The organism is Bacillus sp. BHET2 (assembly GCF_005938125.1).
Taxonomy (GTDB): Bacteria; Bacillota; Bacilli; order Bacillales; family Bacillaceae_B; genus Rossellomorea.
Window position 1 is genome coordinate 1 of record NZ_VCQN01000002.1, and the last position, 113,733, is coordinate 113,733.

Annotated in this window: 135 protein-coding genes, 1 tRNA gene and 2 pseudogenes (1 of these 138 only partly in view); 20 read left to right on the forward strand and 118 right to left on the reverse strand. The window is 39.2% G+C overall.

Features of this window, described 5'->3' with window-relative positions; all coding sequences use genetic code 11:
- Positions 1–253 precede the first annotated feature (253 nt).
- The 16 genes and pseudogenes from FGG79_RS09575 to FGG79_RS09645 form a co-directional block, all read right to left on the reverse strand.
- Positions 254–1,297 (reverse strand): hypothetical protein, encoded by a 1,044-nt coding sequence (locus FGG79_RS09575; protein WP_138777715.1) that lies wholly within the window; start codon positions 1,295–1,297, stop codon positions 254–256.
- Positions 1,298–1,624: 327 nt separating this feature from the next.
- Complete coding sequence (locus FGG79_RS09580) at positions 1,625–1,882, reverse strand: hypothetical protein (protein ID WP_138777717.1); 258 nt, start codon at positions 1,880–1,882, stop codon at positions 1,625–1,627.
- A 133-nt stretch (positions 1,883–2,015) separates the two neighbouring features.
- Positions 2,016–3,056: a serine hydrolase domain-containing protein gene (locus FGG79_RS09585; RefSeq protein ID WP_138777719.1), complete on the reverse strand. Its 1,041-nt coding sequence runs from the start codon at positions 3,054–3,056 to the stop codon at positions 2,016–2,018.
- A gap of 163 nt (positions 3,057–3,219) precedes the next feature.
- Positions 3,220–3,840, reverse strand: coding sequence for a hypothetical protein (locus tag FGG79_RS09590; protein WP_171050869.1), 621 nt, complete (start codon positions 3,838–3,840; stop codon positions 3,220–3,222).
- 474 nt (positions 3,841–4,314) lie between these two features.
- Positions 4,315–4,494: a YqzE family protein gene (locus FGG79_RS09595; RefSeq protein ID WP_138777723.1), complete on the reverse strand. Its 180-nt coding sequence runs from the start codon at positions 4,492–4,494 to the stop codon at positions 4,315–4,317.
- 48 nt (positions 4,495–4,542) lie between these two features.
- Positions 4,543–5,046, reverse strand: coding sequence for a shikimate kinase (locus tag FGG79_RS09600; protein ID WP_138777725.1), 504 nt, complete (start codon positions 5,044–5,046; stop codon positions 4,543–4,545).
- A 3-nt stretch (positions 5,047–5,049) separates the two neighbouring features.
- Positions 5,050–5,478 carry a hypothetical protein gene (locus FGG79_RS09605; protein WP_171050868.1) on the reverse strand — a complete coding sequence of 143 codons (429 nt, stop codon included), beginning with the start codon at positions 5,476–5,478 and terminating at the stop codon, positions 5,050–5,052.
- Positions 5,399–5,929 (reverse strand): competence type IV pilus minor pilin ComGF, encoded by a 531-nt coding sequence (gene comGF / locus FGG79_RS22420; RefSeq protein WP_481747277.1) that lies wholly within the window; start codon positions 5,927–5,929, stop codon positions 5,399–5,401. Before comGF ends, FGG79_RS09605 begins: the two co-directional genes overlap by 80 nt.
- A complete protein-coding gene (locus FGG79_RS21730) occupies positions 5,829–6,155 on the reverse strand; it encodes a type II secretion system protein (protein ID WP_171050871.1) in 327 nt (108 codons plus the stop codon). Before FGG79_RS21730 ends, comGF begins: the two co-directional genes overlap by 101 nt.
- Positions 6,139–6,585: a competence type IV pilus minor pilin ComGD gene (gene comGD / locus FGG79_RS09615; RefSeq protein ID WP_138777731.1), complete on the reverse strand. Its 447-nt coding sequence runs from the start codon at positions 6,583–6,585 to the stop codon at positions 6,139–6,141. Before comGD ends, FGG79_RS21730 begins: the two co-directional genes overlap by 17 nt.
- Positions 6,581–6,886, reverse strand: a complete 306-nt coding sequence (gene comGC / locus FGG79_RS09620; RefSeq protein WP_138777733.1) for a competence type IV pilus major pilin ComGC — start codon at positions 6,884–6,886, stop codon at positions 6,581–6,583. Before comGC ends, comGD begins: the two co-directional genes overlap by 5 nt.
- Positions 6,887–6,974: 88 nt before the next feature.
- On the reverse strand, positions 6,975–7,997 hold the full coding sequence (comGB, locus tag FGG79_RS09625; RefSeq protein ID WP_138777735.1) for a competence type IV pilus assembly protein ComGB: 1,023 nt from the start codon (positions 7,995–7,997) through the stop codon (positions 6,975–6,977).
- A pseudogene (locus FGG79_RS09630) lies at positions 7,981–8,622 on the reverse strand (ATPase, T2SS/T4P/T4SS family); the annotation flags it as partial. The pseudogene FGG79_RS09630 and the gene comGB, both read right to left, overlap by 17 nt.
- A 40-nt stretch (positions 8,623–8,662) precedes the next feature.
- The gene (locus tag FGG79_RS09635; RefSeq protein WP_138777739.1) at positions 8,663–8,914 is read right to left on the reverse strand and encodes a hypothetical protein; all 252 of its coding nucleotides are present in this window, start codon (positions 8,912–8,914) and stop codon (positions 8,663–8,665) included.
- Positions 8,915–8,918: 4 nt separating this feature from the next.
- Positions 8,919–9,191: a hypothetical protein gene (locus FGG79_RS09640; RefSeq protein ID WP_138777741.1), complete on the reverse strand. Its 273-nt coding sequence runs from the start codon at positions 9,189–9,191 to the stop codon at positions 8,919–8,921.
- An 82-nt stretch (positions 9,192–9,273) separates the two neighbouring features.
- Complete coding sequence (locus FGG79_RS09645; RefSeq protein ID WP_138777743.1) at positions 9,274–9,483, reverse strand: hypothetical protein; 210 nt, start codon at positions 9,481–9,483, stop codon at positions 9,274–9,276.
- A gap of 106 nt (positions 9,484–9,589) precedes the next feature.
- On the opposite strand from FGG79_RS09645, the gene FGG79_RS09650 reads away from it, so the two are divergent.
- Together FGG79_RS09650 and FGG79_RS21735 are read left to right on the forward strand one after the other, a co-directional pair.
- Entirely contained in the window at positions 9,590–9,832 is a 243-nt protein-coding gene (locus FGG79_RS09650) for a hypothetical protein (protein WP_138777745.1), read from the forward strand.
- Positions 9,795–9,938 carry a hypothetical protein gene (locus FGG79_RS21735; protein ID WP_171050873.1) on the forward strand — a complete coding sequence of 48 codons (144 nt, stop codon included), beginning with the start codon at positions 9,795–9,797 and terminating at the stop codon, positions 9,936–9,938. The genes FGG79_RS09650 and FGG79_RS21735 overlap by 38 nt, the downstream gene beginning before the upstream one ends.
- A gap of 69 nt (positions 9,939–10,007) precedes the next feature.
- On the opposite strand, the gene FGG79_RS09655 is transcribed toward FGG79_RS21735, so the two are convergent.
- The 45 genes and pseudogenes from FGG79_RS09655 to FGG79_RS09845 form a co-directional block, all read right to left on the reverse strand.
- Positions 10,008–10,811 carry a peptidoglycan DD-metalloendopeptidase family protein gene (locus FGG79_RS09655; protein WP_138777747.1) on the reverse strand — a complete coding sequence of 268 codons (804 nt, stop codon included), beginning with the start codon at positions 10,809–10,811 and terminating at the stop codon, positions 10,008–10,010.
- Positions 10,811–11,062, reverse strand: coding sequence for a hypothetical protein (locus FGG79_RS09660; RefSeq protein ID WP_138777749.1), 252 nt, complete (start codon positions 11,060–11,062; stop codon positions 10,811–10,813). The genes FGG79_RS09655 and FGG79_RS09660 overlap by 1 nt, the downstream gene beginning before the upstream one ends.
- Position 11,063: 1 nt before the next feature.
- A complete protein-coding gene (locus FGG79_RS09665; RefSeq protein ID WP_138777751.1) occupies positions 11,064–11,291 on the reverse strand; it encodes a hemolysin XhlA family protein in 228 nt (75 codons plus the stop codon).
- A gap of 77 nt (positions 11,292–11,368) precedes the next feature.
- On the reverse strand, positions 11,369–11,887 hold the full coding sequence (locus FGG79_RS09670; RefSeq protein WP_138777753.1) for a hypothetical protein: 519 nt from the start codon (positions 11,885–11,887) through the stop codon (positions 11,369–11,371).
- A 67-nt stretch (positions 11,888–11,954) separates the two neighbouring features.
- Positions 11,955–13,856 carry a phage tail spike protein gene (locus FGG79_RS09675; protein ID WP_171050874.1) on the reverse strand — a complete coding sequence of 634 codons (1,902 nt, stop codon included), beginning with the start codon at positions 13,854–13,856 and terminating at the stop codon, positions 11,955–11,957.
- 67 nt (positions 13,857–13,923) lie between these two features.
- On the reverse strand, positions 13,924–14,724 hold the full coding sequence (locus tag FGG79_RS09680) for an SGNH/GDSL hydrolase family protein (protein ID WP_138777757.1): 801 nt from the start codon (positions 14,722–14,724) through the stop codon (positions 13,924–13,926).
- A 71-nt stretch (positions 14,725–14,795) separates the two neighbouring features.
- The gene (locus tag FGG79_RS09685) at positions 14,796–16,346 is read right to left on the reverse strand and encodes an SGNH/GDSL hydrolase family protein (protein WP_138777759.1); all 1,551 of its coding nucleotides are present in this window, start codon (positions 16,344–16,346) and stop codon (positions 14,796–14,798) included.
- A gap of 14 nt (positions 16,347–16,360) precedes the next feature.
- Entirely contained in the window at positions 16,361–17,155 is a 795-nt protein-coding gene (locus tag FGG79_RS09690; protein ID WP_138777761.1) for a phage tail domain-containing protein, read from the reverse strand.
- Between the two features lie 1,661 nt (positions 17,156–18,816).
- Positions 18,817–19,581, reverse strand: a pseudogene (locus FGG79_RS22425) (phage tail tape measure protein); the annotation flags it as partial.
- A gap of 234 nt (positions 19,582–19,815) precedes the next feature.
- Entirely contained in the window at positions 19,816–20,205 is a 390-nt protein-coding gene (locus FGG79_RS09700) for a hypothetical protein (protein WP_138777764.1), read from the reverse strand.
- A gap of 18 nt (positions 20,206–20,223) precedes the next feature.
- Positions 20,224–20,847, reverse strand: coding sequence for a major tail protein (locus tag FGG79_RS09705; RefSeq protein WP_138777766.1), 624 nt, complete (start codon positions 20,845–20,847; stop codon positions 20,224–20,226).
- A 7-nt stretch (positions 20,848–20,854) separates the two neighbouring features.
- Positions 20,855–21,235: an HK97-gp10 family putative phage morphogenesis protein gene (locus FGG79_RS09710; protein WP_138777768.1), complete on the reverse strand. Its 381-nt coding sequence runs from the start codon at positions 21,233–21,235 to the stop codon at positions 20,855–20,857.
- The gene (locus tag FGG79_RS09715) at positions 21,235–21,564 is read right to left on the reverse strand and encodes a hypothetical protein (protein ID WP_138777770.1); all 330 of its coding nucleotides are present in this window, start codon (positions 21,562–21,564) and stop codon (positions 21,235–21,237) included. Before FGG79_RS09715 ends, FGG79_RS09710 begins: the two co-directional genes overlap by 1 nt.
- Entirely contained in the window at positions 21,554–21,886 is a 333-nt protein-coding gene (locus FGG79_RS09720) for a hypothetical protein (RefSeq protein ID WP_138777772.1), read from the reverse strand. Before FGG79_RS09720 ends, FGG79_RS09715 begins: the two co-directional genes overlap by 11 nt.
- Entirely contained in the window at positions 21,864–22,133 is a 270-nt protein-coding gene (locus FGG79_RS09725) for a head-tail connector protein (protein ID WP_138777774.1), read from the reverse strand. Before FGG79_RS09725 ends, FGG79_RS09720 begins: the two co-directional genes overlap by 23 nt.
- A gap of 15 nt (positions 22,134–22,148) precedes the next feature.
- On the reverse strand, positions 22,149–23,546 hold the full coding sequence (locus FGG79_RS09730) for a phage major capsid protein (RefSeq protein WP_138777776.1): 1,398 nt from the start codon (positions 23,544–23,546) through the stop codon (positions 22,149–22,151).
- Entirely contained in the window at positions 23,539–24,114 is a 576-nt protein-coding gene (locus FGG79_RS09735) for an HK97 family phage prohead protease (RefSeq protein ID WP_138777778.1), read from the reverse strand. The genes FGG79_RS09730 and FGG79_RS09735 overlap by 8 nt, the downstream gene beginning before the upstream one ends.
- The gene (locus tag FGG79_RS09740) at positions 24,083–25,288 is read right to left on the reverse strand and encodes a phage portal protein (RefSeq protein WP_138777780.1); all 1,206 of its coding nucleotides are present in this window, start codon (positions 25,286–25,288) and stop codon (positions 24,083–24,085) included. The genes FGG79_RS09735 and FGG79_RS09740 overlap by 32 nt, the downstream gene beginning before the upstream one ends.
- Positions 25,289–25,348: 60 nt before the next feature.
- Complete coding sequence (locus FGG79_RS09745; protein ID WP_138777782.1) at positions 25,349–25,651, reverse strand: hypothetical protein; 303 nt, start codon at positions 25,649–25,651, stop codon at positions 25,349–25,351.
- Positions 25,652–25,811: 160 nt separating this feature from the next.
- A complete protein-coding gene (locus FGG79_RS09750) occupies positions 25,812–27,533 on the reverse strand; it encodes a terminase large subunit (protein WP_138778827.1) in 1,722 nt (573 codons plus the stop codon).
- Complete coding sequence (locus FGG79_RS09755; protein WP_138777784.1) at positions 27,530–27,967, reverse strand: P27 family phage terminase small subunit; 438 nt, start codon at positions 27,965–27,967, stop codon at positions 27,530–27,532. The genes FGG79_RS09750 and FGG79_RS09755 overlap by 4 nt, the downstream gene beginning before the upstream one ends.
- Before the next feature lie 103 nt (positions 27,968–28,070).
- Positions 28,071–28,451 (reverse strand): HNH endonuclease, encoded by a 381-nt coding sequence (locus FGG79_RS09760; protein WP_138777786.1) that lies wholly within the window; start codon positions 28,449–28,451, stop codon positions 28,071–28,073.
- On the reverse strand, positions 28,451–28,756 hold the full coding sequence (locus FGG79_RS09765; RefSeq protein ID WP_138777788.1) for a hypothetical protein: 306 nt from the start codon (positions 28,754–28,756) through the stop codon (positions 28,451–28,453). Before FGG79_RS09765 ends, FGG79_RS09760 begins: the two co-directional genes overlap by 1 nt.
- Positions 28,757–28,808: 52 nt before the next feature.
- Positions 28,809–29,063, reverse strand: a complete 255-nt coding sequence (locus FGG79_RS09770; protein ID WP_138777790.1) for a hypothetical protein — start codon at positions 29,061–29,063, stop codon at positions 28,809–28,811.
- Positions 29,064–29,698: 635 nt separating this feature from the next.
- Complete coding sequence (locus FGG79_RS09780; protein WP_138777794.1) at positions 29,699–30,616, reverse strand: Kiwa anti-phage protein KwaB-like domain-containing protein; 918 nt, start codon at positions 30,614–30,616, stop codon at positions 29,699–29,701.
- A gap of 75 nt (positions 30,617–30,691) precedes the next feature.
- Entirely contained in the window at positions 30,692–30,865 is a 174-nt protein-coding gene (locus tag FGG79_RS21740) for a hypothetical protein (protein WP_171050876.1), read from the reverse strand.
- A 195-nt stretch (positions 30,866–31,060) separates the two neighbouring features.
- A complete protein-coding gene (locus FGG79_RS09785) occupies positions 31,061–31,681 on the reverse strand; it encodes a hypothetical protein (RefSeq protein WP_138777796.1) in 621 nt (206 codons plus the stop codon).
- Positions 31,682–31,714: 33 nt separating this feature from the next.
- Positions 31,715–32,176, reverse strand: a complete 462-nt coding sequence (locus FGG79_RS09790; RefSeq protein WP_240794247.1) for an ArpU family phage packaging/lysis transcriptional regulator — start codon at positions 32,174–32,176, stop codon at positions 31,715–31,717.
- Positions 32,177–32,444: 268 nt separating this feature from the next.
- Positions 32,445–32,648, reverse strand: coding sequence for a hypothetical protein (locus tag FGG79_RS09795; RefSeq protein WP_138777800.1), 204 nt, complete (start codon positions 32,646–32,648; stop codon positions 32,445–32,447).
- 150 nt (positions 32,649–32,798) lie between these two features.
- Entirely contained in the window at positions 32,799–33,272 is a 474-nt protein-coding gene (locus FGG79_RS09800; protein ID WP_138777802.1) for a hypothetical protein, read from the reverse strand.
- Between the two features lie 13 nt (positions 33,273–33,285).
- A complete protein-coding gene (locus tag FGG79_RS21745; RefSeq protein WP_171050877.1) occupies positions 33,286–33,456 on the reverse strand; it encodes a hypothetical protein in 171 nt (56 codons plus the stop codon).
- A complete protein-coding gene (locus FGG79_RS09805; protein ID WP_138777804.1) occupies positions 33,453–34,022 on the reverse strand; it encodes a hypothetical protein in 570 nt (189 codons plus the stop codon). The genes FGG79_RS21745 and FGG79_RS09805 overlap by 4 nt, the downstream gene beginning before the upstream one ends.
- Positions 34,019–34,204, reverse strand: a complete 186-nt coding sequence (locus tag FGG79_RS09810; RefSeq protein ID WP_240794248.1) for a Fur-regulated basic protein FbpA — start codon at positions 34,202–34,204, stop codon at positions 34,019–34,021. The genes FGG79_RS09805 and FGG79_RS09810 overlap by 4 nt, the downstream gene beginning before the upstream one ends.
- A gap of 13 nt (positions 34,205–34,217) precedes the next feature.
- Positions 34,218–35,549: a replicative DNA helicase gene (gene dnaB, locus FGG79_RS09815; RefSeq protein WP_138777806.1), complete on the reverse strand. Its 1,332-nt coding sequence runs from the start codon at positions 35,547–35,549 to the stop codon at positions 34,218–34,220.
- Positions 35,533–35,913 carry a hypothetical protein gene (locus tag FGG79_RS09820; RefSeq protein WP_138777808.1) on the reverse strand — a complete coding sequence of 127 codons (381 nt, stop codon included), beginning with the start codon at positions 35,911–35,913 and terminating at the stop codon, positions 35,533–35,535. Before FGG79_RS09820 ends, dnaB begins: the two co-directional genes overlap by 17 nt.
- A complete protein-coding gene (locus FGG79_RS09825; RefSeq protein ID WP_171050878.1) occupies positions 35,906–36,421 on the reverse strand; it encodes a DnaD domain-containing protein in 516 nt (171 codons plus the stop codon). Before FGG79_RS09825 ends, FGG79_RS09820 begins: the two co-directional genes overlap by 8 nt.
- Before the next feature lie 249 nt (positions 36,422–36,670).
- Positions 36,671–36,835, reverse strand: a complete 165-nt coding sequence (locus FGG79_RS21750; protein ID WP_171050879.1) for a hypothetical protein — start codon at positions 36,833–36,835, stop codon at positions 36,671–36,673.
- Between the two features lie 6 nt (positions 36,836–36,841).
- Positions 36,842–37,747, reverse strand: a complete 906-nt coding sequence (locus FGG79_RS09830; RefSeq protein WP_171050880.1) for a RecT family recombinase — start codon at positions 37,745–37,747, stop codon at positions 36,842–36,844.
- Positions 37,748–37,860: 113 nt separating this feature from the next.
- Complete coding sequence (locus FGG79_RS09835) at positions 37,861–38,283, reverse strand: hypothetical protein (RefSeq protein ID WP_138777814.1); 423 nt, start codon at positions 38,281–38,283, stop codon at positions 37,861–37,863.
- Positions 38,284–38,362: 79 nt separating this feature from the next.
- The gene (locus FGG79_RS09840) at positions 38,363–39,865 is read right to left on the reverse strand and encodes an AAA family ATPase (protein ID WP_138777816.1); all 1,503 of its coding nucleotides are present in this window, start codon (positions 39,863–39,865) and stop codon (positions 38,363–38,365) included.
- A gap of 99 nt (positions 39,866–39,964) precedes the next feature.
- Complete coding sequence (locus FGG79_RS22275) at positions 39,965–40,099, reverse strand: hypothetical protein (protein ID WP_276607961.1); 135 nt, start codon at positions 40,097–40,099, stop codon at positions 39,965–39,967.
- 33 nt (positions 40,100–40,132) lie between these two features.
- On the reverse strand, positions 40,133–40,303 hold the full coding sequence (locus FGG79_RS21755) for a hypothetical protein (RefSeq protein WP_171050881.1): 171 nt from the start codon (positions 40,301–40,303) through the stop codon (positions 40,133–40,135).
- A 204-nt stretch (positions 40,304–40,507) separates the two neighbouring features.
- Complete coding sequence (locus tag FGG79_RS21760; protein WP_171050882.1) at positions 40,508–40,675, reverse strand: hypothetical protein; 168 nt, start codon at positions 40,673–40,675, stop codon at positions 40,508–40,510.
- Between the two features lie 100 nt (positions 40,676–40,775).
- The gene (locus FGG79_RS21765; protein WP_171050883.1) at positions 40,776–40,913 is read right to left on the reverse strand and encodes a hypothetical protein; all 138 of its coding nucleotides are present in this window, start codon (positions 40,911–40,913) and stop codon (positions 40,776–40,778) included.
- 19 nt (positions 40,914–40,932) lie between these two features.
- Entirely contained in the window at positions 40,933–41,196 is a 264-nt protein-coding gene (locus FGG79_RS09845) for a helix-turn-helix transcriptional regulator (RefSeq protein ID WP_138777818.1), read from the reverse strand.
- A 170-nt stretch (positions 41,197–41,366) separates the two neighbouring features.
- Between FGG79_RS09845 and FGG79_RS09850 the strand changes: the two genes are divergently transcribed.
- The 3 genes from FGG79_RS09850 to FGG79_RS09860 all read left to right on the forward strand — a co-directional run bounded on the left by FGG79_RS09850 (position 41,367) and on the right by FGG79_RS09860 (position 44,278).
- Complete coding sequence (locus FGG79_RS09850) at positions 41,367–42,359, forward strand: helix-turn-helix domain-containing protein (RefSeq protein ID WP_138777820.1); 993 nt, start codon at positions 41,367–41,369, stop codon at positions 42,357–42,359.
- Positions 42,360–42,462: 103 nt separating this feature from the next.
- Positions 42,463–42,699: a helix-turn-helix domain-containing protein gene (locus FGG79_RS22430; protein WP_138777822.1), complete on the forward strand. Its 237-nt coding sequence runs from the start codon at positions 42,463–42,465 to the stop codon at positions 42,697–42,699.
- Positions 42,700–42,868: 169 nt separating this feature from the next.
- Positions 42,869–44,278, forward strand: a complete 1,410-nt coding sequence (locus FGG79_RS09860; RefSeq protein ID WP_138777824.1) for a recombinase family protein — start codon at positions 42,869–42,871, stop codon at positions 44,276–44,278.
- A 3-nt stretch (positions 44,279–44,281) separates the two neighbouring features.
- Here FGG79_RS09860 and FGG79_RS09865 read toward each other — a convergent pair whose 3' ends face one another.
- The gene (locus tag FGG79_RS09865; protein WP_138777826.1) at positions 44,282–44,839 is read right to left on the reverse strand and encodes an ATPase, T2SS/T4P/T4SS family; all 558 of its coding nucleotides are present in this window, start codon (positions 44,837–44,839) and stop codon (positions 44,282–44,284) included.
- A gap of 156 nt (positions 44,840–44,995) precedes the next feature.
- On the opposite strand from FGG79_RS09865, the gene FGG79_RS09870 reads away from it, so the two are divergent.
- Together FGG79_RS09870 and FGG79_RS09875 are read left to right on the forward strand one after the other, a co-directional pair.
- Positions 44,996–45,634, forward strand: coding sequence for a cupin domain-containing protein (locus FGG79_RS09870; protein ID WP_138777828.1), 639 nt, complete (start codon positions 44,996–44,998; stop codon positions 45,632–45,634).
- An 82-nt stretch (positions 45,635–45,716) separates the two neighbouring features.
- Positions 45,717–45,788: transfer RNA gene (locus FGG79_RS09875), tRNA-Gln, on the forward strand.
- Positions 45,789–46,113: 325 nt separating this feature from the next.
- Here the strand turns inward: FGG79_RS09875 and FGG79_RS09880 are convergent.
- The gene (locus tag FGG79_RS09880) at positions 46,114–46,494 is read right to left on the reverse strand and encodes a Spx/MgsR family RNA polymerase-binding regulatory protein (RefSeq protein WP_138777830.1); all 381 of its coding nucleotides are present in this window, start codon (positions 46,492–46,494) and stop codon (positions 46,114–46,116) included.
- A 409-nt stretch (positions 46,495–46,903) separates the two neighbouring features.
- On the opposite strand from FGG79_RS09880, the gene FGG79_RS09885 reads away from it, so the two are divergent.
- A complete protein-coding gene (locus FGG79_RS09885) occupies positions 46,904–47,149 on the forward strand; it encodes a DUF2626 domain-containing protein (protein ID WP_034757675.1) in 246 nt (81 codons plus the stop codon).
- A gap of 43 nt (positions 47,150–47,192) precedes the next feature.
- Here FGG79_RS09885 and FGG79_RS09890 read toward each other — a convergent pair whose 3' ends face one another.
- Entirely contained in the window at positions 47,193–47,828 is a 636-nt protein-coding gene (locus FGG79_RS09890) for an MBL fold metallo-hydrolase (protein ID WP_138777832.1), read from the reverse strand.
- A 205-nt stretch (positions 47,829–48,033) separates the two neighbouring features.
- On the opposite strand from FGG79_RS09890, the gene FGG79_RS09895 reads away from it, so the two are divergent.
- Entirely contained in the window at positions 48,034–48,207 is a 174-nt protein-coding gene (locus FGG79_RS09895; protein ID WP_138777834.1) for a DUF2759 domain-containing protein, read from the forward strand.
- Positions 48,208–48,833: 626 nt separating this feature from the next.
- A complete protein-coding gene (locus FGG79_RS09900; protein WP_138777836.1) occupies positions 48,834–49,193 on the forward strand; it encodes a winged helix-turn-helix transcriptional regulator in 360 nt (119 codons plus the stop codon).
- A gap of 367 nt (positions 49,194–49,560) precedes the next feature.
- On the opposite strand, the gene FGG79_RS09910 is transcribed toward FGG79_RS09900, so the two are convergent.
- From FGG79_RS09910 to FGG79_RS09940, 7 genes are all read right to left on the reverse strand, one after another.
- Positions 49,561–49,875, reverse strand: a complete 315-nt coding sequence (locus tag FGG79_RS09910; protein ID WP_138777838.1) for an MTH1187 family thiamine-binding protein — start codon at positions 49,873–49,875, stop codon at positions 49,561–49,563.
- A complete protein-coding gene (locus FGG79_RS09915) occupies positions 49,875–50,978 on the reverse strand; it encodes a YqgU-like beta propeller domain-containing protein (protein ID WP_138777840.1) in 1,104 nt (367 codons plus the stop codon). The genes FGG79_RS09910 and FGG79_RS09915 overlap by 1 nt, the downstream gene beginning before the upstream one ends.
- Before the next feature lie 313 nt (positions 50,979–51,291).
- Positions 51,292–52,488 (reverse strand): M14 family metallopeptidase, encoded by a 1,197-nt coding sequence (locus tag FGG79_RS09920; protein WP_138777842.1) that lies wholly within the window; start codon positions 52,486–52,488, stop codon positions 51,292–51,294.
- Positions 52,489–52,595: 107 nt separating this feature from the next.
- The gene (locus FGG79_RS09925; RefSeq protein ID WP_138777844.1) at positions 52,596–54,473 is read right to left on the reverse strand and encodes an LTA synthase family protein; all 1,878 of its coding nucleotides are present in this window, start codon (positions 54,471–54,473) and stop codon (positions 52,596–52,598) included.
- Positions 54,474–55,056: 583 nt separating this feature from the next.
- The gene (locus FGG79_RS09930; protein WP_138777846.1) at positions 55,057–56,025 is read right to left on the reverse strand and encodes an ROK family glucokinase; all 969 of its coding nucleotides are present in this window, start codon (positions 56,023–56,025) and stop codon (positions 55,057–55,059) included.
- Positions 56,026–56,030: 5 nt separating this feature from the next.
- Complete coding sequence (locus FGG79_RS09935; protein WP_138778831.1) at positions 56,031–56,237, reverse strand: YqgQ family protein; 207 nt, start codon at positions 56,235–56,237, stop codon at positions 56,031–56,033.
- 151 nt (positions 56,238–56,388) lie between these two features.
- Positions 56,389–57,849, reverse strand: a complete 1,461-nt coding sequence (locus tag FGG79_RS09940) for a spore germination protein (RefSeq protein WP_138777848.1) — start codon at positions 57,847–57,849, stop codon at positions 56,389–56,391.
- 140 nt (positions 57,850–57,989) lie between these two features.
- Here FGG79_RS09940 and FGG79_RS09945 point away from each other — a divergent pair, with 140 nt between their 5' ends.
- Positions 57,990–58,868, forward strand: a complete 879-nt coding sequence (locus FGG79_RS09945) for a hypothetical protein (RefSeq protein ID WP_138777850.1) — start codon at positions 57,990–57,992, stop codon at positions 58,866–58,868.
- Here the strand turns inward: FGG79_RS09945 and FGG79_RS09950 are convergent.
- The 9 genes from FGG79_RS09950 to FGG79_RS09990 form a co-directional block, all read right to left on the reverse strand.
- Entirely contained in the window at positions 58,865–60,430 is a 1,566-nt protein-coding gene (locus FGG79_RS09950) for a rhomboid family intramembrane serine protease (RefSeq protein ID WP_240794250.1), read from the reverse strand. The two genes, FGG79_RS09945 and FGG79_RS09950, sit on opposite strands and share 4 nt — an antisense overlap.
- A 114-nt stretch (positions 60,431–60,544) precedes the next feature.
- Positions 60,545–60,724 carry a hypothetical protein gene (locus FGG79_RS09955; RefSeq protein WP_138777852.1) on the reverse strand — a complete coding sequence of 60 codons (180 nt, stop codon included), beginning with the start codon at positions 60,722–60,724 and terminating at the stop codon, positions 60,545–60,547.
- A gap of 81 nt (positions 60,725–60,805) precedes the next feature.
- Positions 60,806–61,588 (reverse strand): DUF92 domain-containing protein, encoded by a 783-nt coding sequence (locus tag FGG79_RS09960; protein ID WP_205688824.1) that lies wholly within the window; start codon positions 61,586–61,588, stop codon positions 60,806–60,808.
- The gene (locus FGG79_RS09965; RefSeq protein WP_138777856.1) at positions 61,578–62,144 is read right to left on the reverse strand and encodes a 5-formyltetrahydrofolate cyclo-ligase; all 567 of its coding nucleotides are present in this window, start codon (positions 62,142–62,144) and stop codon (positions 61,578–61,580) included. Before FGG79_RS09965 ends, FGG79_RS09960 begins: the two co-directional genes overlap by 11 nt.
- 143 nt (positions 62,145–62,287) lie before the next feature.
- A complete protein-coding gene (gene rpmG / locus FGG79_RS09970; protein WP_064091498.1) occupies positions 62,288–62,437 on the reverse strand; it encodes a 50S ribosomal protein L33 in 150 nt (49 codons plus the stop codon).
- 57 nt (positions 62,438–62,494) lie between these two features.
- Positions 62,495–63,076: a hypothetical protein gene (locus FGG79_RS09975; protein ID WP_138777858.1), complete on the reverse strand. Its 582-nt coding sequence runs from the start codon at positions 63,074–63,076 to the stop codon at positions 62,495–62,497.
- Between the two features lie 6 nt (positions 63,077–63,082).
- Positions 63,083–64,090 carry a nucleotidyltransferase family protein gene (locus tag FGG79_RS09980; RefSeq protein ID WP_138777860.1) on the reverse strand — a complete coding sequence of 336 codons (1,008 nt, stop codon included), beginning with the start codon at positions 64,088–64,090 and terminating at the stop codon, positions 63,083–63,085.
- On the reverse strand, positions 64,087–66,411 hold the full coding sequence (locus FGG79_RS09985; RefSeq protein WP_138777862.1) for a glycosyltransferase: 2,325 nt from the start codon (positions 66,409–66,411) through the stop codon (positions 64,087–64,089). Before FGG79_RS09985 ends, FGG79_RS09980 begins: the two co-directional genes overlap by 4 nt.
- On the reverse strand, positions 66,408–67,109 hold the full coding sequence (locus FGG79_RS09990; RefSeq protein ID WP_171050885.1) for a DUF4912 domain-containing protein: 702 nt from the start codon (positions 67,107–67,109) through the stop codon (positions 66,408–66,410). Before FGG79_RS09990 ends, FGG79_RS09985 begins: the two co-directional genes overlap by 4 nt.
- A 352-nt stretch (positions 67,110–67,461) precedes the next feature.
- Here FGG79_RS09990 and FGG79_RS09995 point away from each other — a divergent pair, with 352 nt between their 5' ends.
- A complete protein-coding gene (locus FGG79_RS09995; protein WP_138777866.1) occupies positions 67,462–67,812 on the forward strand; it encodes a hypothetical protein in 351 nt (116 codons plus the stop codon).
- Positions 67,813–68,011: 199 nt separating this feature from the next.
- Here the strand turns inward: FGG79_RS09995 and FGG79_RS10000 are convergent, their stop codons facing one another.
- The 12 genes from FGG79_RS10000 to FGG79_RS10055 all read right to left on the reverse strand — a co-directional run bounded on the left by FGG79_RS10000 (position 68,012) and on the right by FGG79_RS10055 (position 82,082).
- Positions 68,012–69,772, reverse strand: a complete 1,761-nt coding sequence (locus tag FGG79_RS10000) for a methyl-accepting chemotaxis protein (protein ID WP_138777868.1) — start codon at positions 69,770–69,772, stop codon at positions 68,012–68,014.
- A 180-nt stretch (positions 69,773–69,952) separates the two neighbouring features.
- Positions 69,953–70,612, reverse strand: coding sequence for a phosphate signaling complex protein PhoU (phoU, locus tag FGG79_RS10005; protein ID WP_138777870.1), 660 nt, complete (start codon positions 70,610–70,612; stop codon positions 69,953–69,955).
- A gap of 46 nt (positions 70,613–70,658) precedes the next feature.
- Positions 70,659–71,432: a phosphate ABC transporter ATP-binding protein PstB gene (pstB, locus tag FGG79_RS10010; RefSeq protein WP_138777872.1), complete on the reverse strand. Its 774-nt coding sequence runs from the start codon at positions 71,430–71,432 to the stop codon at positions 70,659–70,661.
- Positions 71,433–71,455: 23 nt separating this feature from the next.
- Complete coding sequence (gene pstB, locus FGG79_RS10015) at positions 71,456–72,271, reverse strand: phosphate ABC transporter ATP-binding protein PstB (protein ID WP_138777874.1); 816 nt, start codon at positions 72,269–72,271, stop codon at positions 71,456–71,458.
- Between the two features lie 18 nt (positions 72,272–72,289).
- The gene (gene pstA / locus FGG79_RS10020) at positions 72,290–73,177 is read right to left on the reverse strand and encodes a phosphate ABC transporter permease PstA (RefSeq protein WP_138777876.1); all 888 of its coding nucleotides are present in this window, start codon (positions 73,175–73,177) and stop codon (positions 72,290–72,292) included.
- Positions 73,177–74,094, reverse strand: a complete 918-nt coding sequence (pstC, locus tag FGG79_RS10025) for a phosphate ABC transporter permease subunit PstC (protein WP_481747273.1) — start codon at positions 74,092–74,094, stop codon at positions 73,177–73,179. The genes pstA and pstC overlap by 1 nt, the downstream gene beginning before the upstream one ends.
- Positions 74,095–74,178: 84 nt before the next feature.
- Entirely contained in the window at positions 74,179–75,090 is a 912-nt protein-coding gene (locus FGG79_RS10030; protein WP_138777879.1) for a phosphate ABC transporter substrate-binding protein, read from the reverse strand.
- Positions 75,091–75,444: 354 nt separating this feature from the next.
- A complete protein-coding gene (locus FGG79_RS10035) occupies positions 75,445–77,574 on the reverse strand; it encodes a peptidoglycan D,D-transpeptidase FtsI family protein (protein WP_138777881.1) in 2,130 nt (709 codons plus the stop codon).
- 193 nt (positions 77,575–77,767) lie between these two features.
- The gene (locus FGG79_RS10040; RefSeq protein ID WP_138777884.1) at positions 77,768–78,982 is read right to left on the reverse strand and encodes an MFS transporter; all 1,215 of its coding nucleotides are present in this window, start codon (positions 78,980–78,982) and stop codon (positions 77,768–77,770) included.
- 104 nt (positions 78,983–79,086) lie between these two features.
- The gene (locus FGG79_RS10045) at positions 79,087–79,695 is read right to left on the reverse strand and encodes a superoxide dismutase (protein ID WP_138777886.1); all 609 of its coding nucleotides are present in this window, start codon (positions 79,693–79,695) and stop codon (positions 79,087–79,089) included.
- Between the two features lie 203 nt (positions 79,696–79,898).
- Positions 79,899–80,378 (reverse strand): DUF456 domain-containing protein, encoded by a 480-nt coding sequence (locus tag FGG79_RS10050; protein ID WP_138777888.1) that lies wholly within the window; start codon positions 80,376–80,378, stop codon positions 79,899–79,901.
- 75 nt (positions 80,379–80,453) lie between these two features.
- On the reverse strand, positions 80,454–82,082 hold the full coding sequence (locus tag FGG79_RS10055) for a Na/Pi cotransporter family protein (protein ID WP_138777890.1): 1,629 nt from the start codon (positions 82,080–82,082) through the stop codon (positions 80,454–80,456).
- A gap of 246 nt (positions 82,083–82,328) precedes the next feature.
- Between FGG79_RS10055 and FGG79_RS10060 the strand changes: the two genes are divergently transcribed.
- Positions 82,329–83,102 carry a DUF1189 domain-containing protein gene (locus tag FGG79_RS10060; RefSeq protein WP_138777891.1) on the forward strand — a complete coding sequence of 258 codons (774 nt, stop codon included), beginning with the start codon at positions 82,329–82,331 and terminating at the stop codon, positions 83,100–83,102.
- A gap of 193 nt (positions 83,103–83,295) precedes the next feature.
- On the opposite strand, the gene FGG79_RS10065 is transcribed toward FGG79_RS10060, so the two are convergent.
- A complete protein-coding gene (locus tag FGG79_RS10065; protein WP_138777893.1) occupies positions 83,296–84,465 on the reverse strand; it encodes an MFS transporter in 1,170 nt (389 codons plus the stop codon).
- A 59-nt stretch (positions 84,466–84,524) separates the two neighbouring features.
- On the opposite strand from FGG79_RS10065, the gene FGG79_RS10070 reads away from it, so the two are divergent.
- Entirely contained in the window at positions 84,525–84,890 is a 366-nt protein-coding gene (locus tag FGG79_RS10070) for a hypothetical protein (RefSeq protein WP_138777896.1), read from the forward strand.
- A gap of 122 nt (positions 84,891–85,012) precedes the next feature.
- Positions 85,013–86,122, forward strand: coding sequence for a flavodoxin-dependent (E)-4-hydroxy-3-methylbut-2-enyl-diphosphate synthase (gene ispG, locus FGG79_RS10075; protein WP_171050908.1), 1,110 nt, complete (start codon positions 85,013–85,015; stop codon positions 86,120–86,122).
- An 81-nt stretch (positions 86,123–86,203) separates the two neighbouring features.
- Here the strand turns inward: ispG and FGG79_RS10080 are convergent, their stop codons facing one another.
- Positions 86,204–86,587 carry a DUF4190 domain-containing protein gene (locus FGG79_RS10080; protein WP_138777900.1) on the reverse strand — a complete coding sequence of 128 codons (384 nt, stop codon included), beginning with the start codon at positions 86,585–86,587 and terminating at the stop codon, positions 86,204–86,206.
- 350 nt (positions 86,588–86,937) lie between these two features.
- Between FGG79_RS10080 and FGG79_RS10085 the strand changes: the two genes are divergently transcribed.
- Complete coding sequence (locus tag FGG79_RS10085) at positions 86,938–87,507, forward strand: hypothetical protein (protein ID WP_138777902.1); 570 nt, start codon at positions 86,938–86,940, stop codon at positions 87,505–87,507.
- Positions 87,508–87,536: 29 nt separating this feature from the next.
- Here FGG79_RS10085 and FGG79_RS10090 read toward each other — a convergent pair whose 3' ends face one another.
- The 5 genes from FGG79_RS10090 to FGG79_RS10110 form a co-directional block, all read right to left on the reverse strand.
- On the reverse strand, positions 87,537–87,899 hold the full coding sequence (locus FGG79_RS10090; RefSeq protein ID WP_138777904.1) for a DUF1499 domain-containing protein: 363 nt from the start codon (positions 87,897–87,899) through the stop codon (positions 87,537–87,539).
- Between the two features lie 105 nt (positions 87,900–88,004).
- Positions 88,005–88,421 carry a Fur family transcriptional regulator gene (locus FGG79_RS10095; protein WP_138777906.1) on the reverse strand — a complete coding sequence of 139 codons (417 nt, stop codon included), beginning with the start codon at positions 88,419–88,421 and terminating at the stop codon, positions 88,005–88,007.
- Between the two features lie 3 nt (positions 88,422–88,424).
- Positions 88,425–89,282, reverse strand: coding sequence for a metal ABC transporter permease (locus FGG79_RS10100; RefSeq protein ID WP_138777907.1), 858 nt, complete (start codon positions 89,280–89,282; stop codon positions 88,425–88,427).
- A gap of 18 nt (positions 89,283–89,300) precedes the next feature.
- The gene (locus tag FGG79_RS10105; RefSeq protein ID WP_138777909.1) at positions 89,301–90,077 is read right to left on the reverse strand and encodes a metal ABC transporter ATP-binding protein; all 777 of its coding nucleotides are present in this window, start codon (positions 90,075–90,077) and stop codon (positions 89,301–89,303) included.
- 159 nt (positions 90,078–90,236) lie between these two features.
- Positions 90,237–91,118, reverse strand: coding sequence for a YitT family protein (locus tag FGG79_RS10110; protein ID WP_138777911.1), 882 nt, complete (start codon positions 91,116–91,118; stop codon positions 90,237–90,239).
- A gap of 89 nt (positions 91,119–91,207) precedes the next feature.
- On the opposite strand from FGG79_RS10110, the gene FGG79_RS10115 reads away from it, so the two are divergent.
- The gene (locus FGG79_RS10115) at positions 91,208–91,462 is read left to right on the forward strand and encodes a DUF2624 domain-containing protein (RefSeq protein ID WP_138777913.1); all 255 of its coding nucleotides are present in this window, start codon (positions 91,208–91,210) and stop codon (positions 91,460–91,462) included.
- A gap of 52 nt (positions 91,463–91,514) precedes the next feature.
- Here the strand turns inward: FGG79_RS10115 and FGG79_RS10120 are convergent, their stop codons facing one another.
- A complete protein-coding gene (locus FGG79_RS10120; protein WP_138777915.1) occupies positions 91,515–92,408 on the reverse strand; it encodes a deoxyribonuclease IV in 894 nt (297 codons plus the stop codon).
- Positions 92,409–92,477: 69 nt separating this feature from the next.
- Complete coding sequence (locus FGG79_RS10125; RefSeq protein ID WP_138777917.1) at positions 92,478–93,785, reverse strand: DEAD/DEAH box helicase; 1,308 nt, start codon at positions 93,783–93,785, stop codon at positions 92,478–92,480.
- 319 nt (positions 93,786–94,104) lie between these two features.
- Between FGG79_RS10125 and vrrA the strand changes: the two genes are divergently transcribed.
- Both vrrA and FGG79_RS10135 read left to right on the forward strand, forming a co-directional pair.
- On the forward strand, positions 94,105–94,815 hold the full coding sequence (vrrA, locus tag FGG79_RS10130; protein ID WP_138777919.1) for a VrrA/YqfQ family protein: 711 nt from the start codon (positions 94,105–94,107) through the stop codon (positions 94,813–94,815).
- A 216-nt stretch (positions 94,816–95,031) separates the two neighbouring features.
- Complete coding sequence (locus FGG79_RS10135) at positions 95,032–95,988, forward strand: 4-hydroxy-3-methylbut-2-enyl diphosphate reductase (RefSeq protein ID WP_138777920.1); 957 nt, start codon at positions 95,032–95,034, stop codon at positions 95,986–95,988.
- Between the two features lie 43 nt (positions 95,989–96,031).
- On the opposite strand, the gene FGG79_RS10140 is transcribed toward FGG79_RS10135, so the two are convergent.
- The 10 genes from FGG79_RS10140 to ccpN form a co-directional block, all read right to left on the reverse strand.
- On the reverse strand, positions 96,032–97,150 hold the full coding sequence (locus FGG79_RS10140) for a Nif3-like dinuclear metal center hexameric protein (protein WP_138777922.1): 1,119 nt from the start codon (positions 97,148–97,150) through the stop codon (positions 96,032–96,034).
- Entirely contained in the window at positions 97,147–97,857 is a 711-nt protein-coding gene (locus tag FGG79_RS10145) for a tRNA (adenine(22)-N(1))-methyltransferase (protein ID WP_138778835.1), read from the reverse strand. The genes FGG79_RS10140 and FGG79_RS10145 overlap by 4 nt, the downstream gene beginning before the upstream one ends.
- A 116-nt stretch (positions 97,858–97,973) precedes the next feature.
- Positions 97,974–98,348, reverse strand: a complete 375-nt coding sequence (cccA, locus tag FGG79_RS10150; RefSeq protein ID WP_138777924.1) for a cytochrome c550 — start codon at positions 98,346–98,348, stop codon at positions 97,974–97,976.
- Positions 98,349–98,588: 240 nt separating this feature from the next.
- A complete protein-coding gene (locus FGG79_RS10155) occupies positions 98,589–99,731 on the reverse strand; it encodes an acyl-CoA dehydrogenase (RefSeq protein WP_138777926.1) in 1,143 nt (380 codons plus the stop codon).
- Between the two features lie 166 nt (positions 99,732–99,897).
- Entirely contained in the window at positions 99,898–100,437 is a 540-nt protein-coding gene (locus FGG79_RS10160) for a hypothetical protein (RefSeq protein ID WP_138777928.1), read from the reverse strand.
- 118 nt (positions 100,438–100,555) lie between these two features.
- The gene (gene rpoD, locus FGG79_RS10165; RefSeq protein ID WP_138777930.1) at positions 100,556–101,686 is read right to left on the reverse strand and encodes an RNA polymerase sigma factor RpoD; all 1,131 of its coding nucleotides are present in this window, start codon (positions 101,684–101,686) and stop codon (positions 100,556–100,558) included.
- Positions 101,687–101,719: 33 nt separating this feature from the next.
- Complete coding sequence (gene dnaG, locus FGG79_RS10170) at positions 101,720–103,531, reverse strand: DNA primase (protein WP_138777932.1); 1,812 nt, start codon at positions 103,529–103,531, stop codon at positions 101,720–101,722.
- Positions 103,532–103,575: 44 nt separating this feature from the next.
- A complete protein-coding gene (locus tag FGG79_RS10175; protein ID WP_138777934.1) occupies positions 103,576–104,052 on the reverse strand; it encodes a YaiI/YqxD family protein in 477 nt (158 codons plus the stop codon).
- A gap of 312 nt (positions 104,053–104,364) precedes the next feature.
- Complete coding sequence (locus FGG79_RS10180; protein WP_138777936.1) at positions 104,365–105,177, reverse strand: pyruvate, water dikinase regulatory protein; 813 nt, start codon at positions 105,175–105,177, stop codon at positions 104,365–104,367.
- 13 nt (positions 105,178–105,190) lie between these two features.
- On the reverse strand, positions 105,191–105,817 hold the full coding sequence (ccpN, locus tag FGG79_RS10185) for a transcriptional regulator CcpN (protein WP_138777938.1): 627 nt from the start codon (positions 105,815–105,817) through the stop codon (positions 105,191–105,193).
- A gap of 461 nt (positions 105,818–106,278) precedes the next feature.
- On the opposite strand from ccpN, the gene FGG79_RS10190 reads away from it, so the two are divergent.
- Positions 106,279–107,652 (forward strand): glycine--tRNA ligase, encoded by a 1,374-nt coding sequence (locus FGG79_RS10190; protein WP_138777940.1) that lies wholly within the window; start codon positions 106,279–106,281, stop codon positions 107,650–107,652.
- 550 nt (positions 107,653–108,202) lie between these two features.
- On the opposite strand, the gene recO is transcribed toward FGG79_RS10190, so the two are convergent.
- From recO to FGG79_RS10225, 7 genes are all read right to left on the reverse strand, one after another.
- Positions 108,203–108,955, reverse strand: a complete 753-nt coding sequence (gene recO, locus FGG79_RS10195) for a DNA repair protein RecO (protein WP_138777942.1) — start codon at positions 108,953–108,955, stop codon at positions 108,203–108,205.
- Positions 108,956–109,000: 45 nt separating this feature from the next.
- Positions 109,001–109,144 carry a YqzL family protein gene (locus FGG79_RS10200; protein WP_138777944.1) on the reverse strand — a complete coding sequence of 48 codons (144 nt, stop codon included), beginning with the start codon at positions 109,142–109,144 and terminating at the stop codon, positions 109,001–109,003.
- 111 nt (positions 109,145–109,255) lie between these two features.
- Positions 109,256–110,164, reverse strand: coding sequence for a GTPase Era (era, locus tag FGG79_RS10205; protein WP_138777946.1), 909 nt, complete (start codon positions 110,162–110,164; stop codon positions 109,256–109,258).
- Positions 110,157–110,555: a cytidine deaminase gene (locus FGG79_RS10210; protein WP_138777948.1), complete on the reverse strand. Its 399-nt coding sequence runs from the start codon at positions 110,553–110,555 to the stop codon at positions 110,157–110,159. The genes era and FGG79_RS10210 overlap by 8 nt, the downstream gene beginning before the upstream one ends.
- A 249-nt stretch (positions 110,556–110,804) precedes the next feature.
- Positions 110,805–111,197 carry a diacylglycerol kinase gene (locus FGG79_RS10215; protein WP_240794251.1) on the reverse strand — a complete coding sequence of 131 codons (393 nt, stop codon included), beginning with the start codon at positions 111,195–111,197 and terminating at the stop codon, positions 110,805–110,807.
- Positions 111,172–111,645, reverse strand: coding sequence for an rRNA maturation RNase YbeY (ybeY, locus tag FGG79_RS10220; RefSeq protein ID WP_138777950.1), 474 nt, complete (start codon positions 111,643–111,645; stop codon positions 111,172–111,174). Before ybeY ends, FGG79_RS10215 begins: the two co-directional genes overlap by 26 nt.
- Positions 111,642–113,733, reverse strand: the 3' portion of a protein-coding gene (locus FGG79_RS10225; RefSeq protein ID WP_138777952.1) for an HD family phosphohydrolase. It continues 74 nt past the right edge of the window; the window shows 2,092 of its 2,166 coding nt (coding positions 75–2,166); the start codon falls outside the window, past its right edge; it ends in the stop codon at positions 111,642–111,644. The genes ybeY and FGG79_RS10225 overlap by 4 nt, the downstream gene beginning before the upstream one ends.

The window sequence follows — 113,733 nt, forward strand, 5'->3', positions numbered from 1 at the left end:
TACAATTGTCCCAACACCTACAACAATTAGTAGTGCAAAAATCCACATAATATCTCCCCTTTATAATCCTTTTTAAATTATCTTATCATTATTACGCAATAAGCCTTCTTCCGTTAACCTGCCCGTTAATTTAAGAAGGACAATAGCTGGTGATCTATTAGCTGATCTTCAGTTATTGCCCCCGTATGTTTAAGTACATTTCTTAACAAACTTAGTTTTATCATTAGAGTGATGTCCAGACAGCTTCAACCTATTACTGTTCAATTCTTGAATTTAGATAATCAAGGAGTTTATACTCTTGCCTGTTTTGCCAGTCACAGATAAACCCCTCTAAATTGAACAAACCCTCAAAGTTATCACTTAGTTTCACTACGGTTTCGAACCCATTACCGTAAAAACTTATATGACCAAATAAAATATTCCCTTTCTGAGTGATTAACAGTTTATGTGCTTGATCAGGAAATGAAATTGCAGAGAAATCCATCTCTTTTCCGGTCAATGTGGAATATTTGTTTTCGCCACCATTTACAATCCAATTTCGTATAGGATCGAAGCAATCCTGTAATACGAAGTCTCGACCTTTTACAAAGGCAAGGTAATTGAAGATTGTTTTGGCACAAACCCTGAAATACCTCTCATCAAACTCAAGTGTTTGGTGTACTCTTGGCTGCACCGTTCCATAATTCGGGGTTTGCTTCTCGAATGGTTTTTGTTCAACTAATTTCTTCACAAAATTAGCAACTTCCAATTCAAGGTCTTTATTGCTTAGGCCTACATACCATTTACCTTCATGAACCCCTAGAAGAAACTCATCCTGACTAAATCCCTCATCCTCGTGCAATGTATACCTGCCGTTATAATTACCCAAGATCTTAGTAAAGTCTGTGGTCTGTTTATCAACATCACCGAAAGACTTGTCTGAAATAAACTGACAGCTACCATTTATATTTATTTTGATTTGAGAAATACTATATGGTCTTCCTAGACTTAAATATCCAAATTCAACTGTATCTGGATTAATTACGCCACTCATTAAGCTAACTGCACCTTGTGTCGCTTTCTTAGGATTGGTTATGTTCCCTCTCTTACCTGGCCCTACAAATTGTCGGGGAAGTGCTAATAGAGATTTCTTCATAACTTGCCCTTCCATTGAGGAAAACGCATTGTTAGCATTATGGCTTACATATTCCATAGGAAGTTTCTGAATACCCCCGATACCGGCTGGGAAAATGTGCTCACCAGATTTAAATGTTACTATCGGCTCAGCTTTCTTTAAGTACATACAAAACTTCTCCATCTTTTTAACCTCCTATATCAAATCCTTAAGACATTTCTCCTTATTTACCCTTTATTAACATATATGTCGAAATGGAACGATTATTGCTATTTACTAAGAAAAATACACCTATCATTTTACCGAACCAGTTAGGAATCGGTATTTAGAAGATAGGTGCGTTTTTAAAACAGGTTACAATACCACTTAAATATCTAACTTCCTAATTTATCCATACTAATAAACTTGAAATTATCTTCCTGTTCACTAACCTGCCACTTTAACACAATAGCCAAAAGCTGATTAACTCTTGTTGATCAGTTCTATCCTCATTTAATGGAAGAAAGGAACTTATAGACCTCCGTTCATCATAATACCTACAATTAGTATAATAAATGCACCTACAAGTATCCCTAATGCTGAAAGTGAAGCTGTCTTGGATTTCCCTTTTTTACTTAGTAAAGCAGTTATCAAAGCTAATAATGCTCCAATAATTAAGACGTTGGTTCCTACATACCCACTAACTTTCCCACTCATACTCATAAGAGCAAATAAAACAAAAGTAAACCCTATAATACCAAAGGAAACCCAACCCAGATAATTTCTCATATTAAATCCCCTCCCGAAAAATTTCATTCTAAATTATCTCTCTAATTTTAAATAGACTGCAAAAAAGGGATTTTAGTTTCATTTTACTCCATTAACCTGCCCTATAACTTTATACTCAGATTTGAGATATTTACTATAAACTTACTGTGGATTCGTTCTTTGCACACTTCATAACAGTATCCCCAAAAGATCTTACATCAGATAAGTAATCATAGTCTTCTGGTGATCCAAAGCTATTAAACATACGAACAGCCACAATATCTTTTTCAGGAATAACCAATAGAGTTACATTAGTAAATCCTAGTATTTGGTATGAACCTTTAGGGACTTGATGACCTATCTCTGTCTTTTTAGCGGGTAAATCCTTAACGAACCACAAGAAACCATTTTGAGGTAAGTCTTTATGAATAGTCGATGGACTTTGAAGAGAAGTTGCCATATCTATGATTTCTCTAGGAACAATTTGCTTTCCGTTTATTTTTCCTTTCTTCAAATGGAGATAACCCCAGTATGCTAACTCTCTGGTTGATACATACATATTCATTTTGTCACCTTCAATGCTATCACTAGTTCTCCAATCTTCATCCCCTTCATAACGCAGCATCACGTCAACCAGCTTATTATGTTTCTTTGAATACCAATTGGATTCATTAAAGCTTAACGGAATAAAGACACTTTCATGAATAATATCAGCAACTGATTTATTGGTTGTTCGTTTAACAATCTGAGTTAGTGCATAAATACCAATTTGTCTATAAGCCCAATTCGATCCTGGAGTAAACTCCCGAACTGTTCCATTCTCCCCTTGTTTTAATCCATGGGTATGAGTAAGTAAATGTCTTATAGTTGTATCTTTCCAGATGTTCTTATCAAGTTCAGGCAAATAGGTTAAAACTAGATCATCAATATTGTTTATGTAGCAATAAAACAATGCATAAGAAACTGCAAAACCAATATAACTTTTCCTAACTGAAGCTACGTGAAACTGAGTATCAGCCTGAACCGCTCTAGCCTCTTTTTCACCTGACTGTTTCCCTATGTATTGTTCTAACACAATTGAACTGTTCTGAATGATAAGAGTTGATGCTCCTGAACATATTACATTATCAAAAGTGCCTTTAACGTGATCTAATACCGGTTCAAAATTTGGCTTTTCAATGTGACTAAGAACCAAGACTATATACTTCCCCTCAATGTGAATTTGTGTAGTTATATTATTAGCGTAAACTTTTTTGGAACAAAGCTAGCTCAACATTACGCCCCCATTAATGTAACAAAGGGGCTTCAATATCTGCTTTCACAAGTCGTAGTTATTTCCTCTTGAAAGATTTACCTTTTTAATCGTCATCCCACCCACTAAGTAATCTTTCTTCACGGTGTTGCTCATAAGCCATATCAGCTGCATAATCAGACCAATAGTCTTCATGAGTTTCCTCAAACCTTGCTTCTTCCAAAGCTTCGGTTAATTCTAGTAGGTGTTCTCCTAAAAATTCTACTCCAAGTTCATAACAGCTTTTTAACTTTTCTATAAGTGTAGTAAGTTCGTCTTTACTAATAATCAACTCATAGTGCTGTAATTTGTTTCTTGTTTCTACTAAGTAATCGATTGCACCAATTAAATCACTATCTATACGAAAATTACAAAGGAACTTTAACCTCCTTAAAGCATCTATTAAACCTACTGTTTGCAGATTACCTTTTACATCAAATATATTCTTTTTATTCTGTTGAATCATAGCTTCTTTAGCTTTCATATAACTTTCAATATTAGAAAAAATAAGGTATTCGCTTTGATCTTTTAAAATATGTTTGAATAGGGTTTCAAAAGCATGATTCATCGCTAGAACAGAATCTTTCACATTATGTTCTAGACCCTCTTTTAATTCATCGAGCTTTTCTATACAAAGAAAAGCTTGCTTAAGTGAATCTACACCATTTGTAAACAAGTCATAACGCAATATTTCTACCACCTTTAAGACGTTCTTCTGAATTGATGTTTTCAAGAAAATTATCTATCTTCATATGACAACTCCAACTTTCAGTCTAATAAGCAAAGAAATAATTTATTTATCAAACTGACACTTACAATTATTTCAAATTTTTTAACATTAAACAATCCTTTCTTCCATTAAATGGCCCGTTAACGGAATATAAATAAATCCCGTTACTTTAAGGGCAACAGGATTTGATCAATATTGTTACGAAATAGGAGACATCGGAATCAATTAATGAAAAAAAAAATATTATTGCAACTCTAGAAAATGTGTTATGTCAGTAGAAGTTGTTGCGCTCTCTAAACAGAAGAGGGTGAACGGTCAGGTTACAGTTGTATTTGGTATATTTTCTTTACTTTTATTTCTAATGGTTTGTAGCGAAGTTATGTCACGGGTAAGTTGTTTAGGAACACTACCCATCAGGTAGCCGTATACACGCTATTTATTTTTCTTAAACAAGATCATGAAAGCATAAGGAATGATCCCGAACCAGCGAAATAAAAATGGTTCCCGTTCATTCTTCCTTTTCTTCTTCAAACTTTTACGTTCATGGGGTGATTTTTCATAATGTTGGACAAATGTTTGTGTTATGAACTTAACATAATCATTCACTGACATAAAAGCACCACCTTCCGCTTTTATCAGTATGCCCTCCCACTCTAAAAGTTATTCAACTTCAATGTGAGGTAATAACGCTTGTATCACTTCGTCTACCGTTTTATTTTCAGTCTGAATGGTAATCGAATGTCCACTTTTATAAAGGGGGAAACGGCGATTATATAAACTTAATAACCGGTCTCTTGAATTTTCTTTCACGAGTGGACGATCCTGATCCCCTTCTAACCGGGACCATACCACATCAAACGGACAGGTTAAATGAAACACCAAGCCCTTTTCACCGAGTATCTTCCGGTTCTTTTCCCTTTCAATCACACCGCCACCCGTCGTGATGATCGAGTGTTTGGCTGCAAGCTCTTCCAGTGCCTGGGTTTCCAGATCCCTAAAATACGCCTCTCCATACTGATTGAATATCTCCTTGATGGTTTTCCCCTCCTTCTTCTCGATATAGCTGTCCATGTCTACAACCGGGATATTCAATATTTCTCCGAGACGAATCCCAATCGTCGTTTTTCCAACTCCCATAAATCCAATAAAGAACATCGATTTCATAGTCTACTCCCAACTGATAATGTGTTTTGTTTCCTTATTATACACAACCGTTGTAGGAAGAAAAACCTCTTCATCCTGTTTGAATGTCACTTCTAATTGATATTCATCAGGATTGATCATTTCGCTTCGCATACTGATTTCACCGTAAGTACCTTTGAACTGCTTTGAAGACACTGAACCTGTCTCGATTTCCAACAAAATTGCATGGGAAACACTCACATCTCTTTCATAAACCTCTTTCATATTTGTTAAGTAAAGGTACTTACTAATAAAGAGTTCCTTTGCTGCAAATGCTATCAGTAACACCATCAATAGAAGCAGGAATGTATACGGCAGTATAAAACCTCTGTCATTAAGGTTTGACCACTCCTTGATCATTTGAAAAGTAGAAGAATTCTCCTTCCGCCTTCTCTGCACCCTCAAACTCCACATCCATATGCACTCCTTGCTGAATTGCTGAGAATCTAACCAAATTTACTGACTGTAAAACCACTTCATGCCCCCTATTGTTCACCCTCCTTCGAATCGAATGTTGATATTTTTCATACGAAACCGTTTCATTGTGAACTGTAAAAGAGACTTTGTCAGGAGTAATCGTTACATTTGTCCCACTCCAAAGTTCATTCCTCAAGCTTTCATTAAATAAGTTCCACTCATAATAATGAGGAGGAACCATCTCCTGTTTGATCGAAGCGAAACATTTCATGACGAGGGGCATACTAACAGAAATCATAAAGAATACAGTAAAACTTAACAGGGCTTCAATCAACGTATAACCTCTGCTATCTATCCTTTGAGATACACACCTCTTGGAGATCTCTCCCATTCTTAAGATATTGTACACACGCTTCTTCATAATCTCCGCCTTTCCAATTGAGATCATAATGGATTCCTTTATACGTCCTTGACTGATTGACATGTTGATGACTGACAATCGCGTTTCCCACCCCTTCTCTCAAAAACTTCAACGCTTCCACTTTACGTTGAAGATTCTGAAGTTGGGATGCATATTGAATGAGAAACGGGATGAACACACAACTGATCAGGATGATGCAAGTGAAGGCAATCAAAGTTTCAGGAAGGGAGAAGCCTTTAGTATTCCTGTACATAAAATCGTCCCTGTCCAATCTGAAACATGAGTTGAAGAAGAGACTCCCCTACTTTAAAGCTCACTTTACCAAATCGATTCGTATTGCCATCTGGATAGAAAGTGATATCTTCCAAGCTATTCGATGAAGTAATCTGAATGGTTGAGGATAACTCCCTCGAGAGGATCGTTTGTCTCGTCACCCCTTTTGCAACATATTTATTGGAAAGTGGGTAAAATGTAAGAATAACAGGCGATTGATGCCGGATACTGTAGCTTTGGATTTGATAAAGGTCGGATTGTAGTTGGGAGAGGAAGAGATCTTTGTCCACTGATTGTTTCACGGGGATTACAGAAAAGCTGACCCACGACAGAAGAATCGTGAATATCAATAACACAATCATCACCTCGATTAGAGTATAACCAGCTTCTCCTGCTTTTTCTGAATTAATTAGAGGTCACCTTACCTTCCGCATCAATGGTGATCTCATTGCCATTAGGACAAGCTTTATATTCTTCGTTCAGATATCCATCTGCTACAAGTGTTTCAGTCGTCACTGGAAAATCATTGCCATCCAACTTGTAGGCTTCGATCTGCCCTTCGACCATATGGATAAATGCCTCGCAGCCTTTGGAATTAATGGAATTACTTTGATTGGTTACATTCGGGATCGTAATAAACAGTAGGACAGAAATAACGAGTAAGACGATCATCATTTCAATGAGGGTAAAGCCTTTTTCATTTTTGAGCATAGTTCTCCTCCTTGGTTTGTGTGAGTTGTAGTGTCCGCGATGAAGGGTAGATGACGAAGAAAAAGACTTGGATCCATTTCAACTTATTCTATATTCCTTGCATCATCTGAAATAGCGGCATCATGATGGAAAAATAAATGGCCATTATAAAAAGTCCAACAAATGAGAAAATCACCGGCTGAATGTATTTGAGTAATGCATTTGTTTTTTCCTCAAGTTCCTGAAAGCAAATTTCACTATAAAGTCCCAGTTCTTCAGCCAACCTTCCATTGGATTGACCGTGATGGACAACAAATGATAGCTCTTTCTGAAAAAAGGGCAGGGATGAAAAACATTCGTGAAATGGCTTTCCTTCCTTTAAACCTTTGATGCATTGGGTTGAAATGTACTGAAATGTTGGTCGGTAGGATTGACTTTCGATGATGAGTAGGGATTCTGTGATCGACACTCCGCTTGAGAGCAAGAAGCTTAACTCTTTAGCCAAAAAGTGTGAATGACCAAGCTTTAAATAACGAGATAGGAAGGGGACCCTGCATAAGGTGAATGAAACCTTCACAGGGGATATTCTTTTTTTGAACAGAACAAATAACACGCTGATAAAAAGGAGTAGAAATAAACATGTACTTAACATCATTGGGAAGTTTTCGATGAATTTTAAGAGATAGGTTAGTTTGGCTGAAGGTTCATACCCAAGGGACGAATACAACGACTGAAACCTTGGAAATAACACCTTTCGAAGCATGACCATCATCATGATTGAAATGATAATAAGCATGAACGGATATTGGATGACTTGTTGGATTTTCTGGTGGTTTTTTCTTCTCTTAATGAGGTAGTTTCCCGCTTCTGAAAGGGTATGGCCCATTTGACCATGATGCTCGGCGAAAAAAATTTGTGCGCTGATATGACTGGGGATATTTAATTGCTTATGAATGACCGATGAGATGGATTCACCTTTTTGTAATGAGGCAACCATTCTCTTCTTTAATTTCATTGTACTCTTCTCATTAGGTAGCAATAGAAAATCGATGGCTTCTGAAAAAGTATAACCTTTTTGGATAAGATCTCCCAGCCTTTTCAGAAATTTACCTTGATCATCGCTTTTCTTCATGAACCCATTTCCTATATTCGAGTTCTGAAACAAACCCTAGTGCCACCCCCTTATTTATCAGCATTTGGAGTGATTGGTACTGGTACCTTCCTGATCCACCCTTTGCTTCCTTTAGTACTTCTTTCAATGCACTTCCTGTTACAATTTCATACACAGAAGCCCTGTTAAGGTTTTTACCACGAAGGCACTTCCCTCCACACTCTGATTTACATATTGGACAGACTAACTTTAGTAATCTCTGTGCAGAAACAGCAAGGAGAGTCTGTTCAATATCATGCCATTCGATACCGAATTCCATCAAGCGATAAATCGCCCCTTTTGCATCCCTCGTATGCATAGTGGAAATGACTAGATGCCCCGTAAGTGAAGCGCGTATCGCAATCTCAGCGGTTTCCCGATCCCGGATTTCCCCGACCATAATGATATCCGGGTCATGCCTTAAAATCGCCTTCAGCCCGGTGGAATACGTAATGCCTGCTTTCTCATTTACTTGGATCTGAACCATTTCATCATGCTGCTTCTCCACTGGGTCTTCAAGGGTGATCACGTTCCGGTTCAGGGCAACAGAACAATGATGGACGAGGGAATACAAGGTCGTCGTCTTTCCACTGCCGGTGGAACACGTTATGTAAATACAATTAAATCAAAACACGCGTTTACTATGTTTACGAGGCACGAATATCAACGTGTCTCTTGCATTTCACACATTGGAACAAGTTTGGTTCAACTTCTTTATGTCGTTTCAGCTTTCTGCAGGTCTGGCATGACAAGGTTACATGTCGTATTGAATGATCATTAATTTCAACTTCACCTGGATCCCCGGGCACTTCCTCAATCTCTTCCCATTCTTCCAAATTATCCTTTATTAGAGCGAAAAGCATGGTTGAACATATTATTCCCGCAATAAATGAGACCATCTTTTTATCCCCTCTCACTAAGAACATATTCTATTTCGCCATTATTGAAGTCCTTAATCGGTACAACTCTATAGGCAGAATATACACTATGTTCCTGCTGCAGTTTAAAAACCAACTCAGGATCGTTTAAACACGTTTCTACCAGGAGACATGCAAGAGTGGTCGGCTTCATATTGCAAGCTATGGACAACTTATTCAGTTTTGTACTCATCTTGTTTGTAAGTGAAATGTTCACTCTGTTTACTTTCTTATTTCCTAACCCCTTTCCTTCTATCATCAAGACACCCCCTTCCAAATGTCATGACAATTGACAGTGTAAACCGTGTAACAACGTAACAAAAGAGTAGGGTGGAGGGAGGTCATAGCCTTAAGGTAATTCCTCCCCCGGATGTCTTAATTACCTCTTTTTTTTGGAGTGTCCTTTGATATTCCCGGTCTACGAGGGTCTTTAAGAATGAGCTCCCATTCCGCTTGGAACCATTAGGAAGCTTTGAAACAAATTCAAACAGTTCTTTTTGTTCAGGGTCATCCACGTTTAAACACAGAGTTACCTTTTTTATATTAGTCAATTCAACCTCTCCCCTATCATAAGTTTTGGTTCACTTGTGAACCACTTGAGATATACTTATGATTATAATAAGTGAAAAATACCAATGTCTTTTGGAGGGATAAAGAGTGAACTTTAAAATAGAATTACATATAAGAATTGAGGACACTGGTATACTTAGATTTAATCAATTCAGATGCAGCAGAAATAAATTGCCTGAGCTTGCTTCTAAGTGGAAATACCAAGTGTGGAGAGAACATGGTTGTCGTGAAATGATAGTGGAGAAAATAATGGCAAACAATGAAGAAGATATTAAAGATGAGGTGAAGGAGTATGACAAGAACGTGGGAAGAGGTCATCTCCCGTTTTAAAGAAATGGGATTAGATCCAGACAAAGTTTATGATGCAGTGTGTACGATTGATAAAATGGCCAGATTAATTAAAGAAGAAGAAAAAGAAAGAGCCCCTCTCGATTGAGAAGGGCCATTGCTTGTGAGCCATTGTAGTTCATGGTGTGACCTATATTATGCTCTAGATGAGTCACAATTATTCTACACGAATATATTTTTCATTAGCTGTCACATAAAAAGTCTTGCCTTTTGAGTTCTCTACTTCGAATTGATAAGCATCGTCTACTTTCAATTTCCTTATGATTGTTGGGAACCCATAACCTTCTGTAAGATAATCCACCACATACTTATCATCCCAGGATGGCTTAGAGTAAAATCTTAGTTTGGCCACTTTACATTCTGCCCTTTTACCTGCATAGGATGATGATCCGCTTAATGTTAATTTATCCCCTGGATGAATCACATCAGACTTTAATCCATTTAGTGATTTCAACTCACTCACTGAAAGGTTATTATCCTTAGCGATTTCCCAAAGAGTATCACCGGACTTTACTGTGTGAACGCCTGATGATGAAGAAGGAGAAAGTTCCTTTAGTAAATAATCCAATGGATCCACAGCTTTGCTCTTACCAATATTCCATCTGCCTTTATGCAGCTCAAAGTGAAGATGCTGGCCAAACGAGTAACCTGTGTTCCCCATAATTCCGATTGGCTGCCCCTGCCTTACACGATCCCCTTCTTTTACCTTCCGGGATCCTGATCTCATATGGGCGTATACTGTTTCAAATTCTTGTCCATTAATATCATGAAGTATGAACACACACTCGCCATATGAGGAAGATAGATACGATTTGGACACTCTGCCATTTGCTGATGCTACAACCTCATTTACACCTACCTGAGCAATATCTATTCCATTGTGGATCCTGGCAACACCATTCAGAAAGTCTTTACCAAAACGAGAAGTGATCTTACCTTTTGCTGGATAAATGAATTCCATTACAAATCCCTCTTTTCTTGAGCATATTTAATTCCTGCGACTGTCCCAACACCCAACATGGCATACTTAATCCCCTCTAACATCACATCAAAGTCAAAATTTCTATACTCGAAGAATGCAAATGCTAGTCCTAAAAAAAGCCCCACAACAGGGACTAAACTGTTTGGGACCTTTCCGGATTCACGAATCACATAAAGAATAAACGCTAGGGCAACATATGCTCCAAAATCTAATGATAATAATTGTTCCAATTTACATTCCCCCTTTAATTAATTGAAAAGCTCCATAAAAAATGGCTACGGATCCACCGATCAATGCGACTATAAATGCATTGGTAACGGCACGACGTAACCATTTGGTATTTTCCTTAATTTCACCTAAATCTTGTTTTACATATTCAAGATCTTTACCTTGTAAGAGGACCTCTTGCTCCAACTTTTGCAACCTGCTGTCAGTAGCCTGCTTCCACAGTTCATTCATGTCTGCTTCCTCCAATTTTATCACTCCCTTTTCAAGCAATAAAAAAGACACCTCACATTGGGTGCCTTATCTCTGTATTATCTTAGTGATTTTGCCTCTTCGATTAATCCTGGAACAATATCGTAATCGAATGCAGCCATTGCATTTTTTGCTTCTTCAATCTTCATGAAGTAATCTAATTCATCTGGATAGTCATCTTTGACGCCATTTAAAAAAGCAGTCATATGATTTGCCCAGCTTGTAGCTAAAGTATCTTTATCATAAGGTGTCGTGTCAGGATTTTTAGATAAATCAATGCTGTACTGTTCTAATGCTTCAGCATCAGAAAACAGGTATACGATCTCCCCATTTGCCTGACTCGCTTCAATTTGCTCTGCGGACATATAGTTCCAAGGAACCTCTCCGTTAGTATCCACAGTTCTTTCAGTAGGAGCTTTTACACTAACCACCTCCTTTGTAGAATCGTCACTTGAAGCACTCACACTTTGTACTGATTCTTCTTTGACCTTTTCTTTTCCGCCTACCATACTGTATGTTAATATCCCACCTATGCCGAGCGACCCTACCAATGCGAAACTAACAAGTAATTTTTTCATAGAAAATCCTCCCGTTTCCTTTTGTTAACAATTATATACGAAAATGGGAGGAAATAGTTTCAAATTTTCATAGAGAATGGCTTCCTCTACTTTGAATAAACATTTGAACGAATAAATTCGCTCTAATTTTAGCTAACTCATTTGGAGTAATTTCGATTGTTGCCCATCTGTTTCTTGAAATATTACCGCTTGCATCTTTTTCTAAATACGGGGTTAAATCGATATTTTCACCTGACAAAGATTCATGGTCAACTACTTTACCATCAACTGTTATTTGTATGGTCGTCGGTGATTCTGGGTTTTTAAAAATGCCATAATTAAAAGGGTGGGTGTGCCCAGGTATATTTATTTCGAAAGGATGGCTATGGTCCGGCAGATTTATTTCAAATGGATGAGAATGAGCTGGAATATTTAATGAAAATGGGTGAGTGTGTGCAGGTATGTTTAAACTTACATTTACCGAATGACGATGACTTAATCTATCGTCATCTACTTCGACTGCGTGTGTATGTTCTTCGTAAGGTGGAGTCATCCCTGTTCCTACCCCCACTGGTGGAGATGAATACAAGAAGAAAGTTGGACTTGTATAAGTGCTTGTGAAATCATTACTTTGCACATAAGCCCCACCGCCAGATGTAGTGTTCGCTTGAACTACACTCCCCCCAGATGAAGTAGTAGAAGTTTTGACTATGCTGCCACCGGATTGGGTTGTGGAAGTAGCCACCACTTGGCCAGCGCTTTCCATCGCCTTTATATAACCTTCAAAATTAGTCGTTTCAAAAGTTAAGTCCAACTTATTGATTTTCCTGAAATCTTCGTAAATAAAGAACTTGAACACTGCAGGATTGTCTGGATCACAGTTTTGGTCCAGAGGTACCACATATGCATTCGTCGCCCCCTGAGCATACACCTCATTAATCTTCTGCCTACGCTCCAAGTCAGCCTGCGTGGTACTTAAATCCTCTGTTAAACTGCCAATCTCTAATTGAGTATTGCCAGGATCTCCTTTAATATCTGGCCGATGCTCTTTCATAATTAATAAATCTACATTAGGATAGTCATCAAGTTCCAACCGGACCACGTTACCTTCCTTCAGCTCATCGATCTTGGCACCGGTGATGCTTGAAACATCTGCAGCTGACACTACCCAGGAGACAACCGGCTCTTTCCACTTTTTAAGCAAGGCTTCAGCACTCGCCTTCAATATGGTTGCATCTTCAAAGCGTTTATCTGCCCAAGTAGTTTCAATGATGCCATTTTCAGCAATAGATGCAGCGTCCTCGATATACGGGACCCCATTGTTTACCGACTCAATTGTCAGCTGATTAACACCTTCACCATATCCCAATGGGTAGATCCGGTTGAACACACTCATCGGATTCTCTTCGATTTCAAAATCAATAAGGTTGTGACGTTCCTTAATCCTACACACTGGCTCCGTATTCGGGCGAACTAAGTTGAGTGTCCAAGGATAGGAGGTCGTATCCCAGGTCCACCTGTATTGATCATCAAATGGTTTGGTTATGCTGAAGATTGCCGATAGTAAGTTCTCATTCTCCCATAGGTAATGGAAGTATCGAATTATCTCCACGTTCCCCAGCTGCCAGTGCTTCTCTTTCTGCTGATCGATAAGATACTGCAGCACTTCATCTGTGGGCAAGTTGGTCAGTTGATGATCTTTGAACAATGTACTACCCAGGAGAGTGGCAAGAACATGCTCGCATTCAAAGGAGACAGTCAATCCACTCTTTGAAGTCTTTTTCGGAATGATCCTGAACAGCCCGACATATTCTTCTTCATCGTAAACCTCCACATATTTCAGTAGCTTAACCTTTTCAACCTTTGGATCATTTATTGGTAAAGCAAATAACGCTTTCCATATCTGATTATTTATCCTTGTGTAAGAAATACCGAATGCATTTTCTAGAATTGCTGTGACATTTCTTTGTAAATCCAATGTTTTGAGCAATATTTTCACCTCTTTTCAAAACAAAAAGACCATCTCGTTTGAGATGATCTTCGCTTATTAAATTTTATTAATTTAAAAGCAGCACAGATATTAAATAATCAGCAATCACCTTTTGTCCTTTGTGGTTAGGATGATATATGTCAGTCATATAATTACTGAAATTGTCGGCAGTTTGTTTGGAAAAATACTGATAAGTATCAGCAAAACCTATCTTGTACTTTTCTGATAACTCTTTAGCTAGAGGATTGATTTCATTTTCAAGTCGCTCATTGATGTTACTGTCCTTAGTAGCTGAAGATGTCCTGAAAATCACTTTAGCTTCTGTTTCTTCGGAAATTCTTTTTAGTAAAGTATCTAAGTTCTTTTTTATTTCTTCCTCTGTCAAATTCACAGCATCATTAATACCTGTACTAACTATCACCAAATCTGGATTATATCGTAATACGTCACTTTCAACTCTTTTAAGCATATCAGAACTATCATCTCCTGAAATACCACTATTGATAACTTTCACTGCAGATAAAGGGTTAAGCGCTTTATGGATTAAATTAACGTGACCGTCTTTCCCCTTTGTATATTGGTTCTGCTCAGTCGTGGAGTCTCCCAAAAATACAATCGTAGGTGTTTCCTCATTAATTAAATCTTCTTTTAAACCACTTTTCACATTGATAGCACCATCAACATCTCTCAAAGAATCAGCAAACTTATTAATTTCTTCCTGTCTTTCTATTTGTCTTATTTTCTCTTGTTCCTTCATATTCTCGGAAGCCTCAGCACTCACGGTTGCTATCTTTTTTTCATAATGGTACGACCCAAATACTAAAACGGACAAAGTAATTAATAACAAGGCAAATACAGATATTTTCATATACTTACACAATTCTCCTTTTTTGTAGGTATATATAACTTTACAATATTTGCCGTTGTAATTCTATAGAACTAATTAAATTCCAGTGAGTTAATTATATTCCGAGATATTACCTCGTACCCTAAATCGTTGGGATGAAGTCCATCCATAGTGTAAACAGAAGTAGATACACTCCCGAAAATGGAATAGTTATCAATGAAGTCAAGTGTATTTTCTTTAGCCAATCTGTATACTACATTTCTTGCGTCTTGCATGTTAAATGAATAAGATGCTGGATTTTCATTTGCTGCTGGATTGGCAGCCATTAGAATAACTTCTCCGAATGACATTAATTCATCTGTAAGTGCTTTTAAATTCTTTTTAAACTCGTTGGAGCCCTTAGCATACGAAGTCTCAATAATTCTATCGTTTGATCCCAATTGGCAAAAGATATAATTATCTTTACTTCCTACCGCCACACCGTCTCCTCTTGTGTTACCTAACATGTTCCTGGTTTTATAATATATCGCTTTCGTACCAATAATACCTTGGTTACTTATGCGAATTTTTTTTGGAATGATAATGCCGCCAAATCTGAGTGATTGGACTCCTACATAACTGTTTTTAATTGTTTTAATTTGAACTAATTTATTTCTTATATAAGAAAAGGTATGGTTGCGTTGGTTATTGTAGCCTGCAATATTCCCATCAACTCCAGCCATTGTAGAAAAAATACCTTGGCTTACTCCGTCTACTATTAATTCATAGTCCATACCGTTATTAACTGAATCAAAAGATAAAGTAAATTCTTCTCCGGTAAACATAAAACCAATTATAGCTACTCCATCTTTACCTGATTCAATATTGGTAATTAATTGAAACCCAGACAAAGAGTTTGTAGATGACTGCGAAAACGTCGAATATATAACTCCTGTGGTTGAGTAGGTGAAGTCTCCTCCATATGGATAAAGTATGTGGTCCTTCGAGTATTCTGCTATAGAATCTCCACTTGGAGACGAACTCCAATTCGATAAAACAGGTGCGCTATTAAACATATATTTTGAACCGATGTACCGCTTAAATTCATTCACAAAGGATTTAGATATAAAATTATCGCGAATGTCCGATAACGTGCCGTCTCTCCCTGTGTTGTAATCGACAGGATTTCCGGTAGCTCCTAATCCCCAAGTAATTGAGTCACCAACAAAACATATTCCTGTGAACTGTTCCAAGGGATTAGATAGAGAATATTTTAATTTTTCAAGTTGACCACCGAAAATATATCTTTTCGGAACAATTTGTTGCTTAATTCTGTTAACTTCTTCCTTTTGATTTTCATACTCTTCATCTAATCTTTCTTTTAAATTGGTATAAGTTTTTGTGTCTCCATCTACATCTGAAACCCTCGCCTGTGCAGCTTCTACAGAAGAATCTCCCTCAATTACAACTTGATTAAACTGTTCTTGGATACTTTCAGCTTTTGCCTCTGCTGCACTCGCTGTAGTTACTGCACTCTCTGAAGTTGTCTTAGCATTTTCAGAATCCTGCTGAGCCTTATCAGCAGCCACAATTGCTTCGTTTATATACTCTACTCCCTTATATAAAGGGAATCCTACTCCAACCGGAATCTTTGGAAGTGTCAAAATCACCACCGTCCTTACATGTATTGATCTCTAACTCTTAAGGATAAATTAAAATTAAGATTAGAACCGCTTATATTCACTTGATTTCTTCCAGGTAATAGATCGGGGATATCCCCATTTATGAATTCTTCGATCCCATCTTTAAATATTGTAAAACTCTTACCGTTTACAACGATTTCTGAGTTGGTGAAAGAACCAAGAGAGAGAGACTTACCATTCGCCTCTATGACAACATCCTCACCTGAACCTGATATTAATATGGTTGGGGTCATAGCATAGCCATTCACAGTGGTCTCGACTGTCTGTGATGAAGTGATTAACATCCCATCCACGTACACAGTATCGATAGAATAACTATCATCAAACGTAACAGTTTCGCTATCCCAATTGATTTCATGATTTTCTACGTTCCCATACTTCAAAGGATCACTGGCTATAAAACCAAGAATGAATGCCCCTTCTTCCTCCAACCTTTCCGGAAGAATGGAAGCACTCACCTTCACCATATAGTGCTTATCCGGTTCATAGTCGCGAACAATCTTTATTTCCCTTGGCTTCCCAAATGGATCCAACAAAAAAGCAACGAACTCGTTGAAGTATCGTTGCATTTGGGTGTGGTAACGTTCAATGACTTTTAGTGGATAAGAAAAAGGTTTTTCCCCAATCTCCACTCCAAAATCCCATGATCCCAATCGACCCGGAATAGCCAATGTCTTTCGCTCAAAGGATGGCATTAGAGGATCTTCATTTCCTGGTTCACAGTAGAATCCAAAGTCCTCAAATCGATACTTATCATCCATTGTGATCATGCCATAATCACCGCCTGTCCTCTTGCATTGACTTTATTATTTTTGTTGATTTTCTTACTCATGCCAGGTGCCAGCTTCGTGTTGATTTCGTCAGCGTCCAGATAAACATGTACCTCAACCTGCCCACCGGCTCCATCCATTGTGGCAGCAATACCTCTACCGATATCCCCGAGTGTCTGCTCATTGAGTGGAAGAGCCGCTTCCGGACCAGCATCGCCTGCACCTTGTAACTTCCCTCCATATTGGCCAAAGATAGTTGGTTGGGTGAATATTGCACCTTTCGCTCTCCAATCCACACTAACCGTTGGATAAGGTACCGATGGAGCAGGACCAGGTAAGTCCTTCCAACTAATATCAAAATCAAAGTGTGGCGTTGGTATATCAATTGAAGTAAACCCTCTAACGAATCCGCCGATGATGTCTTTTCCAATTGCCCACAAATCGATGCCCTTAAAGAATGACATCACACTACTCCAGATGTCTGAAATGGTCGATTCTATATTTTCCATCTGATCAGATACGGCTTCGTGCATACCCTTGAAATCACCAGTAAGTAACGCCTTGATGAATCGTAGACCGTTCCTGAAGGTGTTTTCCATGAAATTTAGAATGCTGGAAACTACTTCAGAGCTCATGGTCATGTATTTTCGTATGGTATCCGTTATGGATTTGAATTTTCCTTGTGTCAGAGAATCAAAAATGTCTAAAGCTTGGGTCACGTTACTGACGATCGATGCAAACACAGCCCTAAACATCGCTTCTGTCATATACCATTTTTCAGCTAACCAATCTGTTACTGCCCCCCAGTTCTTTACAAGGAGGATAATTCCAACAATTGCCGCTGCAAATACTGCGATTGCTGCGATAATGGCAAGAATTGGCCATGTGGCTGAAAGTATTGCCAACCCAAGGGAACCCGTTAAAGGAATTAAAGCACCTATTACTGGTGCCGCTATGGTTAAAACAGTAATAAGTCCCCCGATTGCTGCCGCCCCTGCTGCAATGCCTGCCGTAAGCTCCGGGTTTTCATTTGCCCATTCAATAACCTTTGTTGTAAAATCAGCAACCTCTGTTACCAGAGGAGTTAATATGAGTGCAAGATCAGCCAAAGACTTTTCCAACTGTGCATTTGCCTCAGCATTAGCTTGAACCTCAGGATTTAGTTCCTGATATTTGTTATACACTTCGCTAAAGCCCTCTTGAGATAAGGTTTTGAGGATGTAGTTTGAACCTTCCCCTATTGAAATCATAGAAGATAAAGTGCTATTAAAATTATCGACGTTAACTCCACTTCGTTCTAATAACTCAGCAAATGACCCGGCAGCTTCCCCCGCCGACAATGTCTCTTGGATCCCGTCAGCGATGCCTTCTGTTTTAAGTGTGTCACTGAATTTGATATAAGCACCGTTTATAAGATCAATCGCTTCAGCTAGTTGATTATCACTGAATCCACTTGCCAGAAGATTTGCCAGAGTTTCGCCGGCTGCATCCGCTTCTCCCGTAACCGCTGTAATTTTGGAAAACGCTTCTTCAACAACACCTAAATCCCTTCCAGATAGGACAGCATTAGTTCTAAGTCTCGCCAGGACTTCGTTGTATTCTTGCATACTCTCCACTAAACCACCGATAGCCGCTGCTGGAATTGTTCCTGCAATTGCTTGCAATCCACGCCCCATTTTACTTAGATTACCTTCTGCTTCTTCTGCTTCTTCTCCAACATTATCAAGTCCTCTTGAAAATCGTGTCATTTCAGAACGAGCTTGATTTAATCTGGTTTCTAATTGCATTACTTCTACAGAGTTTTCTCCATAAGCCCTTCGAGTGGCTTCTAGCTGTTGCTCCATGTTATCAATTGCTCTTCTGGCCATCCTTATTTGTTGAGTATATTGTTCCTGGGCAAGAGTAGCCCTATCAGCCTCACTTGCATTTTCACTCAGTTCGGATCTTTGAAGCTCAAGAACACTGTTTAATCGTCTTTGTTCAACTTCAAGTCTTTTGGCATCTTCTTTTAAACTAGTGAGCTCATCCTGTGCTTCCCTGGCTGCTATAGCCTCATCTGAAAGCCCCTCGTTAACTCGTTCCATTGCTTGCTGAAGTGATATTTGTGCACGTTCGGCGTCTAAAAGTTTACCGTACATCTGCGTAAGCTGACCGGTTGTGGTCCTGGTATCTCGACTCATAGCTTCGTACTGAGCTCTCAACATTCCTGTTCGCTTCTCAGCCGCCTGCATCTGAATTTCTAATTTCTTTTTCTCGGCAGATAATTTGTCCGTTGCCTTCGCTTCCTTGCCCATTGCCGCAATATGATTCTTATACTCCTTGGCAGCCGTATTCATAACAGCGTTAATTTCCTTCAGAGTGTCTGCATATTGCACTTGGCCGTCCATTTTAAAATTCAGGACGACATTCTTTTCTTTGTTTGCCATGTTCTCACCTCACTTATAAGAAAGGAGTTTGATCCAGGGAGTAAACTTGAGATGTTTTCTCTTCCACAAGACCATCCGGATTGTGGTACCGCATGTGCATGATGAATTGCTTCAGTAAATGGTTGGGAGTAATGTTGAAGAAGTCATCCATGCTTAATCCCAAAAGAGTATTCCCTACATAAAAATAAAAGTCCCAATCTAACTCTGTAGACTGAGACTCATGATTTGACTTGGCTAATTTTTTTTTTCGGTTTTGAGTTTTTCCATATCAGACTTTTGGAAGTTTTGATCATTGAATAGATTAAGAGCTACCTGGAAGATGCCCGGAAGATCATTTAGAGGAATAGCTGTTTCTATTTCTCTTATCGTACAATCAGTTCCCCCACTCCGGACCATGGCATAAATTAGAGCATTCATCAGCTTTATTTCTTTTTTTCCGAGTGATATTTTACCCTTGTCTAGCATTCTGTGCATATCCTTTTCAAATGTCCCATAAGAGGTGCCGTAAGCTTCTTCTACATACGGGAATGACTTGAACGTGAATATTACCGGAATCTCGACCCCTTGTATCTTGATCGCGCTCCGGTTAATATCTACATTTACTAAATCACTAAGCTTGGCCATAAAATGTTTCCTCCTAAATTAAACTGTAGGAAATAATGTTTCAATCTGTGACTCGTCCGCAACAACTTGTGCCATGAAATCGAAAGCAGAAACACCTGTAGCACTTTCGCGTGTTTCAGAAAATTTAACTTCCGTATTGTCGTTGAATAATAGTGGCGTTGCATCAAAAGTAGCAGACACATCTTTAACTTCTGATTCTTCAGTAGCAGTTGCAAATGTCTCTTCAGATGGAACCTTTTGAACTCGAGGGTACCATCTTGCAACTCGTGATCCGTCATTCAACTTTGCGGTAAAGCCCATTGCGAACATTGGATATTCTTTTACATTCGAATTACTAAACGTTATACCCTTAACCGGTGTCACTCCATCAATCTTATCTTGTACTTCTTGTGGTAAGGAAACGTGAGTTAAACTCAATGTAAACTTTGAGTTCTTAGAGGCATTCACAAATATTTCCCCTGATGCCCATTTAACCAGAGTTGTGGCGTTACCTGCGATACCCAATTCTGTGATGTTATCCAATTGATAAATCTCTGGATCATATGTTGGTATCGCGTCCCGGGAATCTTTACCGCCGGTCATAAAGGCTAAATATAAAGATTCAATACTTACTACATATAACAATTCTTTTGCTTTTACCATGTATGATTCATCCTCCCATTTTCTTAACTATTTCATTGGCCATAATGTCCGCAATCTTATCGCCGTCAGCATCAAAGGTGTTTTGAACAAAATGCCGACCTTTGATTTTCCCTCGACCACTCGCCTTTTTATGGCCATGTTCAACCAGGTGCCAATAAAAGGCCCAATCTTCGAATTCCACACTGACGTGATCATCGTGAACAACTACCTTTAGCGCATCACGTAAATGCATACCGTTCTGTGATGATTTCGGAATGCGGGGTCTTAATTGCTTCACGAAATACTCTGCTGCTTGTTCCAGAACATCAAGCTCAACGCTCTTATTCACTTTGATCAGCGTATTGATTTCTTTTAGTGCATCCGCGAATCCGTTATTATTAAAAGCCATTAATTAACGCACCTCACCCTTGTAATGAACTGTGTTATGGTGGCATCGTTCTCGTCATAAGGAAACCCTTCAAATTGGCTATAAGATACACCATGAGCATTGAACACATCCTTTAATGGTTCATAGTCTGATTCGGTTCCTTTCGTGACCACGGCTATTTGATAAAGGGGCATAGACTTCAGTACTTTTGAAGATACTCTTTTATGTTGCTCATTCACAAATTCATATTCGATGTAAGGATAGGTTACTGATGTCGGTGCACTGTCCCGGAACACCGGGATGCGGGATTCTTTCATGATCGTCCTTAACTGCTGGAAGTTAATCTGCATAAGACAAGCTCAACTCCATTATGCGTTCATCTTCACGCACATAAATTCTTTCGATATCGTAGATCCGTTCATTGATTTTAACTCGGTATTCCTTTTGGTTATTTTCAACTTCCCGGTCAAGACGAGTTTCGATTTTCTTCATAATCTCCTGGGCATCTTTGAATGTGAATTTATCCGCTGCCGTTACTCCGATATTGTTGTACTTCAAGTCGCGTGCTTTAGGATATCCCATCACGACTCGATCTGTTTCGGGGTCCACCGCTTCCCCTAACTTCAATAATTCGGCATTCCACCTGAGTTTATTCGTTTGTCGTTTCGGCATCTGAATAGACCTCCTGGACAAAGAAAGGTGTCAGGGCATCGAGGGCTTCACCAAGTTCTTTCTCGGCCACACGGTACTCGTAGAAGATCCCCGCACACATGATGACTAGATACTCCACTTCTTTCCCGATAGCTTTCTGAACATAGTTCTTACCTTGAGTAATATAAAAAGGGAGCATGGTATCATCCATGCCCTCTTCCCAACGAATATGACTCTTTAGCTTTGAAAGATATTCTTCTTCAGTCATGAATCATCCCTCCTATTACGGAGTTTCTACCGCTCCTACTTCGTAACGGTATACGGCCGGCTCGAATGGAGAATAGATTAATTGACCGTCTAAAAGGTTGTAGATTTGGAATCCGATCTTATTCACACCAGAATATTTCTCAATAAGCTTCTGAAGCTCCATAGCTCCAATAACATCTTGAATGTGGAAGGCTTTAAAATCACCAAAGTAGAATACTGGTTTAGTTGAATCCGTTCCATCAGCTGAATCGGTGAAATCTAATTTATGACCAAGCAGTTTATACCCAACCCCATCAGCTGCAGCATGCAACAATGGACGGCCAGTAGTATCTGTCATATCTTCAAGCACAGTAAGAGCCGCACGGTTAACAATCCACATAGACTTCTTAAGGACCTCTGTAACAGGTTGTCCTTTAAGCTTGACCAGTTGAGAGTAAAGCTTTTGAGAGTATCCCGCTGCTGTAATATCCACAGGAGTAGATTCATAGTAAGCAACAGCTTTCTTAGCAAGGGCACCCGGGTTTTCATTTCCTAAGTCATTCCCATTAAACATGTAGTTCGTTTCTTTACGAACATACGCTTTCTTCAGCTCTTCAATAACAATGTCTTCCACATTAACACCGCTCATCTTGATAAGCTTTTTAGTAACAGTTGCTAATGCATCAAACTCAGCTGGATCAAGAAGAATTTCATCGAATTCGATATCTGTTTCAGGAATTTCAGTTCCTGCATCACGTTCTGTTTTTGTTACATTGGCAGCCGCTTTCTTAACCAAGACTGGATATTTCACATCGCCTTTAGTTTTATGACGAGTACCATATTTTCGAAGGAGGTTTTCTTCCTGAGCATAAGTAATAATTTCAGAAGCAATTACTTCTGGAATCGTTACTGATCCATTACCAGTTACAACCCCTAAAGAACGGGCCTCTGTTTCATCAATTTGACCGACCACAAACTTAGCGAATGCTGTGCGGACTTCTTTTTCTTTAGTTTTAGTAGACTTGTGGCCACGAGTTGAAAGGCTTGCACCGATCTTTTTCATGATACCGTCACGTTGTTCTGCTGGAATACCTGAACGTTGCTCTCCTTCACCAGAACCTTCACCACGTTCTTCGTCATCATCTTCAGAACCGGATTCCCCGCCTTCTTCATTTTCGCCTGATTCATCACCAGAACGACCTTCACCTTCGTCAGAACCTCCAGCAGATCCTGTATCCTCTCCTTCTCCGTCTCCACCCTCAAGGTTTGCCAGGGCATCAGCAATAGCTTGAGCCTCATCTGCAAGATCCTGAACTTCTGTTTTAACAGTTTCAAGATCTTCAGCACGCACTTCATTCTTTTCAAGACGGCCACGCAATTCAGTCAAACGAGCCTTATTACGTTTTTGCATAGCAAGCAATTGTTTTTTATTCATTCTCCAAAACTCCCTTTATTTGATTTAAGATTTTTATTCTTTTCTCTACCTGTTCATCTATTTCTTTACTTCTCAAAGACACCTCAGTATCCTCGTATGCGGGTATTGACACCACCGATATCTCATAAAGTTCAACCTCATTCAAGGTTCGAACGGCCGGCTCTACTGAGTAATCCCATGCTTCACCTGTTGCCCAAAATCCAAATGAACATTGATTGATATCGCCACGTCTCATAGACTCAGCTAAGTCCCGGGCAAGCGATGTGTTCGGCAGCTCAACTTCAAACTTAAGACCCCGGGTGTCTTCCTCTACCGTCAAGGTCCCATTCTTAGTCCGTCCAAGCACATGATCCCAGTTATGATTGAATAAGGCCCGTATATCTCCATTTTCAGAAATGGTCCGTGCAAAAGCACCAGGTGCAATCACTTCTTCAAAAAAGTCTCCGATCGATGTCTTGGAATTAAACACTGCAGCATACCCACTTATGACCACAGGTTCATTCCCAGTGCCGTCCCGGGTCTGAAGGTTGGTGATGTCAACGATCCGCGTTTCCTTCTTCTTTGTCACTTTCATCACCTCCCTTCAAAGAATCATCAGTGGCTTTCTTCTCACCGATCTTAGTTAAGTCATTTGATATATAGATAGCCTGAGTCTCTGGAGTATTCTGTTTAGGGAACCCTAGCATGTCGGCCACGTTGTCCGGTGATGTGATTCCTGTTCGCACAAGGTTATAACCGATATTGGTCTTGGTGCTATAAGTCACAAAGTCGAGGATGTTCACCTTGAACTTGATCATCTTTCCAGAATCGCGACCAAAAAAAAGAAGACTCAAATGGTCCTCGAAGTTTTTCATTATGGGTTTGGCTGCTTTATTATGCAGGTACATCATGGCTTTTTCTAAATCAGATTTAATCAATGCTTGGTATGTCTCCACATTGACATTTAAGAACTTGCCTAAATCCTTTTTATAAACATTCAGAAAGGCAAGGATCTTCTCATCCTCAATGGGGCTTTTGAGTGAATCGATGGAGTACCCTTTACCCATAGGAATGAGTTTCACTGATCGTGAATCATCAATTGCCTCTAACTGGTCCAGGATAGCTTTGATCAACTTCGACTGTGCTCCATTCTGTGGGTTGATATGTGCATCAAGTTTTAAAAGGAATGCAAGTAAGCCACCCTTCTTGTACTTATCAGTGAGCACCTTCTCAGCATTCATGACACCTTCCAGTGTATTGCGGCCAAGTTCGAGCAATCCAATACCTTTCAAATGGTTTGTTCCAATATTCTTGATGTGCCTGATCATAAATGGCGGGATCGTCTCTCCTCCAATTTTGAAGTGCTCTATCAACCTATCATCGAGCTCAGTATAAACGTTCGATGCAAGGTGCATCCTATCACCATCAAGGACAGGGAACACTTCTCCCTGAATTAAGTAAGTATTAACCATGAGTTTAATAAATTCAGAACCACTCAAATAATTATTTGGGTTTTTCAATATTTTCAATGCTGAATGATTCCTAATTTCATTGCCGTATTCGTCTTCCACAACAATATCGGCCAGCATCAATTGATTGCTAATGTCCTGAAGGAGTTCATACACATCACTTGATTCCAGAATGCTGTCATCATTAGCGTACCTGCCACCATACCGGATGGAATTTGAATAGATATCCTCCATTACTCCGCGTTTTTCTAACTGTCTATAGACGAAATTTGAGAATCGATCTCTTAATCCCAATGTCTCACCACCTTTCAATGCATGAAAAAAGCCCTCAATAATTGAGGACACAAATGTTCTTTAAAAAATATTAATAAAAAACCAAACGATTACAATTATTCCTATTACCCATGTAAAAGCACAACCAATGGCTGCATCTTTTTTATAATTTTTCCCAAAATTTACGTATCCAGTCTCTGTTTTTATACCCGTCTCGCTATCACCTTCATTTTTATAAAAGAACACCAAGTACGTTCCTAATGGTAAAGATATTATAATAATGAATGGAATTAATAAAAATCCACCGTTAATAAGGATTAAAAATCCAAATAACAGCGTTAAGAAAAAGGCGAACCCTCCACCAGCATATTTCTTATTCAGCAAATCTTCACACCCAATCTAAATACTTTTCTTTTGTGGTTCATCAGGAAAATAGTAAATCCTTGTTACCATCCACACCTAATTTTCTGCATTAACCTTAACCCCCACAAACACTCATTAGTCTTATCGTCTAATCCAATAAAATTTTTAACGCGCATTTGTTTCACCTATAGATTTCACTTATTAAATCATCCATTCCATCCTGATCAATATCATCCATGAGCATCATTGTCTCTTTATGAGCAACTAAAAAAGCCACAAATCCATCAATTTTCTTTTTGGACTGTCGCTTTGAAGGACCCTTCATTCCATTAATATTGGTTACTACTACCAGATTAAGAGCACAGTAGATAAACAATGGATTGTCGGTCATTATTCTCTTTTCATAAATCAATCTTTCAGCATCATCGATCATGGCATTCATGACATTTGGATATTGATTGACCACAATACATTCAAGTCCCAAGTTCTCACATTTCTCAATAAGCTTCTGAGACATTGCCGGGTCATAATTCAACTGCTGCACATCGTACAGATCCATGCATTCGGAGATATAATCCATCACTTGATCCTGGTCAATCATCTTTCCATCACAGAATTGAACAAAACCACGCTCTACCAAGTCGGTATATGGCACGTTGTCTTCCTTCTCCCTGGATTCGATGTCTGCATTAGGGATGAAATACATCTGTTTGACCTTAAGGATGGACCTTCCTTCCTCATCATGTGTAGGGAAATTCAGGTTCACGCAGGTTAAGTCAGTGGTCTTCGATAAGTCCAGTCCGAGATAACATGTTTCTCCCTGCAGGTCCCCGAGGTCATCCACAAGGATATGTTCTACCTGGTCCTGCTCGAAGAAGTTGTCTGCACCATTTACAAATACATTTAAGTGTTTGGATAGGAACTCCGCTTTCTTATGGGCTGACCGGTTAGCCGTAATGAATTCCGATTCAAGTGCGCTCATTGTTACCGAGATACCGATATTCGGGTTGACCATCGCCCATACTTTCCGGTCAGTCCAGTCATATCCTTTGTTGGGCTCGTAAATCATGACGAAGTTTGAATCGTTATCGTCATTCTTCAGGACTTCCTTAGCCTCCCGGTAGACCCTCATACCCACACTTGAGGAACCTTTACCAGCTGTACTGATATTGAACATGATCGGTTCATCGCGGGCAACCTGAGCTGACTTGAAGTTGTCGTATTGATCCATGTTCTCCTGCTTGTGCAGCTCATCATTCAGCACAAAGTGTGGATTGGAACCCTCAATTGAATCGATATTTTTACTCATTACGATGAATTGGTTAGAATATGCCAGGCCATCGTGAATGTAGTCATAGGTCACGGATGAAACGGTACCTTTTGGGCCCTTGTATATGTGGGAAGCGTTCATTAACGCATCGTGGTTCATGATCGTGGCAGCAAATGGCTTTGCAGCATATTGCGCCTGGTTAAAATCACTTGCACAACAGTAGCAATCGGCACTTAAAACCCCTTCACCAAACATGGAATAGCCCAGGCCCCCAACCGCGATCAACGTTTTACCGTTTTTCTTCGGCACCTGAATATAACATTCCCGGGTCACCCGGACCACTTTTCCCTTTTCGTTCTTATGGACCCAGCCATATATCCATGAATAAGCGAATTTTTCCCATTCTTCCAAAATGAAAGGCTGGCCGGCTAGATCACCTTTTGTATGACGGACAAATGTTTCTACCCAATCCATCATTTCATTGGCACGATCCACATCGAACCAGAGATCTTTTCGCTTCTTCCACCTAAAATAACGATCTACCATCTGCTTGATTGTGTCCGGATATTTCTTTGGGCTCTTCCTTACTTTCCGTGCAAATATTTCTGCATAATTTATCCCGCGTTCAATCATTTTGAATTCCGCCACTTTTTCCTATGAGCCGACAATTCATCCTCCACCGGCTCCGGCTTTTTCATTTCTTCATCTTTTCGGACTGATGATCCACCGGTTACAATCTTACCTGGCTTCGACTTGTTGGTAAGCCCGAGTAAATCCAATGCTTTTGTCTTCTTGTCTGCCCATGTTTCGACCTGCTGTGCAAGAGGATGCTTGGAGTTATTGGTGGCCCCGGCTTTGTTGGTGTGACGTTGAGTGGCCGGGAAGCCCTTCTCCTTCCACTGGATGTACATGGTCATATAAACCTCAAAGATATCCAAGTAAGATTCAATCAACGGATCGAGTGTAAGGGTGTAAATTTCAGCGTCTCTCATGATTTTCAGAATCCTTTGTTTCTCCGACTCTGTTTTTTCAGCAACCATTTTTTCACGCTGTTTTCTTGTAGACATTTTACACCCCCCTTTATATTTTCAAAATATTGTCTAACGATAGAATAGACTCCCTTGCTACCTATCTTCCCTAATGGAGAAAAATCGAGATTGGGTAGGGGGGTTATCCAAAATAACTCGGGAATATTTTTCCTTTGTCATCCTTGTTCTCTTCTTCCGTGTGACACTTTGGACATAATAATTTTAAATTGTTTTCATCAAGCTTCAATGTTGGATCATCTTTGATTGGTATCTCATGATGCACATGTGCCTGCCTACCGAAAATGAACCGACCACACTTCTGACAACAGCCTCGTTCTCTTTGATAAACGAGTGACCTCATGTTTTTCCAAGACCTAGAATTGTAGAATTGCTTGTTGTCATGATGGTAGATGTCCTTCTTCTTACGCTTCCTCAGGACCGATTTCCGGGATCTTTTATGGTCTTCACAGTAATAACCGCGTTCTATTTTATTTCCGCATCCATTGAAGTCACAGTACTTCATTACTCATCAGCAACAGTTAATGATTCAAGGATGTGAGCACGAATGGTCTCCTCTTTCTTCATGTTGCCTGGTACCTCAATGTCATTCTGTTTGGCAAAGTCTTTGAGCTGCTCAGCATTCATTGAATCCAGGTCAATCTCAGTTTCATTATCTTTCTGCTTTGCTTCTTTTTCAGGCAACATACTCTTAGGTTCCTTTGTTACCTCAAAGCCTGGCTCCTTGCCCGCAGGTACAAAACGGATCTTCTTTTCTTTAGTGTCCCAATACTCAGTGCCCTGTGCCGTCTTTCTCATTTCTACATTCATGTCCTTCAGCTCCTTTAAAATAATAAAAAGCACCTCATATTTACGAGATGCTTTAAAGCCTACCTATTTCTTTTTTTCTTTCGATGGAATCCATCTTCTTTATGATTTCATTTGCAGAGAAAGCTGTAAGAAAGTTATCCCCTTTTGATAAGATGATTAGGTGTTTCTTTAGAAAGTCCCATTCAGATAGTCCAGCTTCGTTCTTCAACACTTCCCCTTCACAATCATCACATAGTTGGAGATCCCAGTCTTCCATGACTCCAATATCAGATTCACCAAATACAATGTTGCAGCTTAAGCACTTCAAAAATTCACCTCCTTGCATAGTACTTTCTACACAAGAATGTTATTTCCTTTTACAATTTTATTTTCTAATTAGATATATCTTGTAGCTAAGTACTCTTGTACGTATCCTTTCCCTTTCCAAGTGCTTAAGCTCATAAATATCATAGTTAGAAATAATAACTTCATTGTTTTCAGTACGAAAGACATTATATCTAAAGAATAAAAATAATGGGTTTAAATAGACCAAACTGTTTTTCACATAAATAAAGCCTAACAAGGAGAATAAACCTAAATTCACCATCAGACTATTTGCCTTTGTAATATCAATAGACAATATAGGAACAAGGTAAGTTACTACATAGTTCAATAAATTATCTTCGGTTTTGCAAACCCCTTTAAATTGTTGTTTTTCATTTAAATTAATTTTCATAATTACAATTAACGCAAGAAATGAAAATAAAATTAAAAATATGAGTATACAAATAAAAATTGAAGGAAGAAAGTCTTCAAATAAAAAGAGCTTTTTCATCTTCTTCAACGAACTGAAGTATTTATAGTTATTTATTATTAGCAGGACATACAAAGGAAAAAACGATGAAACGTATAGGCCAATTCTAAATAGAACGGGAGTCATCGTGAACACCTTACTTTCCTATTTTAAACTCCTTCATCAAAGCCATTTCTATTATTAATTATTGTACTATAAAAAGAGTCTCTCATAAGTCTTGTAATATCTAACAGTTGAGATTTGTCTTCATAAACAAGCCTAGTATTTTCTTCGGCTACTTCTATGTTCAAATCAAAAATGTCAATAACACTTATTACGTTTTCAAAGTTCTCGAAAACTTGATACATCCTGTCTTCTTCATTTAATAATTTTGTTAGTGCCCTTGTTACCCTACCATCTGAGAGACAATCCTCATAAAATTGATCAAAGTTATTGATTCGATTTGCCCGTCTAACAAGATCCAATGTTTGGCTTGCTTTTTCGTGATATTGATCTTGAATAGAAAAAATTCTTTCTAATGAAACATGATTAAGAATGAGCATTTCACCATCAAATATTACGATGTCTACATCTGGTACAATTCCAAGTAGTGTATCGTCTAATTTTCTAAAATCACCATCTGCAAATCTCCCGAAAAATCCACCTCTGTTCAACCTGTTAAATTTGGTAACTCGTCGAAAAAACAGAATTTCACCATGAGTTGTAAATACTTTTAAGCAATAAAAAGTTAATTTGCTTATTTCTTCAGTTGGTATCTCACTCCGATTAACAACTTCATCATTCATACTGTCAAGAATTTCATAAAAACTTGCAACCTCATCAGTATGATATGTTTCGATACACCCTTCAATACTTCCAATCGGACTAAAAGGGCGTTGTTCTGTTTCTTGAGCCCCTTCGATTGCCATTGTAACTAAATGCAAAAACTCTCTTTGCAATTCTGGATGTATTGTAGGTGAGTATGATTGATATCTTCCAATGGGTCTTTTACGTGTGAAATATAGTCTTGTATCCAGATCAGCAATATCTAATCCACGTATAATATTAATAACTCGTGTAATATCCATAAAATCCCTCCCCTCTAACAATTATCAAATAGAGAGAGTTCGTGTACAACCCTTATTATTCGTCAAAAAACGACATTATCTACTCCTAATCGCCCCTCCTTTCCTCCGGTACGTATCCCGGTTAACTCCCATGATCTCTTCCCAGTCTACATGCTCATGATGAACTTTTTTCTTTTGCTCAGGCTCTTTCTTCTTGCTGTAATTTAACTTCTCAAGTTGACCTTCGCTCAGATGATCTACTATCCTCACTTCAATCACCCTCAAATTCTTCTCAGATTGGCTCAGTTTGGATTTTAGTACTCAGGTAATACTAAGACACTAAAAAGGCTCCCTTCGACTGAAAGGAGCCCTATTTGAAATATTTCGTTAATACCATATTAGCACCTCTGAGAAGAAATGCTCAGCTTTTTATTTGCCTAATACCGGCCCACTATCTGCCGACTATTATATTATGTACTTTTGAATTGATTCCTTACTTGCCTTAAAGCTTTCAGGTAATTTATTTAAAACTTTTTGAATCTCTTCTTTTTCCCAATGATCAAGTTTTTCTATTTGTTTCAATGAATCTTCAATTTTATTTAAAATGCCTCCCAGGTTAATCAGATAGTCATTATTCAAAAAATGATTAGCAGCCATTAAATAGTATGAAAGTGCAGTACTGTTGTTTTTTTTCTCGGTATAAAAATCTCCTTCAAGTGTATAAGTAGATGCTCTTAATAAGTTTATCTCCCTTAACAACTTGTCTTCTTTACCTGTTAATCTTTCTTCTAAATGTTTTACTACATCTCTTGATTTATTTCTTATGTCCTGATTTATTTTTCCCTCAATCTCATTACTTATTTCTTCCTTAAATTTATGTAAAAACTCATTCCTTAATCCAAGTTCAATCTCTGATTGAATACGAGATATTTCTTCTTTTCTAAAATTTCTATTTGCAAAATAATTCAACGTTAAAAATATTGTAATTAAAGTCACTATTGTACCGATAGACCAAAAAAGGGTTTCTTTTAATACACTATTTTGATTAGTCAGTACGTCCATTAATTGTTTTGTTGTTTCATCCACTGTTTTTCCACCTTTCAACATTAAGAACATCCATCAGTTTTGACGGATGTCCTTTTCATTTTTATAAACTTCAATCCGAAGAATAAATGCTAACTTATAAAATGTTCTAGCTTTAACTCGATAATACCTTCTTTCACTCATTCCCATTTCATTGTAAATTTCATAATCAAAAACCTCTTCATCCTCCAGGTATCGTCTATAAATTATCTCCCTTTCTAACTTACTAAGACGATTAACCCCTCTAAGGACCCATTCAATATGTTTGTCTCTGGCGATATCCAGTTCAATTCGCTTTATTGCTACCTGTTCAGTTGAAGAATGAAACTCATTCGAAAAAGACGGAGGAACGAGTGAATAAGTGGCCGTGACTTTCGGTAACTTGTCTTCTGGAACCATAAGCAAGTATAAGCGATATTTCTCTAAAGCGGACTCCACAGCAGCCTTTGTCTTCTCTCTGTCTATCTCAGGAAGCATAAAGGTTAATTGTTTAGCCAACATTGACCCCTCCCGTTATGGTAAAATATTCTTAGCCAATATTTTAAGGATCGGGAGAAATCTCGGTCTATTTTTTATTGTTTTCTTCAACTTTAGCAATCAACCATTCTATTTCTTCCACGGAGATACGGCCGTTTTTTACACGATCCTTTATTGATTTTAAAGTAATTTGATATTCTTCCATGTTCCCACTCCTTTTATACTTGTCCGAGAACTATTAAAGCATATCTTGAAAATAATTTCCTTCATTCAATCGTCGGATAGTTCATTACTCAATATCATCAAAAACTAATTCTTTGTAAGCGACTAAAGCATTGTGCATATTGGCAGTATGCCAACCGCATTCTTCATCGGGAGCAAGTCCTGACGTAGAATATTGAATATACATCAATTCAATATCTTTTCGAGAAACAAATTCATTTAATTGTTTTTCAAACTCAGGCATTTCATTTTCAATAACTTTAAATTTCATAACTCTCTTCCTCCTTTGTTTTGTGTCGCCACAAATGAGTCTGTGATTCAAAACTTCCTACCATACCTATGTTCGTATTCTTTAAGGGCTCCTGGAACCCCAAGGACACAATCCCTGAGAAGTTCCAGGAGTTTTATATGTGAATATGGATTAATGGAGTTCTTTTTCCTCAAATGGATCTTCATCCTTCTCTTCTTTATCAACATCATCAATACTCATCTGGTCCTTTGAGACCTCCACATTGCCGTTTCCGTCCACTTGGTACTCAATACCTTCAGGACCTTCATAAAACTCTTCGATGCTCATCTGAGAAGGCTGAATGGATAGGTTTACGTTACGGCCTGCATATTTATATAGTTCCTGGGCTTTTTTCTCTGAGTCTCCTTTTATAGCAAACTTCATTGTTGTCTTTTTGGAGTCACGTTGAATGTTCATGAATTCAGCTGATGTCTCTCCAGCTGCACAACCTTCGATTTCGAAAAGGATAATGCTACCTGCCAGGGCGTACAATTCGGTAGTTGCCGTGTCTCCATCTTCCTGGCCTTTGATTTCAAACTTGAGAACCTCTTTTTTATCGTCCTTCTGCTGCATCTTGAAGAATACGTTTAATTGAGTTTTGCTCATATTCCTATCTCCCTTATTGTTTATTTTTTGTGAAGGTCATTAAGCATCCTAAGCCGTAGCCATGCTCTTTAATTTCACTTGATTGAACCCAACCACGATCCTGATGACTCTCAATGACTCTGGCCAGTGTAGTCTCTGTCATGCTATACACGATTTTCTTTAAAGGCTTGTATTTTATACTCATGCATTCCTCTTCACATCTGTTTTGGCTTGTATGATTGACTCAATAACTTGTGCCTTGTTGACAGTCAAACGTGATTCACCAGTCTCTTCTACCACGAACAAATCACCCGCAATTTGAGCTAGAATATACGCATCAACTACATTGTCACTTTTATGCTGGTACCCATAATCATTCATCACTGCTTGCATAACAGCTTTCTTTTTCTGAGGGCCTGTCAATCGTTTCTTGCTTCCTTTCTCACCAGTCCATCCCGTTACCCCTACATACTTCTTCACTGCATTTGGGGCAACTTCATAATAAGTCAGCTTTCTTTTGTATAGCTCGTTCCGGATCCCATGATGCAACCCACCAGCAAACATTGCCTTCTGGGTGCTATACGGGAACCCTTCAATGCAGATCATGTCACCTGGCTGTACATGGGCAATGATTTCGTTGATCAGGGTAATCATCCTTTTGGGATCCTGACTCCCAACACCGGTCAATTCCTTTTCTCTAAGGACCATACCACTTTCGTCCAAGGCAACAAATCCTGTTTTAGTCGATGGATCGATACCTACAAATCTCATAACGCTTTCCTCCTTGCTTTTTCATTTTCATAGACCTGCTCCAACTCTGTAAGAGTCAACTCATACAACTGGCTGCCATCCGGTGTTTTAAAATAGCCCATCTTAAGTAGCTCACTTTTATAAAAATCCATTTTAATTTCAAGACCTCTTCTTAATTGGCCAAATGGTATCTTAGTGATCAAGATCACCACCCCTTTACATAAAATTCAATTCTTCCTGTTTAACGAGATTGATAAACTTTCCATATTCTTTAATAAACCCTAGCTTCACCGTTCCAGTAGGCCCATTCCGATGTTTACTGACAATCAATTCTGTAATGCCCTTTAGCTCTGAATCCTTGTAGTAATATTCATCCCGGTAGAGGAAACCTATAACATCTGCATCCTGCTCGATCTGTCCCGATTCCCTCAGATCAGACATCATCGGACGCTTATCCTGCCTTTGCTCTACTCCCCGGGAAAGCTGGGAGAGAGCCACAACATTCACGTCTAGCTCTCTCGCCATTGCCTTAAGGCTCCTGCTTATATCACTTATCTCCTGTAGTCGGTTTCCCTTATAGCTCGCATTCCCCATGATCAGTTGCAGGTAATCGATCATAACAAGGAGCTTCTTGCCCGGATTCTCACGTTTCACCTTTCGGACCTTTGACCAAATATAATTCACTGTCACACTTGGTTTGTCGAAGATTTGTAAGTCAAGGTTGTTTAGTATTCCAAGTGCCTGTGATAGCTTTTTCCAGTCGTGATCAGTGAAATCTTCACTTGCGTTCTTCATCTTCTGTGCGTCTATGTTTCCGGAAATCGATATCAATCGCTTCAGCAGCTGTTTCTTGGGCATCTCCAAGGAGAATATACATGGGACGTCACCTTGTTCAGCAGCATTGTAGGCTACATTGAGAGCAAAGGCTGTCTTCCCCATCGATGGTCGGGCACCTATGATAATAAGGTCGCTTTCCTGAAGTCCGCCGGTGAGCTTATTCAGATCATCGAATCCAGTTTGGATACCAGTCATTTCATCTGTCTGAGTGCTTAGCTGGTCATACAGTTGATAAAGTTCTTCTCTTATGCCTCCATCATCATCTGCTGACTCCGCTTCCTCCATCTTCATCAGTTCGCTGATCACTGTCTGGATTGCTTCATGCGGATCCTCTTCAAGAAGTTGCTTTTTGAAATCGTTGGCCAGCTGAAGGGACTTTCTCTTTCGCCAGTTTTCGAGAACAAGAGATTCATAGAATTTGAAGTTTCGAGTAGTCGGCACTGACTCAGCCAGCTTCATCATGTATGAAACTCCACCGACTTTATCCATGCTCTTTTCTACTAGCTCAACAAGGGTCACTATATCGATTGGCTTTCCTTTTTCATCGAGATTCTTCATGGCCCAGAAGATACGCTTGTTCTCAATGATGTGGAAGTGATATGACTGTAGTACACAATCTTTTATCAAGTCACCTTCGAGAAGAATGGATCCGATAACGGATTGCTCAGCCTCTACGTTTACGATTTGAGGTTCTTCAACCAGCTGATTCATTGTTGTTCACCTCATCTGGGATATTTAGTATCTTCCTGATTTCAGCAAGTGCCTTTTCCCGTACTTCAGGACTTGCAGCATTCCTACGGTTCCTGTCACGTTCTCTGAGCATTTCATTTGTTTCTTCTACCGATGGGACTGCCGGACCTGATGGAACTTCTTCTTTTGAGTAATTAATGAGCTCTGATACTGTTGGAACAAATTTTGATTCCTGAGCAAGTCTATCAGCGTTATACAAGATGACTTCAGGATCTTTGTCCTTTAATAACCGGTGCCAGGTATTTATTTTCACCTGGTCGAAGTAGAAGTTATTAAACACGTTTTCAAAAAGGGTCATCACTTCAAAAACATGTTCCTTATTCACTTAAATCGAAATCCTCCTTGCTTGGTCTTTTTTTCTTTCCTTTACGACCATTACTTTTAAATGACTGTTCGAACTTCCTGGCATCTTCTATGGTTTGTACTCCAGCTTCAACCCACTTCTTTAAGATGCCTTCTGTGTAATCAAAACCTTTCTTCTCTTTCTTAGCTGATAACTTCATGGCTGCCAAAACCAAATCTGAGTCAAGATCGTTTATCCAATGTTCAATTTGCTGGTAAACATATGGTGAAGATGTCACTCCGATTTGTAGGTTTTGATGGTAGAAATCAATCACATCATTTTGACTACTACCACTACTACTAGAATTCTTTAAATTCTTTAAGTTCTTGTTTGTGTTATTTTGTTGTTCTTTTGATGTTATTTTGTTGTTATTTTGTTGTTCCTCATCAGTACCATGAGATTGATAATTCCCCCATTTACCAACAGTTACAATAGAAAATTTGTTGTTACTGTTAAGTGAAATTGAGTCTAACTTTTCGAGTAGCTTCATGTACTTCCAAACAGTGGACTCTTTCATGTTCAATTCTGATGCTGCTTTACTTCTCCCAAAGACGAATTGACCTGGTTTTAAATCGATGAATGTCATCCCTACCAATTGTTTATATTCGGTGTGAGATGCCTTCATAAGGCAATACATGAATACCTTTAACAACTTCTCGTTCTGGAAGATATCACTCTGCAATAATTTTCGATGTACCTTTATCCATCCACCTAATGAAATGGCATCTCACCCCTTTCTCTATAGTTCCGTTCGCTGACAAATTGCAAAACCATCTTTAACCGCAACCACTCTGTAATGAGGATAGTGCTTCATGTAGTTCATAATGAATTGCTTGGCCTCTTCTTTACTGGTCGCCTTCTCCCATATCCATTTAGGGAGAAGGACTCTGTATTGATCGTTCACTGTTTATCAGTCCAGCTGACCTTCTTGAAAGTCAAATTCCATTTCGATTGCTTCTGCCTTTTTGTTAGCGTCATTGATATTTAGGTCAACAAGCTTGGAAAGACCGGTCACCTGGCTCAGAGTCAAATCTGCAGGCTTCTTGTTGAAATTCTCTTTAACCAAATCAGTGACAATCTTTTTATCAAGCGATGATTGTTTAACTTTTTGATTAATTCCATCCCAGGCTTCTTTCAGCTGATCTTCTTCATCGACCACTTCCCCGGGTCCTGGCTCATCGAAAGAATCAGGAGTGATATCCTTTCTTCCTCTCGGCTGGTAAGGGTCCACGTTGTCTTCCTGGGCACCCGTGGCATCATCCACATCAATACCGAATTGAAGCTTCAGTGCACGTTTCAAAGCGTGCTTTTTGAACATGTCGTTGTAGTATGTCTTCCATTGCGATCCTGACTTTGTACGTAAGTGCTCAACCTCATCAGCTTCGATGACGACCACTTTATCCGGGTACCCTTCACGTTTGGCAATAGCATATGCAGCGGCCACTTTCCCTCGAGGGATTTTAATGGTATGCTTCTCAATCTTTAACTCCTGGGTCTCAGGATCCACACCGATTTCAAAGTCATCGTTTTCATGTACCAGTTGAACTGTTACCCCTTTGTAATCTTCACGCTGTTGAGCAAGATACTGGATTCCCTCCACTGATACCTGGATGCTCATTTGATTGCCGTACTTGATAAAGTAGATGTGGTTTTTGAATGGATTCAGGTTGTTCTGCTTACAGATCTGAATGAACAGTGCAAGCTCCTCGTTTGTGGCTCCCTTGGCAATAGAATTGACAACGACCTCCAATTCCTTTTGGGTGAACACATTCTCGAATTCTTGGGTGTTAATTGCGGATAATTGATTTTTAGACATTTCCATCACTCCTCTTTATAGTTTTTGTCCTTCGTTATCAGCGACCATCATGCAGTAATTAGCGATATTGGCACAAAGTTTAGTAATCTCATATTTATTTTTGTCGACTTTGATTAACTCTCTCCGAAGGTTCTCCAGTGTTGAATCATCATTCCCGTTAGATCTTGATGATGTTCCCTATCCCACCCTGGCCGGTGGTCATTAGCCTTTAACTGAGCTTCCATGTCATATGCGAATTCCATAACTGATTTTCTTGGTCTTGGCAATGGCTCCATCTGTTGAACAAAATTAGCAATTTCTTCGCCAAGTTCATAAACAAGAACGCAATCTCTATCCATACCAAACCTCAAAGCGATTAGATCAAATGTATCTTTATCCCAATACGTTTCTAATATTTCATTTTTCATAAACGCTTCTCTTGCTTCGTCTAAGAAATCCAAATGAGTACTAGTTATATGCTGGCTCACTTCGTCTCCTCCTTCATTTGTTGGACCAGGCAACCGAGATTGCAGAACAAATCTTTCCCCCGGTGCCATACCTGGTCCCCTCTGTAAATTGGTCGTTCACAATTTTGATTAGTGCAGATATTAACTGGTTGATTCACACTGGCTCCTCCTAAACTATCTTGATATTGAACTCTTCATCTTTGACTCTAGCGACAATCAATTGGCCAGCCGGAGCAGTGAAGTTCAAAATGGACTCAGCGTTATCTACGAATGTCGGTGCTATAACCTCAGACTGTTTGCTCAGCACCTCAATTAGTTCCAATCCGGCTTTAATCTTCTCAGCTGTGGAAAGCTTACTGTATGGCTTACCATCCATTTCAATCTCGAAGGTCGCTCTTTCTTCACCGTTCTTAAGAGTTTCAAAGAGTTTGATGGAAATGGTGGTGAATAATTCATCCACTTTAGTGACCATTAATTCCGATCGTTTGGACTTGAACTCTTTAATTGCATCCACAATTGCCTTGGAGCTGATTAACTCTTTGCGGATTGCCTCTTTCTTTTCTTTAGCCACATCAATGTCATCAGCCAAGCTCCCTGCCTGCTCTGCCTGCTTCACGGCCATCTGAAGTTTCATAAGCTTGTCTTCAATCTCATTGAGCTCTTCACGATTGATATCTTCTGTCTCTGGCATTTCAGCAAGTGATTTTTTTAGATCATTCACCTTCTGAACCAGATTCTTCCCGGTGGTCACCTCTTTATTGAACCTCGCCTGCCGGTTCTCTTTAACTTTCTGAATGGAATCTTCTTTCAGTGGCTGTTGACATGTAATGCATAAATCCAGGACTTCTTCATCCTTAATGGCTTGGACAATTTGTTTCTGGCGATTGATCTGATCCGTCAAATTATCAATCTGGCCTTCCATTCGATTCCTTGCTGTTTTGGCTCTTTGTCGAATTTCGTTTTCTTTATCAATGGCAACCCTTTGCTTATGCAAGGATTCTATTTCCTTTTGAGCAGCCTCTTTATCGAATGATTCGTCATTGTTTTTACTTGCTTGTTCTTCCAGGGTAATGACCCGTTCTGATGCTCTTTCATATGCAGTCTTTGCACTTTTTGCTTTTTCACGGTGCATATCTTCAAGATCATCAAGTTTGTATTCCTTCAAAGGCGACTCCAGGCGTTCACGATCCACTTTTGAAAGTTCGGCCAACACTTCTTTGTTTAGTGGCTCCCTTACGTATTGAAGTAATTGACTTCTTTGATCAAACTTATGTTGAGTAAAAAAATAATTTGGATTGAACTGTGAAAGGAATAGATTCTTATCAAATTGACTCTCTAAGTAATCGTTGAACTCTGTTGCTTTCTTCGGTACTTCATTAAGAAAATACTTGGCGGTCTTCTTTTGTTTTCGACCGATTAAGACATCCTTGCCTGCAATGTTTACCAGAAGCTCTGCCTCTGTTTCCGTTTCTTCCTCTGAATCGATTGGGCGAGGATCTAACTTGCTACCTAAGATATCCGTTCCAAATAATACCCAGGATACTGCATCTCCGATTGAAGACTTACCTTCTCCATTACGACCTTTGATATTAGTTACATCTCCGAAATTAATGTTCAGTTGTTTATGGTTCTTGAAATTTTTCAGTGCTAACGTTTTAAAAGCGATTTGCATATTTCACCCTCCAGTTGATTTTGGTTGGTGATTCCGATACTATTTAAATAAAGTTGCTGTATAGAATCACCTTTTAAATGATCCGTGTTCCAGCACGGGTCATTTTTCATTTTCAGGAGCTGCCGGTGCCTTTAAGATCACCGCTCCTTTCGGAAAACCGTTCCATAGGAAGAACTGATATTGTTCCCATGTGATTTCAATAACCTCTCCCCGATCGTCCAGGTACCCGTTCATATGCTCACCCCCTTTCAAGGTTCCAAATACCGATTAAGCTGATTGAACGTTTTTGCGTTCAGTATCAATTGACATCTTGAATAACTTTTCTTTCGCTTCTAATTCCACAGCGATAAGTAATGCCGGAGCCTTTTTAGCCTCTCTACACATCTGAAGGACCTCACTGGCTTTCATCATTCTGCTTGCAGTAAACACGCCGTTCATACTAATCAATCTCCTCTGCTTCTTATTTGGTTATGAACCACTTATACTTCTGAACTAGTTATCAACGAATCACCTTATGGTTCGACAACATCTTTAGCTAACGTTCTATTAATTAATTCAATAGATTGTTGGTTTCTTCAGCACTCGACTTCATTCACCAGCAAATTTCGCCACGATGTCGAAAAAGAAGGAGCTGCTTCCAGCTCAATAACCTGCTTTATTAATTTGGTTATGCATTAGTCGTTTGTAAGCCATTAACCTTTGATTGCGATAAGTGAACCATTTGGGATGCTTCTCAGCGAGATTCACTGAAGACTTCTCAGCTACTTTGCGTGTGTAGTAAGAAATGCGATCGATTATTTCTTTATTCAATTTTCCTCCTCCTCAATATTCACGACTTCTAAATCACCAAGGGACAACAACACTTTAATAACTTCTTCCTGGCTCTTTTGTGGAAGGTTATCGAATTTGATCACTCGCCTTCATCCTCTGCTTCCATATTCTCAATAATTCTTGGAATTGAAGTTCTTGCAAAGAACGCTGCCATTTCTTTCATCGTTTCCTTGCTTATTCTTGGTGGTGTTACGTTTTCTTTAAGCTTTTCCCCCATCTATGTCACCATCCAAATGTTAATAAGTTATCGAATTCCCAACTGATGAATCATTTTGATTACAATTGCAAGCATCTTCTATAAAAAAAATATCTGCAAAATTTACTCCTAATCCATCTGATATCTGTTTAGCAATCTTTCCACTACAGAACCTTTCTTCATTTACAATCTGGTTTAAGTAAGGATTAGAAATCTTTATGTGTTCAGCAAATGATCTTTGTGAATGCCCGTTCTGCAATATCAATTTTCTTAACTCCTGTGGATCTTTCAATTTAACTTTCAATGATGTGGAAACCTCCTTTCAACCTGTTGCTTGCAATTGTTATCTTGCTTCTGTAATCAATTTACCATCACTAATTAACAAATGCAAGCATAATTTTATAATTTTTTGTCCATAATGCTAACAATAGTTAATTCATTACGTTATAATGTTTTCAGTGAGGTGAGAAATTAGTGAGTAGTATAGAAGTTTTTGATGAAAAGAAATTTGGAGAAATGTTAAGGGAATTGAGACAAACCAAAGGATTAAAGATTAGAGAACTTGAAAATTTATCAAGTGTTTCTAACGCATACCTATCTCAATTAGAAAACGGAAAAAGAGGTAAACCATCTCCAGAAATTATTAAAAAATTAGCTCCACATCTTGGTGTTACATATACAGAATTAATGAGAATGGCTGGGTATATTACAGAAGATCTTAACGATGAAGCTTTAGAGTTATTGAAATTAGAGGATATAGAAGAAGTTTTTAATTACACTTTTGAACAATTTTTTAATGGCATTTCAAATGATGGGGAAGTTTTAAAAGAATTTCGAGAAACTTTTATTAGTCAAGTTAATCAAATGGATACAAACATGAGTGAATTTTTTAGTGAAGAGAATATGAAAATGAGAAGTTTTTGGGAAGAGTTATTTAATAATTTAACTTTTCAAGAAAAATTAGAGTTTCTTTTATTACTAAAGAAAGATGTAAATATCAGTTCAATTTATCAGCTTCAAAATGAAACATTATATAAAGCAGAGAGCAAAGAAAACTACTATACAAAGAACGATGTTGAGAAGACAGATAAAAGTGTTCGAGTGCCTATCTTAGGTTATATTGCAGCTGGTCAACCTATATTTGCGGATGAACATATAATTGATTATGAAGAGGTACCAGGAGAATTTAATAAAGATCATTTTATGTTAATCGTCAAAGGTGACTCAATGAGAGGAAGCAGAATATATCCTGGAGATAAGGTATTAGTAAAGATGCAACCTGAAGTGGAAAACGGGGAAATTGCTGTTATCAATGTGAATGGCGAAGATGCCACTCTCAAAAAAGTAAAGAAATATGAAGATGGATCAGTATGGCTTGTTTCTACAAACGAAAAATACGCACCTATCCCTTTCAAAAAAACTTCAAGAATTATAGGTAAAGTAGTAAAAGTTATTTTTGAACCTTAGAGAGATCTTTATGTTGATTCATGTTTTCGCTTTTTGCGATTAATTTAATCATTTTATGTAATGTATCATTAGAGATCTGTTTCATTTGTTTATCCCCCATTTTATGTTTTGTAAGGTGGTGATAAGGTTGTATACGGTCGGTCGGTGTAAAATCCGCGACTGGCGACTACAGTTCGATATGACCCAAAGTGACTTAGCAAACAAATCAGGTGTTGATCGGTCTAATATCTCAAAATATGAGCAAGAAGTGAGTAGGCCTGATTTGAAAAATCTTAAAAACATTGCTGCAGTTTTTGGGTGCTACATGGAAGATCTGTATGAGTGGAAAAAAGACCACTAATAAGTCTGCCAGAGGATAGGACGGGAAGATTTCATTGCACCGTCCCGACCGTTAAGTGCATGTTCGCAACAAATACGAACGTAATTTTTATTATAAACTTGCTCTTCCCTTTTATCTACCGCTTTTTTACATAAAAGTAACAATTCACACAAACTAGGGAGGTTTTATCTTGACTGTAGGAATTTATATAAGAGTAAGCACACAAGAGCAAGCTAAAGAAGGATATTCGATCGCTGCACAAAGAGAAAGGCTGACAGCATACTGTGCCGCCCAGGGGTGGACTGAATACAAGTTTTATGTGGATGAAGGTGTATCAGCAAAGAATACTGACCGTCCACAATTACAATTACTCCTGGACCATGTGAAGGCAGGAACAATTGCAACCATTTTAGTTTATAGATTAGACCGGTTCACTCGATCGGTTATGGACCTTTATACCCTTCTCGACTTTTTAGATAAGCATCAGTGTGCATTCAAATCTGCCACAGAGCTCTATGACACTTCTAATGCGATGGGTAGAATGTTTATAGGTTTGGTTGCCCTTCTGGCTCAGTGGGAGCGCGAGAACCTTTCTGAGCGTGTAAAGATGGCACTTGAAGAGAAAGTATCTGATGGGGAACGCGTTGGTAATGTACCATTCGGTTTTGATTTATCCGAAGAAGAAAAACTGGTGAAGAATGAACAATCTCCAATCGTATTAGAAATGATTGATTTATTGAAATCAGGTATGTCAGCAAAAAGGATAGCTGATCATTTGAACCTTCGTTACGATCACCGAAGATGGCATGCTCAAGGGGTCCTTCGAATTTTCAGAAATCCAGCTATCTATGGAGCAACACGTTGGAATGACAATGTGTTTGAGAATACTCACGAAGGATTAATATCTAAAAACGAGTTCAATAAGCTTCAAGACATTCTTGCAGATCGTACGGTCCATCATCGGCGTGAGGTTAAAAACACGTATCTTTTTCAAGGGATTCTGGCATGCCCTCAGTGTGACCGCCCTCTTTCGGTTAATCGATATTTAAGAAAAAAGAAAGACGGCACCTCCTATCAAAGTGCTCTCTATAGATGTCAAGTATGTGGGAAAAAAGGATTTAACATGGTCTCAATTGGTGAGAATCGTGTGTTAGATGCTCTCAAGGAATACATGAAGGGCGTGATAATCGAGGAAATCAAATCACCACCTACCAAAAACAATGAACGTGATGACCTCCTTAAGCAGCAACAACAAATTGAAAAGAAAAGAGAAAAGTTTCAAAAAGCGTGGGCCAATGATTTGATAACCGATGAAGAGTTTGAAGACCGTATGAGAGAAACAATGGAGTCTTACAACTTTGTTAAACAACAACTTGCAAAAATAAAAGCCCCTGTGCTTTTAGACACAAAGGCAATACAAGAGATAGTATTTACTTTTAACCAAACCTTCTTTTTGCTTACCAACGATGAGAAAAAGGAATTCATTTCACGTTTCATGAAAAAGATTGAATTCAATTTAATCCCTCAGCCTCCCAAAAGACCTGATAAGCACTTAAAGGGCAAGGATTTAATTGTTATTTCTAATGTTTTGTTTTATTAGTATTTACGTCACGTTACCAGTCGGCCCGGTGAACAAAATGAGCCCATGGGAATACATAAGCAGAGCGAGCAGTTTTTTTGCGGATGAAGGATACAGTGACATTTTTTCGATTGGAAGTTGATATTTTTGAGGGAGTATGCGAATGACGAGACTTTCTTTTAAGTGGGTGGTCGGTAAGGTGGAAATTCTGAGAGACAGTAGCGTGTTTCTTACGGTAAGAGTGAAGGAACCGCTTTGGGGCTTTCTTTTTTCTCCGATGTCCATGGAGGCCATGAATTTCAAATGGGCAATTAATCGTTCTGCCTGATCCAGATCAATGGTCTGGAAAGGGACCAGTACTCCGATCTTCCTGAATTGAATAAGGTAATCGTTCGTTCTCGGGATTAAATGAATATCTGTTGCATCATTGCTGAAAGCATCTCCAATCATTACTTCCGATAGGGACTCTACTGAATGAAATATGAACGTACACCGCCTTTCTGATTTCTTAAGTATAGATATACGACATATATTTGCAAAATCCTTCTTTTTGTTGGGATTTTTCGTTAGAGTGTTATCCATTTTTCATAAAATGCTTAAAGAGATAGATTAAATGAACCACCTAAAAGGAGGATTCTAGGTTACTCGTATTTAAATCGAGCCATTCACATATTCCTTCCTCACCCATATAAATAAATGGACTAATAACTTACTTTTTCGAAAGTGGTGAAGAAAACAATGACGAAAAACATGGATTACACCTCTCCAGAAGCACAGTATTTTTTTGATGTTAATAAAAGTCCCCTATTTAAAAAAGACAACCAAAACCTTATTAATATCCTAGGTGTCAATCAATTGAATACGTTGGATAATAACTCTTTGCTTGATATTTATTTAAGTAAAAACAGTTTTGTGGAACCTCACTACCATCAGAATGCAGCTGAACTGGTGTATTGCATTTCAGGGGGAGCTGTTGTTTCCATGCTCAATCCATATACTAAGGAAATTATGAATTTCCGTATTTCACCAGGGCAGGTGGCAAATGTTCCCCAAGGCTGGTGGCATTATGAGGAAGCAACGAAAGATCAAACTCATCTTTTAGCCATTTTTAATGCACCTAACCCTGAAGTGATTTTAGGTTCTGATATCTTAAAATTCACGCCTTCAAATGTCATGGCTTATAATTATTGTATGGATGAAACCGAGTGGATCAAAACTACAAAAAAAGTAAAACCAAGTACTTACATCGGTCCGAGTTGCTTAGATCCTCAAAGGCATGTATCGCAGGCAACATCCCATTTCGCCTATCCCCCATACTATTATCAATATCAGCCAAATCCTTATTATTATCGTCAGTGCATTCCAAAATCCATTTAGAAAGCGGGTGGGAACTTTTTTTAAAAACAAATGAATAGAATATCAAAATACAACCATACTATAATTTGTAAAGACGACTCAATGGGCTATAGCCAAGCGGTAAGGCATCGCACTTTGACTGCGACATGCGTTGGTTCGAATCCAGCTAGCCCAGTACTAAAAGCGGAGGCGGCTTGCTCAGCCCCGACAAGCATAAGGTGAAGCTGCTGAAAAGGCGGCTTTTTGCCTTTTTGGCAGCTTCACCTTATGACCTCGAGGGGCTAGCCGCCGGAGCTGGATAATAGAAAAGCGGAAGGGCTTTGCCCAGAGGCGACAAGCATAAGCTAAGGTACCCGGAAAGGCGTTCTTTGCCTTTTTGGGTACCTTAGCTTATGACCTCGAGCCTCTAAGCCCTGGAGCTAGACAAACTAAAAACGCAAGGGGGGATCTCCCATTGAAAAAGTGCCTGCCTTTTTCAATCCAACTTACTATTTATACTCTTAACTACTTATCTTTAATGATCTATTTTTACTAGCCAAGGTCTGTAGCCCTTCAGGGTTGTAGCCAACTACCAATTTTTTCCCATCTGTTAATAACGGTCTCCGTAGAAGTTTTGGTTCATTAATAATCAGATTGATCACTTCCGATAGAGGTAAATCGTTCACGTCTTTCCCCAAATCTTTAAACGTTTGGCTTCTCGTCGCCAGGATTTCATCCAGGCCATCTGTTGTCAGGGATAATAGCTCCATTAGCTCTTTATGAGTAGGGGTTTCTCTAAATAGGTGACGTTCATCAAAATTAACCGAATGAGCAGTTAACCATTTCTTTGCTTTCCGGCAAGAGGTACAACTTGGATAAGTAAAGAATGTCAGATTGTTCACTTTCATGACCTCCTAAATTTTTTGTTTGTTTATAATCTATTAAACATATTGTATACCATTTGTATAACTTATGTACAGAAATATCTCTTGGGAATTTGTGAACTTTTTTTTGACATTGAATCCAATAAACTTTTATATCATTTCCGCCATTTTCCACTCCTTCTCCCAAAACGATAAACATCGTAGAATGAGGTAAAAAGGGATATTAAAGGGTTGCAGTAGCAAAAATGATGTTTGAGAACCTTCACTTGGTGGAAGAATGAAAATGTAAGAAAAATGAATAAATGTCATTTCCATGTGTAGATATCACCTAATCGTCACAAACTAACATCAAACGGATATTTACTTTTATGGTAGTATTCATTTATAATATTGAGTGATGGACTTAGGGTGCAAAGGAGGGTTACATATGGATCGTATGTTTAGAGTTCTTGGGTTTTGGACTGGTATTTTTGCTGTAATGTTCTATCTTGGTGATATGACCACGACATCATTAATCTTTTTAGGCCAAACTGGATTCTTCATTATGCTTAGCTATTTAAAACTGTCTGAACGTATGTATATATACGTTTTCGGTGCTTACTTAACAGTGTTCTTTGCAGGATTTACTTATTGGACGACCTTTATGATGACTCCTGGTGCAGGAGGACACTAAAAAAATTCCCTTTAGCTACTAGCTAAAGGGAATTTTTTTAGTGTTAAAACCCATTTAGAAATGGATTTGAATCCATTTCAACTTCAATTGAGGTTTCCGGGCCATGACCTGGAAGAACCGTTGTTATCTCAGGCAAGGTCAACAATTTTTCGTGAATACTCGTTAACAGCTCTTTATGATTCCCACCAGGTAAATCAGATCTCCCGATACTTCCCATAAATAAAGTATCTCCTGCTAATACGATTCCACTTTCTTGTACATAATAAGAAATGCTACCAGGTGAATGACCTGGAGTTTCAAATAGTTGAAGCTTAAAATCTCCAATATTTAAGTTCTTTTCATTTGTAAGTATGTAATCAGCAGGCTTCATCCTGATCGGCTCAGCCATCATGAAAAGCTGTGATCCATTCAATGCGGGATCTAATAGCCAATTAGCTTCTTTCTCATGTATGTATACCGGGATGTTATAGCTTCCCCTTACATGATCAACTGCACCAATATGATCGAAGTGAGCATGGGTAAGCAGAATGGCAACCGGAGATAACGATTGATTCTCTAACCATTGAATCAGTTTATCCCCCTCTCCCCCCGGGTCTATGACTAAGCATTCATTGTTTGCGTTCCACAGAATATAGCAGTTGGTTTGTAAAGGGCCCAAGGGCATTTGTTTCCACTGCACTTCTTCCACCTCCATTTGTGATACTACCATTGTATCAGAACTATCAGCGTCATAAAAAGATGGAAGTTAAGGTCGACATAGAAGTGTCAAACTTTTGACCTCGACAAACTGAAGAAAAACCTATAAAATGTTAATGAGTGCATTTATGTACATAGGTTAATAATCAGCAAGCGTAAAACGCATTTTAATGAAAGGGGTCATATAAATGGGTCTTGTAATTATCACTGCATTAGTTTCATTATTAGCTTTATTTGCAGTAGTAAGCACATTCAAAAATAAGAATGCAATGGGAATCCTTTTCTCATTGGCGACACTTGGTGTTTTTGGTTGGTTTACAATTATGACTGTCCTTCACTCTGGTTACCCAGGTGGTCATTAATTTAACAATCAAATAAAAGAAATAAGCCTTCCATTTCACGATGGAAGGCTTATTTCTTTTTTTGGATATATACAAAAAAGATAGGCACTAAAAAGTACCTTATGGACGTCTGAAACACGTACGTTATAATAGTTGTGAAATTTGTATTCATGACCGTTTGGATAAATGCCCTTTATGTAGCCGATTCTAAGTGAGTGGGTTGAAGCGAAATCCAACTACTTCTTTCTAATGTTGTTTAAGAAAGGCTCTTTTCATAAACTTTGTTGCTATTGAAGTAGCGAGCGGTGGTTGATTTCAGCTTGAATAGTAAGATACTATTTCATTCGTTTTTTTCACTTGTAAGCTCTGTCACGATATCTCTTTTAGATGGTGAGGGGAACGGTGGAGACTCCTGCGGGTATCGGGCGTGCCGAGACCCCGGAAGCGTGAGCTGAGGAGGCTTGGCCGTTCGTCCGCCGGAAAGCGAAGCCGTTCCCCTCACCATCTATCGCACACACTCATTGACAGAGCCTTGGCAGCTCCTATGATAGAGAACAACAATCTTCGCGAAAACAGCATTACGAAAAGAACCTTATAAAACATACTTGTAATCTTTCCTATAAAGATCATTCATTGACGAGGAGGAAATGACATTGAAAAAATACAATATTCCGGTAGAAGCTTCCTTGGAAGTGATCGGAGGCAAGTGGAAAGTAGTGATTCTCTGCCATTTGATCAAGAGCAAGCGAAGAACCAGCGAATTAAAAAAATTGATGCCAGGAATCACTCAGAAAATGTTAACCCAGCAACTGAGAGAACTCGAAGCTGACGGAGTCATTAATCGAATAATATATAATCAAGTCCCCCCCAAAGTAGAGTACGAATTAACAGAGTATGGATGGTCATTAAAAAAACCTTTAGACATGCTATGTGAATGGGGTGAACAGCATATAGAAAAAACCTATCCTGACAAAAGTGAAGTGCTGATTAAAAATGAAGAAGCATGACGATAAAAAAGAGGCTGGGACATAACCAAATCAATATAATCGAAAAACGAACAATCAGGATATAAGACCATGTTAGGGTTTCTTGTGACACCGCTGTTGATTTCCGTGCAAGACTTCGCTTTCCTCGGGGCGGAAGGCGAGCCTCCTCGTCGCTGACGCTCCTGCGGGGTCTCACCTATTCCGCTTTTCCCGCAGGAGTCTTCGTCTTGCACTCCAATCAACAGCTAGAACCAGTTAAATACACTGTATATGCTTTTAAAATAACAATAAAAATCCGAACGTTTTCGATTTTCATGAAAGAATATCGAATAATTGTTCGGATTTTTCTTTGGCTAAAACCCTTTTGTCCCAGCCTCTTTTTTATACTTTATTGATCTAATTTACGTTGAACAGAAGAAAGCTTTCCTTCCATTGTCGACTTCTTATCCCTGCGGTCATCGATTCTAATATTGGTTGCAACCCGTTTGATCCCCTTGTTAAATGGTGACTCATGAATGTCCTGGATTACTTGAAATAAAACAGGAAGTTCGCCTTCTATAATGGTGTTCATTGGAGTAAGCTGAAAATGAATTTTCCCCTCTTCCTCATATCCCTTGAGGATATTATGCAAATCCGCTACATAGGAACTTACACTTGGAGATTCGGTTCCAATTGGTATGACCGTTACATCGACGATTGCCATTACATATCTGCTCCTTCTTCTTTTAATAGATGCCTGATGGTTGATTTCTTCAGGTTGATTACTTTCTCCAGCTGATTTCCATATAAACAGGATTCACCATTCTTCGAGCACTGAATAGGCTCTAGTGGAATGTCCTCTAACAGAAGGGATTCTTTGCCGGAAGCTATGTCCCATTTCTGTAAAGAGAACGCTCCTGAGTAGGTATCAAAGGAACCTGGTTCATTTGCCACGAATGTAATCAACTGATTTTCCCCTTCTATCATATCATAATAAGGAACTAACCAATCAGAGTAACGGCTCAAAAGTTCAACAGTGAATTCAGACTGAATCTCTCCATTTGAGGTGATGAACTGATACGTAAATGGTCCCTCTTCTTCACGGGAAAAGATCGATAACAGAGTATCACTGAATTGATTAAAGTGGATACTCGCGTCCACGACCATTTCTGTCTTATCATTGAGAATATTTTGCGCTATTAGAGGAGCCGAAACACTGACCTCTTTTGCATCCCACTCTTGAAAAAGAACGGAAGATTCCGATTGCCACTGGACAAATGGCTGATTGACTTCAATAGGGTCCATTGTGTTCTCTTCAATGTTTATTTGAAAGACTTGAAAACTCCAATCTTCGCTAAAGCTGGTCATTAGTAAAGTATCCTCATTAAAATGATTCCAAGAATAAGTCAATTCATAGGAAGGTACATTCTCTTGAAACAATACACCACCAGATTGATCGATAATCGTCACCTGAGCTGAATAGGAGGTTGGAGCAGACTGGATGAGTATTTTTTCTCTATCCGGAGAAATGCTTGCGCTTACGTATGACGAAGGAATTTCATAAATTTTCTCTTTACTTCCATCATAAACATTATAGTTATAAAAAGAAGTAGCACTCTCTCCATTTTTCACAGAAAGAATTTCCGAGTTGGACAGCCATCCCACATTTTCGATGAATCCCTCTGCAGGAAGAATATTTGCTTTGACTTCTTTCCGTTCAGCCTGAACTTTTGTTGAGGGAGAAGATGATGTTTCTCCAGCTTGACAGGCAGCAAGCCCTAGCATACATATCATTATTACAAGCATCGTCGCGCCAATCTTTTTCATCCGCTTCCCCCTCCCCGTATAATCCTTATCCATTAGTACGTTTTAGACGTGAAAATGTTTCAAAATTATTAAAAAAACATTACAAAAATTCAAAAAAAGTGATGACTTGATGCTCATGCATACACCATTGTTGTCACCACGATTGATTATTTTTTTAATGAGATGATGATTTATTCTACTCCTGATTTTCATTTTCTACAATAGTTATTTCTGGAACATGACCAAAGATTTTTCGAGTGAATTTTCACCCTCTCAATAGGTGTTCAATCCGCCTCTAGCATTTGTCTCATCCCTTGACTAGAGGTTCGAGGGTTTACTCATACCATCTATAAACCGATACGAGGAATATGCCTAATACGTCTTGATAAATTTCATTGAACTGGGAAAGTGGTAATGGATTTATTCCTTTCCCCAACTCGATAGTAAATCCTGCTTTCTTAAATTCTTGAACAAACCAGTCTTTGTATCCTGCGTAACTATCGATATAGCGGACAGACTCGTATCCACTCACTCTGTTGAAATCTGCGGCAAGCTTTGAAGCCTCAGGCGGTTCCAAACCTTCATAGCCCCAGTAAAATTCTTTTCCTTGAGTATGAATTGCTAGAAGGCGATCAAAGTTCTCCCGCTCGGCAAGCCTTGCCATTGCAGCTGCTTCAGGTTCAGAAAGAGGCTTATATCCTGGGAAATCTCTCGGAGCTGGTGTTTTTTCTTCTTTCCTTTCTTTCTCAAGCTCCCATTTAGCAGGGAACTGATTATTCAGATCCACTCCTCTTATATTCGCTTTCCATCCAGTGAAATCAGTACTTCCCCTGTTGATTTGGATTAATTCGTTTCTTTTTTCTTTAGTTGGTCCATTCAACACGAGGTCCACCCCATCTGGATTAACCATGGGGACGAACGAAATCGTCACTTCACGATATACCGGTAGAGCTTGTATCCCTCTGATGGATTGCCCATTCGTCAAAGCCAATAAATAATCATTAATAAAGGTGATGAGGATGGACGTGGTGATCCACTCATTTGCATGAAAAGATCCATTCAGGTGAACCTTTTTCTTTCCGTTTCCCACACGCATTTCAATGAGGTCCGTTCCCGATACACTTTCCCCTATCGACTTTAATTTAATGAAAGGATAAACTTCTTTTAAGCTCTGTACTACTTCTTCAAACTTTATTGAATTATAGGCTTGTTTGCCTTTGACAATTGGAGAAACTACTCTCGCTGGCAACCTGATGCGTGAACCGATTTGAAGTTCATTCGGATCGACTCCTTCGTTCAACAAGAGTAAAGCATCAACATTAATATTTAGCTGTTGGGAAAGCTTCCAAAATGAGTCACCACTTTTGATGGGGTACTCCTTACCTAAAAAACCAGGGAGTTTAATTTCAGTGCCAATCTTTAATCGATTTGGTTCAATAGACGGATTCGAATCGATGATCAGCTCAATCGGAATATAAAATAATTGGCTGTAATACCAAAAGGAATCGCCACTGCGAACTTTCACTTTCATGATAGAACCTCCCCATTCATATGTCCTTACTTACATGTATGAAGCGTTCAATAATTCATGACAAAAAAAGCTTGCGATTCTAAATTCGCAAGCTTTTCATCTATCATCTATTGTTTATCATGATCCCGATATTCGGTTTCATTATAAAATCGAAGAAGATCACCGTAAATGATTTTATCGGAGTATTCGAGCTCATTATCAACACGCTCTTTGAATGGCTCACAATACTTCATGTCTGTGTTTTCCTCTGTTTCTTTATTCCAGCATTGTTCACCTGCATACACATAGTCTTTCGTGATGAATCGACCGTCACGGAGTATGGCAAGATCTTCATGACCATCAGAGAAGAGATCAGAACCAAACTGAATGTCATTCTTTGTGTCGATCCCAAGAAGGTGCATGATCGTCGGTTTCAAGTCGACTTGTCCGGCAACCTTTGAAATGGTTTTCCCTTTTTGACCGGGAATGTGGATAATCATTGGCACCTGTTGAAGCTGTGTGCTTACAAATGGTGTAATATCTTTTTCTAGATATTGACTCATCGCCTTATTATGATTCTCTGAAATACCATAATGATCCCCATACATCACGATGACAGAGTTCTCATATAAACCAGATTCCTTTAAATTGTTTATGAAGTTCTTCACTGCTTCATCCATATAACGAACAGTTTGGAAGTATCGATTAACCGTTCCGTCATTGGATGTGTACGGGTCGATCAGCTGATCTTCTTCATCCAATGTAAACGGATAGTGATTTGTCAGGGTAATCATCTTCGTGCTAAAAGGCTGAGGCATCTCTTTCATATGTTGAACCGATTGTTCGAAGAATGGAATGTCTTTCATACCCCAGTTAACAGAATTTTCTTCCGTTACATCATAATCCGGTAATGAATAAAAACGTTCATATCCTAAGGAATCATACATGATGTCACGATTCCAGAAGCTTTTATTGTTCGCATGCATGGCGGTTGTATAATAGCCATTTTCTCCGAGCTTTTCTGTCATGGATTCAAACTCGTTCCCAGAATGAGTAAAGAATACAGCTCCACGATTCAAGGGATAAAGAGAGTTGTCCAGAATGAATTCAGAGTCAGATGTTTTCCCTTGCTGTGTTTGGTGATAGAACTGATTAAAGTAATAGCTTTCTCCGATAAAGTCATTAAGGAAAGGCGTAATTTCCTGACCATTCACTTCACTATTGATGACAAAGTTTTGAAGGGATTCAAGAGACACGATGATCAAATTTTTGTTTTTGGCTACACCGAACATTTCGTTGTCAGGTTCGATGTAACTTGCTCTGACATAGTTATCAATATCCGACAATTCACTTCCATCTGCCAGTGCTCTCTGTGCAGATGACTTTGATTGCAAGAAAAGATCATATACGTGATAATTATATGTCCCGATATTTTTGACCAACATTTCACGATCGAATGTCCTCGTCAATAATTGTGGTCTTTCCGACTCTGCTAAGCCTAGGTTAAAGAAAACAAGTGCTGTCGCAACGAGGAAATAAGCACGTCGGTTCGCTCTGGAATAGTTTTGTAAAGAGAACCAAGTTGGTTTTAACTTAATGAAGAGAATCAATACAATCACATCTGTGAAATAAAATAGATCCTTCCAGCTCATGATTGCGCTTGCGCTCGTGCCCAAGTCAGCAAAGTTGCTCGTTTGAAATAAGACTGGCAATGTTAAAAAGTCATCGAAGAATCGATAGAAAACGACGTTTCCATATAGGATAAACGAGAGGACGAAGCTTGTAGCGATAATGTAGTGTGTACGGGACTTATCCTTCTTTAGGAGTAATCCTATTCCGAAGATGAATAGTAAGAAACTCAGCGGGTTTATGAATAGAATAAGTTCTTGGAGTGTATTTTCTATCTTAATATCAAAGCTAGTTTTATAGACAATGTACGTTTTAATCCAAAGAAGCAGCGCAGCGATGATAATCAGCGGTACCTTTTGCGGCTTTTTCAAGTTCATTCAATCAACCTCCTTGCTACAAACGATGCATTCGTATGTAACACCTTTGAAATACAAATGGTAATATTAGGTAATTTTTGTAAATAACCTTGCCTCATCTTAATCCTTTTTTTACAAAGAGTCAATCCATCTTTCATACTGGCCGCGTAAAATTAATAGTTAAGCCTTTATCACTTCCCCATACTATTAGACGATTGAAACCGTTTAAAGTTTCAAAAAAACATGATTATTAAAAAACAGTTCTAATGTCATTAGGTATTAAAGACTACTAAAACAAAGGCTCTTGTCGTAAATTTGTTGCTATTGAATGTAGCGAGGCGTGCCGAGACCCCGTTCGTCTAAGTGCACTGGACCCATAAAATAGGTGTCCAATTTTATGGGTCCAGTGCACAATCTTTACGAAAACAGCCAAAACAAAAAAGAACCTTCCCTTCAGGAAAGCTCTCTTCTGGATTTATATGTCGCTTTTGTCAGTACAGCGTTGCTTCTCCTCTGTAATCAACCACTACTTGCTTTTTCCACTCACAAACTATCCAATATTCAACCATACTTTAGAATATAAACTAGTGACTCACCATTCTCCTTAAATCTTGTTCTTGACTAACCAGGCTGCCCCGATGACACCAGCATCATTGCCAAGGGTAGCAATACTCAGATTCGTGGAAGTACGGACTGTAGGGAAAGAAAACTTCTCGAAAAATTTCACAACCGGTTTTAATAGGATTTCACCCGCTTTGGAAACACCTCCACCAATTACGATTTTCTCCGGATTCAGCCCATTTCCAAGGTTCGCAAGGGATAAACCTAAATAAAAGGCTAGCTGGTCGATGACTTCAAGGGCAAGTCCATCGTCTTCCCTCGCTGAATCAAAAATATCTTTGGCACTGATTGTACCCTGTTCATCCCTTATGGTTCGAAGCATTGATGCTTCCGTGGATGAGTCCAGTTTTTTATTTGCTAGTCGAACGACCCCAGTAGCTGAAGCAACTGTTTCCAAACAACCCGTCTTTCCACAATTACATTGAAATCCACCTTCTGGAACGACGGTGATATGGCCGATTTCTCCACCTGCCCCTTTCACCCCATGGACCACATCTCCATTAGTGATCACTCCGCCGCCGACTCCTGTTCCAAGAGTCACACACACGAGATCCTTTGCTCCATCTCCAGCACCTTTCCACATCTCCCCTAATGCGGCACAGTTTGCATCGTTATCAATCACAGCCGATAATCCCGTTTCCATCTCAAGTAAATCCTTTAATGGTGTATTTTTGTCCCAACCTAAATTGACCGCTTCATAAATGATTCCTTTTGCCATATCAACAGGTCCAGGTGCACCCATCCCGATACCAGCTAGTTTTTCTTTTGGTTGATCTAACTCTTCCAGCTTTTTATCGATGGCCTTAGCAATGTTTACAATGATGTTTTTGCCATCATCAGATTTATCAGTTTGGATTTCCCATTTATGTAAAAGTTCACCATACTTACTCAAAAATGCAATCTTTGTCGTCGTTCCTCCTAAATCTACTCCAACCAACCATTTTTCTGTCATTTTTATCACCTGTCCTGTTTATCGTTTTCGATTTGAATCTCATGGCGCAACAATAACAAAGCTGTCTGAAAGTCTCGCATATCGATCAGTTGAGATTGATATAGTTCTATTAATTCGCCTTCCATTAGTTGCAGGTCGGAAAGACGATGCCCAACATATATGATCGTTCCATAACTTTTTAGTAATTGTTGGATATCATAAATCGTTTTCATGCCATACACCTGCTTTCTATTCTCCTAATAAAGTATAAGTGAAAACCCCTCTCTTCTCAATAGATAACAAAAGCTTTGCAAGAATCAAAGAACAGTAAAAAAGAGATTTCCTTATAGGAAGATCCAATAAGAAAATCTCTTTCTATCGACCTTATCGATCAGGGTCTTTCGGGTGTAAAAATCGCGGGCGCCTGTTCTTTAACGGCATAGGTGATCGAAGGAATACATCCCTGAATGCCCTGAAGTTGAACGGGATAAATGGCCACATATATGGGATATCGAAGGAGTTCATTCTCGATAACATAATGATCCATAAGAATACACCAATGACGAATCCGTAAACGCCAAATAAAGCAGTGCATATCAATAAGAAGATTCTTACCAAACGATTTGCCAGACTCATCTCATAGCTCGGTGTAGCGAATGTCCCGATCGCTGCGATGGCAAGGTACAGAATGACCTCGTTAATAAAGAGGCCCACTTCCACTGCTACCTGACCGATCATTAACGCAGCAACAAGGCCTAGTGCAGTTGCTAGGGAAGAAGGTGTATGAATGGCAGCCATCCTCAGAATATCGATCCCAATCTCAATGATTAAAAATTGTAGGAATAAGGGTACTTCTCCTACATCATTTGGGCCCACATAGGCAAATGCTTCCGGCAGGAGTTCGGGATGAATCGCGAATAAATAGTATAGAGGCAGTAAGAAAATCGAAGACCATATCGCGATAAATCTCACAAAACGTAAGTATGCCCCAACAGATGGCTTATTTCTGTATTCCTCTGCATGCTGAAGGTGATGCCAGAATGTGGTCGGTGTAATCATCACACTTGGAGATCCGTCCACCATAATCAACACATGTCCTTCATATAAATGAGCAGCAGCTGTATCCGGCCTTTCCGTGTACCTTACCAAAGGATACGGATTCCAATGTCGTCCTGCTATGAATTCCTCAAGCGTCTTTTCACCCATGGGAAGACCATCTGTATCAATCTTGGATAGGGCATCTTTGATTTTATGAACGAGGTTTGGATCGGCTATATCCTCAATGTAGCTGACGACTATATCCGTTTTCGACCTTCTCCCGATTTGCATATATTCCATTCGGAGAGAAGGATCTCGCACTCTCCTTCTTGTTAGTGCAGTATTAAATACAATCGTCTCAACATACCCATCCCTTGAGCCTCTTACAACCCTTTCGATATCCGGTTCCTGTGGTCCCCTGACTGGATATGTCCTCGCATCAATCATAATGACTTTATCAATACCATCTACGACAAGGGCGGTTGGACCTGCTAAAACTAAATCGATAACCTGATTAAGATCATCCACTTGTTCAATTTCTATGTATGGAATGTACGTCTTCAATAGCTTTTCTAACGTATCCTCTTTTAACTGTTCAGGACTAATGCCCGCTAAGAACTCCATTAGATAATGCATGATATCATCTTTAACAAAGCCATCCACTAAAAACATCGCCATTTTTCTCTCAGCATACACAAGATCCAATTGTATTACATCAAAGCTTTTATCTACTGCTAGGATACCCCTTAAGTAATTGGTGTTTGCTTCGATCTGAGTAGAGACAGGCTTTTTCTTTTCATTTGACATCAGCCTTCACTCCATTATCTTTACATGATTTTCCATCTTTACCATCCTTGACAAAGAAGCTATAAATCATACATCCTATCATATTCAATTATAGTTCTTCATAATATGTACAAAATGGACAAACCACTGGAGTGAACGAAATGAAACAAAGACTAATAGAAGCTATGCCGTTTCTTGTAATCATGTGTGTCCTTGCTCTTGGTATACAATTTATATACAAACCAGAAACGAAGGAAAGTATCATTTTCTTTCCAATAAATGAAAATGTCCTCTATCAAAATGCGACCACGATTCTCATGCTCGAACCCGAGAAGAAAAACGATCATTATGAAGTGAACTGGAAAATCGCATCAAAGCTTGATACGTCGGCTTATTTACGTCAGGATGTCGGCTTTTTATTTATGAATGGACGATTGAAGGGGCTCATGAATGAATGGGAGCAGGATACGGATCAAATTGTTGAGGAATCGATGATAAAAGGGAAGGAGAGCAGTCTTCTCCAAGCTGTATCTTTCCATTATTCGGAAATACATGAATCGGATACTGACTTTACAAGTGCCCAAAAGATGTCCGAAGACACTTTATATGTAATTGATTCCAATTTCAGTCCGCTAAATGCTTTTCGCGAACCAGGTACGGAGGCTGAAAAAGAGTGGAAAAGCATCTTGGACAAGGTGACGACTCAACAACTCGATTATCTATGGGAAAAGGCAATCTCTTCTATGAAGATTCCCATTGAAGAATATACAACTTTCCCATTGACTGACCTGCCTAAGCTAGAGAGCCAACCTTTGAAAGGTTTCACTCAGCAGGAATGGGATCGATTGATTGGAAACCTCTGGGAGGGACTTTACAAAAACTATTATTTAGGGATAAAGAAAGAGGACGGCACTACTATTGATTCAATCGACAGTGCTATCCCCCTTATCATGGTGAATAAAGATCGAAAGGAAATCCTTGTGTTGCTTATTGATAAAAACGGTGAAGCAACCATACTCAGGCAACAGATTTCCCTTTAACTATTTCCCTGTAATTCTTTATAAAGCTTTTCATACTTTTCTTCACGCCTATTTAATTCATAGGCTTTTTTTGCATGTATAAGAGCTTCCTCTCTCTCTTTGGCATCTAGTAGAATTAATGCGAGATTATAATGAGCTTCATGAAATTGGCCATCTTCTTTTATAGCCTGTACCAAATGCTCCCTCGCCCCAGCCAGATTATTCTGCTTGATTTCGGCATAAGAAAGGTAGAAATAGGTCTGTGCATTCGGTTCTCCTTCCTCGACAACAGGAGTCAGAATTTCCTCAGCTTCCTTCCACTGTTCATTTGAAATCTTTTCTTGAGCCACTCCGTTCACTGTATCGACATCCCAGGAGGTTGAATCCGTTCCCACTCCATTCCATACCAATCCCCCTATGAGCACGATGCTTACCACAAGGAATAGCAATTGGCGGAGAGGTTGGAAAGCCTTAGGCAAACTTACGATACCCGCAGCAAGGAATCCACCTATCAGCCCTCCAATATGCCCAGCATTATCAATACCGGAAATGGTGAAACCCAAGACTAAATTTAAAAGGATGACGGCAATGATATTGGTCCCCATCGTCCGGAAGAACACTCTTGGATACAACACACCAAAGTACAAGAGAGCACCGAAGCAGCCAAAGATTGCCCCACTTGCTCCGGCTGAAAGATTGGATGTAAACAAAAAGCTTGCTAGAGTGCCTGTCATGCCGGACAACATATAAATCAGAACGAACCGAATTCGACCGAACATTTTCTCCACAGCCGTTCCCAGATAATAAAGGGCGAGTGTGTTCATGAGTAGATGAATGAATCCTATATGTAGAAAGATCGGAGTCACGAGTCTCCACCATTCTCCTTCAATCATGAGCGGGTTGTACTTAGCACCGAATTGAATAAGCGTTTGTGAATTCTTACTTCCTCCATTCAGTTCAAGAATAAAGAACATAATTAACTGAAGGGCAATGAAGAAATAAGTAAAGAATGGTTTTCCCCTCTCGAAGAGCTGTCTTTCCTTTTGAAGATGCTTGGAAGACGCGGTCATGGTCATATTTTTCACCCAGTCCACGTTTGACGCCAACACTTCAGGGGGAAGCTCCCATTTCCCTTCATTAAAAAAAGGATCGTTCCTTAGCGTTTCAACACTTTCATCACCATGAAGCAGGGTAGGCTGGATCGTCATCTTTTGTCTAGTAACGGATTCATAGAATAATTCAGGATCAGAATCCACAGGAGGATAAGTTGAAATGTAAATACTTCTTACTTTAAGCTGTCTCTTCTTCAAGGATTTCCTGATTTTCTCTCCGTTCACTGAGGTTAATTCCAAATCTCGCTTGACCCAGTTCCCCCAATCCAAATCTTTACGAACGAGTCGGATGATGTCCCATTCTTTAATACCTGTGTTCTCCAACCATATTTCATCCTGTTCTGGAGAAAGGTTAAGGATTCGGTAATGTTTATTCTCCACTAAGTGGTGGGCAATCTTCCAAAACAAATAATGATATCGTAAATCCACATAATCCACTACTTTCTCTTCAGCTCTTTTTATGTATAGCAATCCTATTTGCCTCAATTATCTATCCCTACTATACCTAACCCTTTCTTAAACTGTAAAACAAAAAAGACTGTAAGAGAGTGTTTCATACCCCCTTACAATCTTTTTACACTCATGTTATCCTCTAAATGCACCTTGAATGAATTTTGAGCGAATGCCAGGTATCCCCATCGCTGCTTTAACGGCGAATTTTCGAATGAGGAAGTTCCCAAGGACTATATTTAATAATCGATATCGGTTTGGAATCAGGAATAGAACCAAACCGCCTAACACTAACCATTTTGTCCATCCGTTCATGATGATCCCTCCTACTAATAGTTTGGATCAAAATCTACTCCCTTATCCCACGATTTCATCTAAATTTCTCACATTATGTGCTTACCAATAAAGAAACAACATGATTACTCCGGCAAAAAGGCTTGAAAGAGCGTTTACAAGCTCATTATTCATCAAGTAACCTTTCGTTCTATCCGTAGGTTTTCCACAGTGACAGGTTGATTCTGTTTGTATCCCGCACACTCTACACCTAAATTCCAACTGGATATATGCCCCCAGTACTGTATCCATGAGGTTTCCCAAAAAACCGGAAAAAATGATAAGCAAAAAGAGAGGAGTATCCATTCCTTCCAACACAAGCATCGAGACCATTGAAATGAAAGCTGCACCCAAAAGAGCAGCTATCGTCCCCATAATGGAAACCGCTCCGGATGTACCTTTCGGAACTCTCCTGAACGATCTGACAGAAAACGGCTGGTTCCGACTAAGGGGACCAATTTCAGAGGCCCAGGTATCAGCATTTGCACCGGCTATCGCTGCCACAAAGCCTAAAGTCCACACATCATTTCCGGTCACAGCGAATAATAAAGCAAATAGTGCAGCTGGTCCTCCATTGGCCAGTACTTGCTGCCAATCTCTTATAGACGTTTTGGCGAGCCGTTCTTCGATTCCCAGCTTAGCCTTTTTAAATAAATGGGACCAAATGCTTGAGGAGAGAAAGAATGCCCCTAATACGAATAAGCCCCTAACACCGTAAGCATAACTGATGAATAAACCGATAATCACACTCATTACGGCACCGGAAAAGCGTAAGTTTCTGGTTCTCCATCCTAAAAGAGCGATAGCAACTATAAAGAAAATAAGAAAAAAATACTCAGCCTTCACCATCGATTCGTCCCTTATCCGTCAAGAGTGACTTCACAGGCATATCGAAAGATTCAATTTGCAATTTTTCGATTATTTGTTCTTCAAAGGCGAGAGACATCGCTGGTCCTGAATACTCAGAGAGCAACCGGTCATAATACCCCCCACCAAACCCAAGGCGATACCCCCTCTTTGTATAAGCCAAACCAGGTACGATCATTAATTCAATGGAGTCATGATGTACTGACTTTGATTTATCGGGATTCGGTTCATATAAACCAAAAAAAGATTGTTCCAATTCACGGAAGTCCTTCAACTCATAAAAGACCAATTGACGGTTCTTCGGGAAACACTTTGGCACTACTACGGTTTTCCCCTCTTCCCACCCCCTCTTAATGATATTCCATGTGTTGATTTCAGGAGTTTTTGATACAGTTATTCCTATCATATTACTCGCAGCCCATTCAGGGGACTGAAAGAGGCGCTGTTCTATCTCAAAACATTTATGTTGAAACTCTAAATGATCAATCGATTGTAACACTTGAAGCTGCGATTTCCTTAACTCTTTCTTTATCATCCTATCCCTCCACCTTCCTATACAGATACTATTTTAATGGATATTACATGGAAATGCGATGACTGATGACCTATAAGTGAAAGTGGATCGATCTAATATTAGGAAAAATGCATAAAAAAAAGCAGCGGATAAAATCCGGCTGCTTATTTCGTTTCGCGGTGAAGAGTCACACGCTTTAATTTCGGGCAATATTTTTTTAGCTCTAAACGGTCTGGGTTATTACGTTTGTTCTTAGTAGTAATATAGTTACGCTCACCAGTTTCTGTGCAAGCTAAAGTAATGTTTACACGCATTTTTATTTCCCTCCAAACATATACAACTTCTACTATTCATACGACTTTTCTATAATATCACTTTTCCCCGGGAAATGCTAGTCCGTTTTTAATTCTATCACTTAAATTTGAAACCTCTTCTTCCATAGCTCCTTCGATGGCATATACTTTTCCATTTTTCACTTCAAAAGGCTTGAATGAAAAGTCCAGCATATAGACCATCATATTTAGACCATTAGTTATTGGATAGTAGTAAAGGCTCCCTTTATAAAGGGATTTTTTCCATAGCTGTAGTCCTTTTAAATTTAGAGGATAAATGGACTTTTTTACAGATTCGGCACACGAAACAATATTGGTGATGGCAACAAGTTTTCCACTATAATTCCAAAATGAATCCTTCGATAAAGAAAGGACTCCCACTCCATCCTCCTTACAACCAAGCCACTCAATCAGGAAGAATACCTTTAGGTTCCTCATTTCCTTTGTTGTATTTTCCATTTCAAATGTGAAGGACTCTCCCCACACTTGGACTTCTTCCTTGATTTGCACTTGTATTCCCGTAAGTGAGTATACGTTTTCTGAATGAAGGGGTACGTACTCATTATTCTTGTTCCAGGCTATTCCTTGGATATGGAAATTTCGATTCAGATTCTCCTTCATTAGCCTCTACACCTTTTGCCAGATTTTTATTTTCTTTCTATAATACCTTGCAAGCTCCATAGCGAGATTTCGTCTTTCAGCCTTGGAATAAATAATGAAGCCTCTATTCGGGTCACTGATGATTCTCGTACTTCCACCATCCCTATGATCAAACACGATTTCTTTTTGGCTTGAGGATGAAGGAACCGTTTCGAGCAATTTAGCAAGGACCATAGGCTTCTTTCCATTCGGACAGGCTACTTGTAGCCTTGTAATGAAGGGTTCCATAAAGTCTTTTGAACCCTTGAATCCTTTCATTAATGAGGGGTGAGAGAATTGGCCCTTCATGAGGTCTTCCCTTGCACCCTTATATTCTTCAGGATTACCGATGTCCCTCCAATAGGCACTTGTCTTAAACACATAAACTTCTTCATCATTTAACAGAAGTTGGGGAATAAAATCTTGACCAAAATCCCTGACGTCCTTATGGGAATAGCGATCAAGTAGCAGGGGATCCAGCATATAAACCCCCGTATTCACCTCATTCCCTTCCCACTCTAGAGGCTTTTCAATGAACTCAACTAATTTACGATTTTCGTCTGCGTGGCAGATTCCATACTCTTTAGGAGTTGCCACTTCCTTTGCGACTACCGTCATCACTGCTTTTTTCTCATAATGAAATTCAATGACCTTATCGATGGGAAGATTCGTAAAGGCATCACCACTCAAGACAAGAAACGGTTCACGAAATCTATGGCGGGCCAGAAATACGCCCCCTGCAGTGCCGAGTGGCGATTTCTCCTCGAGATAGGTGATATTCACATTGAATCGTTTACCATTTCCGAAGTATTCTTTAATGGTTTCACTTTTATAGCATGTTGTAATCAGGATATCTTTAATTCCATATGCCTTGAGAAGATTAATGCTATATTCAAGAATTGGCTTATTCAAAATCGGGACCATCGGCTTCGCAATCGACATTGTATAAGGTCTTAAACGCTTACCTTCTCCACCTGCCAATATAACGGCCTTCATCTTTTTAACCCTTCCACTTTTGTTTGAAGAAGTACATCTTCGTATACATGTATGGTTTGGTCTGCGATTCGATCCCAGCTAAACATAGATTGGGCCATTTTAAATCCGAGTTTTCCTAACCTTTCCGATTTTAAAGGATCTTCAATTAATGAGACCAGTTGGGTATAAAGACTTTGTTCCTGATTTGGCTCAAACAATAATCCGGTTTGATCATGTTTGACGATGCTCTTAAGCCCTCCTGTATTAGAAGCGACCACCCCTTTGCGGAAAGCCATCGCCTCTAAAGCGACAATACCGAATGGTTCGTAAAGACTTGGAAAAACGACAGCTAAGCAATTCTTTAAATAGTCGTTCCGTTCTCTGTCAGAAATGTACCCAACGAATTTTACAATATCCGATAGATCATCATGGATGACCATTTGGCGGTAATGTTCAAGCATTGGCCCCTTTCCTGCTATGACAAATGAGACATTGAATCCTTCTCTCTTTAATTGTGAAGCTACCCGAATGATTGTATCGAACCCTTTTTCATGAACCATTCTTCCGATTGAAAAGAAATAATGTGACGATGGCTGTTTAAACGAATAAGCGGAAGACTGATCCAGCTTTTTAAGCTCCACTCCATTTGGTATTACGGCAATCGGGGCATCAATCGTGAATAGACTCTTGATTTCTTCTTTCATATGTTCGCTGCATACAATCAGATGATCAGATGCCCCTATGAGTAGCTGCTCTTCCCTATGAATCTTGTGTTGCAAATCGGTATATATCCCTTGATTCCTTCCGTGTTCTGTTGCATGAATAGTCGTGATAAGTGGAAGGGTATAATATTCCTTTAATTTCATCGCGGACGTTGATACAATCCAATCATGAGCATGAATATGAGTAATTCTTTCATCTCTCATTAAATTATGGGCGTAATGAATGAAAGCCTGATTTAAATCAAATACCCACTTAAAGAAATCCTCTTCATAGGGATGCAGAGGGTGCACCCGATGGATCGTGACACCTTCCATAATTTCAAGTGTAGGTGCATCATTTGCTTTCGTTGTAAGAACATGCACCTGTTTTCCTTTTTTCACAAGATTATTGGCTAAATCATATACATGTCTCGATAACCCTCCCACTATGTTCGGCGGATACTCCCATGAAAGAATAAGGACTGAATTTCCTTTCTCCCTTTCCTCTGTCCTGCCTCCTGAAAAGAGCTTACCCAGAATTTCGTCAGATGGAATGAAGTTGACCTCTCTCCTGTGAAGGAGTAAATGTTCATCACATCTCCCATCCATCACCTGTTCAAGTAACAGATCAAAATGCAACGTGGTTAATCCTTCCTTCGCATGAACCCCTTCCATACAGGCGACCCATTCTCTCATTAGCTGATGAGTCAACTCTGTTGGCTCAGAAAGCGTGAACAATTGGTCCAGTTGCTCTTCCATTCGATGGGCTATCCGTAAATTCTTTATGGCTACGTCAGATAGTATCGGAGTTTGCTTCTCCATACCAAGGTATCCGAAGCCAACCCTTGATAGAGCAGTAGGCTTTTTCAACCATTTGTCCATCGAACAGGGGGACCTCTCCTCTATAAGACTCTTTAAATCTTTATATTCAGTAATATCTTTAATTATGGCAACTGATAGGGAATAGCCGTGTTGCCCAAAGGATTCAATACGAGCCTCTGATACGGGCATGAGTTTCAAACCTCTAGGGGATCGGATGACTCCGCTATCGTGCTCCTTTTCACTATGTTCATACGAGAATGAAGAAATAAAGCTGACTTCGATTCCTTGCTGAGTAAGGTAAAGATCTATGCCTGGTACATATGCGGCCTGAGGCAGCCAAAATAATGTTGGGGTTTCCTGGAAGTGATGTTTATATAATAATAAACTCATTTGAATTTGAGATTCGATGGCTCTTGGAGTCCGGTAATGAGTTAACGGAAACGAATTGACCGTCGTTGGTATCAATATGGCTTTTCCTGACACTACCAGATTCTTATAAGCTTGTACAAGATTCATATCATGGGTAGACCATTGAGAGTAAATCAACTGCCACTTATTCCTATCATGTGGCCTCGCTTGAAGAAGATTGGATTGAATAATGGATTGGGCCCTTTCCTTGAACTCTTCACACATGAATAGAGAAAAAAGCTGGGGATTCATCACGACAGGAATAGGATTCCCCTCGTTCCGCTGAAGGATATCGATCAGTTCTCCGTTTTCAAGGAGTAATGCAGAAAATAAATCTTCCTGTTCGTACCTTTGTGAGAATATGAATTCGTTAAATTGTGGATGAACAATCAATGTTGAATCCCTGTTCATGCTTTCTCCCCCCGATTCAAAATATAATACGAGTAGGTACTCACATGCTCCACCCACTTCGGTTCTTTAATTAAACCTTGCTCAAATTCTGCCAATTCTTTCATGCTATGGGATTCTTGATGGTGAGAAGTTCTAGGTGTGTGAATGACATTGGATCGAGAGATGGCAACAAAGTCACCTGAAGGTAACCGTAACCCTATTTCCATGGTATAACTCCTGTTTTCCTTTAATCCGTTTACAAACCAATCCGACTCTGTAAAGGGGACGTATGTATCAGAATAGGCATGGTGATTATGCCCGTTAAAGGAAATCGAAGTAATATCATATAAACGGAGAACATACGGCTGAGGCTCTGAATTCATTTTGAAATGATCTTGTATGTGCCGAATCCATTCTTGTGAAATGTCCCAATAGCAATAGATTCTAGAAGGAGAAGAAAATGTAACCGATAACTCTGTTGTTAGTGGATGATTTGCTTTTTGCCTTGGCATATTTCTGCCTAATGAAGCTCGTCCTACTCGCTTCTTCGGTGCGACTGATTCAATTTTCTCCACCTCCTCAGGTTCTGTGACATTTCCTAAAGCTTTCTGGTACTTTACCCATTGGTATTGAACCTTTCCTACAGTTGTATCCAATTCTTTTGCAATCTTCCTGAATGACACTCCTTGATCTTTCAACCTAATAATTTCTGTGATCAAAACGATACCTCCCATAAGGTAATCAAATAGTATATACATTCAATCTAAAAATTATGACAATTAATCTTAAATTTATCGTAACACCCTATTGAAAAACCTACAATGAACACATTTTGTCGTATCTTGTTAAACGTAGTGATAATAGCATTCAACTTGCATTTTTTTTGTAATTTATTTCAATGAATCACCATTAAAGCGGTTACATCTTTTTAACGACAATTTTCTATGTGAAGGGATGAAAGGGATTCGACAAAAAACTGGTTTTCCCTACACATTTATCCTTCTACCATATAGAGATACACCCTTAACTATGCTATAACTAAAGGAGAATACTACAGCAAGAGGTGATATAGTGGAATTACTATTCATTGGATTAGTAAGCTTCTCTATCCTATTACTCGTCATTTCGTTTTTCCAACGAGATCGGTATCGTGATATTGAAAAAGAAATGGAAGAATTGTCAATGAATGTACTTCAGGAGCATTATCAGTTAAAGAAGAGGATACGAGTTCTTGAGGAAGAGCTGATGATGGATGGGGAGTTGACATTCAAAAAGAAGCCAATAAATGAAATCATTAAGAATCAAGTGATTTCTCTTCACCAGCAAGGTGTACATATCGACCAGATCACGAAACAGTCAGTGCTTCCAAAAGAAGACGTCCTTACCATTATTAATCAGTCCAAGGGCAATGCAAACCTGTAACGTTTTGACCACTCCCAAAAATATTGAACGGTGCATGAATCCAGGTAAATCATCCATAGAATTTTTGTTCTACCTGATGAATTAAAAAAGAACGGCTTCCCTCTCTTTGGGTAAGCCGTTCTTTTTTAAAATTTCAGAAATGTTAAAAATTGTTAAATTCTCTCGATTTTTAGTCTAAAGGGCGATAGCTAGATACAACTTACATTTTAAACGTTTTCACGAGCTCTGATAGCTGATCCGCTTCTTGAATTAAGTCATCGGATTGGACATATAGGGTTTCAATTAAACCATTTTGTTCTTGAACCGAAGAATTTATGGTGATCGTACCATCTTTAAATTCTTTTCCAACAGCAGATACGCTTTGAAAAGCCTCTTGAATGTGAAGTTTATATTCCTTTAATAATTCCAGACTACCTGAGATTTCATTTATATTATGAACCATGCCCGAAACCTGTTCTTTCATTTCCTTAAAGTTGTCTCCAGTCGAGTCGATATACTCTTTTCCTGTCTCAAGCTCCATATAACCATCTTTTAACGATCTCGATACTTCATCGGATATTTTTTGAACATTCACCACACTATGATTGATTTCAACTAATGAAGAATCTACCTCTTGAGATAGTTTCCGAACTTCGTTGGCTACAACAGAGAACCCTTTGCCGGCTTCTCCCGCCCTTGCTGCCTCTATGGATGCATTAAGAGACAATAAATTGGTCTGGTCGGCTATTTTCTTTATCGTTTTAATGAGGGTGTTGATATCCATTGCACTGTTTTCTAGTTTATCAAGAAGATTATAGGTCTTTTTGATTTTATCGTAAACCATCTCAATCTGATTAATAGTAGAATTCATTGATTCGTAACCTTTTTCTGTGATCGTTTGCATAAATGAAGACAGTGTTAAAAGAGTTTGACCGTTCAATTCGACTTGCGTTACTTGATCATTGAAGGTTTGATAATTATGATTCAATTGGTGAGCTGAAACTGCTTGCTCTTCAGAACTACTGGAAAGGCTATACATAGAAGCGGAAACTTGATGGCTTGATGCATTGATAGAATCGGCCAGATGCTTAATATGCTGACTATTACTTTGAACTGTATAAGAGCCATCTTTAATCGCTACGACAAGCTCTCTTAACCGTTCTACCATATGTCTGATAGATGAATTTAATTGACCAATTTCATCTTTTCTTCTTGTTGGATGAATCGAATGGCTCAAATCGCCTTGGGCAACAGATTGGGTAACAGTAAGAATGTTAGCAATGCTCTTCTTGATATTATTCGATACCAGGTTTACAATTATTCCGCTAGTGATGAATGAAAGTAAGACAAAGACTATCAACCATATATAAAGAGTATTCATATTTTTTTCCGTTGCTCTCATAACCGTTTCTTGCTTTTGAAGGGTACGATCACGTATTTCTGATAATAGTTTATTGTTCTCATCTCTAAGGATACTAATCTTCCTTCTCGCATCGGTATAGATCTCTTCATCTAAGCGCACGACAGCTGGAGCAATTTCTTTAATAAATAAATCGTCTATGGTCTGATTTTTTTGTGAAAATGTTTGAACCAGTTCTTTGTCTTCACCGTTTATGTTAGTGAGTACCTTGTCCGTTTTAGATTTAAGCTCTGACCGTAACCTCCGATATTCTTTCACATCTTCATCATTCATAAATGTTATGTAATCTGCAATCCGAATATCTTTTGCATTAATTAGTCTACTAAGTTCAGTTACTTCAACAGAATCCTCACCAGTCTCTTTCATAAATCGCATGTCTTGCATTAATTGGTTCATACTAAATAAAGCCAAGCCTACGCAAGATATAAACAATATAGCATTCAGCATGAACGTATAGGCAAGTTTATTTTTAATGGAATGTTGAAATGACCAGTTAGAAAAAAAGCGATGTTTTTTAAAAATCCGTACGTACTTTCTCAAGGGCAATGGTATCTTTTTCATTTAGTCCTCCTGTATACATTACTTTGTGTCTATTAAGAATATGTACCAAAATACCCATTTTATCTATACTTTCACCAATATCTTAATATAATCTTTACACTCCTTCATATTGACCCGCTTAACAAAATGAATCCAAGAAAAAAAAACATCCCTTCATTATCTGAAGAGATGTTTTTTCCATTAATTATTTAAATCAAAACGTTCACCTGTTACTAAGAATATGACATTTTCACAAATATTTGTAACATGGTCCGCTACGCGCTCAATATATCTGCACGTAAAGGCCAGTTGAGTAATCTGGTTGATATCATTTGGATAGTTAGGAATATAGGTCATCAATTCCTTTACTAATAGACCATATAATTCATCTACCTCATCATCACGGTCCGCGACTTTTTTGGCCATGGAAGCATCCTCGGAGTAAAAAGCCATCATCGCTTCTTCGAGCATTTCCTCTGCAATAGCCAACATGTTAGGAATTTCTTCAATCGGTTTTATTAATTTTTGATTCCCAATATGCAACGTGGATTTTGCGATATTCGTGGCCATATCCCCAATACGTTCAATTTCAGAGCAGATTCTTAACGCAGAGATGATTTTCCGTAAGTCCGTTGCCACAGGTGATTCTTTTGCAATCAAAATTATGGCAAGATTATTGATTTCATTATCATATCGATTGATAATATGATCTTTATTGATGATTTCCTCAGCTTTTTCGATATCTTGTGTCTTTAAGGCTTCGACGGACTCTTTCAGAGATACTTTTGCAAGATCTGCCATTTCAAACAACTTTTCTTTAAGTTCTTTTAAATTTTTATCAAAGTTTCTTCTTATAGCCATCCTAATTCCCCTTTGCAAAGTAATGATGAAGATGTATATTCAAAAATTATCCAAATCGCCCCGACACGTAATCTTCTGTTCTTTTATCAGTGGGATTAGAAAATATTTTATCGGTTTCATCCAGTTCAATCAAGTCACCTAATAAGAAAAAGGCGGTTTTATCAGAAACCCTCGCTGCCTGCTGCATATTATGAGTGACAATGACAATCGTATATTGTTTCTTAAGCTCACCGATTAACTCTTCAATTTTAACTGTAGAAATAGGATCCAATGCTGATGTCGGTTCATCCATCAATAGGATTTCAGGCTTTGTTGCCAAAGCTCTGGCAATGCAAAGACGCTGTTGCTGCCCGCCCGATAGACCCATTGCCGGGGCATCTAATCGATCCTTTACTTCATCCCATAACGCAACATTTTTCAAAGTTGACTCTACAATTTCATCAAGCTCTTTTTTCTTTTTGACCCCATGTACTTTTGGTCCGAATGTAATATTGTTATAAATGCTCTGAGGAAATGGATTTCCCTTTTGGAATACCATCCCTACTTTTTTCCTTAATTCAACTAAATCCACTTTATCAGAGAGGATATTCGTTCCATCATAGTTGATTTCACCGGACATTTTAATCCCTGGAACAGAGCGATTCATTAGGTTTAAAGTCTTAACGAATGTTGATTTCCCACAACCTGATGGTCCAATGATCGCCGTTACCTCTTTATCATAAATAGGAAATGTAATATTTTTTAATGCATAGTTATTTCCATACCATAAATTTAAATCATTTACATTAAAAGCCGTTTTTTTCGTTGTTGCTACTGACACGCGAAACCCCTCCAACTAAATGATCAACTGAAACGCCCTGAAATATAGTCTTCCGTTCTCTTTTCTGATGGATTCGTGAAAATTTTCTCTGTTTGATCAAACTCTACTAAATCACCATTATAAAAGAATGCTGTCTTGTCAGAGACACGGGATGCCTGTCCCATATTATGAGTCACGATCACTATTGTGTACTCTTTTTTTAAATCGGTTATCAATTCTTCAATCTTCGCATTCGAGATTGGATCTAATGCCGAACAAGGTTCGTCCAATAGCATGACGGTCGGTTTCATTGCGATCGTCCTTGCAATGCACAACCGTTGTTGCTGCCCACCAGATAGTGAAAGTGCTGAAGTATGAAGACGATCTTTTACTTCATCCCAAAGTGCGGCTTTTGTTAAGCTTTCTTCTACTAGCTCATTCAGCACGCTTTTCTTTTTGACGCCTGAAAACTTCAACGCGTGTACAATGTTTTCATATATAGACTTACTGAATGGGTTTGGTTTTTGGAATACCATCCCAATTTCTTTCCGGAGTGCTACAACATCAATATTCTTACCTAGAAGATTGACGTCTTCATACATAATCTTACCTTCCGCCCGAGCGATTGGCACCAAATCATTCATGCGGTTAACTGTTCGTAAAAAAGTTGACTTCCCGCAACCTGAAGGACCAATCAAAGCTGTCACAGCATTTTTTTCGATTTCCATATTCACATTTTTAACCGCGTGATTATCTCCGTAATAGAAGTCTAAATTTTGAACATCAATAATGGTCTCTTTTTTGACTTGTTCTGCTCCTTTTGAGGACCGTTCCTGTTTTATTTCTAATTGAACCGACATGTATTATCACACCTTCTATTATTTTGTCGCCGTCATTTTATTATGAATGTAGCTCCCGATGAATCGAGCACCAAGGTTAAAGATTAATACGCTAAGAATCAGAACGGCTGATGCTCCAGCTGCCTTTTCATCAACATCAGGAATTAAACCTTGTGTATTGACTGCCCAGATGTGAACAGCAAGCGTTTCAGCTGGTCTGAAAAGGTTTAATGGTGATGTCGGTGAAAACGGATTGAGATTCAAGTAGTCCAACCTCGGGGTGGACAGGCCTGCAGTAAATAACAGGGCGGCTGCCTCACCAAATACGCGCCCTGATGCTAAGATGGCACCTGTCAAGATAGATGGGAAGGCTCCTGGAATTAATACTGTCTTCACCGTATGCCAGTTGGTAATTCCTAACGCCAAGCTAGCTTCTTTCAGTTCACGGGGAACACTTCTGATGGCATCTTCACTTACACGTACCAATACAGGCAAGTTGAATACCGTTAAGGCTAGCGCTCCCCCAATAATGGTATAACCCCAACCAGTCGTATTAACAAACACTAGTAATCCAAACATTCCAATTACAATAGATGGTAATGATGCCAAAACTTCTATGCATGAGCGAATGGTATTCGTTATTTTCCCCGGCTTGGCATATTCAGCCATATATATGCCTCCGCCTACACCAAGAGGAACCGTTATGACCATTGTAATAAGCAGGATATAGAAAGAATTAAATAATTGATCACGAATCCCTCCACCTGCACGTACTGCACTGGATGGAGTGGTTAAGAAATCCCATGTAACATATGGAAGACCTTTAATTAATATATAAGAAAATAGAGCAACTAATAAGGCAATAATAATAGTTGCTATACCAATGAAAATACCTGTAGCAATCTTGTCTGCTCTCTTACTATTCATTAGATTTTCCTCCTAGATGATAAGTAGCGAATTAATAAGATAAATACGAAAGACATGATTAGTAGAATCAGACCCATTGACCAAAGAGTGTTATTTTCCACACTTCCATAAGTGGTATGTCCCATATTTAGCGTAATAATTGTTGTTAACGTTGCAGATGCATCTAAAACACTATGAGGAAGATCTCTTGTATTCCCTATAACCATCTGTACAGCCAAAGCCTCACCGAATGCTCTTGCCATACCTAGAACGACAGCTGTTAGTAACGTTGGTAGTGCAGCTGGAACCAACACTTTCCGAATGGTTTGCCATCTCGTTGCCCCTAATGCATATGATCCATCGCGCAAACTTTTCGGCAATGAACTCATGGCATCAGTTGCAATCGTTGTGATGGTAGGTAAAATCATTACTGATAATACAATCATTCCTGCCAACAATGAAAACCCGATACCGGAAGAATTTTCACGAATGAAAGGAACCAATAATGTAAGCCCTATAAATCCATAAACAACGGAAGGAATTCCGACAAGGAGTTCAACAATCGGCTGCATGATTTTTCTTCCCCATGATGGGGCAATATCCGTCATAAAGATAGCCGCTCCAATACCTAGCGGTGCTGCGACTAAAGCAGAAAGAATAGTGACAGCAAAGGACCCAAAAATGAACGGAAGAGCACCATACAGTGGATTCTCACCTGTAGGATTCCAATCTGAACTGGTTAAGAACTCAATTGGACTTACACCATTTTTAATAAATGATTGTAAACCTTTCGAAGTTAAGAAAATCGTAATGGATATTGTTGCGACAATCATAATGATTGCACTTAATGTCACCAAAAATCTCCCCTTAAATTCGCCGTTCATCCAAGATCTATTGCTTTTAATCAGCCTCTTTGAGGCAGGTAGTTTGTTTTCCATATCCGTAAACACCCCTAAATACGAGATAATAGGGTAAATGCCCTAACGCATTTACCCTATCAATTTATTTAATTACATCATCAATTACTTCTTTGCTTGTTTTCCTTCAGCGTCACGTTCTACTTCCATTTTTGTAGAAGGAATGTAACCTTGATCTTTCAGTAAACCACTTTGAACATCTTCACTCATCATGTAATCAAGGAATGTTTTAGCTAAACCATCAGCTTCACCTTTAGTGTAAGAGTGCTCATATGCCCAAATTGGGAAATCACCTTTTTGTACATTTTCGTCTGTAGCTTTAACACCATCGATTGCGAGTGGAGTTACACTATCATCTGTGAAGTAAGAGAAAGCAAGGTAACCAATTGCTCCATCTGTTTCATTGATGATCTTTTTCACTGTGTTAGAAGAATCTTCTGTGATTCCTTCAGCAGGATTTTCTCCATCTAGGCCAAACTTAACGAAAGTTGCACGAGTACCAGAAGAGTCAGGACGGTTTACAAGAGTGATCTTTTGATCCTTACCACCAAGCTCTTTCCAGTTTTTAATTTCACCTGTAAATACTTTTTTAAGATCTTCTTTAGAAATGTCTTCGATACCAACATTAGGATTAACTGCAGCTGTCATACCTACAACCGCTACTTTATGGTCAACTAACTCGTCCGCTGGAATTCCTTCTTTTTCTTCAGCGAAAACGTCCGAGTTACCGATTTGAACTGATCCTTCAGAAACTTGGGATAATCCTGTACCAGATCCTCCAGCATTAACTTGAATGTCTGCATCTGGATTTTCTGCCATGAATTCTTCAGCTGCTGCTGCAACAAGTGGTTGCATTGCAGAAGAACCTGAAACTACGATTGAACCTGAAGCTGATTCTGAACCTTCTTTATTATCTTCAGCGTTTTCATCAGTGCTGCTTCCATTCCCACATGCAGCTGCGAAAGCCACTAGCATTGAGATGATTAAAAGTAAACCGTATTTCTTGAAGTTCTTCATTCTTTAATTCCCCCTAAAATATTGGTTGTTTTGTCCTACGAGTACTAGATTAATAGATGAGTGTTAATTGCGTTTTAATCGATTGTAAAGGTTTTGTAAATTCGACATTTTTCTTCATTTTTTTTACTTTTCAAACCGTTAAAACCCTTTTAAACACTTATTAAATATAGTATTAGGTAAGTGTTTGGAAATTATGTATTGTCTCTTTTAAATCATGCAATTTATTGTTTTAATCTGTATTTTCATTTGTATAAGTGAATCAATCACCTTATTTTGAGTAAAAAGACTTATGGATATGAATACATATCAATAGAAAAAGCTGATTTCTACATTCGAAATCAGCTTTCTTATTTGTTAGTTATTCTGTTCTCTTTCAACTTGCATTTGTTCTTCCGCCTCTTTGGCATTTTCGACTTTCTTATCAATTGATGTAGGATCTTTCACTTCTTCTGCCCGCTTCTTCTTTAATTCAAAGTACTTATCCATTACTCGCTTAGATATATACTTATTCACATAAGGATCTGAAACTCCACTCGCCTGGATATGGGAAGCAGGAACCAATGTGGCATAAGCAACCTCTGGATGATCGAATGGAGCGTACCCGATCAGAGTTGTGTTATAGCTTAATTCGCCATCAACATACGTCTCTGCCGTACCTGATTTACCTGCAGCATTATACGGTGCATCTTTAAATTGTGTATATGCGGTCCCCTGAGGGTTATGGTAGACCCGGTAGAACCCTTCTTGTACGTGCTCGATTTGTGCTTGTGTTGCATCAATACGATTCAGAACATTCGTCTCTTTTTCAAACAGGATGGGACCGAGACTTTTCTTATCATTGGTTGGTTCTCTAATTTCCTTCATGATATGAGGTTGGACTCGATACCCATCATTAGCGATAGTTGAAACGTATTGAGCTAGCTGCATAGTTGTATACGTATCAAACTGACCAATGGCTAAGTCAAGTAAGAAACCTGGATTTGTTTTGGTTCCTGTCAGACCAGCGGATTCACCTGGTAAGTCGATACCAGTAGGTACGCCTAAACCAAATTGAGCATAGTGATTTCTGAAGATATCAAATGCTTCTGGGTTATTCACGATTGGTTCATTCGGAACATAATGGCCGCCGGCGATTTTTAAAGCAACCTTCCACATATAAGCATTAGATGACTTCTCCAGTGCAAATAAATCGGTCATTGGGATCTGCTGATACTTATTGAACCAGGAAGTCTTCGGATTGGTACCTTTAATTTTCAAAGGTTCATCGATCAGAACTTCCCCCGGTGTCAATTTCCCTGTCATGTACCCAGTTAATACGGTGGCACCCTTTACCACTGATCCGACTTCATAAGAGGAAGTAAAGGTACCAAGTGCAGCATCCCTCATCTCATATTTACCGGTTTCAGTGTTCTTAATATATTGCTTTCCGGCCATGGCTAATATCTCACCCGTATTCGGATCCACCATAACCACGAAAGCACGATCCAAATCAGGGGATGCCTGTCGATTCACAATCTGTTTACTTAACTCTTCTTCAATGATTTTCTCAACTTCACGCTGAAGCTCCATGTCAATAGTGAGAACAATATCTTTCCCTCTTTGTCCCTCTTGAACAAGTACAGATTCTAGCACACTGCCGCCTTTTGTAACGTTTTTGATTTGTTCCTTTTGACCTTGTAATATATCTTCATATTCTAATTCAACGTAGCTTTTTCCTACACGATCATTACGATTGTAGTCTTGAGCTAAATAGGTCTCCACCAGATTTTTAGGTAACCCTTCTCTTGAAGAAGACACGTTTCCTAAGATGGTTCTTAACGTATCATCAAATACATACGATCGCTTCCAATCTGTCGTCGTGTTGATACCAGGAAGCTCACTCAGGTGCTCACTAACCACTGCGAATTCTTCTGGAGTGACTCCTTCATTCTTCACAATTTGAGGATTCAATGCATAGCCACTGGAGAATTCACGGTAGATCGCGATGATTTCCAAATCTTTTTCTGTAAGTGACGCTAATTCCTTTTTGGTAATGCGGTCTAATCTCATTTGATATACTTTTTTGTTTACTTCATCTTCAGATAGTTCTTCATTATTTTGAAGCTTTTGTATTTCCTCGTCTGATACTTTTGCGTCTGCTTCCTCTTTATTGTTGATTAACCAATAATCTTTCTTGTCCCGTTCTGTCACTTCATTCGTATCTTTTTCAATATAATCCGAAAGCTTTGATGCAACCTCCATCATCTCTTCTATCTTCGTGTTGTTTGCCCTAGTATACGTAATAGCATTTAACGGAACATTATCAACAATTACATTTCCATATCGGTCATACATTTTTCCCCTTGGCACACCTGTATTGACCACAACATCTTCGGTTCTTTCTACCTCTTTCTTATAGCTTTCACCATTCACAATCTGAACGAGTCCCAGTCTAAGGACAAGGATAGAAAACAATAAGAACACAGCGAAAAATAATAAATTCATCCGAACAGGGACATGTGTTCTTTTCTTCTTTCTATTTTTCTTCAATTCTTTCCAACCCTTCCTCTTATGTAAAAATTCTTTATATATTTGATCTCATATCTTAATCGTCCCTTTTTATTTTATAGAATTTCCTTAGGATAATCTAGCCATAAACAAAGAGAGGAAATCTTTCCCTCTCTTTGCTTTTAGTTCCTTATAGTGGGAGTACGACTTTCCTTACAAACAAATAGATCAGCGTATGCCCTGCACCAAGCATTAATAAAAGAATCGGGATACTCTCTTCCTGATTAAAGAAAGTAACCGCAATGATGAACGCTACTACTGAAACAATTCTTCCTATATTCAAAAAAATCTCCCTTACAACAATATATTCGATCCTCATCTCAGCTGCATTCCATCCTGAGCCTATGACATCGTATGTCATGGAAATATAAGGAACTAGCAGGATTGGATACGCAATAGCAATGACGGCTGCGTAAATGAGAAGTTTCATGTATGTTACATCAAACGCGATTAAGAATATCGCTAAATAAAGAAGGATTCCCCCCAATAATATAGCACGCTTTCGTAAATTTTTCTTTATTACCCTTGATGCGAGATAATATCCCACAAAGGCGATTCCCGAGTTGATTAATCCGAACGTACCAATCGCAAATTCACTTCCGGTACTGATGAATACAAATACAGAAATAATGAAGATAAATGTCCCTTCCCTTAGCCCCTGGAAGAAGTGAGCGTTAGTGATTAGGCGCCAATTATTATTATGTTTTCTTTCCTCAAGAATCCTAAGGAAAAGGTATCGGCCCGACGCCGGTCGCCTCTTCAGGAAAAAGCTCATGATCACCGCAACGGTGAATAGAAGGAGCGATAATCCGAACACGATCGTATATCCTTGAAAGGACTCAAACCGGGAAATAATAAATCCAGCGAGAATTGGGCCGATCATTCCCCCCGCTGAAGTCAGAGTACCAAGGAAGCCATTGAAAAAATCCCTTGTCTCAGGTTCAGTGATTTCAAACGTTAACACATTGAACGCCAACCAATAAAATCCATAACCGATGCCCAGTAAAGCCCCTAATACGATTAGAAAGTCTTCTGCCGATTCTCCGAAAGCTAAGACGGATATGTAAAAGAGGGCCAAAAAAATAACACCGAAGCGCAATACGATCACCCGGTCCACTTTCTTTGCCCACCTTCCAGCCAGTATAAAGGTTAATGGCTGGAAGATGACAACGGTTAAATTATAGATGCCCAAATCGATAAATTCACCTGACTGCTTCCACAGGTAGATATTCACAAATGTGTTAGAGAGTGCGATACTCAATGAGTACAGTCCACCGATCAACAGGAGCAATGTCAGGTCCTTGGTTAAATCAATATCGCCTAAAACTTTTTTATATCTACTCATGTGCAAAACTCCCCTTTAACGTACCCCTATCTTTTGAAAAAGGGAAGAAAGTTATACAAAAAAAAGAGAGGTTCTAAAAAAGAACCTCCCTCATTGAATGAAAATTATTTAGCTGCTGAATAGCGTTTCGCCACTTCATCCCAGTTTACAACGTTCCAGAATGCACCGATGTAATCAGGGCGACGATTTTGATAATTCAGGTAGTATGCATGCTCCCAAACATCAAGGCCTAAAATTGGAGTCTTACCTTCCATAAGAGGACTATCTTGATTTGGTGTGCTTGTTACTTCTAATTCACCGTTACTTACTACAAGCCAAGCCCAACCTGAACCAAAGCGAGTAGCTGCAGCATTAGCGAACTCTTCTTTAAATGAATCAAAGCTTCCGAACTTGGAAGAAATAGCATCTGCTAGCTCTCCAGATGGAGCGCCTCCACCATTCGGAGATAATACCGTCCAGAATAGAGAGTGATTAGCGTGACCGCCACCGTTGTTACGGACTGCAGTACGAGCACCTTCAGGAACAGCGTCTAAGTTAGAAACAAGATCTTCAATGGACTTGCTTAATAAATCGTCGTGACCTTGAAGTGCATCATTTACTTTTGTCACATATGCGTTATGGTGTTTTGTGTGGTGAATGTTCATGGTTTCCTTGTCAATATGAGGTTCCAATGCATCATATGCGTAAGGTAATTGTGGTAATTCGTAAGCCATTATTAATTCCTCCCTATGTATAGTTACCTGAATAGTTAGTTTCAGGCCGTTTCAGTATAAGATTACCAAAACAACTAAGTCTGTTCAAATAATTTGCCTTCAATCTCTTACTTTTTTCTTACAAGTATAAAATACCCTATATTATTATATATAGTCATCGGGATTTTATATCAGTGGTTTTCAAAATCAAAAAAGCTGTTTGACTAAATGACCCAAAAGAAATAGATCGCCATAACGATTTGAATAAATCCTTTGGTCAGGACACTTGAGATGAAACCTACTACCGATCCTATTCCTACTTTAACAGCGGTCTTGAGATTGGTGCGATGCACGAGCCATTCTCCTATGACCGCACCGAGGAAAGGACCAATCAGAATCCCAATGACCGGGATGATAAATGGACCAACCAATAATCCAACCGTACTTCCCCATATACCCGCCTTCGTTCCTCCGAATTTCTTGACACCTATCAGGTTCGCCATATAATCAGCTCCGAAAAGAAGGACCACAAAAAGGATCTGCACGGTCCAGAACAACCAGCTAAACGGCTCGAAGTTAAACAACAATCCATACAATATAAAGCTCCCCATTAATAAAACAACACTTGGCAAAATCGGATAAACCAGCCCTATAAATGATAAAATCATCAAGCCAATAATGATGCTCCAATACACAAACTCCACTTATCAGCACCTCCAATGGAATATAAAAAACGGACCCCTTTGAATCCATATCAAAGGGGTCCATTTAAACCAGTCTTACTCTACTCCCAATACTGCTTCTGCAATGTTGACAGCATGATCACCAATACGTTCTAAATTACTGATGATATCTACATAGACGATTCCTGCTTGTCCAGAACATCGCCCTTCGTTCAGACGCAGGATATGTTGTTTACGGAGCTTACGTTCCATTTTATCAATCTGGTCTTCTTTCTCCGCTACTTCCCGAGCAATATCTGTATCGTTTAGATCTAATGATTTAATCGCCTTTTCAACGGTTTCAATTGTTAGATTAAACATGACTTCAAGGTCAGACATGGCATCATCGGTGATTTTCACTTTATTTGCTTGTTGATATTCAATTAACTCAACAATATTTTCAAAGTGATCTCCGACACGCTCTATGTCACGAACGGTATCCATCAGTATTGAATGACGCTCAGATTCAGATTCAGAAAGGGATGCAGATGATAAATCAACCAGATAATTGGTGATTTTCTTATCAAGATTGTTGATAGCACCTTCAATTTGATATGCTGCTTCTGCATTTTTTGAACTCTTTGACTTTAGGAATTCATATGTTTCTTCTAATCCTTTGACAGAAAATGCCCCCATGCGGAGAACTTCTTCTTTTGCTTGCCCTAGAGCAATTGATGGTGATTGTTCAATAAAAACTGGATCTAAATGTTTCGAATTATAATCAACGATAGAGTCCTGTCCTGGAATTAATTTGGTTACAATAACCGCTAATATGGCAATAAACGGAAATTGAATGATTGTATTCGTTATATTAAAGGTTCCGTGAGCGAATGCAATTGTCATTGGCTCATTAAGATTGAAAGTCGATTGTAGTAAAACGACAAACTTTGAGAAAAACGGCAATATAATTAAGAATATTGTTGTTCCGATCAAGTTAAATAATACATGGACTGCCGCTGCACGCCTAGCAGCCACTGATGCACCAAGTGCTGCAAGAACAGCTGTAATGGTTGTACCGATGTTATCCCCGAATAAAATAGGCAATCCGGCTTGTAAGTCAACCAGGTTGGAGCTGTATAGCTCTTGCAAGATACCTATCGTTGCAGAAGAACTTTGTACAATAACAGTAAATAATGTACCTACCACAACTCCAAGAAGTGGATTATCACTCATGCTAACGGTCAAGTCATGGAATGCATCCAAGGAACGTAGAGGCTTCATTCCTCCACCCATTAATTCTAGACCATAGAATAGGGCACCAAATCCAAATATCATCTGACCAAAGTTATGAACTTTTTTATTTTTAAAGAAAAATAACATAATGGTACCTACGGCGATGATCGGAAGTGCATATTCCCCTACGTCAACACCGATGATGAATGCTGTCACGGTTGTACCGATATTCGCACCCATGATTACCCCAATCGCTTGTCTGAGGGTCATGAAGCCTGCACTTACCAAGCCGACGACGATAACTGTCGTACCACTACTGGACTGAATCAATACTGTAACAAATACACCTGCCAGTACCCCCATGAATGGATTTGTCGTGAACTTATCCAAAATTTCTTTCAAACGTTCACCGGCAGACTTTTGTAATCCGTCGCCCATATACTTTATCCCAAAGAGGAAAATACCTAATCCTCCAAAGAACTGAAACAACATCTCTTGCCAATTTAATTCCATTTTTTCAACCCCTACATATATTTTCGACATTTAACAACAAAAACCCCATATCATTTTTAATATATTATGGAGCAAAGGTAAATACTTTTCACTTCAAATTTACAATAGGTTAATAAAAGTCGACTTTTATTACAGTTGTGTTACAAAATAGACTTATTATAAACTCTATTTGACATCTATACTTGATGAAGCAGAAAGACAAGCATAAAATAGATAAGGCATGAATGAAAGGAGAAAAATAACTAAATGAATGTATTTCAGCAATTGTATAAAAGTATCTATTCCCCAAAAGATATTGCGAAATTCCGTTATCAAGGAATTGGCAAGACGATTCGCTTCGTCTTCCTGCTCGCACTTATTTCTATACTGCCTGTAGCTGTTCAATTTATTTCGTTCGCTACAAGCGCAATAGACACATTGAGAGAATCGGTTGAACAAGACCTTCCAACGTTTTCAATTGAAAATGGTTCCTTAACTACCGGTCATACTAAACCGATTATAATTGAAAGAGAGGGTATGACAATTGTCTTTGATGCAACGGGAGAAACGAAAGAAAAAGATCTTGATGAAGATGTAAATACGATTGCATTTCTGAAGCAGGACTTCGTTGTCATCAATCAAGGTTATGTTCAATCCTCCTCCTACTCGTTGTTTGGAGATACATCCTTGACTAAGGAAGGGTTACTTGACATATTGGATTCACTCAACGATTTGAAATGGATCCTGATACCAGTCGCCTTATTTATTCTTTACTTATTTACATCTGGCATGACGTTCTTGAAAGTGACGATATTCGCGATGGTCGGGGTTACGCTCGGGAATATTCTTAAACGGAATTTACAATACCGTCAGAGCTTTCGCATCACTGCGTATTCTGCCACGGTTTCTACCCTGTTTTTTACCCTAATGGAATTGTTACAAACCTATATCCCAGCGGCCCCAATCCTAGATTGGTTTGTCATTACTGTGATTCTATATTTAGCAGTAAAAGAAATCCCCCAAAGAAAAATGATGAAATAAAAAAACAAAAGCCCAGGGATGTTGATTTAACAACATCCCTGGGCTTTTGTTTTAGATCTATATTTTCTAATTAGGACTTTTCAGACATTCCCATTACTTTCGACTAGCTACTATAAAATCATACACCCTTCCCTAATCACTCCAACTTTTTTCAACAAGATAGTTTTGAAGGGAGTGTAATGATTTTTTGAATCTAAGGACGAAAGACCCTTTTCTTCCGATAAACAATTAAAGTGAATAGAAATATATTGACCAATGAGAAACCAAACGTAATGACATACATTTGTGTTGGATCCTGCCTCCATAAACTATAGGCAATCGGACCGAGTGCTACCCCAGCAAACCTCACAGCACCATAAAGACTGACAACCATCCCCCTATCATATTCAGATACGCTCGCTGTAACAAATGTATTAATGACGGGGAGCATTAAACCTAATCCTCCAAAGCTTATCGTGATGAAAAACATCAGATACCCTAACGAAGAAAAAAAGATTAATAACACTAAAGGAATCGACATCGTCATTAGCCCGCATTTAATATACATCCACCCCAATTCCTCATCCGTCTTCAACCTCTTCCCACACCAATAGGAGCTAATCGTCATCGCTCCAAGAGGAAATATGAACGCAAACCCTTTGAAAAAACCATCAATATGAAAAGTATTCTCTATATGGTAGGAAAGATAGAAGAGAATGCCGAATAATAAAAATAAGCCGATTCCGCCAATGGCATAAAGAGGAATCAACAGACTTCCTTTTGACATAAAAATAGTAAAGATCCCTTTTTTATCAACTTTGGTATTTTCCTCTTTAGAATCAATCGTCTTTCTAAGACCGATTAATACCACAAAGGATAAAATCGGGAACACCCAAAATGATTGATTCCAGTGGACAAGAATGGCGAGTGTGGCTCCAGTCAAAGGTGCTACTACCTTGCCTATTCCATTGAACACCTCTAGTGAACCCAGCATCCTTGAGCGCTCCTGACCTTCAAATATATCTCCGATCAACGCCATAGCAAGAGGTGTCGTCCCTGCTGCCCCAACACCTTGTAATCCTCTTCCAAGCATAAAAAGGCTAACGATTCCTCCACTATAGATACATTGCACGCTGCCAAGAATCATAATCCATAATGAAATGCTGATTAACCGCTTTCGTCCATATCGATCAGACAATGCCCCTACAAAGGGAATAACCACTGCAGCGGGTATAGTAAATGAGCTTAATATGAAGCCGGACCAGCGGCTGTTCAATTCTAAATCTCCCTCAATATTTGGTAGGATCGGAATGAGCATAGAATTTCCAAACACCATTAATACTGGCAATAAACCAATCGCAAGTTGGAGCAATTTGTTTTTCATATCTCTTCACTCCTTTATTGTTCCCTGGCGTACTCATAAATAGTGGGAGGAAAATACACATGAAACGAATGGCTATATTCTTAGGTTTTATTATTCTTCTTTATAGTGTCTATTATGATTTAAATAAGGGAACATTAAGGCTTCTGTATAAAGAGGCCTCTGTCACAACCGCACAGCCCCTGGTCAATCAGGGTACGTCTTCTAGGTCCGAGGGTCCTGAAACACAAGAAGGCCCCTCCTCTCTATCTTATGTAGAAATGGAGGTCAAGCCCGGTGATACAGTACTGAGCCTTGTAGAAGATCTTCTTGATGGTTCCATACCTGTTTCTATAGACCAAGTCATCACCGACTTTGAAGAATTAAATGAAGTTCCACCCGACAAAATTCAAATTGGGAAAACATACAAGGTACCAAGTTATCAATAAACCTGCCATTGTAAAGCACCTATTTCTTGTCATTTTACACAAAACACTGTTACAATTGCTTCGTATTACTTATAATGAAACTTTGAGAACCTTTCTAAAGGAGCGAATTACACTTGAGTGAAATTATACATCGTTCAAAAACACGTCCGGTAAAAGTCGGAGATTTAACTATTGGCGGTAACAACGAACTGTTTATCCAGAGTATGACCACTACGAAAACGCATGATGTTGAAGCAACGGTAAAAGAGATTCACCGTCTCGAAGAAGCAGGATGTCAAGTCGTTCGAGTGGCTTGTCCCGATGAACGAGCAGCGGATGCCATTGCTGATATTAAGAGACAAATTAATATCCCACTGGTTGTCGATATCCATTTTGATTATAAATTAGCCTTAAAAGCCATTGAAGGCGGAGCCGATAAAATCCGGATTAATCCGGGAAATATTGGTCGTCGTGAAAAAGTCGAGGCTGTTGTCAAAGCAGCGAAAGAAAAGGGCATCCCGATTCGAATCGGTGTGAATGCCGGAAGCCTCGAAAGAAAAATCATCGAGAAGTATGGGTATCCTACGGCTGATGGAATGGTAGAAAGTGCCCTTCACCATATCAAAATCCTGGAGGACCTTGATTTTCATGATATCATCGTCTCCATGAAGGCTTCCGATGTTAACTTAGCGATTGAAGCTTATACTAAAGCGTCGAAAGCATTCGACTACCCGCTTCACCTTGGAATTACTGAAGCAGGTACATTGTTTGCCGGAACCGTAAAGAGTGCTGCAGGTCTTGGCGCGATACTTAGTCTCGGGATTGGAAATACGCTCCGCATCTCATTGAGTGCTGATCCTGTTGAAGAAGTAAAAGTCGCTAGAGAACTGTTAAAGTCATTTGGATTAGCATCAAATGCAGCTACCTTGATTTCGTGTCCAACTTGTGGCCGAATTGAAATCGACCTCATTTCAATTGCCAATGAGGTGGAAGAGTACATCTCAACCATTAAAGCACCGATAAAGGTCGCTGTCCTTGGTTGTGCGGTAAATGGACCGGGTGAAGCCAGAGAGGCTGATATCGGCATTGCCGGTGCACGGGGTGAAGGACTTTTATTCCGCAAAGGAAAAACGGTTCGTAAAGTCCCTGAAGAGACGATGGTTGAGGAACTAAAAAAGGAAATTGACAAAATCGCTGAAGAATATTTCGCGAAGCAAGAAGCTGAAAAGAAAGAACAGGAACCACAAGTTTAATGAATGGAAAGAGGACTGATAAAAATCAGTCCTCTTTTTAATTTCTTGAAACGCTCCCAATTTCAAGAAAAAACGATTTTTTTAAAAGAACGGCAGTACAAATAATCCCACGATTATCGATACGGCCCCAATTCCGATTGCCCAGGCACCAAGCATTTCTGCGCCTCTTCGTCTAGCAACAAATCCAAGGACAATCCCCGCAGCCCCCATAATGACCGGGAGAATAAATAAGGAAAGAATGGAAAGGGCTAAAGAAGAGTAACCCAATACACGACCAGATGTTGTCGAATCTTCAACGGTATCGTGTTCAAAGTCACGGCTAACATTCATTGGAGCAGCAATTTCTGCTGCTGTCTCTTCACGATAATTTTCTCTAATCACATCTGTTTCCGGATTGTCGTAATACACGTCGATATCTTGGAGATTTCGATTAACGCTATTTAATTCGCGTCGTTCATCACTCATACAGCAATCCCTCACTTTCTGTGTGTGGGAGCCTTCTTATTGTGTGTTTAGTTCATTTTTTTTACTATGCTAATGTTTGTCAAATTTGTTAGCATAAAAATCCTTTCCTAAAATTTGATGTGTAAGGACCGTGATTACCTTTGTCAATATCTATGATAGAAAACAACATTTTTTGAGAAAACAGCCTTCTTTTTTGATTAAACTGCAAAGAAATTGAATTTGCTTGAGAGGAAATCAACCTTCACTGTCTAGTTTAGAGATAAAACGAAAGACGTTTAAAAACCGTTTATTTAAAGGTAAGGAATGTGATAAACTTGAAGGAGTTTTTATACAGAGGAGTATGATAAAGAATGAAACGCTTTGGAATCGATATTGATGGGACAGTCACCTCACCTGAATCTTTACTGCCTCACATAAATGAATATTTTCAATTGAATTTATCCTTACAAGACATTACCCAATACGAACTAACTGAAGTTCTGAATATTTCACCTCAAACCTTTGGAAAATGGTTCAAGGAAGCAGAACCTACTATTTATAAGGAATCCCCCCTTGCTCCAGGCGCAAAGACCATCTTGGATCAGTGGAAGGAAAAATATGAGCTTTATTTTATTAGTGCGAGAAGTTCCGATCTATTTCAAATTACAAGAGATTGGTTCGATCGACAGGATCTCATGTATCACCATATTGAGTTGATCGGATCTCATGATAAAATTTCAACAGCAAAAAAACACAATGTCGATATTTTCTTTGAAGATAAACACGATAATGCCGTAGCCATTTCAGAAGAATTATCCATACCTGTTCTGTTATTTAACACGCCTTATAATCAAAATCCGATCCCGGATGGGGTCATCCGCGTAAATGATTGGCGGGAAGCAGACGCCTGGGTGCAAAATTGGCTTCAAAATCAATCATAGAAAAAAGCCTCTTTCATTAGAGGCTTTTTCTAGTACTTGTTAAAGAGTGACTTAAACCTTTCCACTCGCTTTCGATTCACTTTAAAATCATAATATCCAAGTCGTGAGCCTGACTTAATATGTAGAAGACCCGTACTTTCATCTAGATAAAGTTCCAGGTCATCCTTGAACTTCAACCATTTGGAAGTAAATACAGCATGGATATATAGGGGTTGCTCTTCTTTAATTTCCACCTGATCAAATTGATTAAGGATATACCGAATCCTCTCTTTTGTTTCGTCAACTTCTCCACTGAAAGGGAGAGGTGCGATTCGGTGATACGAGGTGAGATCAATTGTGCTCACGCAATTTTTTTTCTTCGTTGGACAATGTGTAAATGGTACCGAATCCATGGTATCTCTCCTCCATTTTGCTTATACATCTATTTTTCCCCTCTTTTCACCACTGTTAAACGTTGGTAATGTTCAAAAAAAAAAAGAGACTCTCTATAAGAATCTCTACTGACACTGTGGGCATTTACCATATATTTCGAATTTGTGACCTGAAATATCATACCCTGTTTCTGCTAAATTTTCTTTTAAAGCTTCCATTGGACATGTATGAATTTCTTTCGTTTTTCCGCAGTCCATACAAATGAAGTGATGATGATGGTGATGACTTTCACACGTAAACCGAAAATGTCTCTCGCTGGAAAGCTCGGTCTCTTCTAGTATTCCCAGTTGAACGAATAGGCTCAGATTACGATAAATGGTATCGAAACTAAGACCAGGGTAATCAGCTTTCATATACTCGAGAACATCTCTGGCCGTTAAATATTTATTCGAGCTCGAAAACAATTCAAGTAATTGCTCCCGTTTTCCTGTATGCTTATAACCCTTTGACTTCAATAGGTCCATCGCTTCCGTTACATTCACTTTCTACACCTCAACTTTTGAAGAATGACTCGACGTTCTTACTTTCTTAACCACGATGGTCAAGAGTAAAATCAAGATTGCCGTTATGACAATCGTTCCACCAGGGGCAAGATTCAAATAGAAAGCACTTACTAACCCGACGATGACTGAAACCTCGCCGAACAACAGTGAGTATCCGATCGTCTGCTTAAACCCATTTGCGATTCTCATACTTGCCGCAACGGGCAATGTCATTAGAGATGACACGAGGAGGATCCCTACGATCCTCATGGAGGCGGCAATGACAAGTGCGACCATTATCATAAAGATGAAGTGAATCGCCTTCGCAGGTATTCCTGACGCCTTTGCATGATCCTCATCAAAAGACAGGAGAAATAATTCCTTATACAATAGGAAAATCACCCCTATGACAAGGACACTGATTCCACCTATGAGATATAAATCCCCTCTGCTAACAGCGCTGACACTGCCGAATAAATAACTGAATAAATCAGTATTAAAACCGTCTGCCAAAGAAATGAAAATGACTCCGATCCCAATTCCCCCTGAAAGGATAATCGGAATCGCAAGTTCCTGGTAATGCTTATATACCATTCGTAACCGCTCAATGAACAAAGAACCCATGACGGAGAATGCCATTCCGAAATAAAGGGGATTCAGTCCAGAAAATCCAGGCACGGTTTTACTTATATACAGGCTTGCTGCGATACCAGACAGAGTGACGTGACTCAGGGCATCTGCAATGAGAGACAATCTCCTGACAACGATAAATGCTCCCAATAAGGGAGCAATGATCCCGATGAGGATGCCTGTTAGGAATGCATTTTGTAGAAATTCATATTGAAAAATTGCTTGAAGCATTGTCTTACCTCCACTCGATCATGAATGATGATGTTCATGCTCATGATTTAAGAAATGTACATCATGACCATAAAAAGAGGAAAGCTGATTTTCTTTTAGCTTTTCAAACTCTTCTGTTTTGCCATGGAAATGTAAATGTTTATTTAAACAAGCAACGTGAGTCACTTTATTTGAAATCGATCCGATATCATGTGTGACAAGAACAAGTGTGATCCCCAGATCTTTATTCAAGGTTTCTAACATATCATAAAAATTTTGGACATTTTGACTATCTACACCCACCGTCGGTTCATCCAGAATCAATATATCGGGATGGCTGACAAGGGCTCTTGCGATAAAGACCCTCTGCTGTTGTCCCCCTGATAATTCACCGATATTCCGTTTAGCGAACTGACTCATTCCGACTGAATCAATGGCTCCATGTACATCTTTTTTATATTTCGATGAAATTCGTTTGAACAAACCAGCCTTTTTTGCTAAGCCGCTTGCCACCACCTCATACACGGTTGCGGGAAAACCTGTATTGAAACTGTTCGCTTTTTGTGAAACAAATCCAATACGGTCCCATTGTTTGAATTTATGCTGTGGAACACCGAACAGCTCGATACTCCCCTGCTTCACACGCAAAAGGCCAAGAACAAGCTTCAATAATGTTGATTTCCCCGAGCCATTCGGACCAACGATTCCAAGGAATGCACCTCTTGGAATGCTCAAATTGATTTCCTCTAACACTTTTTCACGCTCATACCTAAAATTCACGTTTTCTATTTTAATGATTGGATTTGACTTATCCATTTCAATCAACTCTCTTTATAAGAATCATTCCGATTTAAAAGCACATAGGGTAGTATACAGGATGTAAGTTCAATTGTAAATCATCCCGATTATTCCCTTGAGAAAAGGACTGCCCAAAGGCAGTCCTTTATCATTCTTATACGATTCAGCGGATTTCACTTAATGAATAGCAGATTTGAATCTGGCACCCTTCGTTTCCTGTGTGTTCATTATCGTGATGAACGCACTCGGATCCACATCGGAAACAATTGATTTTAACTTCGTTACTTCAAGTCTCGTAACGACGACATAAATGACTTCTTTGTCATTATCCGTATAGCCTCCACGTCCTTTTAACATGGTCGTTCCTCTACCCAGCCGATGTAAAATCGCGTCCGATACGTCTAGATAATCATCTGACACAATTATAACCGCTTTGGTTTCATCCATCCCTTGTATGACCGTATCGATTGTCTTAAACGCAATGTAGTATGTCATTACGGAATACATGGCTTCTTCAATCCCGAAGACAAATGCCGCCCACCCGAAAATGAAGATGTTCATGAACATCACAAATTCACCCACGGAAAAAGGAAGCTTCTTAGTTAAGAGAATCCCAAGGATCTCCGTACCGTCTAAAGATCCTCCATGACGGATGACAAGTCCGACCCCGACACCAAGAATCAATCCCCCGAAAACAGTCGCAAGGATTTCCTCGGTAACGAACGGCTCCATATGATGAAGGAGACTTTCGATAATGGCTAATGAGACGATCGCAACTAATGAAGACACCACGAAGGTTTTTCCGATCTGTTTGTAACCTGAATACATGAATGGAAGATTTAACAGGACCAGTAATGTTGAGAAGTTAAGAAAAGGAATCGTATCTGAAATGAGATAATTTAGGATCAATGAAATGCCGATGATGCCACCATCGATAATATTATTGGGAACGAGAAAAAGTTCTATGGCCACAGCAGCCAACCCTGCTCCGATTGTAATGAAAAACAGGCGATAAATAAAATGGAGCGGACTCTCTTTTTTATGGATTCTTTTGGTCATCGTTACGTCCTTTCCTTTTCCTATTTTTCTTATAAAAGTGTCACTTTCTTCCTTTCTGTCACATATGTATCATTTGAGGAGTGATAAACATGAAGCTATTGCAAAATGTGATTAATCACAAAATCAATCATATTTCCAATGATGAATTATTGAAGTATGCCAAACAATATAATATTTCATTAACATCACAAGAGACCACAAGTATCGTGGCAAGTGTTAAAGGCAAGAACATTAATATTTTTGATGATGCACAGCGAAGCAGACTTGTGAAGAATCTAGCCAGGGTCATTGGACCCGCCAAGGCAAAGGAAATCAATCGACTCTTTTTACAGCTTATCAGATAGTAAAGAAAGAGGAGGCGTCCTCAGATCATGAGAGATAGCCTCCTCTATCGCTTTACTGATTTAGTATTTTCGATAATACATCTTCATCAAATGTCTGATTGCGAAGCATATCAATTTCAAACTTGTATGGAGGTTTTTTATTTTTCTTATCTTCCCCTACAAATGGCGTTTCTAAGATTTTCGGGACAGCCGTAAGCTGTGGATGATGCACGATATAATTCAGTGCCTTGAATCCGATATGACCGAATCCAAGGTTTTCATGACGGTCTTTGCTAGCTCCCCGCTCATTTTTACTATCATTGATGTGAAGAACCTTTAAACGATCAATTCCCACAATTTTATCGAACTCATCAAGTACCCCGTCAAAATCCTCTACAATATTATACCCTGCGTCATGTGTATGACATGTATCAAAGCAGACAGAAAGTCGGTCATTCAATTCTACCCCATTAATGATCTGGGCTAATTCCTCAAAGGAGCGGCCACATTCTGAACCTTTTCCAGCCATGGTTTCTAACGCAATTTGCACTTTATGGTCTTTTGTTAATACCTCATTCAATCCTTCAATGATTCTCTCGATTCCCTTGTCCGCTCCTGCACCTACATGTGCACCTGGATGAAGGACGATTTGCCCTGCTCCGAGAGCTTCTGTACGCTCGATTTCAGATCGAAGGAAATTGACACCCAATTCAAATGTGGAAGGGTTTGTCGTATTCCCTATGTTAATGATATAGGGAGCATGCACGACAATGTCCTCAATTCCATTTTCTTTCATATGGGCCATTCCTGCTTCAATATTTAAATCTTCTATCTTTTTTCTTCTCGTGTTTTGAGGCGCTCCTGTGTAAATCATAAAGGTATTCGCTCCATAAGAAACGGCTTCTTCACTTGAAGAAAGTAACATGTTTTTTCCACTCATGGAAACATGGGATCCAATTTTCATCATTCTTCTCAACTCCTAAGAAAATCTCTCTTTATTGTATCGAATGTGTACAAATGAATCACGTTCAAACACTTATTTGTTTCTGTTTTTGATTCTTCTTTCCCGCTTCTTGATTTGATCCACTTTATATTTCATTTTCTTTTTATATCCTGGTTTAACTGATTTCGGTTTACGGACCATCGATTTCGCCTTTTCATCCACTTCATCAACATGCGATTTCTGACGATTCTTCCGCTTGTTCAGAGGAGGGAGCTCAGACCATTCGCCTTTTTTAATGTCCCGATGTGAAAAGCTAATTCCAAGCTTCTCCAAGCGATTTAATGCATCCTCATCTGACGGTGTATAAATAGTAAAAGCAATCCCACTATTACCTGCACGTGCTGTACGACCAGAACGATGAACATAGAAATCCAAGTCCTGAGGCAATTCAAAGTTTATGATGTGACTTACTCCCTCTATATCAATTCCCCGTGCTGCTAAGTCAGTTGCTACGATATATTGATAATCGAGATTTCTGGTTTGTTTCATCATTTTCTTACGCTCACGGGGCGATAGATCACCGTGAATACGGCCGACCTTCAATCCTTTAGCAATCAGGGAATCGGCCACTTCATCTGCCTTTTGTTTGGTATTAGTAAAGACAATTCCTAAATATGGATTAATTTCCACTAAAATATTGTACAATAGATTGGTTTTATCGCGACTCTTCAGAGGAACAATCACATGTTGTATATTCTTCGCAGAACGCTGTTCAGGCTCCACATGAGCATATTGTGGATTTTCCATATACTTTTTCAAGAAAGGTTTAAGTTTCTCAGGTATGGTTGCAGAAAATACTAACATTTGCAGTTTCTCTGGCATCTTTGCAGCAATCTGATCCACATCTTCAATGAATCCCATATCGAGCATTAAGTCCGCTTCATCAATGACCAAGAGCGATGCTGTATGAACAAACAGTGCCTGATCTTTCACTAAATCATTGATTCTACCAGGGGTTCCTACTACGATATGAGGCTGATTTTTCAATTTATCAATTGTTCTCTGCTTATCCGTACCACCGATAAAACAACGGGAAACAATGTCACTATCCTTCGTAATTTTAAGCACTTCTTGATAAATCTGCTGAGCCAATTCACGTGTGGGGGCAGTAATCACAGCTTGTACCTGGTCAGCACTTGTATTCACCTTCTCAATGATTGGTAATAAGTACGAATGTGTTTTTCCCGTTCCTGTTTGAGATTGACCGATTGCACTTTGCCCTTTAAGAATTAGAGGGATCATTTTTTTTTGGATTTCTGTCGGTTCGTAGAAACCAAGTTCTTCTACAGCTTCATTGATGAACGCTTGGAATCCAAATTGTAGAAATAGATTCTTTTTCATTCCATACATCTCCTTTTATTATAAATATCCTTTTATTCACGCTGTCATCGGGATGGATGCCGCAATTCGTTCACATCATCACCACAGATCTATATAAAATTTACGGGTCACTTTGATGTCGTCAGTGATTTTATTTTAACGTAACAGTTTAGTAAGCGTCATATTTAAAGAACATCTAACCATTATAATAAATTTTCGGCAAAACATCTAGGTCAACCTTATTTTTATTTATGATGATAGTGTAACAATACCCTTTTTTATCCTTTTGCATACTCTATAATGACCATGAATTTATTCGAAATGAAAGGAGGCTGTCATTATGCCGCCTAGAAGAATGAGGGATCCGGGTCAAGATATGAGGAACCCTTTTGGAATGAGACAGCAGCGGGGATTTCGCCAGGGAAACGGGTTCAGGATGCAGTCACAATCTGGAAGAAATAGCTTCGGACTCGGACAGACACAACCACCACCCTTTCAATTCCGCGGACAAAGTCAAAACCAGGGCTTCAATTTGGGAATGAATCAAAAGGGACGAGGCAGAGGGTCAGGCAAAGGGGGATTATTATCAAAATTCCTAAAAAAAGGGGAAAACAACAATACAGGTGGCGGGCTACTTCAACAATTCACAAGAAGTGATTCAAGTACGACTTCAACTGATTCCGAACGTTCCCCTCAAGCAGCAGGAGGCATTATTCAAAGTCTTCTGAATCCTGGTAATGTGAATTCCTTTTTGTCGAACACTCAACAAATGCTTCAAAGCGCCCAGCAATTAGGTCCGATGTTTCAACAATACGGCCCTATGGTCAAAAATATCCCGTCTTTGTGGAAGCTTTATCGAGGATTGCAAAATATGCCCGATAATGAAACCACAGAAGAAGAAAAAAAGGATGAGGATATCAGTGTTCCGGATGCAGAGACAAAAGTAGAGAAAAAAAAGAAAAAGAAGCCGCCTGTAAAAATAACGGATGATGTTGAAATGGAAGAAGAGGTCCCTCTTACCTCCAACTCTAAACCGAAACTCTATATTTAATAACCGAATCCCTAAAGGGAATGAATCACCTTGAGGGATTTTTTTTGTTTTATGAACAAAGTGTTTAACATGCAAAGAACTTTTCTTCGTAAAATCCTTTGGTGCCGCCTCTATTATCACTCAAAAACGTCTACCCACTTCGTTCTCTTTGTCAGAAAGGCCATTCTCCTTTATAATGAAGACAAAACCTTTTCTCATGTAGGAGGATATTCATAGATGGAAATTATTAAAATTACTCCGAGGGGCTATTGTTATGGTGTAGTAGATGCAATGGTTATTGCAAGAAATGCTGCATTAGATAAATCGCTTCCTCGCCCAATTTATATTTTAGGGATGATCGTCCATAACAAGCATGTAACCGATGCGTTCGAAGAAGACGGCATTATCACCCTAGATGGCAGCAATAGAAAAGATATCATTGAACAAGTGAATGAAGGAACGGTGATTTTCACAGCTCACGGAGTATCTCCTGAAGTAAAGGAAATCGCAAAACAAAAAGGACTTGTCACCCTTGATGCAACTTGTCCCGATGTAACCAAGACACATGACCTGATTCGTGCGAAAGAAGCTGAAGGGTACGACGTGATCTATATCGGTAAGAAAGGACACCCTGAGCCAGAAGGTGCTGTCGGTGTAGCTCCTGAAATCGTTCATCTTGTCGAAACAGCGGATGATGTTGAAAAATTATCCATCGACAACGAAAAAATCATCGTGACTAACCAAACGACGATGAGTCAATGGGATGTACTCGATACCATGGACAAGGTGAAGGAAATGTACCCTCACGTCGAGTTGCACAAAGAGATTTGCCTTGCTACACAAGTCAGACAAGAAGCAGTAGCCGAACAGGCTGGAGATGCTGATGTCCTCATTGTAGTAGGCGACCCTAAAAGCAATAACTCCAATCGCCTTGCTCAAGTATCGAAGGATATCGCAGGTACTCCCGCCCATAGAATTTCAGACATCAGCGAATTGGACATTGAATGGATAAAAGATGCCAACATTGTGGCGGTAACAGCTGGTGCATCCACTCCGACTCCAATCGTAAAAGAAGTCGTTAAATTCCTTGAAGCTTTTGATCGTAATGATGAAGTCACATGGACAAGAGAACACACTGTACCGTTAAATAAAATACTACCTAAAGTACGCAAAGCAAAATTGGGAACCAAATAATATCAATGTGAAAGGCCCCTCCAAATTGGAGGGGCCTTTCATATTACATATACGTAAATGGGTTCGTTTCAGATTTCGAAGCAAAGATATTAACAATATACCCTTTATCCGAACATTTTTTTGTAAGATATTCGGCTACTCCTTCTCTCATCACTTTTTCAATATGATGACCGGCGTCCACAACGTTAAGTCCCATCATCATAGCGTCATGAGCAGTATGATAATAAATATCACCAGAGACAAACACATCGGCTCCTTGTCTCTTGGCTTTTCCGATAAACTTATTTCCATCGCCGCCTAGTACTGCTACTTTCTTAACTTTCGCTTCCCCGTTACCAATTACTCTGACTCCATCCATACCAAATGTTTTCTTCACATGCAGCGCAAACTCTGCCAGGTTCATTTCGTTTGGTAAATATCCTATTCTCCCTAACCCCAGAGCAGGTGATCCATTCTTAAGGGAATAGATATCATAGGCAACCTCTTCATATGGATGATGGGTAAACATCGCTTTCAATACTTTATTCTGTAGGGAAATTGGATATACAGTCTCCACCTTTTCTTCCTCTACTTCTTCAGGTACACCCTGCTTCCCTATATGAGGGTTTGTACCTTCTTCAGGTAAGAATCTCCCTTGTCCTTCAGTTGAGAAAGTGCAATGAGAATAGTTCCCAATATGCCCGGCTCCTGCTTTCCCTAAAGCCTTTCGAAGTTCTTCGCCGTTCTCTTTCGGTATATACACCACCAGTTTCCGGAGCTCTTCACTGTAGGTCGGAACAAGGACAGAGTGATCCTTCAATTTCAGCATATCAGCCAGTAGATCATTCACTCCTCCTGTCGCTACATCAAGATTCGTATGGGCAGCATAAACGGCAATATCATGTTTGATTAGCTTTTCAATCATTCGACCTTGATAAGTGCCTGTTTGCAACGTTTTTAATGGACGGAATAATGGAGGATGATGGGCGATGATTAATTTCACATTATTCTTAATGGCTTCATCCACCACATTATCCAACACATCCAAGGTGATCATCACATTATCCACCTTTTCATTCAGTTTACCGATTTGAAGTCCAATCGGATCTCCTTCTTCAGCCAGATGTTTAGGAGAAAATTCCTCGAAAAGCTGAATGATTTCATGGCCGTTTACTGTTTTCATGGGGTAAGGACCTCCTCTACCATTTGGATTTTTTGAATAAGTTCCCGCTTTCGTTTTACTAAAGCATCGGTCTTTTCTGCTCTTTCCATGTTATTTATTATTTTCTTCCATTGATGAAGCTCCTGATTCCATTTTTTCTTAAACGCTTCGCTTTGATCATTCATCAAAAATGGGCCAAGCAACAGCTCTTTTTCCATTTCATTGGAATAATTTGCTCTTGGATCCCCTTTTTCAGCTATTACTATTTCATAAAGTTTGTCGTCTTCTTCAAGAATATCTTCTCCTATCAGACTCCATTCATTGTCCATCAGCCACGTTCGTATTGAACTCGCACTCACATTGGGTTGCAGGATCAACCTTGGTCCATTGGAGAGTTTATCTTTTCCAGCCTCCAAAATGGATGCAATCAATGCACCACCCATCCCTGCAATCGTTATACAATCTACTTCCCCAGGAGCTAACACCTCTAAACCATTTCCTAATCTTACTTCTACTTTCTTTGTTAATTGTGCATCCTCTACCTGTTTCTTCGCAGAAAGATATGGCCCCTTTACTACTTCACCTGCAACGGCGAAGGAAGCGATGCCTTTGTTTACTGCATAACACGGGAGATACGCGTGATCTGATCCTATATCAGCAATTTTGGAATTTTCCGGTATGTATGAGACAACTGTTTCTAGTCGCTTTGATAATTGTTGAATATTCATATGTTCACCTTTACTCATTTTTTATTGGAGATACATGTACGATAATCATTCTAACCAACTTTTCTATATAAAAAAAGCCCTTTGCCCTAAGACAAAGAACCTTTTTCATACATTGATTATTTAAGTGATTTGATCCAGTCTGCCATTGCATCAAGATTTTCATCTGCTACAAGACCAGCAGGCATGATGCCTCCACCATTTTTAATTCTATCCTTGATCTCGTCTTTAGATAGCTTGGTACCTTTAAGAGCTGGACCAGCGCCACCTTCATAGTTTCCACCATGACAAGAAACGCAAGACTCTTTGTACTTCGCTTCCGGATCGAATTCACCGCTTGAAGCTTCTTCTCCATCTTTACCTTCCATATCACCATGCTTTTCTTCTTTTGCTTTCTCTTCGGCATTGTTAAGTCCTTCAATTGATAAGAAGAAAATAAGACCAATACCAAGAGCCGCAATAAGTACGAATGGAATAATTGGATTACGATTCATGATTTTAACCTCCTTTATGTACAAATCCAAAAAATAGTGCTCTTTTCAACACTTTATATTTTACTGTAAAAATCGACAAAGTAAAAGTACTATCAATTAACTTTTCCATCTTTCTCATAAATTAGACACATTTCTTTTAAATTTCCTTAGTTACACCAGCTTATACAGGATAAATAGAGGAGCTCTATTCTCCCCAGGGGACCAATAGAGCTCACTGTTCATCATTTAGGACCTAACCCCTTATTGACACCCGATCAACCTTGAGATGACCATTCTCTGAACCTCTGAGGTCCCTTCTCCAATTTCAAGAAGCTTGGCATCCCGTAAATAGCGCTCAACATGGTATTCTTTCATGTAACCGTACCCACCATGGATTTGAATCGCTTCATTCGCAACTTCCATACTGATTTCTGAAGCGTAAAGTTTACACATAGAAGCTTCTTTCGAAAACGGTCTTCCCTGGTCCTTCAACCATGCAGCTTTGTGTACCATATTTCTTGCAAGCTCAATCTTCATTGCCATATCTGCCAGCTTAAATTGAGTAACTTGAAACTGTGATAAGGTTTTACCAAACTGTTTACGCTCTTTCGAATATTGGAGCGCCTTATCAAAGGCAGCCTGTGCTACCCCGACAGCCATAGCCCCAATACCAATTCTTCCTCCGTCCAGGGTTACCAGGAATTGTTTGAATCCTTCTCCTTGTTTCCCTAACAGATTTTCTTTAGGTACTTCTACATCTTCGAGAACCAACTCTGTGGTATTGGAAGAATGCAGACCCATTTTTTCATAATTATCAATTACCTTAAAACCTTTGGCACTGGTAGGGACGATGATTGCACTGATTTCCTTATTCCCATTGTTTCTACCTGTAATAGCCGTCAACGCCAGGTGATTTGCATAACTTGCGTTGGTAATATAACACTTATTTCCGTTGATGACCCATTTATCCCCTTTATCCTCTGCAGTGGTCTGGGTTCCGCCTGCATCAGAACCGGCATTAGGCTCCGTGAGACCAAAAGCTCCAAATGATTCCCCTGTACAGATGGGAGTTAAATATTCCTGTTTCTGTTCATGAGTACCGAATAAATTAATTGGCGCTCCTCCCAAAGAGATATGAGCAGAATACGTAATCCCAGTTGAAGCACATGCTCGGCTTAGCTCTTCAGTTACAATCGCAAAACTGACCGTATCGGCCCCCGCTCCGCCATATTCTTCTGGAAAAGGAAGCCCCATCATTCCCAAATCAGAAAGTTTCTTGAAAATTTCTTTAGGAAATTCCTTTGTTCGGTCCCGGTCCAATGCACCAGGCGCCACCTCTTCATCAGCAAATTCCCTGATCGTCTTTTTAATCATTGTTTGTTCTTGTGTTAAATCGAAATTCATACTTATCCCCCTTGTCTAACTTTGATGACTGAAAGCCCTAAACTTCCTTTATATTAAAAAGCGCTTTCAAACATACTCATCCGACTTCATGAATACGCTACCATACCTATTATAAAAGGGAATAGTGAATTTTCTCAACTTTAAAAAACTTTTAAATTTTCAGAAGTTATAGTAGTATATAAAAAATTAGTAAAACCACTCCTACTGATCCCGACCATGAAAAATAACTCATTTTCCACTTCACTCCAACGCCAATCCAAATCAAACAGTTAAGAAATAAGGTTATGTATAAGTAGAACGAGCTTCCTCTAAATATTCCCTCCACGATTTCAATGGAAGAGAGCAATAAGATGCAAGCGGAGGAACAGTATAAAAGCAAAGGTGATAATTGTTTCTTAGTATAATAAATTCCCACACCTGTTAATAATCCGACAAAACTTGCCAAAATCGCTGTTTGCAAAACGATTGACAATTCAGTAAAATAAATGACAAATAATGAAATTGAAATAGAGCAGATTGAAAAGAGGAAATCCTTAAGCACGAATTTCTTTTTAACACTGCTTTTGTCTGGTTGACCAGTTCCTTCCCCACCTGTATATAACGCGAGAAGGTAGTCACAGTATTGTTCGGGAAGCATTTTCGTTTGTTTCCAAATTTGAATTTCAGAAATGATGATTTCTTTTTTTGAATGGTTAGTTTTGTTCAAAGTCGTCACACCTTCAATTGTTAAATCCTATTGCTATTTTCGCCATCATGGATAAAAAAACCTTTATTTCGGCAAAAAAAACTACCTCTATGCACAATAGAGGCAGCAAAAGAGTATTCTATTCTAAAAAGTCTTTCAAACGTTTGCTTCTGCTTGGATGACGAAGCTTTCTAAGGGCCTTTGCTTCAATTTGACGAATACGTTCTCGCGTTACACCAAAGACCTTGCCTACCTCTTCCAAGGTACGAGTTCTTCCATCATCCAGACCAAAACGTAAACGCAGGACGTTTTCTTCACGATCTGTAAGGGTATCCAGTACATCTTCAAGTTGCTCTTTCAATAGTTCGTAAGCAGCATGTTCTGAAGGGGATTGAGCTTCTGCATCCTCAATGAAATCTCCAAGATGAGAATCATCTTCTTCACCAATAGGTGTTTCAAGTGATACCGGCTCTTGAGCAATCTTAAGGATTTCTCTAACCTTTTCAGGGGTTAGGTCCATTTCTTCAGCAATTTCTTCTGGTGCAGGCTCACGACCTAAATCTTGAAGTAACTGTCTTTGTACCCGAATCAGCTTATTAATGGTTTCCACCATATGAACCGGAATACGAATGGTTCTAGCCTGATCAGCAATCGCACGGGTAATGGCTTGACGAATCCACCAGGTTGCATACGTACTGAATTTGTATCCCTTACGATAATCAAACTTCTCCACAGCTTTGATAAGACCCATGTTACCTTCTTGGATAAGATCTAAGAAAAGCATACCTCGACCTACATACCGTTTTGCAATGCTGACAACAAGTCTTAAGTTCGCTTCTGCGAGGCGTCGCTTAGCTTCTTCATCACCATCCTCAATTCTCTTGGCAAGGTTTATCTCTTCTTCTGCAGATAACAGGTCCACTCTTCCGATTTCTTTCAAGTACATACGGACCGGGTCATTTATTTTAACTCCAGGAGGAACGCTTAAATCATTAAGGTTAAATTCTTCTCCCTCTTCTTTCTCTAACTCCGTTGCACCTGGATCATCATCTTCATCGCTTTCATTGACGATTTCTACATTTTGTTCACCTAAGTGCTCGTAGAATTCATCCATTTGATCGGAATCCAACTCAAATCCTGATAATTTATCGGCTATATCCTCGTAGGTGAGGACTCCCCTTTTCTTACCTTGGTTTACTAAAAATTCTTTCACCTGATCAACTGTTAATTCTGACGCTATTTGTTTGGAACGCGCTGACTTTTCAGCCATTTGTTCCCCTCCTTCCAACTTCCTTACAAAACTTTATAGAGACTTACGTAGCTGTAAGATTTCCATTGCAATTTGTGCTTCTTTTCGGTAATCCTTTAGTCTTTCCGCTTCTTTTCTTTCCACTTCTTTTTCTTTTATTCTCAACATCTTTTGATGTTTTAACACCTGATTAACATAATCTGCTAATTCTTGCTCTGTACTTTCTTCGCTTATTGACATCATTTCGATGTCTGTAACGACCCTTCTCAACCTCTCGTCAGGTAGATAGCCTATAAAGGCACTGGCACTTGGAGGCAGACCTTCTTCATAATAACCCAATAAATAAGTAATAATAGCTTGATGCTCATCAATATTAAGATTTGTACCTGCAAGCCACTCCTGAATCTTATAAGCTATATTCGCGTCCTTTAGCATGTATGCAATCAATCTTCTTTCAGCCGTCTGGTATGCAGGTAATAACTTGGTTTGGGTTGAGCGCTTGAAATCCACTTGCATACCGACCTGTTTAGAAGGTTTTGACATGCGCTTTTGGGGACCTTCGAATTCAGCCAGTTGTTGTTGAAGTGCTTCTAATGATAACTCGAACTCATCGGCTAAATACCTTAAATAATAATCCTTTTCAACCGCTTTACTCAATTGAGTAATTTCCTTAAGTATGTCTTCTATATACTTAAGACGATCTCCTTCATCATTCAAGTTTTTATTTAGCTTATAATACCTAAGTTTAAACGCCATGAGCGTTAAACTTGCCCCTATTACATCCTGTTGAAACTTGGCTTCACCATACTTGGTAATGTAGTCATCAGGGTCTAGTTGTTCTGGAATTGTGGCGACACGGATATTCAACTGATGATTATGAAGAAGTCTTCCGGCTCTGAATGCGGCCTCCACTCCAGCAGAATCACCATCGTAACAAATGATGATGGAATCAGTTAAGCGTTTCAATAGACCGATTTGCTGCTCAGTTAATGAAGTACCCATGGTGGCGATCCCATTTTCCACTCCAGCTTCATTAGCTGAAATAACATCTGCAAATCCTTCAAACAAAATCGCCTGCTGTTTTCTTCTGATCATTGCTCTTGCGCCATGATAATTATAGAGAATGCTGCTTTTATTAAAGATTTTTGTTTCAGGACTATTTAAGTATTTGGGTTCGTCATTCGCTTCAATGCTCCGTCCTGAGAAGGCAACAGTGTTCCCCTTCGTATCAACAATTGGAAACATGATTCTTCCTCTGAAACGATCGAGGAAAGAATCGTCCCGCTCTCTTCTTACGAGCAAACCTGCCGCTTCCATCAATTCAAGGGAGTACCCTCTCTTCTGAAGGAACTTCACGGTAAAATCCCAACTGGGAAGTGACCATCCAATTTGGAATTTCGCAATACTTTCTGTCGTGAATCCCCGGGCCAATAAATATTCCAAAGCTTCCTGACCTTCTTTTGTGTTTAGAAGGAGATGATGGTAAAATTTACTTAATAAACCATGTGCTTCCATCATTTGCTTTTCATCTTCTTGAGGAGGAAGCGTTTGTTCAGACGAGGAGGTTTGAATGGAAATCTCTTCGCCCACTTTGGACCCGAGCTTTTGCGCTGCCTCCTGGAAGTTTAATCCATCCACATCCATTAGAAAGGTAAACGCATTTCCCCCAGCGCCACAACCAAAGCAGTGGAATATTTGCTTGTCAGGAGAAACAGAAAAAGATGGAGTGTTCTCTCCATGAAACGGACATAAACCGAAATAATTGCGTCCCTGCTTTTTTAGTTGTACATAATCACTGACAACATCAACAATATCGGTTGACGATAATATTTTATTTAACGTATCTTCAGGGATTCTTTCAGACATCATCTATCACCTGTTTTTATTTACCCTCTTAATCCATTCTGTACTTATTGAATTTCTCCTGCAATTTCCGACAAGATTTTATCGAAGGAAGCACAAAATGTTTCTCTGTCTTGATTTGTAAAAGGCTTGGGACCTTTACCATAGTTCCCTCTTCGACGTTCTTTTGCTGCGACATACCGGTAATCCAAAGCTGTGACAATGCTCTCTTCCTTGTAGGCTTTTCCCCTAGGAGAGATGGCATAAACTTTTTTCGGCAACACCAGGCTTGCGAGTCCTATATCCTGCGTCACAAGAACATCTTTTGCCTTAACATGATTCATGATGTATAAGTCTGCCGCTTCTTTCGAACTATCCACATACACCCATGTACCTTGATCAGGTGTGTTCTTTCTATGGGCATGAGAAGCAACGAATACAATCTCAAAGCCATACAATCGTGTGAACTTAATGATTTCCTGTTTTACCGGGCAAGCATCTGCATCTACATATACGGTGGACTTATATTCGCTAATACTAACTATTCTACATCACTCCGTATTTTCCTTCTCTCTTTATGAACTTTCCTAGAGAATTGATTAAAATTGTCGAATTTTAATTTAGACGAGACTTGACATATCACAATAATTAGTTTATTCCTTAAGAGTTTAGTCTAAACCTATTTTAAATATTTTTATCACAATTTTTTATTATAGTATAATCGGACAAGTTTTGCCACTATAAAAACTTATTAATTCCAAGGAATTTATCCTCGTTGTTAAATTCTAAAAAAAAGAATGATTTCCCCTTAACTGCCTGAGGAAATCATTTTTTTAAGTTCATTTGGTGCATGCTGGTCAATCATTGGAGTTGCGATAAATATTCGTAATGACATTTGCAGTTTCTTCAACAGCTTTGTTCGTTACGTCAATGACATGACAACCGATACGATTTGTAATTTTCTCGAAATATTCGAGCTCATCTTCGATCCGTTTAATATTTGCGTAGCTCGCCTGATCATTTAAGCCTAAAGACTTTAATCTTTCACGGCGTATCGTATTCAATTTTTCAGGACTAATCTTAAGCCCGAAGCATTTTTTCGGTGAAACCAAAAATAATTCCTCGGGTGGATCCACTTCTGGTACAAGTGGTACATTTGCCACTTTGAACCGCTTAAGTGCAAGGTATTGAGATAAAGGAGTCTTTGAAGTTCTTGAAACTCCTACAAGCACTATATCCGCTCTGAGGATACCACGGGGATCGCGGCCATCATCATACTTAACGGCAAATTCAATAGCTTCCACTTTCTTGAAGTAATCATCATCAAGCTTTCTTACCGTCCCAGGCTCTAACAGCGGTTCTTTTTGGTAGGAAGATTGATATTGGTCCATTAATGGACCGATGATATCAAATGCATAGAGTTCTTCTTTCGCGGATTGTTCTTTAATATAGGCACGCATATCAGGCTTAACAAGGGTATACACAATCAAGCCCTGGTTTAATTTCGCTAAGGAAATCACTTCATCAATATGCTCTAGGTCCTCTACATACGGAAAGCGTTTTAAGACCGTATTGGAACCATTGAATTGGCTAATCGCCGCCTTCGTTACTAATTCAGCAGTCTCCCCCACTGAATCGGATACAACATAGATGATCGGTTCTTTCACGATCGTTCACCACCTTCTAATATTCATCTGCCAATGCTACAAATGCTTTAGTAATATTCGTTTTCGTAATTCTGCCAATTACCTCTAAATCGCCTTTTTCGGTTTTCTTAATAACAGGAACCGAGTCGATTTGCTTATGGATCAGATCTTTCGCTACAGCTATCAGCTGATCATCCTTTTCACACACCGTAATATTCGGCATTCTCGTCATAATGATATTCACAGGTAACGTACTAAGTTCCTGCTTTCCGATACTTGCTCTAAGTAAATCCTTACGGGAAAGGACCCCTACTAAGTACGTATTGGCGTCCACGACAAACAGCGTCCCTACATCTTCCAGAAACATTGTCACAATGGCATCATACACGGAAACATTTTCATTTACCACAACGGGAATCGATTGGTAATCCTTGACGAATATTTTGTTAAGGTTTTCTGTCAGCAGCTGTGTTCCTGTTTTTCCTGTATAGAAATATCCCACTCTCGGACGTGCATCCAGGTAACCAGCCATGGTTAAGATGGCCAGGTCTGGCCTGAGAGTCGCTCTAGTTAAGCTTAATTGATCTGCAATTTGTTCACCAGTAATTGGTCCGTTGTCTTTCACTATTTGTAAGATACGTTCTTGACGCTTATTAAGTTCGATTGTTACTCACCACCTAACGGACAAACGATTTATGTTATACTTTATATTAAATATTATATACTATTTAAGAGAAATGAAAAGAGCATATTATCATTCTATCGGGACAACACTATATTTAAATTTCACTTTACACAGAGTAGCTTTTTTAAATAAAAACTTCAAATCTTTTCTCTCCCAGCGTTCAGTAGTTGTTTTTATTTCTTTCTCATGATAAAATGTCTTCATCTTACAACCATGCTATGATGGATTAATAAGTACTTGCTAATCGATAAGCGACTGGGGATGGTGAAAGCCCAGAAAGCAAGGAAACGGCAATCCGGAGCTATTTACCTTTTAAAAGTGGGTATACAAGTTATGTATATCAACTAGGGTGGAACCGCGAGTTTCAAGCTCGTCCCTAGGCTTTAGAGCCTAGGGACGAGCTTTTTTATTTACATAAATGATGAAAAGGAGTGACTTATATGTCAATGGAAAAAGTAGTAAACTTAGCAAAACACCGTGGGTTTGTCTTCCCGGGTTCTGAAATTTATGGAGGACTTGCAAACACTTGGGATTACGGTCCATTAGGAGTAGAGTTAAAAAACAATATTAAAAAAGCATGGTGGAAAAAATTCGTACAAGAATCACCGTACAATGTGGGACTTGATGCAAGTATTTTAATGAATCCCCAAACGTGGGTAGCTTCTGGTCACGTAGGTAACTTCAATGATCCTATGATCGACTGTAAACAATGTAAGACGCGTCATCGTGCAGACAAAATCATCGAAAATGCCCTTGAAGAAAAAGGCATTGAAATGATCGTCGATGGACTGTCATTTGAAAAAATGGAGGAAATCATTAAAGAACATGATATTGCGTGTCCTGATTGTGGAAGCCACGACTTCACCGGAATCCGTCAATTTGATTTAATGTTTAAAACCCATCAAGGTGTCACAGAGTCTTCTACCAATGAAATTTATTTACGCCCTGAAACGGCTCAAGGTATTTTTGTCAATTTCAAGAATGTCCAACGTTCCATGCGTAAGAAAATGCCATTCGGTATCGCTCAAGTCGGAAAAAGCTTCCGAAATGAAATTACTCCTGGTAACTTCACGTTCAGAACACGGGAATTCGAACAAATGGAACTTGAATTCTTCTGTAAACCTGGCGAAGACTTGGAGTGGTTCTCTTATTGGCGTGAATTCTGTAAAAACTGGTTACTGAATTTGGGTATGAGTGAAGATAATATGCGTCTACGAGATCATGATGAAGATGAATTATCACATTACAGCAATGCAACAACGGACATCGAATATAAATTCCCATTTGGCTGGGGAGAACTTTGGGGTGTAGCCGACCGTACAGACTTTGACTTGAAGCGTCATATGGAACATTCAAATGAGGATTTCCACTACATGGATCCACAGACAAATGAAAAGTATGTACCATATTGTATCGAACCTTCTCTTGGAGCAGATCGCGTCACCCTTGCATTCCTTTGTGATGCATTTGAGGAAGAGGAGCTTGAAAATGATTCACGCACAGTGCTTCGTTTCCATCCGGCGTTGGCGCCATTCAAGGCTGCTGTCCTGCCACTTTCCAAGAAGTTATCTGATGATGCGTTCAAAGTATATGAAGAGCTATCACAAGATCTTATGATTGACTTCGACGAAACGGCATCCATCGGGAAGCGCTACCGTCGCCAAGACGAAATCGGAACACCATTCTGTATCACATTTGACTTCGATTCTGTAGAGGACGGTCAAGTAACCGTTCGTGACCGTGACACAATGGATCAGGTAAGAATGCCAATCAGCGAAGTCAAGGCTTTCTTACAGGAGAAAATTAAGTTTTAATACCAAATGCGGAGGCGGCTCGTTTAGAGGCGACAAGCATATGGCGACCCTGCCACAAAGGCGTTCTTTGCCTTTGTGGCAGGGTTGACTTATGACCTCGAGCCTCTAGCCGCCGGAGCTTGCCGATACCAAATGCGGAGGCGGCTCGTTCAGAGGCGACAAGCATACCTAAAAAATCCCCAATGGCGTTTTTGCCTTTGGGGATTTTTTGTTGTATTTATGAGGAAAAAATCAAAATATCTATTTTTTTTCGAATAGTTGGCGTCGTCTAGCCACCTGAATCGATTGATTGTACTACATTTTTTGGGCTGTGGCGATACTTGTGCTACTTTATCGCACTTTCTCCATTATTTTGGCCAGATTTTATTGTTTATTGGGCCACTTTCACCGTTTATTGGGCCACTTTTACTGTTTATTGGGCCACTTCCGCCATTCATTGCGCCAAATTGTGAACGCAAAGAGGTTTAGCTACTTTCATCAATAAAAAAATAAGGCCCATTCACACAACGTGAATGGGCCTATCCATATCATCACAAGCAGCTTTATAAAGCTAGAATAAGTCCTTTAGGTTATCCATTTGGTCAAGAAACCTCCTGGATTTTAATGTTAAACCTGAATTTTCATCGTAATAAGTTCTGATAACCCGCTTCAATTGAAGTTTTGTTTCATCTTTCACCGATATATTTCCTAATCGATTGATATCAAAATAATAAAATACCCTAAGAAGTTTCACTGTACCTTGAGATATCGGAAAATGATGAGGATCTTCACTTAGACAGCGATGACAGATGAATCCATTTTCTCTAAAAGAAAAAGCAAATTCACCATCCGACTCACCACACACAGCACACCCATTCAAATGAGGATAGAGCCCTAATACCGGGAGCATCTTCATTTCGAAAATATGCATAAGGATTTCGGGGTCATAGTCTTCATTTAAATAGGAAAGGGTCTTGTATAGCAATTCAAATAGAAATGGGTTCGGTTTACGATCCTCAGTCGCTTTATCAAGAAGATCGACGATGTAAGTGGCATATGCTGTTTTAAACAAGTCTTCCCTTACGTGCCTTAGGGATTCAGCCATCTCTCCCTGCTGGAGAGTACCAAGTCCACTTCCTTTAATAAACATGAAATAACCATATGTAAACAATTGTGAAATGGCGGATAGACGGCTATTAGGTTTCTTTGCCCCTCTAGCCATCAATCCAATTTTTCCGAATTCCCGTGTATATATGGTAACAATTTTATTCGACTCACCGTAATGATTCGTTCGAATAACGATCCCTTCACATTTCTGTAGCATATAGCCACCTCCCGCTATCAATCCAACCGGGTGATGACAAACTTATCACGTTAAAGGAAAATCAACTTCAGCTGTTTCTTCCTCTAAACTGAAAGGATCCTCTATCGTCTCTTTCTCAAGCTCTTTAAAAAGCAAATAGGTGTCTATGCTTCCTGTTTGCGAAAAAAATTTCCAAGTTAAGTCTAACATAAAAAACCCACCTTTCTGGATTTAAACTAGCAAGACTTCATAAGCTTTCTTGTGATTAGAATGAGCATTTTCTCTCTAAAACATGTGGACTAAATATTGTTAATTCCATCATCAATATTCATCGTCGCTGAAACCAAAGTCACGTAACGTAGAAGAACGGTTACGCCAATCCTTCTGGACCTTCACCCATAGTTCAAGGTAAACCCTTGTTCCTAGCAAATTCTCAATGTCGACACGGGCACGCTTCCCAACTTCTTTAAGCATGGACCCTTGTTTGCCAATCACAATTCCTTTTTGTGAATCTCTCTCCACAATGATCGTTGCGATGACATCAATAAGGTCCTTATCTTGCTTTTTCTCCATTTTATCGATCATGACTGCAATACTGTGAGGAATCTCTTCCCTGGTCATATGCAAGACCTTTTCACGGATGAGTTCTGATACGATAAAACGTTCCGGATGATCTGTAATTTGATCAGCAGGATAGAATTGAGGCCCTTCCGGTAATTGATCTTTCAATAACTGAACAAGGTTATCCACATTATTTCCCTCTAGTGCTGAAATTGGAACAGTCGCAGCGAAAGGAAACAGGTCATTGTATTGTTGGATCATTGGCAACAATGCATCGGGGTGGACTTGGTCAATTTTATTAAGAATAAGGAAAACCGGTGTTTTAACACCTTTTAACTTCTCGATAATGAAGTGATCTCCTTTACCTAACCCTTCTTCGACATTGACCATGAATAAGATGACATCCACTTCTTTCAAAGTGTTCTGAGCAATCTTCATCATGAAGTCTCCAAGTTTATGTTTCGGTTTGTGTATTCCGGGAGTGTCGATGAAAATCATTTGAGCATCATCCGTTGTATAAACTCCCTGAACTTTGTTTCGTGTTGTTTGAGGCTTATCACTCATTATGGCAATCTTTTGACCGATGACCTTGTTCAAGAAAGTGGATTTCCCTACGTTCGGTCTTCCAATAATGGAAATAAAGCCTGACTTGTGCTCTGTATTATTCATTTAAATCCTCCGGTGAAAAAGCTCCTGGCAATAGTTCCCCAACCGTTAATTCTTCCACATCGCCTTTTAGGTTTGTGAGTACCACTTTCATGTCTTTCGAGCATAGCTCTGAAATGACCTGACGACACGCTCCACATGGCGGGACGGGTCTATTCGTGTCTGCTACTACCGCAATCATCGAATAGTCCTTATCCCCTTCAGAATAAGCTTTAAAAAGAGCTGTACGCTCAGCACAATTACACATACTGTACGCTGCATTTTCAATATTACACCCGTGATAGACTTTACCGTCCTTTGACAGAAGAGCCGCTCCCACCTTAAATTTACTATACGGTACGTATGCTTTTTCTCTCGCTAGTTTAGCTTCTTGTATCAATTGTTCTGCATTCATTAATATAACTCTCCTTTTAACCCTTACACATTTATTTTACTACAACTTTCATAAAAGAAAATGGGCTGTTATCATTTTGTAATAAAATAGTTAGATAATTCTAACTATTTATCGATTTTAATCTTTGCTCCATATATTCTATACAAGTATAAGAACGTTTTCAAATGAATTAAAGGCTGCGGGCAAGAAATCATTCAATTTCTTGCCCGCAGCCTTTAATTTTTAAGTAAATATTGTCTTCTTTTCCCGTTAGAGGAGTAATTCAACCAGCTTCGGGATGAAGATGATCCCTCCGATGATCGCTGTACAAATCGCGAAGAGTAGAACGGCCGCTGAAGCCAAATCCTTCGCGGCCTTCGCAAGAGGGTGATACTCTTTGACAGAAAGATCGACTGCCTTTTCAATCGCCGTGTTCATGGTTTCAAGTGAAAGTACTGAAAACACGAGAATAACCAGTGTGATCCATTCCATGGTGGAGACTGAGAGCATGTACGCCAATAAGAATACGACGATTCCCACACATGAATGTATTCTGAAATTCTGCTCCGTTGCCCATACAGAACGGATTCCATGTGCTGCATACCCGAAAGACTTTAAGAACCGGAAGAAGCCAAACCTAGTCTCTTTTGAGTCCATATTCATCTAAAATGTCCCTTTGTCTCTGAAACATTTTCTTTTCATCGTCTTCTTCAATATGATCATATCCCAATAAATGAAGGAATCCATGAAGGGCAAGAAAACCAAGCTCACGGGAGAACGAATGATTGTATTCTTCTGCCTGTTCTTTTGCTCGGTCAATAGAGATGATGATATCTCCCAAAACACGGGGAATATTCCCCCCAATAATTTCTACTTCGTCTTCTCCCAATTCTTCAAGAGCAAATGAGATGACATCGGTTGGTTGATCTTTATCTCTATATTCCTGATTGATTTCCTGAATCCGTTCGTTGGTTACAAACGTGACGGACACTTCACTTTCATTCTCAATATTCTCTTTCTCTGCAGCAAAGTTCAGGATATTCTGAACCAAACCCGTTTGCTCATCGGACAATGTTTCTGTTTCATCAATAAAATCGATTAATAGTGTCATGCTTCCTCTCCTTTTGCTTGAAGTTCCGGATATTCTATTCTCGGATGAAAAATTCCATTCAACGTCTCGCATAAAGACCTCTTCACAGTCTCTAATTGCTTTAACGAAATATCACATTCATTAAACTGACCGTCCTGAAGGCGGTCTTGTACAATTGAATGAACGAGCTGTTGAATCTCTGCTTGGGTGGGAGATTTCTTGGATCTGACAGCCGCTTCAACACTATCGGCAATACTTATCACGGCCGCTTCCCTTGTCTGTGGTTTAGGACCCGGATAGCGGTATTCTTCTTCTTTTACATCTTTCCCTTGTTCTTTGGCCTTATAATAGAAAAATTTCAATAAGGTCGTTCCATGATGTTGCTCTGCGATATCGACTATTTCCTTTGGAAGCTTGTGCTTTCGGAGCATTTCTGCACCATCAGAAGTATGACTAATAATAACATCTCTGCTCGTTTCAGGCGATACCCGATCGTGTGGATTCCCCATATTGAGTTGATTCTCAATGAAGAAGTGCGGACGCTTTGACTTGCCTACATCATGATAATAACAGCCTACTCTTGCTAGGAGACCGTTCGCTCCAATGGACTCACACGCTGCTTCTGCAAGGTTCGCTACCATGACACTATGATGATAGGTACCTGGTGCATCGGTTAACAATTTCTTCAACAGAGGTTGTGTAGGACTTGAGAGCTCCACTAGCCTCATGGAAGACAGTATTCCAAATCCCGCTTCGAAAAAGGGTAGGAAACCGATCGTTAAAATGGAAGAGCTGATGCCTGATACAAGAGCGAACACAAGGTAATACACATATTCACTATTTGAATAAGAAGTGCCGCTTAGAAGGAGCAAAAATCCGAGTATCAAGATATTTACAAGAGCAACATATATTCCGGCCCTCAAAATATTGGAGCGCTGATTGCGGCTCACAAGGAACAAGATCCCGGAAACTCCGCTGAATAACGTATAAATCGCGATTTCAATATCAATGGACCCTGAAAACTGCTGGTGAAATACGATACTCGAGCATGCGGAAAGAATGAACACCATCATCATGGCAATCCGCTCGTTCAATAACATCCTCAGAATCATGCCAGTGAATGCAGCAGGGAAAATAAACGCAATATCATTGATTTCCAGCTGATCTATTAAGCCCACAATTTTCATGAGCAATAGAGAGATGACAAATACAATACTCGTCAGAATCAAATAATTTTGTTTTCTTTCCTCAGTGACTTCAAGGGTGAAAAAGAAGTAATACAAAGAGCTGATCAGCACCAGGACAAAGAGGGCAAGGCCTACATACGGCTTAAAGGAAAATGTATTATCCACCATCCCCAAAGATTTTAGGATGCTGTATTTTTTCGGCGTAATCAGATCTCCATCTTCTACAATCACTCCACCTTCTATGATTTCAACCTTCTGTACATCTGCCTCAGCGAGTTTCTTTAACTCATCTGTTTTTTCTGCATCATAGAATTGTGTTGGTTCAAGAGCTACTTTCCCCAATTTTACTGCAGCTGTAGATAGGTCACCATTAAATGAGTAATTGGTGATTCGTTGTTCTAAATTCAATTTCGCTTCATTTAATTCTTCTTCTTTTACACCATTCTCCATGATGATTTTCATCTGGGTGGATACGATGGTTTCTACACGTGATAAGTCGTCTTCTGACGCCAAGAGAAGTGTCTTTAAGACGTCATCACTTAGACTATTGGTCACATTATTATTTTTATCTTTAGGCAACTTAGCTTTTAACAGCTTCAATTGTTGATTGACATCCAGACTTGTGGGCGGTTTCAAATCCTCTTCTTGCCCACCCTGAGATACGGATTCTTTTTTCACTTCATTAACGCTTTCCATCAGTGATCGGAGCAATGAAATAGAGTTGTCGATCGCTCCTTCTTTCGGGGTGTAGACATTCGCCACTTCCGCCTTGGCTTCTTGTTTCTTCTTGGCAGTCGCTTCCTCATCAACAAATTTCTTAGGAGCTCTTATGGTTGTAGGTGCCTCTTCATACAAATTAATATCCAATGTTTTCGGCTTAACATTGCCATATAAAACCCCGAAAACAATGATTCCAAGTAAT

Excerpts from the sequence above, each read along its gene's own strand:
- FGG79_RS10090 (WP_138777904.1), bottom strand. The coding sequence starts at position 87,899 with ATGGATTCGGTACCATTTACACATTGTCCAACGAAGAAAAAAAATTGC.
- FGG79_RS09920 (WP_138777842.1), bottom strand. The coding sequence starts at position 52,488 with ATGAAAGTGAAAGTTCGCAGTGGCGATTCCTTTTGGTATTACAGCCAA.
- FGG79_RS10035 (WP_138777881.1), bottom strand. The coding sequence starts at position 77,574 with ATGAATTTATTATTTTTCGCTGTGTTCTTATTGTTTTCTATCCTTGTC.
- FGG79_RS09655 (WP_138777747.1), bottom strand. The coding sequence starts at position 10,811 with ATGGAATTCATTTATCCAGCAAAAGGTAAGATCACTTCTCGTTTTGGT.
- FGG79_RS09680 (WP_138777757.1), bottom strand. The coding sequence starts at position 14,724 with ATGAAAATATCTGTATTTGCCTTGTTATTAATTACTTTGTCCGTTTTA.
- FGG79_RS09925 (WP_138777844.1), bottom strand. The coding sequence starts at position 54,473 with ATGAACTTGAAAAAGCCGCAAAAGGTACCGCTGATTATCATCGCTGCG.
- FGG79_RS09605 (WP_171050868.1), bottom strand. The coding sequence starts at position 5,478 with ATGTGGAGTTTGAGGGTGCAGAGAAGGCGGAAGGAGAATTCTTCTACT.
- FGG79_RS09945 (WP_138777850.1), top strand. The coding sequence starts at position 57,990 with ATGAAACAAAGACTAATAGAAGCTATGCCGTTTCTTGTAATCATGTGT.
- FGG79_RS09930 (WP_138777846.1), bottom strand. The coding sequence starts at position 56,025 with ATGACAGAAAAATGGTTGGTTGGAGTAGATTTAGGAGGAACGACGACA.
- FGG79_RS09595 (WP_138777723.1), bottom strand. The coding sequence starts at position 4,494 with ATGTCAGTGAATGATTATGTTAAGTTCATAACACAAACATTTGTCCAA.
- FGG79_RS09575 (WP_138777715.1), bottom strand. The coding sequence starts at position 1,297 with ATGGAGAAGTTTTGTATGTACTTAAAGAAAGCTGAGCCGATAGTAACA.
- FGG79_RS10155 (WP_138777926.1), bottom strand. The coding sequence starts at position 99,731 with ATGAATTTCGATTTAACACAAGAACAAACAATGATTAAAAAGACGATC.
- phoU (WP_138777870.1), bottom strand. The coding sequence starts at position 70,612 with ATGGCTATAAGAAGAAACTTTGATAAAAATTTAAAAGAACTTAAAGAA.
- ybeY (WP_138777950.1), bottom strand. The coding sequence starts at position 111,645 with ATGACACTATTAATCGATTTTATTGATGAAACAGAAACATTGTCCGAT.
- FGG79_RS09640 (WP_138777741.1), bottom strand. The coding sequence starts at position 9,191 with ATGATAGAAGGAAAGGGGTTAGGAAATAAGAAAGTAAACAGAGTGAAC.
- FGG79_RS21735 (WP_171050873.1), top strand. The coding sequence starts at position 9,795 with ATGACAAGAACGTGGGAAGAGGTCATCTCCCGTTTTAAAGAAATGGGA.
- FGG79_RS09895 (WP_138777834.1), top strand. The coding sequence starts at position 48,034 with ATGGGTCTTGTAATTATCACTGCATTAGTTTCATTATTAGCTTTATTT.
- vrrA (WP_138777919.1), top strand. The coding sequence starts at position 94,105 with ATGCCGCCTAGAAGAATGAGGGATCCGGGTCAAGATATGAGGAACCCT.
- comGF (WP_481747277.1), bottom strand. The coding sequence starts at position 5,929 with ATGATCTCAATTGGAAAGGCGGAGATTATGAAGAAGCGTGTGTACAAT.
- FGG79_RS10115 (WP_138777913.1), top strand. The coding sequence starts at position 91,208 with ATGAAGCTATTGCAAAATGTGATTAATCACAAAATCAATCATATTTCC.
- FGG79_RS09690 (WP_138777761.1), bottom strand. The coding sequence starts at position 17,155 with ATGATCACAATGGATGATAAGTATCGATTTGAGGACTTTGGATTCTAC.
- FGG79_RS10000 (WP_138777868.1), bottom strand. The coding sequence starts at position 69,772 with ATGAAAAAGATACCATTGCCCTTGAGAAAGTACGTACGGATTTTTAAA.
- FGG79_RS10215 (WP_240794251.1), bottom strand. The coding sequence starts at position 111,197 with ATGAATATGGACTCAAAAGAGACTAGGTTTGGCTTCTTCCGGTTCTTA.
- rpoD (WP_138777930.1), bottom strand. The coding sequence starts at position 101,686 with ATGGCTGAAAAGTCAGCGCGTTCCAAACAAATAGCGTCAGAATTAACA.
- FGG79_RS09915 (WP_138777840.1), bottom strand. The coding sequence starts at position 50,978 with ATGAAAAAGATTGGCGCGACGATGCTTGTAATAATGATATGTATGCTA.
- FGG79_RS21755 (WP_171050881.1), bottom strand. The coding sequence starts at position 40,303 with ATGAACGGCGTGTTTACTGCAAGCAGAATGATGAAAGCCAGTGAGGTC.
- FGG79_RS09885 (WP_034757675.1), top strand. The coding sequence starts at position 46,904 with ATGGATCGTATGTTTAGAGTTCTTGGGTTTTGGACTGGTATTTTTGCT.
- FGG79_RS10030 (WP_138777879.1), bottom strand. The coding sequence starts at position 75,090 with ATGAAGAACTTCAAGAAATACGGTTTACTTTTAATCATCTCAATGCTA.
- FGG79_RS10110 (WP_138777911.1), bottom strand. The coding sequence starts at position 91,118 with ATGACCAAAAGAATCCATAAAAAAGAGAGTCCGCTCCATTTTATTTAT.
- FGG79_RS09900 (WP_138777836.1), top strand. The coding sequence starts at position 48,834 with ATGACATTGAAAAAATACAATATTCCGGTAGAAGCTTCCTTGGAAGTG.
- FGG79_RS09705 (WP_138777766.1), bottom strand. The coding sequence starts at position 20,847 with ATGGTAAAAGCAAAAGAATTGTTATATGTAGTAAGTATTGAATCTTTA.
- comGC (WP_138777733.1), bottom strand. The coding sequence starts at position 6,886 with ATGCTCAAAAATGAAAAAGGCTTTACCCTCATTGAAATGATGATCGTC.
- FGG79_RS10045 (WP_138777886.1), bottom strand. The coding sequence starts at position 79,695 with ATGGCTTACGAATTACCACAATTACCTTACGCATATGATGCATTGGAA.
- FGG79_RS10100 (WP_138777907.1), bottom strand. The coding sequence starts at position 89,282 with ATGCTTCAAGCAATTTTTCAATATGAATTTCTACAAAATGCATTCCTA.
- FGG79_RS10200 (WP_138777944.1), bottom strand. The coding sequence starts at position 109,144 with ATGTTAGACTTAACTTGGAAATTTTTTTCGCAAACAGGAAGCATAGAC.
- FGG79_RS10055 (WP_138777890.1), bottom strand. The coding sequence starts at position 82,082 with ATGGAATTAAATTGGCAAGAGATGTTGTTTCAGTTCTTTGGAGGATTA.
- FGG79_RS09765 (WP_138777788.1), bottom strand. The coding sequence starts at position 28,756 with ATGAATGTAGAAATGAGAAAGACGGCACAGGGCACTGAGTATTGGGAC.
- era (WP_138777946.1), bottom strand. The coding sequence starts at position 110,164 with ATGAATAATACAGAGCACAAGTCAGGCTTTATTTCCATTATTGGAAGA.
- FGG79_RS09870 (WP_138777828.1), top strand. The coding sequence starts at position 44,996 with ATGACGAAAAACATGGATTACACCTCTCCAGAAGCACAGTATTTTTTT.
- FGG79_RS09755 (WP_138777784.1), bottom strand. The coding sequence starts at position 27,967 with ATGTCTACAAGAAAACAGCGTGAAAAAATGGTTGCTGAAAAAACAGAG.
- FGG79_RS09985 (WP_138777862.1), bottom strand. The coding sequence starts at position 66,411 with ATGAACAGGGATTCAACATTGATTGTTCATCCACAATTTAACGAATTC.
- FGG79_RS10135 (WP_138777920.1), top strand. The coding sequence starts at position 95,032 with ATGGAAATTATTAAAATTACTCCGAGGGGCTATTGTTATGGTGTAGTA.
- FGG79_RS09835 (WP_138777814.1), bottom strand. The coding sequence starts at position 38,283 with ATGGCACCGGGGGAAAGATTTGTTCTGCAATCTCGGTTGCCTGGTCCA.
- FGG79_RS09665 (WP_138777751.1), bottom strand. The coding sequence starts at position 11,291 with ATGAATGAACTGTGGAAGCAGGCTACTGACAGCAGGTTGCAAAAGTTG.
- FGG79_RS09760 (WP_138777786.1), bottom strand. The coding sequence starts at position 28,451 with ATGAAGTACTGTGACTTCAATGGATGCGGAAATAAAATAGAACGCGGT.
- FGG79_RS09635 (WP_138777739.1), bottom strand. The coding sequence starts at position 8,914 with ATGGTCTCATTTATTGCGGGAATAATATGTTCAACCATGCTTTTCGCT.
- FGG79_RS10085 (WP_138777902.1), top strand. The coding sequence starts at position 86,938 with ATGAAACGCTTTGGAATCGATATTGATGGGACAGTCACCTCACCTGAA.
- cccA (WP_138777924.1), bottom strand. The coding sequence starts at position 98,348 with ATGAATCGTAATCCAATTATTCCATTCGTACTTATTGCGGCTCTTGGT.
- FGG79_RS09600 (WP_138777725.1), bottom strand. The coding sequence starts at position 5,046 with ATGAAATCGATGTTCTTTATTGGATTTATGGGAGTTGGAAAAACGACG.
- FGG79_RS10070 (WP_138777896.1), top strand. The coding sequence starts at position 84,525 with ATGAAACGAATGGCTATATTCTTAGGTTTTATTATTCTTCTTTATAGT.
- FGG79_RS09670 (WP_138777753.1), bottom strand. The coding sequence starts at position 11,887 with ATGAAAAAATTACTTGTTAGTTTCGCATTGGTAGGGTCGCTCGGCATA.
- FGG79_RS22430 (WP_138777822.1), top strand. The coding sequence starts at position 42,463 with ATGTTTTGTAAGGTGGTGATAAGGTTGTATACGGTCGGTCGGTGTAAA.
- FGG79_RS10065 (WP_138777893.1), bottom strand. The coding sequence starts at position 84,465 with ATGAAAAACAAATTGCTCCAACTTGCGATTGGTTTATTGCCAGTATTA.
- pstC (WP_481747273.1), bottom strand. The coding sequence starts at position 74,094 with ATGGAAAACAAACTACCTGCCTCAAAGAGGCTGATTAAAAGCAATAGA.
- FGG79_RS21765 (WP_171050883.1), bottom strand. The coding sequence starts at position 40,913 with ATGGGGGAAAAGCTTAAAGAAAACGTAACACCACCAAGAATAAGCAAG.
- FGG79_RS09795 (WP_138777800.1), bottom strand. The coding sequence starts at position 32,648 with ATGAAATTTAAAGTTATTGAAAATGAAATGCCTGAGTTTGAAAAACAA.
- FGG79_RS09830 (WP_171050880.1), bottom strand. The coding sequence starts at position 37,747 with ATGTCTAAAAATCAATTATCCGCAATTAACACCCAAGAATTCGAGAAT.
- FGG79_RS09715 (WP_138777770.1), bottom strand. The coding sequence starts at position 21,564 with ATGCAGATTAACTTCCAGCAGTTAAGGACGATCATGAAAGAATCCCGC.
- FGG79_RS09825 (WP_171050878.1), bottom strand. The coding sequence starts at position 36,421 with ATGAAGCTACTCGAAAAGTTAGACTCAATTTCACTTAACAGTAACAAC.
- FGG79_RS09710 (WP_138777768.1), bottom strand. The coding sequence starts at position 21,235 with ATGGCTTTTAATAATAACGGATTCGCGGATGCACTAAAAGAAATCAAT.
- FGG79_RS09940 (WP_138777848.1), bottom strand. The coding sequence starts at position 57,849 with ATGTCAAATGAAAAGAAAAAGCCTGTCTCTACTCAGATCGAAGCAAAC.
- FGG79_RS09840 (WP_138777816.1), bottom strand. The coding sequence starts at position 39,865 with ATGCAAATCGCTTTTAAAACGTTAGCACTGAAAAATTTCAAGAACCAT.
- FGG79_RS21730 (WP_171050871.1), bottom strand. The coding sequence starts at position 6,155 with ATGTACAGGAATACTAAAGGCTTCTCCCTTCCTGAAACTTTGATTGCC.
- FGG79_RS09580 (WP_138777717.1), bottom strand. The coding sequence starts at position 1,882 with ATGAGAAATTATCTGGGTTGGGTTTCCTTTGGTATTATAGGGTTTACT.
- FGG79_RS09980 (WP_138777860.1), bottom strand. The coding sequence starts at position 64,090 with ATGAAGGCCGTTATATTGGCAGGTGGAGAAGGTAAGCGTTTAAGACCT.
- FGG79_RS22275 (WP_276607961.1), bottom strand. The coding sequence starts at position 40,099 with ATGAACGGGTACCTGGACGATCGGGGAGAGGTTATTGAAATCACATGG.
- FGG79_RS09935 (WP_138778831.1), bottom strand. The coding sequence starts at position 56,237 with ATGAAAACGATTTATGATATCCAACAATTACTAAAAAGTTATGGAACG.
- FGG79_RS10105 (WP_138777909.1), bottom strand. The coding sequence starts at position 90,077 with ATGGATAAGTCAAATCCAATCATTAAAATAGAAAACGTGAATTTTAGG.
- FGG79_RS09780 (WP_138777794.1), bottom strand. The coding sequence starts at position 30,616 with ATGGATATTACACGAGTTATTAATATTATACGTGGATTAGATATTGCT.
- FGG79_RS10040 (WP_138777884.1), bottom strand. The coding sequence starts at position 78,982 with ATGAGTAGATATAAAAAAGTTTTAGGCGATATTGATTTAACCAAGGAC.
- FGG79_RS10210 (WP_138777948.1), bottom strand. The coding sequence starts at position 110,555 with ATGAATGCAGAACAATTGATACAAGAAGCTAAACTAGCGAGAGAAAAA.
- FGG79_RS09805 (WP_138777804.1), bottom strand. The coding sequence starts at position 34,022 with ATGAGATTTGTAGGTATCGATCCATCGACTAAAACAGGATTTGTTGCC.
- FGG79_RS10060 (WP_138777891.1), top strand. The coding sequence starts at position 82,329 with ATGAATGTATTTCAGCAATTGTATAAAAGTATCTATTCCCCAAAAGAT.
- FGG79_RS09700 (WP_138777764.1), bottom strand. The coding sequence starts at position 20,205 with ATGGCCAAGCTTAGTGATTTAGTAAATGTAGATATTAACCGGAGCGCG.
- FGG79_RS09865 (WP_138777826.1), bottom strand. The coding sequence starts at position 44,839 with ATGGATAACACTCTAACGAAAAATCCCAACAAAAAGAAGGATTTTGCA.
- FGG79_RS09725 (WP_138777774.1), bottom strand. The coding sequence starts at position 22,133 with ATGACTGAAGAAGAATATCTTTCAAAGCTAAAGAGTCATATTCGTTGG.
- FGG79_RS10125 (WP_138777917.1), bottom strand. The coding sequence starts at position 93,785 with ATGAAAAAGAATCTATTTCTACAATTTGGATTCCAAGCGTTCATCAAT.
- rpmG (WP_064091498.1), bottom strand. The coding sequence starts at position 62,437 with ATGCGTGTAAACATTACTTTAGCTTGCACAGAAACTGGTGAGCGTAAC.
- dnaG (WP_138777932.1), bottom strand. The coding sequence starts at position 103,531 with ATGTCTGAAAGAATCCCTGAAGATACGTTAAATAAAATATTATCGTCA.
- recO (WP_138777942.1), bottom strand. The coding sequence starts at position 108,955 with ATGCTACAGAAATGTGAAGGGATCGTTATTCGAACGAATCATTACGGT.
- pstA (WP_138777876.1), bottom strand. The coding sequence starts at position 73,177 with ATGAATAGTAAGAGAGCAGACAAGATTGCTACAGGTATTTTCATTGGT.
- FGG79_RS21745 (WP_171050877.1), bottom strand. The coding sequence starts at position 33,456 with ATGAGTATAAAATACAAGCCTTTAAAGAAAATCGTGTATAGCATGACA.
- FGG79_RS09750 (WP_138778827.1), bottom strand. The coding sequence starts at position 27,533 with ATGATTGAACGCGGGATAAATTATGCAGAAATATTTGCACGGAAAGTA.
- dnaB (WP_138777806.1), bottom strand. The coding sequence starts at position 35,549 with ATGAATCAGCTGGTTGAAGAACCTCAAATCGTAAACGTAGAGGCTGAG.
- FGG79_RS09975 (WP_138777858.1), bottom strand. The coding sequence starts at position 63,076 with ATGAAGGAGAATCTGAATCGAAATTTCCATATCCAAGGAATAGCCTGG.
- FGG79_RS10190 (WP_138777940.1), top strand. The coding sequence starts at position 106,279 with ATGTCAATGGAAAAAGTAGTAAACTTAGCAAAACACCGTGGGTTTGTC.
- pstB (WP_138777874.1), bottom strand. The coding sequence starts at position 72,271 with ATGTCGGTTCAATTAGAAATAAAACAGGAACGGTCCTCAAAAGGAGCA.
- FGG79_RS09730 (WP_138777776.1), bottom strand. The coding sequence starts at position 23,546 with ATGAATAAAAAACAATTGCTTGCTATGCAAAAACGTAATAAGGCTCGT.
- FGG79_RS10120 (WP_138777915.1), bottom strand. The coding sequence starts at position 92,408 with ATGATGAAAATTGGATCCCATGTTTCCATGAGTGGAAAAAACATGTTA.
- FGG79_RS10140 (WP_138777922.1), bottom strand. The coding sequence starts at position 97,150 with ATGAAAACAGTAAACGGCCATGAAATCATTCAGCTTTTCGAGGAATTT.
- FGG79_RS09720 (WP_138777772.1), bottom strand. The coding sequence starts at position 21,886 with ATGCCGAAACGACAAACGAATAAACTCAGGTGGAATGCCGAATTATTG.
- FGG79_RS09800 (WP_138777802.1), bottom strand. The coding sequence starts at position 33,272 with ATGAGCAAAACTCAATTAAACGTATTCTTCAAGATGCAGCAGAAGGAC.
- FGG79_RS10080 (WP_138777900.1), bottom strand. The coding sequence starts at position 86,587 with ATGAGTGATGAACGACGCGAATTAAATAGCGTTAATCGAAATCTCCAA.
- FGG79_RS09955 (WP_138777852.1), bottom strand. The coding sequence starts at position 60,724 with ATGAACGGATGGACAAAATGGTTAGTGTTAGGCGGTTTGGTTCTATTC.
- FGG79_RS10145 (WP_138778835.1), bottom strand. The coding sequence starts at position 97,857 with ATGAATATTCAACAATTATCAAAGCGACTAGAAACAGTTGTCTCATAC.
- FGG79_RS09910 (WP_138777838.1), bottom strand. The coding sequence starts at position 49,875 with ATGGCAATCGTCGATGTAACGGTCATACCAATTGGAACCGAATCTCCA.
- comGB (WP_138777735.1), bottom strand. The coding sequence starts at position 7,997 with ATGAAGAAAAGCGATGATCAAGGTAAATTTCTGAAAAGGCTGGGAGAT.
- FGG79_RS09965 (WP_138777856.1), bottom strand. The coding sequence starts at position 62,144 with ATGATAAAGAAAGAGTTAAGGAAATCGCAGCTTCAAGTGTTACAATCG.